The organism is Vibrio sp. 03_296 (assembly GCF_002265885.1).
In genome coordinates this window covers 1-115,343 of record NZ_NPKW01000147.1, presented here as the reverse complement: position 1 = coordinate 115,343, position 115,343 = coordinate 1, and the positions used below count along the sequence as shown (strand labels likewise).

General features: G+C 45.6%; 105 protein-coding genes and 1 riboswitch (1 of these 106 running past the window's edge). Of the genes, 55 read left to right on the top strand and 50 right to left on the bottom strand.

Annotated features, from left to right (window positions below; genetic code table 11):
* The 3 genes in view from CIK04_RS20050 to CIK04_RS20040 are tightly spaced (at most 18 nt apart) and all read left to right on the top strand, a layout consistent with a single transcriptional unit that may run on beyond the window.
* A protein-coding gene (locus CIK04_RS20050) for a membrane protein (RefSeq protein WP_011150279.1) crosses the window boundary here: on the top strand, positions 1-656 show its 3' portion. The gene continues 142 nt to the left of window position 1, outside the view; 656 of the gene's 798 nt are visible here — the last part of the coding sequence; its start codon lies off the left edge, out of view; its stop codon occupies positions 654-656.
* Positions 649-1,437 (top strand): glucosaminidase domain-containing protein, encoded by a 789-nt coding sequence (locus CIK04_RS20045; RefSeq protein WP_039542503.1) that lies wholly within the window; start codon positions 649-651, stop codon positions 1,435-1,437. Before CIK04_RS20050 ends, CIK04_RS20045 begins: the two co-directional genes overlap by 8 nt.
* Positions 1,438-1,455: 18 nt before the next feature.
* Positions 1,456-2,118, top strand: a complete 663-nt coding sequence (locus tag CIK04_RS20040) for a DUF2987 domain-containing protein (protein ID WP_097352713.1) — start codon at positions 1,456-1,458, stop codon at positions 2,116-2,118.
* A 69-nt stretch (positions 2,119-2,187) separates the two neighbouring features.
* On the opposite strand, the gene ttcA is transcribed toward CIK04_RS20040, so the two are convergent.
* The 11 genes from ttcA to ccoN form a co-directional block, all read right to left on the bottom strand.
* Positions 2,188-3,120, bottom strand: coding sequence for a tRNA 2-thiocytidine(32) synthetase TtcA (gene ttcA, locus CIK04_RS20035; protein WP_038940830.1), 933 nt, complete (start codon positions 3,118-3,120; stop codon positions 2,188-2,190).
* A 115-nt stretch (positions 3,121-3,235) separates the two neighbouring features.
* Positions 3,236-4,183, bottom strand: coding sequence for a universal stress protein UspE (gene uspE / locus CIK04_RS20030; RefSeq protein WP_011080457.1), 948 nt, complete (start codon positions 4,181-4,183; stop codon positions 3,236-3,238).
* 131 nt (positions 4,184-4,314) lie between these two features.
* Positions 4,315-5,061 carry an FNR family transcription factor gene (locus CIK04_RS20025; protein ID WP_011080458.1) on the bottom strand — a complete coding sequence of 249 codons (747 nt, stop codon included), beginning with the start codon at positions 5,059-5,061 and terminating at the stop codon, positions 4,315-4,317.
* Positions 5,062-5,147: 86 nt separating this feature from the next.
* Positions 5,148-5,825, bottom strand: coding sequence for a sulfite exporter TauE/SafE family protein (locus CIK04_RS20020; RefSeq protein ID WP_045590174.1), 678 nt, complete (start codon positions 5,823-5,825; stop codon positions 5,148-5,150).
* Positions 5,825-5,995, bottom strand: a complete 171-nt coding sequence (ccoS, locus tag CIK04_RS20015) for a cbb3-type cytochrome oxidase assembly protein CcoS (protein ID WP_011080460.1) — start codon at positions 5,993-5,995, stop codon at positions 5,825-5,827. The genes CIK04_RS20020 and ccoS overlap by 1 nt, the downstream gene beginning before the upstream one ends.
* Positions 5,996-5,998: 3 nt before the next feature.
* Positions 5,999-8,368 carry a heavy metal translocating P-type ATPase metal-binding domain-containing protein gene (locus CIK04_RS20010; RefSeq protein ID WP_097352712.1) on the bottom strand — a complete coding sequence of 790 codons (2,370 nt, stop codon included), beginning with the start codon at positions 8,366-8,368 and terminating at the stop codon, positions 5,999-6,001.
* Positions 8,369-8,372: 4 nt separating this feature from the next.
* On the bottom strand, positions 8,373-8,849 hold the full coding sequence (locus CIK04_RS20005) for a FixH family protein (RefSeq protein ID WP_038940829.1): 477 nt from the start codon (positions 8,847-8,849) through the stop codon (positions 8,373-8,375).
* Positions 8,850-8,935: 86 nt separating this feature from the next.
* Positions 8,936-9,913, bottom strand: a complete 978-nt coding sequence (gene ccoP / locus CIK04_RS20000) for a cytochrome-c oxidase, cbb3-type subunit III (RefSeq protein WP_017422059.1) — start codon at positions 9,911-9,913, stop codon at positions 8,936-8,938.
* Positions 9,913-10,086 (bottom strand): CcoQ/FixQ family Cbb3-type cytochrome c oxidase assembly chaperone, encoded by a 174-nt coding sequence (locus CIK04_RS19995; protein ID WP_011080464.1) that lies wholly within the window; start codon positions 10,084-10,086, stop codon positions 9,913-9,915. Before CIK04_RS19995 ends, ccoP begins: the two co-directional genes overlap by 1 nt.
* An 11-nt stretch (positions 10,087-10,097) precedes the next feature.
* Positions 10,098-10,718: a cytochrome-c oxidase, cbb3-type subunit II gene (ccoO, locus tag CIK04_RS19990; protein WP_011080465.1), complete on the bottom strand. Its 621-nt coding sequence runs from the start codon at positions 10,716-10,718 to the stop codon at positions 10,098-10,100.
* A 12-nt stretch (positions 10,719-10,730) separates the two neighbouring features.
* A complete protein-coding gene (ccoN, locus tag CIK04_RS19985) occupies positions 10,731-12,164 on the bottom strand; it encodes a cytochrome-c oxidase, cbb3-type subunit I (protein WP_011080466.1) in 1,434 nt (477 codons plus the stop codon).
* A 250-nt stretch (positions 12,165-12,414) separates the two neighbouring features.
* Between ccoN and CIK04_RS19980 the strand changes: the two genes are divergently transcribed.
* From CIK04_RS19980 to CIK04_RS19970, 3 genes are all read left to right on the top strand, one after another.
* Complete coding sequence (locus CIK04_RS19980; protein WP_017422061.1) at positions 12,415-12,771, top strand: hypothetical protein; 357 nt, start codon at positions 12,415-12,417, stop codon at positions 12,769-12,771.
* A 115-nt stretch (positions 12,772-12,886) separates the two neighbouring features.
* On the top strand, positions 12,887-14,086 hold the full coding sequence (locus tag CIK04_RS19975; protein ID WP_176463389.1) for an FIST signal transduction protein: 1,200 nt from the start codon (positions 12,887-12,889) through the stop codon (positions 14,084-14,086).
* 1 nt (position 14,087) lies between these two features.
* Positions 14,088-15,797, top strand: a complete 1,710-nt coding sequence (locus CIK04_RS19970) for an ATP-binding protein (protein WP_223848394.1) — start codon at positions 14,088-14,090, stop codon at positions 15,795-15,797.
* Between the two features lie 148 nt (positions 15,798-15,945).
* Here the strand turns inward: CIK04_RS19970 and CIK04_RS19965 are convergent, their stop codons facing one another.
* Positions 15,946-16,302, bottom strand: coding sequence for a DUF3693 domain-containing protein (locus CIK04_RS19965; RefSeq protein WP_097352710.1), 357 nt, complete (start codon positions 16,300-16,302; stop codon positions 15,946-15,948).
* A 203-nt stretch (positions 16,303-16,505) separates the two neighbouring features.
* Between CIK04_RS19965 and CIK04_RS19960 the strand changes: the two genes are divergently transcribed.
* The 10 genes from CIK04_RS19960 to CIK04_RS19920 all read left to right on the top strand — a co-directional run bounded on the left by CIK04_RS19960 (position 16,506) and on the right by CIK04_RS19920 (position 25,111).
* Positions 16,506-16,697 (top strand): hypothetical protein, encoded by a 192-nt coding sequence (locus CIK04_RS19960; RefSeq protein ID WP_097352709.1) that lies wholly within the window; start codon positions 16,506-16,508, stop codon positions 16,695-16,697.
* A 2-nt stretch (positions 16,698-16,699) separates the two neighbouring features.
* A complete protein-coding gene (locus CIK04_RS19955) occupies positions 16,700-18,769 on the top strand; it encodes a replication endonuclease (RefSeq protein WP_097352708.1) in 2,070 nt (689 codons plus the stop codon).
* A 78-nt stretch (positions 18,770-18,847) separates the two neighbouring features.
* A complete protein-coding gene (locus tag CIK04_RS19950; RefSeq protein ID WP_176463388.1) occupies positions 18,848-19,162 on the top strand; it encodes a chemotaxis protein in 315 nt (104 codons plus the stop codon).
* Between the two features lie 57 nt (positions 19,163-19,219).
* A complete protein-coding gene (locus tag CIK04_RS35625) occupies positions 19,220-19,318 on the top strand; it encodes a tail virion protein G7P-2 (protein WP_224655563.1) in 99 nt (32 codons plus the stop codon).
* 114 nt (positions 19,319-19,432) lie between these two features.
* A complete protein-coding gene (locus CIK04_RS19945) occupies positions 19,433-19,669 on the top strand; it encodes a major coat protein (protein ID WP_097352706.1) in 237 nt (78 codons plus the stop codon).
* 56 nt (positions 19,670-19,725) lie between these two features.
* Complete coding sequence (locus CIK04_RS19940) at positions 19,726-21,609, top strand: hypothetical protein (protein WP_128824640.1); 1,884 nt, start codon at positions 19,726-19,728, stop codon at positions 21,607-21,609.
* 2 nt (positions 21,610-21,611) lie between these two features.
* Entirely contained in the window at positions 21,612-21,980 is a 369-nt protein-coding gene (locus CIK04_RS19935; RefSeq protein WP_045598749.1) for a DUF5455 family protein, read from the top strand.
* Positions 21,981-21,984: 4 nt separating this feature from the next.
* Positions 21,985-23,100, top strand: a complete 1,116-nt coding sequence (locus tag CIK04_RS19930; RefSeq protein ID WP_097352704.1) for a zonular occludens toxin domain-containing protein — start codon at positions 21,985-21,987, stop codon at positions 23,098-23,100.
* 31 nt (positions 23,101-23,131) lie between these two features.
* Entirely contained in the window at positions 23,132-24,352 is a 1,221-nt protein-coding gene (locus CIK04_RS19925) for a secretin N-terminal domain-containing protein (protein WP_097352703.1), read from the top strand.
* Positions 24,353-24,664: 312 nt separating this feature from the next.
* Positions 24,665-25,111: a hypothetical protein gene (locus CIK04_RS19920; protein ID WP_097352702.1), complete on the top strand. Its 447-nt coding sequence runs from the start codon at positions 24,665-24,667 to the stop codon at positions 25,109-25,111.
* On the opposite strand, the gene CIK04_RS19915 is transcribed toward CIK04_RS19920, so the two are convergent.
* The 5 genes from CIK04_RS19915 to matP form a co-directional block, all read right to left on the bottom strand.
* On the bottom strand, positions 25,108-25,479 hold the full coding sequence (locus CIK04_RS19915; RefSeq protein ID WP_097352701.1) for a phage protein: 372 nt from the start codon (positions 25,477-25,479) through the stop codon (positions 25,108-25,110). The two genes, CIK04_RS19920 and CIK04_RS19915, sit on opposite strands and share 4 nt — an antisense overlap.
* Positions 25,480-25,631: 152 nt before the next feature.
* A complete protein-coding gene (locus CIK04_RS19910) occupies positions 25,632-26,849 on the bottom strand; it encodes an HDOD domain-containing protein (protein WP_097352700.1) in 1,218 nt (405 codons plus the stop codon).
* A 190-nt stretch (positions 26,850-27,039) separates the two neighbouring features.
* The gene (locus CIK04_RS19905; protein ID WP_017422065.1) at positions 27,040-27,366 is read right to left on the bottom strand and encodes a hypothetical protein; all 327 of its coding nucleotides are present in this window, start codon (positions 27,364-27,366) and stop codon (positions 27,040-27,042) included.
* A 104-nt stretch (positions 27,367-27,470) separates the two neighbouring features.
* Entirely contained in the window at positions 27,471-27,782 is a 312-nt protein-coding gene (locus tag CIK04_RS19900; RefSeq protein WP_017422066.1) for a DUF3634 family protein, read from the bottom strand.
* Positions 27,783-27,797: 15 nt separating this feature from the next.
* A complete protein-coding gene (gene matP / locus CIK04_RS19895) occupies positions 27,798-28,247 on the bottom strand; it encodes a macrodomain Ter protein MatP (protein ID WP_011150268.1) in 450 nt (149 codons plus the stop codon).
* Between the two features lie 188 nt (positions 28,248-28,435).
* Here matP and CIK04_RS19890 point away from each other — a divergent pair, with 188 nt between their 5' ends.
* Both CIK04_RS19890 and fabA read left to right on the top strand, forming a co-directional pair.
* Positions 28,436-30,079: a Lon protease family protein gene (locus tag CIK04_RS19890; protein ID WP_097352699.1), complete on the top strand. Its 1,644-nt coding sequence runs from the start codon at positions 28,436-28,438 to the stop codon at positions 30,077-30,079.
* Positions 30,080-30,150: 71 nt separating this feature from the next.
* Positions 30,151-30,669 carry a bifunctional 3-hydroxydecanoyl-ACP dehydratase/trans-2-decenoyl-ACP isomerase gene (fabA, locus tag CIK04_RS19885; RefSeq protein ID WP_011080474.1) on the top strand — a complete coding sequence of 173 codons (519 nt, stop codon included), beginning with the start codon at positions 30,151-30,153 and terminating at the stop codon, positions 30,667-30,669.
* Between the two features lie 142 nt (positions 30,670-30,811).
* Here the strand turns inward: fabA and rmf are convergent, their stop codons facing one another.
* The 14 genes from rmf to CIK04_RS19815 all read right to left on the bottom strand — a co-directional run bounded on the left by rmf (position 30,812) and on the right by CIK04_RS19815 (position 51,928).
* Positions 30,812-30,985, bottom strand: coding sequence for a ribosome modulation factor (gene rmf, locus CIK04_RS19880; protein ID WP_011080475.1), 174 nt, complete (start codon positions 30,983-30,985; stop codon positions 30,812-30,814).
* 165 nt (positions 30,986-31,150) lie between these two features.
* Positions 31,151-32,857, bottom strand: a complete 1,707-nt coding sequence (locus tag CIK04_RS19875) for a DUF3466 family protein (protein ID WP_045629459.1) — start codon at positions 32,855-32,857, stop codon at positions 31,151-31,153.
* A gap of 7 nt (positions 32,858-32,864) precedes the next feature.
* A complete protein-coding gene (locus CIK04_RS19870; RefSeq protein WP_045614661.1) occupies positions 32,865-34,784 on the bottom strand; it encodes an ABC transporter ATP-binding protein in 1,920 nt (639 codons plus the stop codon).
* Positions 34,762-35,004 (bottom strand): glutaredoxin family protein, encoded by a 243-nt coding sequence (locus tag CIK04_RS19865; RefSeq protein ID WP_039448598.1) that lies wholly within the window; start codon positions 35,002-35,004, stop codon positions 34,762-34,764. The genes CIK04_RS19870 and CIK04_RS19865 overlap by 23 nt, the downstream gene beginning before the upstream one ends.
* 11 nt (positions 35,005-35,015) lie before the next feature.
* Complete coding sequence (gene rlmKL / locus CIK04_RS19860; protein WP_039448596.1) at positions 35,016-37,139, bottom strand: bifunctional 23S rRNA (guanine(2069)-N(7))-methyltransferase RlmK/23S rRNA (guanine(2445)-N(2))-methyltransferase RlmL; 2,124 nt, start codon at positions 37,137-37,139, stop codon at positions 35,016-35,018.
* 493 nt (positions 37,140-37,632) lie between these two features.
* The gene (locus CIK04_RS19855) at positions 37,633-38,175 is read right to left on the bottom strand and encodes a cell division protein ZapC (RefSeq protein ID WP_017422072.1); all 543 of its coding nucleotides are present in this window, start codon (positions 38,173-38,175) and stop codon (positions 37,633-37,635) included.
* Between the two features lie 155 nt (positions 38,176-38,330).
* Positions 38,331-39,341, bottom strand: coding sequence for a quinone-dependent dihydroorotate dehydrogenase (pyrD, locus tag CIK04_RS19850; RefSeq protein WP_097352698.1), 1,011 nt, complete (start codon positions 39,339-39,341; stop codon positions 38,331-38,333).
* A 297-nt stretch (positions 39,342-39,638) separates the two neighbouring features.
* Complete coding sequence (locus CIK04_RS19845) at positions 39,639-44,480, bottom strand: NAD-glutamate dehydrogenase (RefSeq protein WP_097352697.1); 4,842 nt, start codon at positions 44,478-44,480, stop codon at positions 39,639-39,641.
* A 207-nt stretch (positions 44,481-44,687) separates the two neighbouring features.
* A complete protein-coding gene (locus tag CIK04_RS19840) occupies positions 44,688-44,906 on the bottom strand; it encodes a DUF2835 domain-containing protein (protein WP_011080483.1) in 219 nt (72 codons plus the stop codon).
* Positions 44,907-44,954: 48 nt separating this feature from the next.
* Entirely contained in the window at positions 44,955-47,564 is a 2,610-nt protein-coding gene (gene pepN, locus CIK04_RS19835; RefSeq protein ID WP_097352696.1) for an aminopeptidase N, read from the bottom strand.
* Positions 47,565-47,843: 279 nt separating this feature from the next.
* Complete coding sequence (locus tag CIK04_RS19830) at positions 47,844-48,512, bottom strand: hypothetical protein (RefSeq protein ID WP_011080485.1); 669 nt, start codon at positions 48,510-48,512, stop codon at positions 47,844-47,846.
* A 201-nt stretch (positions 48,513-48,713) separates the two neighbouring features.
* Complete coding sequence (gene prc, locus CIK04_RS19825; protein ID WP_039448590.1) at positions 48,714-50,714, bottom strand: carboxy terminal-processing peptidase; 2,001 nt, start codon at positions 50,712-50,714, stop codon at positions 48,714-48,716.
* A 17-nt stretch (positions 50,715-50,731) separates the two neighbouring features.
* Entirely contained in the window at positions 50,732-51,355 is a 624-nt protein-coding gene (gene proQ, locus CIK04_RS19820) for an RNA chaperone ProQ (RefSeq protein WP_038940817.1), read from the bottom strand.
* Between the two features lie 99 nt (positions 51,356-51,454).
* Positions 51,455-51,928, bottom strand: a complete 474-nt coding sequence (locus CIK04_RS19815) for a GAF domain-containing protein (protein ID WP_011080488.1) — start codon at positions 51,926-51,928, stop codon at positions 51,455-51,457.
* Positions 51,929-52,055: 127 nt separating this feature from the next.
* Here CIK04_RS19815 and CIK04_RS19810 point away from each other — a divergent pair, with 127 nt between their 5' ends.
* From CIK04_RS19810 to rsmF, 4 genes are all read left to right on the top strand, one after another.
* Complete coding sequence (locus tag CIK04_RS19810) at positions 52,056-53,855, top strand: ABC transporter ATP-binding protein (RefSeq protein WP_038963529.1); 1,800 nt, start codon at positions 52,056-52,058, stop codon at positions 53,853-53,855.
* Positions 53,856-53,894: 39 nt separating this feature from the next.
* Entirely contained in the window at positions 53,895-55,157 is a 1,263-nt protein-coding gene (locus CIK04_RS19805; protein WP_017422080.1) for a paraquat-inducible protein A, read from the top strand.
* A complete protein-coding gene (locus CIK04_RS19800) occupies positions 55,141-57,798 on the top strand; it encodes an MlaD family protein (protein ID WP_157806503.1) in 2,658 nt (885 codons plus the stop codon). The genes CIK04_RS19805 and CIK04_RS19800 overlap by 17 nt, the downstream gene beginning before the upstream one ends.
* 98 nt (positions 57,799-57,896) lie before the next feature.
* Positions 57,897-59,315, top strand: coding sequence for a 16S rRNA (cytosine(1407)-C(5))-methyltransferase RsmF (gene rsmF / locus CIK04_RS19795; RefSeq protein ID WP_086467434.1), 1,419 nt, complete (start codon positions 57,897-57,899; stop codon positions 59,313-59,315).
* Positions 59,316-59,552: 237 nt separating this feature from the next.
* Here rsmF and CIK04_RS19790 read toward each other — a convergent pair whose 3' ends face one another.
* On the bottom strand, positions 59,553-60,389 hold the full coding sequence (locus CIK04_RS19790) for a S1 RNA-binding domain-containing protein (protein ID WP_045629466.1): 837 nt from the start codon (positions 60,387-60,389) through the stop codon (positions 59,553-59,555).
* A 96-nt stretch (positions 60,390-60,485) separates the two neighbouring features.
* Here CIK04_RS19790 and CIK04_RS19785 point away from each other — a divergent pair, with 96 nt between their 5' ends.
* Entirely contained in the window at positions 60,486-61,844 is a 1,359-nt protein-coding gene (locus CIK04_RS19785) for a hypothetical protein (protein ID WP_011080494.1), read from the top strand.
* 2 nt (positions 61,845-61,846) lie between these two features.
* Here the strand turns inward: CIK04_RS19785 and CIK04_RS19780 are convergent, their stop codons facing one another.
* Positions 61,847-62,332, bottom strand: a complete 486-nt coding sequence (locus CIK04_RS19780) for a PaaI family thioesterase (protein WP_097352694.1) — start codon at positions 62,330-62,332, stop codon at positions 61,847-61,849.
* 340 nt (positions 62,333-62,672) lie between these two features.
* Here CIK04_RS19780 and CIK04_RS19775 point away from each other — a divergent pair, with 340 nt between their 5' ends.
* Positions 62,673-63,725: a 3-deoxy-7-phosphoheptulonate synthase gene (locus tag CIK04_RS19775; RefSeq protein WP_017422084.1), complete on the top strand. Its 1,053-nt coding sequence runs from the start codon at positions 62,673-62,675 to the stop codon at positions 63,723-63,725.
* Positions 63,726-63,750: 25 nt separating this feature from the next.
* Complete coding sequence (locus CIK04_RS19770; RefSeq protein ID WP_011080497.1) at positions 63,751-64,233, top strand: YajQ family cyclic di-GMP-binding protein; 483 nt, start codon at positions 63,751-63,753, stop codon at positions 64,231-64,233.
* 101 nt (positions 64,234-64,334) lie between these two features.
* Here CIK04_RS19770 and CIK04_RS19765 read toward each other — a convergent pair whose 3' ends face one another.
* Positions 64,335-66,254 (bottom strand): GGDEF domain-containing protein, encoded by a 1,920-nt coding sequence (locus CIK04_RS19765; protein WP_097352693.1) that lies wholly within the window; start codon positions 66,252-66,254, stop codon positions 64,335-64,337.
* 250 nt (positions 66,255-66,504) lie between these two features.
* Positions 66,505-67,347 (bottom strand): DNA ligase, encoded by an 843-nt coding sequence (locus CIK04_RS19760; RefSeq protein WP_045629467.1) that lies wholly within the window; start codon positions 67,345-67,347, stop codon positions 66,505-66,507.
* A 297-nt stretch (positions 67,348-67,644) separates the two neighbouring features.
* Between CIK04_RS19760 and CIK04_RS19755 the strand changes: the two genes are divergently transcribed.
* The 18 genes from CIK04_RS19755 (at position 67,645) to CIK04_RS19670 (ending at position 89,524) form a co-directional block, all read left to right on the top strand.
* Positions 67,645-67,965: an STAS domain-containing protein gene (locus tag CIK04_RS19755; RefSeq protein ID WP_011080500.1), complete on the top strand. Its 321-nt coding sequence runs from the start codon at positions 67,645-67,647 to the stop codon at positions 67,963-67,965.
* A 31-nt stretch (positions 67,966-67,996) separates the two neighbouring features.
* On the top strand, positions 67,997-68,839 hold the full coding sequence (locus CIK04_RS19750; RefSeq protein ID WP_097352692.1) for an OmpA family protein: 843 nt from the start codon (positions 67,997-67,999) through the stop codon (positions 68,837-68,839).
* On the top strand, positions 68,836-70,935 hold the full coding sequence (locus tag CIK04_RS19745; protein WP_038969095.1) for an SLBB domain-containing protein: 2,100 nt from the start codon (positions 68,836-68,838) through the stop codon (positions 70,933-70,935). The genes CIK04_RS19750 and CIK04_RS19745 overlap by 4 nt, the downstream gene beginning before the upstream one ends.
* Positions 70,935-71,627 (top strand): chromosome partitioning protein ParA, encoded by a 693-nt coding sequence (locus CIK04_RS19740; protein WP_176463387.1) that lies wholly within the window; start codon positions 70,935-70,937, stop codon positions 71,625-71,627. The genes CIK04_RS19745 and CIK04_RS19740 overlap by 1 nt, the downstream gene beginning before the upstream one ends.
* A 14-nt stretch (positions 71,628-71,641) precedes the next feature.
* Positions 71,642-72,442 carry a phosphate/phosphite/phosphonate ABC transporter substrate-binding protein gene (locus CIK04_RS19735; protein ID WP_039547260.1) on the top strand — a complete coding sequence of 267 codons (801 nt, stop codon included), beginning with the start codon at positions 71,642-71,644 and terminating at the stop codon, positions 72,440-72,442.
* A 23-nt stretch (positions 72,443-72,465) separates the two neighbouring features.
* On the top strand, positions 72,466-74,754 hold the full coding sequence (locus CIK04_RS19730; RefSeq protein WP_097352690.1) for an ATP-binding protein: 2,289 nt from the start codon (positions 72,466-72,468) through the stop codon (positions 74,752-74,754).
* Positions 74,755-74,910: 156 nt separating this feature from the next.
* Positions 74,911-76,404 (top strand): sigma-54 dependent transcriptional regulator, encoded by a 1,494-nt coding sequence (locus tag CIK04_RS19725; RefSeq protein WP_097352689.1) that lies wholly within the window; start codon positions 74,911-74,913, stop codon positions 76,402-76,404.
* Positions 76,397-77,530: a glycosyltransferase gene (locus tag CIK04_RS19720; RefSeq protein WP_080536087.1), complete on the top strand. Its 1,134-nt coding sequence runs from the start codon at positions 76,397-76,399 to the stop codon at positions 77,528-77,530. Before CIK04_RS19725 ends, CIK04_RS19720 begins: the two co-directional genes overlap by 8 nt.
* Before the next feature lie 107 nt (positions 77,531-77,637).
* Positions 77,638-78,831 carry a glycosyltransferase gene (locus tag CIK04_RS19715; protein WP_097352688.1) on the top strand — a complete coding sequence of 398 codons (1,194 nt, stop codon included), beginning with the start codon at positions 77,638-77,640 and terminating at the stop codon, positions 78,829-78,831.
* Positions 78,828-80,006, top strand: coding sequence for a glycosyltransferase family 4 protein (locus tag CIK04_RS19710; protein WP_097352687.1), 1,179 nt, complete (start codon positions 78,828-78,830; stop codon positions 80,004-80,006). Before CIK04_RS19715 ends, CIK04_RS19710 begins: the two co-directional genes overlap by 4 nt.
* The gene (locus CIK04_RS19705; RefSeq protein WP_097352686.1) at positions 80,003-81,463 is read left to right on the top strand and encodes a lipopolysaccharide biosynthesis protein; all 1,461 of its coding nucleotides are present in this window, start codon (positions 80,003-80,005) and stop codon (positions 81,461-81,463) included. The genes CIK04_RS19710 and CIK04_RS19705 overlap by 4 nt, the downstream gene beginning before the upstream one ends.
* Positions 81,460-82,821, top strand: coding sequence for an O-antigen ligase family protein (locus tag CIK04_RS19700; protein WP_097352685.1), 1,362 nt, complete (start codon positions 81,460-81,462; stop codon positions 82,819-82,821). Before CIK04_RS19705 ends, CIK04_RS19700 begins: the two co-directional genes overlap by 4 nt.
* A 115-nt stretch (positions 82,822-82,936) precedes the next feature.
* The gene (locus CIK04_RS19695) at positions 82,937-83,707 is read left to right on the top strand and encodes an acyltransferase (protein ID WP_038940801.1); all 771 of its coding nucleotides are present in this window, start codon (positions 82,937-82,939) and stop codon (positions 83,705-83,707) included.
* A gap of 10 nt (positions 83,708-83,717) precedes the next feature.
* The gene (locus CIK04_RS19690; protein ID WP_097352684.1) at positions 83,718-84,914 is read left to right on the top strand and encodes a glycosyltransferase; all 1,197 of its coding nucleotides are present in this window, start codon (positions 83,718-83,720) and stop codon (positions 84,912-84,914) included.
* Positions 84,911-86,344, top strand: coding sequence for a GNVR domain-containing protein (locus CIK04_RS19685; RefSeq protein WP_039448561.1), 1,434 nt, complete (start codon positions 84,911-84,913; stop codon positions 86,342-86,344). Before CIK04_RS19690 ends, CIK04_RS19685 begins: the two co-directional genes overlap by 4 nt.
* Positions 86,345-86,553: 209 nt before the next feature.
* On the top strand, positions 86,554-87,660 hold the full coding sequence (locus CIK04_RS19680; protein WP_097352683.1) for a glycosyltransferase: 1,107 nt from the start codon (positions 86,554-86,556) through the stop codon (positions 87,658-87,660).
* Positions 87,657-88,886 carry a glycosyltransferase family 2 protein gene (locus CIK04_RS19675; RefSeq protein ID WP_097352682.1) on the top strand — a complete coding sequence of 410 codons (1,230 nt, stop codon included), beginning with the start codon at positions 87,657-87,659 and terminating at the stop codon, positions 88,884-88,886. Before CIK04_RS19680 ends, CIK04_RS19675 begins: the two co-directional genes overlap by 4 nt.
* The gene (locus CIK04_RS19670) at positions 88,883-89,524 is read left to right on the top strand and encodes a sugar transferase (protein WP_038940796.1); all 642 of its coding nucleotides are present in this window, start codon (positions 88,883-88,885) and stop codon (positions 89,522-89,524) included. The genes CIK04_RS19675 and CIK04_RS19670 overlap by 4 nt, the downstream gene beginning before the upstream one ends.
* 1 nt (position 89,525) lies before the next feature.
* Here the strand turns inward: CIK04_RS19670 and CIK04_RS19665 are convergent, their stop codons facing one another.
* Complete coding sequence (locus CIK04_RS19665; protein WP_097352681.1) at positions 89,526-89,918, bottom strand: ATP-binding protein; 393 nt, start codon at positions 89,916-89,918, stop codon at positions 89,526-89,528.
* 106 nt (positions 89,919-90,024) lie between these two features.
* Entirely contained in the window at positions 90,025-90,228 is a 204-nt protein-coding gene (locus CIK04_RS19660) for a DUF1289 domain-containing protein (RefSeq protein WP_097352680.1), read from the bottom strand.
* A gap of 339 nt (positions 90,229-90,567) precedes the next feature.
* On the opposite strand from CIK04_RS19660, the gene CIK04_RS19655 reads away from it, so the two are divergent.
* Entirely contained in the window at positions 90,568-91,056 is a 489-nt protein-coding gene (locus tag CIK04_RS19655) for a hypothetical protein (RefSeq protein ID WP_017422105.1), read from the top strand.
* A gap of 92 nt (positions 91,057-91,148) precedes the next feature.
* Here the strand turns inward: CIK04_RS19655 and CIK04_RS19650 are convergent, their stop codons facing one another.
* The gene (locus CIK04_RS19650) at positions 91,149-91,529 is read right to left on the bottom strand and encodes a VOC family protein (RefSeq protein ID WP_097352679.1); all 381 of its coding nucleotides are present in this window, start codon (positions 91,527-91,529) and stop codon (positions 91,149-91,151) included.
* A 241-nt stretch (positions 91,530-91,770) separates the two neighbouring features.
* On the opposite strand from CIK04_RS19650, the gene CIK04_RS19645 reads away from it, so the two are divergent.
* Entirely contained in the window at positions 91,771-92,406 is a 636-nt protein-coding gene (locus CIK04_RS19645; protein ID WP_097352678.1) for an outer membrane beta-barrel protein, read from the top strand.
* A gap of 84 nt (positions 92,407-92,490) precedes the next feature.
* On the opposite strand, the gene CIK04_RS32785 is transcribed toward CIK04_RS19645, so the two are convergent.
* Positions 92,491-92,628, bottom strand: a complete 138-nt coding sequence (locus CIK04_RS32785) for a hypothetical protein (protein WP_011080522.1) — start codon at positions 92,626-92,628, stop codon at positions 92,491-92,493.
* 345 nt (positions 92,629-92,973) lie between these two features.
* Between CIK04_RS32785 and CIK04_RS19640 the strand changes: the two genes are divergently transcribed.
* Complete coding sequence (locus tag CIK04_RS19640; protein WP_038964739.1) at positions 92,974-93,180, top strand: hypothetical protein; 207 nt, start codon at positions 92,974-92,976, stop codon at positions 93,178-93,180.
* Positions 93,181-93,267: 87 nt separating this feature from the next.
* Here the strand turns inward: CIK04_RS19640 and gnd are convergent, their stop codons facing one another.
* From gnd to CIK04_RS19615, 5 genes are all read right to left on the bottom strand, one after another.
* Positions 93,268-94,716: a decarboxylating NADP(+)-dependent phosphogluconate dehydrogenase gene (gene gnd, locus CIK04_RS19635; RefSeq protein WP_011080524.1), complete on the bottom strand. Its 1,449-nt coding sequence runs from the start codon at positions 94,714-94,716 to the stop codon at positions 93,268-93,270.
* Positions 94,717-94,749: 33 nt separating this feature from the next.
* A complete protein-coding gene (gene pgl / locus CIK04_RS19630; RefSeq protein WP_011080525.1) occupies positions 94,750-95,484 on the bottom strand; it encodes a 6-phosphogluconolactonase in 735 nt (244 codons plus the stop codon).
* A complete protein-coding gene (gene zwf / locus CIK04_RS19625; protein WP_026050694.1) occupies positions 95,481-96,983 on the bottom strand; it encodes a glucose-6-phosphate dehydrogenase in 1,503 nt (500 codons plus the stop codon). Before zwf ends, pgl begins: the two co-directional genes overlap by 4 nt.
* A gap of 415 nt (positions 96,984-97,398) precedes the next feature.
* A complete protein-coding gene (locus CIK04_RS19620) occupies positions 97,399-98,085 on the bottom strand; it encodes a response regulator (protein ID WP_072609988.1) in 687 nt (228 codons plus the stop codon).
* Positions 98,082-99,701: a sensor histidine kinase gene (locus tag CIK04_RS19615; protein WP_097352677.1), complete on the bottom strand. Its 1,620-nt coding sequence runs from the start codon at positions 99,699-99,701 to the stop codon at positions 98,082-98,084. The genes CIK04_RS19620 and CIK04_RS19615 overlap by 4 nt, the downstream gene beginning before the upstream one ends.
* Positions 99,702-100,051: 350 nt before the next feature.
* Here CIK04_RS19615 and CIK04_RS19610 point away from each other — a divergent pair, with 350 nt between their 5' ends.
* The 6 genes from CIK04_RS19610 to CIK04_RS19585 all read left to right on the top strand — a co-directional run bounded on the left by CIK04_RS19610 (position 100,052) and on the right by CIK04_RS19585 (position 106,582).
* On the top strand, positions 100,052-100,279 hold the full coding sequence (locus CIK04_RS19610) for a hypothetical protein (RefSeq protein WP_017422113.1): 228 nt from the start codon (positions 100,052-100,054) through the stop codon (positions 100,277-100,279).
* A 238-nt stretch (positions 100,280-100,517) separates the two neighbouring features.
* On the top strand, positions 100,518-101,936 hold the full coding sequence (locus tag CIK04_RS19605) for a TolC family protein (protein WP_176463386.1): 1,419 nt from the start codon (positions 100,518-100,520) through the stop codon (positions 101,934-101,936).
* A complete protein-coding gene (locus CIK04_RS19600; protein ID WP_017422115.1) occupies positions 101,933-102,907 on the top strand; it encodes an HlyD family secretion protein in 975 nt (324 codons plus the stop codon). The genes CIK04_RS19605 and CIK04_RS19600 overlap by 4 nt, the downstream gene beginning before the upstream one ends.
* A gap of 10 nt (positions 102,908-102,917) precedes the next feature.
* The gene (locus CIK04_RS19595; RefSeq protein WP_039448524.1) at positions 102,918-104,084 is read left to right on the top strand and encodes an ABC transporter permease; all 1,167 of its coding nucleotides are present in this window, start codon (positions 102,918-102,920) and stop codon (positions 104,082-104,084) included.
* The gene (locus CIK04_RS19590) at positions 104,071-105,216 is read left to right on the top strand and encodes an ABC transporter permease (RefSeq protein WP_045595560.1); all 1,146 of its coding nucleotides are present in this window, start codon (positions 104,071-104,073) and stop codon (positions 105,214-105,216) included. Before CIK04_RS19595 ends, CIK04_RS19590 begins: the two co-directional genes overlap by 14 nt.
* Positions 105,217-105,394: 178 nt before the next feature.
* A complete protein-coding gene (locus CIK04_RS19585; protein WP_097352675.1) occupies positions 105,395-106,582 on the top strand; it encodes a helix-turn-helix transcriptional regulator in 1,188 nt (395 codons plus the stop codon).
* Between the two features lie 357 nt (positions 106,583-106,939).
* Here the strand turns inward: CIK04_RS19585 and CIK04_RS19580 are convergent, their stop codons facing one another.
* Positions 106,940-107,683 carry a chromosome partitioning protein ParA gene (locus CIK04_RS19580; RefSeq protein ID WP_097352674.1) on the bottom strand — a complete coding sequence of 248 codons (744 nt, stop codon included), beginning with the start codon at positions 107,681-107,683 and terminating at the stop codon, positions 106,940-106,942.
* A gap of 26 nt (positions 107,684-107,709) precedes the next feature.
* Positions 107,710-107,868: a hypothetical protein gene (locus CIK04_RS32780; protein ID WP_011150215.1), complete on the bottom strand. Its 159-nt coding sequence runs from the start codon at positions 107,866-107,868 to the stop codon at positions 107,710-107,712.
* 329 nt (positions 107,869-108,197) lie between these two features.
* A riboswitch (glycine riboswitch) is annotated at positions 108,198-108,297 on the top strand.
* A 137-nt stretch (positions 108,298-108,434) separates the two neighbouring features.
* Between CIK04_RS32780 and CIK04_RS19575 the strand changes: the two genes are divergently transcribed.
* Positions 108,435-109,811 carry a sodium:alanine symporter family protein gene (locus CIK04_RS19575; protein ID WP_017789112.1) on the top strand — a complete coding sequence of 459 codons (1,377 nt, stop codon included), beginning with the start codon at positions 108,435-108,437 and terminating at the stop codon, positions 109,809-109,811.
* A 98-nt stretch (positions 109,812-109,909) separates the two neighbouring features.
* On the opposite strand, the gene CIK04_RS19570 is transcribed toward CIK04_RS19575, so the two are convergent.
* The gene (locus CIK04_RS19570; RefSeq protein ID WP_097352673.1) at positions 109,910-110,473 is read right to left on the bottom strand and encodes a threonine transporter RhtB; all 564 of its coding nucleotides are present in this window, start codon (positions 110,471-110,473) and stop codon (positions 109,910-109,912) included.
* Positions 110,473-111,108, bottom strand: a complete 636-nt coding sequence (locus CIK04_RS19565; protein WP_097352672.1) for a LysE family translocator — start codon at positions 111,106-111,108, stop codon at positions 110,473-110,475. The genes CIK04_RS19570 and CIK04_RS19565 overlap by 1 nt, the downstream gene beginning before the upstream one ends.
* Before the next feature lie 238 nt (positions 111,109-111,346).
* Here CIK04_RS19565 and CIK04_RS19560 point away from each other — a divergent pair, with 238 nt between their 5' ends.
* The gene (locus CIK04_RS19560; protein WP_176463385.1) at positions 111,347-112,825 is read left to right on the top strand and encodes a carboxypeptidase M32; all 1,479 of its coding nucleotides are present in this window, start codon (positions 111,347-111,349) and stop codon (positions 112,823-112,825) included.
* A 42-nt stretch (positions 112,826-112,867) separates the two neighbouring features.
* Here the strand turns inward: CIK04_RS19560 and CIK04_RS19555 are convergent, their stop codons facing one another.
* On the bottom strand, positions 112,868-114,040 hold the full coding sequence (locus CIK04_RS19555; RefSeq protein WP_198044035.1) for a p-hydroxyphenylacetate 3-hydroxylase oxygenase component: 1,173 nt from the start codon (positions 114,038-114,040) through the stop codon (positions 112,868-112,870).
* A gap of 187 nt (positions 114,041-114,227) precedes the next feature.
* Between CIK04_RS19555 and hpaA the strand changes: the two genes are divergently transcribed.
* The gene (hpaA, locus tag CIK04_RS19550) at positions 114,228-115,112 is read left to right on the top strand and encodes a 4-hydroxyphenylacetate catabolism regulatory protein HpaA (RefSeq protein WP_097352670.1); all 885 of its coding nucleotides are present in this window, start codon (positions 114,228-114,230) and stop codon (positions 115,110-115,112) included.
* On the opposite strand, the gene CIK04_RS33465 is transcribed toward hpaA, so the two are convergent.
* The coding region (locus CIK04_RS33465) for a hypothetical protein (RefSeq protein ID WP_142994998.1) at positions 115,109-115,343 on the bottom strand (235 nt) is incomplete at its 5' end. The genes hpaA and CIK04_RS33465 overlap by 4 nt on opposite strands.

Genomic DNA, 115,343 nt, shown 5'->3' with positions numbered 1-115,343 from the left:
CTATCGTGCTGTTACTCGCGCTACAGTTGCTGATTTTCTATATCGCACTTCAACTGCAACTTGGTGAGCCGAGTGTCATCCTTGATGCCATCGTCAATCCCGATTTACTGACTGAACAAATTGTTTCGGCTATTTATGTCGCAAACTTCAGCTACGAAGTGATTAGCGCCCCGATTTTTGCAGGTGTCAGCTTGATGGCGATGAGCCATGCTGCAGGCTTACAGACGAAAACTCGCCACATCAGCAAAGGGCTTCAATACACGATTCCCGTTATTCTTGCCACTTTGTTCAGCTTGATGCTTCAAGGCTTACTGGGCATGATTTTTCCTTTGCTTTCACTTTATCTTTCAATGGCGTTTAGTCACTCGATTCTGCTTATCTGCGAAAAGAATGTTCCACCAATGCAATCTCTGCTGCTTTCTTTACGTGCGATCAACCGAAAAATTCTAGTGGTATCAGGTTTGTACCTGCTGGTGATGGTGATGTTTGCGGTAGCAACGGTCTTTTATGGCATCGGGTTGATTTTTGTTTTGCCATTTTTCTTCCATCTCAAAGGTATTCTCTATCGTGAGATGTTTGGTATCCGTTTGAAAATAGTGGCGACCTCCGGTTCTGACGACAATAACGATAACAATTCACAGGTATTTAATGCTTAACCCATCACAATCTACATTTTTAAAAGTGACCGCTGTTGCGGCTTTTGTTGCTTTCTCTGCTGTCGGTCCTTATGTGTTCTATCGAGACCATCAACTTAAAGAGCCAGTGCAAGCTATGGAATCTTTACCTGACTTCGCTGCGATTCAAAATGTCGCCGAGAAAAAAAGGGCCTTTTTCGACTATCTAAGACCTATGGTGGCGCTGGAAAACCAACGTGTGCTTGAAGAGCGTTCTTTTCTAGAATCGTTGGATATGGCCAACTTATCGAAAAAGCAGAGCGCTCGACTCGACAAGTTAGCCTCTCGTTACGATGTCACACTATCAATAGAAGAAGCAAGTGAGGACTCAATCAACGAATTGTTGGTAAGGGCGAACGTACTTCCTGAAGCGCTCGTCATGATTCAAGCGGCCAACGAATCGGCTTGGGGAACTTCGCGCTTTGCTCGTCAAGCAAACAATCTCTTTGGCCAGTGGTGCTACACCCCAGGATGTGGTGTGGTTCCACTTGAACGTGATCAAGGAGCTTTCCACGAAGTGGCGAAGTTTTCTTCGGTTCAAGATTCGGTTCATGGCTATTTTATGAACGTTAATCGTAATCGTGCATACAAAGAACTGCGTGAGATTCGCGCCACTCTTGACATGCAAGGTCGCGATCTACAAAGCGTCTCCGTGGCAACAGAACTGACGAATGGCCTGCTTTCATATTCAGAGAGAGGGCAGGATTATGTTGATGATCTGCAAGCGATGATCCGCCACAATGCAGAATTTTGGACAAACTAAAACAACAAGAGAAATAGAATGAGAAAGATTGGCCTCACCTTGCTCTGTACCGCCTTATCCTCTTTCGTGGTGACACCTGTATCTGCGCAAGAGTACATGTTTACCTACTCAAAGCTCTTCTCTCAATTAAAAAACAATACTAAAGAGGGGCATGAGGACGTTAAGGTCGGCATTTTTTTCGTTAATCCTCAAACCAAACAGCTTTGTGACATTGAAAAAGCGTGGATGGAAAAAGAGGAGCATTACGAAGAATTTATGATTCCCGCATCAAAGGAGTTACCGCTGCCAATAGATAACAACCTCAAGTCAGCAAATCCACTGGTTTTCGTTCAGACACCGCAAGATATGCGTTGTGACTACTCGCTCGTTGTGATGACCAAACAGCCATTACAAGGAAAAGTGACGTATGCGCAGTTAGAATCTCTCATGCCACAGATGAAAACCATGTTGGATGATTTAGGCGGCATGTTTTCTAGTTGGTTTACGCCTGATGTAGAAGGGGTAACAATGGAGTTCGCCGAACAATTGAACGACATGATTACTTTCTCCAATGGACAGAAAAAGGCGATCGTCAACGGCAAGGTGCAAGTGGCGCTCAGTGAGATAGGCGAAGCCGGCTATATGCTGTTACCACAGCCCACTATGCGCGTTTTACCTTACTTACCTGCGGCAAAGAAGTAATGAGTTAAACACTCAACTGATAAAACAAAGGCTACCCACATGGTAGCCTTTATTGTGTTTGCAAGCTGATTAAATATTGGTCACATCTAGCTTTAAGCTTGGATCAAACTCTTGCACCATATCGTCATCCTCAACGGTTGCAACAGGCATTTCTTCTTTGTCGAAACCAATATCACCACCGTTAATCACGCCTGAATCTTTGTTGATCGATTTAAAATCAAACAACTCAAAATCCGCTAAATGGCTTGGCACCACATTCTGCATTGCACGGAACATTGTCTCAATACGACCTGGGAAACGCTTATCCCAATCATTCAGCATCTGTTTGATATTTTGACGCTGCAGGTTTGGTTGCGAGCCACATAGGTTACATGGAATGATAGGGTAGCCAACCATGTCTGAATATTTGATGATGTCTTTCTCACGGCAGTATGCCAGTGGACGAATCACAACGTGTTCACCGTTATCTGAAACCAACTTAGGTGGCATCCCTTTCATTTTTCCGCCGTAGAACATGTTTAGAAATAAGGTTTCCAAAATGTCGTCGCGATGATGGCCTAGCGCAATTTTTGTTGCACCGAGCTCTTTTGCTGTGCGGTACAAAATACCGCGACGTAGGCGAGAGCAAAGAGAACAGGTCGTTTTACCTTCAGGGATCTTATCTTGAACAATCGAGTAAGTATCTTCTTCTACGATCTTATATTCCACACCTAAGCTTTCTAGGTATTCAGGCAGTACATGCGCTGGAAAGCCAGGTTGCTTTTGGTCAAGGTTAACAGCTACAAGAGAAAAGGAGATTGGGGCACTTTTTTGTAAGCTCATCAAAATGTCCAACATGGTAAAGCTGTCTTTACCACCAGACAAACACACCATAATACGGTCACCATCTTCGATCATGTTGAAGTCAGCAATCGCTTGGCCTGTATTACGACGAATACGCTTTTGTAACTTGTTGAAGTTATATTGTTGAGCTTTAGTGCGCTCTTGAATTTGCTCTGTCATCGGCTGTTAGTCTTAAAACACGTCAAAATAAATGAAGTGCGTATGATACGGATAAATTTCCAAGATGCCAGTGCCGGACAAAAAAATCCCGGGCTTAATTGCCCGGGAGTTTGAGTTATGAAGCCGTCGTTGGATCTAATGGACTCACGTAGCCTTTTGGTTTCAGCGCTAATACGTCACAGTTAATTTTATCAATCACATGCTCGGCGGTGTTGCCGATAAACACTGCTGAAAGGCCAGTACGCCCCGTGGTTCCAAGAATCACCATTGCTGCATTCAGCTTTTCGGCGGCAGAAGGAATGACATCCTCTGGTAAGCCTTGTTCTACAATAGTGTGTTCTTCATCAATACCATGCTGCTGTCTCAGCGCTTTCATGGCTGTAAGATGATGCCCACGAACGGCATCTGTATAGGTCGTCGGATCAAACTCGGGCAGCTCTATCGTGATATTGGCTGGCGTCACTGGGTACGCATTGACAAGATACGCTTCTGCATCTAACCGATTCGTGATCTCTTTTAGCCGTTCAACCATACTATTGTTCAACTCAAGGTGAGTTTCGTTTTCAGAACCGACGTGGACTGAAGCAAGGATATTGGCATGCTCTGGCCAATCCGCATTTTTGATCAGCAACACAGGGATAGGGCACTTGCGTAATAGATGCCAATCCGTAGGTGTAAAGATAACCGACTCAAGAACGTCGTGTTTACGAGTTCCTTTAATCAAAATGTCGTGGCCACTGGCAAAGACCTCTGCAATGATTGCTTCATACGGACGATTATGCCAAATCACTTTAATTTCGAATTCTACGGAGTCATCGAGATAGGGTTCTGCAATTTTCTTCAACCACTGCTCACGTTGGTAAATCACACCCCGTCTCATCGCGTCACGTTCATCAATGGATAACATTGATGTCATGTCGTACGAGAAATCATAAATCGATAGAAAGAAGGTTATGTGACTTTTTGAAACGCTCTTCCTAGCAAGTTGAACTGCTCTTGCTAACGCAGGTTGCTCATCTTTATTGATGTCTGCAACAACGAGGATTTTACTGTAAATACTCATATCTCAGCCCACTTATGTTGTAGAACCATATGAATACTTTAGCGTAGAAAAGAGAGAAATATTAGGACATTAGGAAGATAATGAAGAAAAATATGACGTAGCTCAGGGTTGAGCTACGTCGCAGTAGAGATTTACTCTTTTGATACGCCAGCAAGTTCCATTAGCGCATCATGATCAAGAATCGTAATGTACTTACCTTTTACACTAAGAATCTCTGACTTCTGGAAACGGCCTAGAAGGCGGCTGATCGTTTCGACAGTAAGACCTAGGTAATTACCAATATCACCACGAGTCATGGTCAAACGAAACTCACGCGGACTAAAGCCACGTTGCGAGAAACGGGTAGATAGATTGTACAAAAATGCGGCTAAACGCTCTTCTGCATTCTTCTTCGAAAGTAACAAAATCATTTCTTGGTCACCTTTGATTTCATTACTCATCAGGCGCATGATTTGTTGACGAAGCTTAGGCATTTTTCCTGAAAGGTCGTCAAGAATTTCGTAAGGAATCTCACAAACCATTGAAGTTTCTAGTGCCTGAGCAAAACTAGGGTGGCTATCACCTGTAATTGCATCAAAACCAACTAAATCTCCGGCTAAGTGGAAAGCCGTAATCTGCTCATCACCCTGCTCGGTAATTGTGTAGCTTTTAATCGTACCAGAACGAATTGCGTAAAGAGATTTTAGATCATCACCGGCTTTGAATAACTCTTGGCCTTTTTGGATCGGCTTTTTACGTTCGATAATTTGATCGAGTTGATCCAATTCAGCTTCGTTTAATGTAAACGGAATACACAGTTGGCTGATACTACAATCTTGACAATGAATCGCACAACCACCTGATTGGATGCGCTTTGTCGCAGGTTTTTCAGAAATCATAACAACCTTTCACTATTTGATATACGTCAATATTTTAGCACTGGTTAATACTAAAGGATAGTAAAAAAAAGTGCGTCATCTTCAGGTTAGTTGATCAAGTGTAACAATTTTACTGCGTCGTAAGCGGTGTAAAGACCATAGATAATGAGCATTAACGCAGTGATATGTCGAAATGTTAACGATGTCTGAAGCTGTGCAATAAATCGCGCACCGACGCCAACAAGTAACATAGCGGGCAGAGTTCCAAACCCAAAAGCCAGCATGATAAGCGCACCATTGTAATAACTACCAGATACCGCTGCCCACGTCAGTGCAGAATAGACTAAACCACATGGTAACCATCCCCAAACAAAGCCATAAGGGAATGCTTGTAAGGGATGCTGAATAGGAAGGAGGCGAGCGGTTATTGGTTTGATCCATCGCCAGATAGATTGCCCAGCCTTTTCGACGAACAAGAGTGCATTCCATATCTTGGAGATATACAGAGCAACAAGAATCATGAAAAATGCAGCCATCAGCCTTAGCCAAGCCAACGACTGATTTAAGCCACTGAGCTCAGCTAATGATGAGACAGCTCCACCAATCAATGCACCAAACAATGCATAGCTAGTGAGGCGTCCAAGATTATAAAGAAGGGTGTTGCGAATAGGAGAAGCTTGTTGCTGTCCTAGATTAAGTAAAGAAGCGATACCGCCGCACATTCCAATGCAATGACCGGCCCCGGCAAGGCCGATCATAAAGGCTCCAATAATATCTGGTGCCATCAAGATTTCTCTTTTTCCGTCGGCTTGACATGCTCTTCGTCGAACAAAATGTTACTGCCTTGCCTTTCGAGATCTTCAAACTGCTCGCTTTTTACCGCCCAAAGAAATATCGCTACAGCAACACAAACCAACACGATTGCAATTGGGATAAGAAGATACAAACTTTCCATTGTTTACTTTCCACGCTCTTTGAGCAGTCTTAAGGAATTGGAGACCACTATTATAGAGCTAGCAGACATTCCTACAACCGCAATATAAGGTGCAACCAAACCAGCGACTGCCAAAGGTAGAATCAATAGGTTATAACCCAATGACCAAGCGAGATTTTCCTTTATGATTCGTCGAGTTCTTAACGCCAACTCACGAGCCTCTAGGAGCTTATCTAAACGATCCCCAAGCAGCGTCATATCAGCAGATGCCTTAGCGACATCTGTACCACTGCCCATTGCTACAGATAAATGCGCGCCAGCTAGTGTTGGAGCATCATTGATGCCATCCCCAACCATCATTGTTATATCGTTCTCTTCCAATCCTTTGAGATACGCCAGTTTATCCTCCGGTTTCGCTGACGCGATAACGTGCTCAATTCCAACGGCCTTTGCGACGCCCTCAGCATTGGCGGCCGAATCACCCGTTAACAAAGTGGTTTTGATACCTGCTTGGGCAAACTTTTCAATGAGCTCATGGCTCTCTTTCCGAATTGGATCATGGTAATAGAATGTTGCCACATGCTTACCATCAATGGACATATAGACCGCATTTTTTTCTAATGCGACTCTACCTAGAACGAACGCCGCGCTGCCAATGTTTATCGCCTTATTTTCCCAAGTTCCAGAAATGCCTGAGCCAATGATGTTGACCACATCGCTAACCTGGAAATCTGTATCAAAATAAGGTTTGAAAGCCCGGGCAATAGGGTGATTGGCATGGCTTTCTAAGCTAGCTGCTAACGCAAGACACGTTCCTTTATTGAACTCATCGAAGGTTTTTGTATCTTCGACTTCAATGTCGCCTTTGGTCAGCGTGCCTGTTTTATCGATCACTAAGTGGTTAACTTTACACAAGGTTTCAAATACATGTCCTTTTCGCAACAGGATACCAAAATTGCCCATTCGAGATGTGGCACACGTTAGTGCCGTTGGTGTTGCAAGAGAAAGCGCGCATGGGCAAGTCGCCACAAGAACAGAGAGCATAATCCAGAATGCGTCTTCAGGTTTTGTTTGGTGCCAATAGAACCAAGTGGCTGCGGAAATAAGCAAAATAGCACCGACAAAATAACGCGCCACTACGTCTGCCACTTCGGCAATTTTGGGCTTAGAGTGCTGCGCTTCATCTTGAAGCCGAACGATATTGGAAATTACCGAATCCGCTTTCGAACTCGTAACCTGCAAAACAAACGACTCATCGCCATTGAGGGTCCCAGCAAAAACAGCGTCACCAGCGCGCTTGACGACATGCACCGATTCTCCGGTTAGCATTGATTCGTCAATATGGATTCGTCCTTCAACAACAAAACCATCGGCGGGTATATGCTCACCTGGTAAAACTCGGACTTGATCACCAATTTTTAAGCTCTTAACCGGAACTTGCTTACCATCCAACGTTGTGGCGATGGCAGGGATCAGTTTAAGCAAATTGCCACTTGCCGCCGCCGCTTTTCGACGAGCTCGCATTTCTAAAAAGCGCCCAACTAACAAGAAAAAAGTGAACATTGAGATGGACTCAAAAAACACTTCCCCTTGTTCTGTGACGGTTGCCACTAAGCTCGCACAATATGCAAAAATCAAGGCAATGGAGACAGGCACATCCATCCCCAAGGTTCTTCCTTTAATACTGCGCCAAGCATTTAGATAAAATGGTAGGGCAGAGTAAAGCAACACTGGTGTTGCAAAAATCAAACTCACCCAACGAAAGTAATTCTTAAACTCTGGTTCAAGATCGCCAAAGACTTCCAAATACAATGCAACGGCCAGCATCATCACTTGCATTGTCGCCAGTCCCGCTATGCCGAGTCGATAAAGATACTGCTTCATCGTCGCATGATATGAGGCCTCTTGTTTGTCCGCTTCAAAAGGGGCGGCTTTGTAACCTAGAGAATGAATGCCAGAAAGAAGCTCGCTCAGTTTTGTTTTGGACTTATCCCAAGAGAGAAGAGCTCGATTCGTGGTGGTATTTACCTTTATTGACACCACACCCGTTTGACCATTCACTTGTCTCTCAATTAGCCACGCGCATGCTGCACAAGAAACGCCTTCTAAAGAAAGCATCACTTCACAATAATTGTCGTTGCTGCGCACAAACTCGGCTTGAACTTCCTCGTTGTCGTAATGAATGAGGGCCTTGAGTTGCTCAGGCACCAACTCCACTTTTTCTGCTGGTGCGGTTCGATATTGGTAATAAGAAACGAGGCCGTTATCCACGATTGTTTGCGCCACGGTCTCACAACCTGGGCAACACATTTCGCGACTTTCACCTAAGATTTCAACTTTAAAATCCGTGTTGACCGGTACATCTTCACCACAGTGATAACAGGATTGTGTCATAGTCTTAGTTCATCAAAACAGTTGCCGAAGAAGGGAAAGTAACGCGGCCTTGAACTAACCACTTTTGGTCATGTGGTTGAAGCTCAATAAACCAAGGCCCTTCCATTTTATGATCCAGCGATAAGCGATAGACACCTTTGGCATCCGCCGTAAGCAATTGCGTGAAATCTCGGTCGGGTAGAGTGCGATGTGTAAATGTCGCGGTTAACGCAGGAAAATGAGGAAGATCACCTTTACTGAACTCGATAATAATGACATTGTCATCTGAAGAAACGGTGGCATTCAAACCCAGTTCTTTCGCGATATTCAGTTTACTAATGTCGATATTGATCCCTTTCCCTTTTTTATAGTAATCCTCAGCGACAAGAGAGACTGAGTTTTGTGAAAAAATCACCACTGTCACGATCGTCCACACTACCACTGTCAGTGGCAAAATGATCAGAAACCACGGCCAAAACTGTTTATACCAAGGCTTTACCATAAAAAAGTTCTCAACAACTAAATGAAAGATAAGGGCTTTAATTTAAAGGAAAGACAGCCCCTTAAAAAGGGGCTGTTATTGAAATGTTACTTATTATTTTCGCCGTTGCTTAGGCTCCAAACATAAGCTGAAACAAGCTGAACTTTGTCCTCGCCTAGAATGTCTTTCCAGGCTGGCATGACACCAGAACGTCCGTTCATAACGGTTTCAGTAATGTCTGCACGAGAATCACCAAACAACCAATCTTTGTCTGTTAGATCAGGAGCACCCACTGCTGGGTTACCTTTACCATCAGTACCATGACACGCTGCACAGACGACGAAACGAGCTTTACCCGCTTCGGCTTCTCGTGCATTCACTTTACGACCAGACAAACTCAAAACGTAGCTCACAACTTCTTCTACGCCTTGCTCACCAAGTGCATCTTTCCATGCTGGCATTTGGCCAATACGACCATGCATGATTGTCGTTACGATAGCTTGAGGTTCACCACCGTACAACCAAGCAGTGTCTGTAAGGTTAGGAAAACCTTTCTGACCGCGTGCATCGGAACCATGACACTGAGAACAGTTTTGTAAGAATAGGCGTTGACCTACCTTTAACGCCTCATCATCACCTGCAATAGCCGGAATCGGGCGTAAGCCGTTGTCATCAAACGCTAAGCGACGGAATGCTTCACCAAAGTATGCATCAGCATCATCCAACTCTTTTGCGTATTGGTTCAGTTGTTTATTTGATTGAGCGTTGGCGATGGCTTGCTTAGACTCTTCAACCGTTCGAACTGTCTGAGCAGAACTTTGCCAACCCAAAACACCTTTAAAGTTACCCAAACCTGGGAACAGGGTTAGGTAAACCGCTGCAAAAATAAATGTACCTACGAACAAGTAAGTCCACCATTTTGGCAGTGGGTTATTTAGCTCGCGAATACCGTCGTACTCGTGGCCCATATCTGCACCTTCTTCTACGCCCATTTTATCTTTAGCGCACCAGTAAAGAAGTACAGCACAGCCAACAAGCGTACCGACAGTAATCACGATAATCCAGAGACTCCAGAATGTAGTCATTACTTCGTCACTCCTTGTTTAGTTGGGCTAGATTTCTCTTCATCAGCAAAAACAAGGTTGGCGGCCTCATCAAAACTCGCTTTACGCTTTTTGCTGTATGCCCAAGCAACAATGCCAATAAAACTAACGAAAAGTACAACGGTATAAATACTGTGAATTGTACCGAAATCCATAATATGCCCCCTTATTTCATTGCATGACCAAGAGACTGAAGGTAAGCGATGATGGCATCCATCTCCGTTTTTCCTTCAACATCTTTGGATGCGTTTGCAATCTGCTCATCAGTGTATGGAACACCAAACTGATTACGGAACACTTCCAATTTCTTCTGGGTCAATTTGCCATCTAGTACGTTCTCAGCTAGCCATGGGAAACCAGGCATGTTTGATTCAGGTACTAGCTCACGAGGGTCTAACAAGTGAACACGATGCCACTCATCTGAGTAACGACCACCAACACGTGCCAAATCAGGACCAGTACGCTTAGAACCCCAAAGGAAAGGGTGTTCCCAAACGCTTTCACCAGCGACTGAGTAATGACCGTATCGTTCTGTTTCTGAACGGAAAGGACGAATCATTTGACTATGACAAACGTTACAGCCTTCACGGATATAAATATCGCGACCTTCCATCTCTAGAGCAGAATAAGCACGTAGATTTTCTACCGGCTCAGTTGTTTGTTTTTGGAAAATCAATGGTGTGATCTCAACAAGAGCACCCCAACTGATTGCAAAAACGATAAAGATAGCCAACAAACCGACATTACGTTCAATGATCTCGTGGCGATTATTAGAATTAGAACTCATTCTTCAATCTCCTTATGCCGGCTGTGCAACTGCTTTTAAGCTTTGCTTAGGTGCAGTCACTGTTTTGTACGTGTTGTATGCCATTAGGAACATACCCGATAGGAAGATAAAACCACCTAAGAAACGTACGAAGTAGAATGGGTAAGAAGCCTCAACAGATTCCACGAAGCTGTAAGTCAACGTACCGTCAGAGTTGACTGCACGCCACATCAGACCCTGCATAACACCAGAGATCCACATTGCAACGATGTACAGTACTGTACCGATAGTCGCCAACCAGAAGTGAACGTTGATTAGGCTTACTGAGTACATGCGCTCTTGGTTGAATAGGCGAGGGATCAAGTGGTAAACCGAACCGATTGACACCATCGCAACCCAACCTAACGCACCAGAGTGAACGTGACCAACCGTCCAGTCGGTGTAGTGTGACAATGCGTTCACTGTCTTAATTGACATCATAGGACCTTCGAAAGTCGACATGCCATAGAAAGAAAGTGAAACGATCAAGAAACGCAAAATAGGGTCGTAACGTAGCTTATGCCACGCACCAGACAGGGTCATAATACCGTTGATCATACCACCCCAAGATGGAGCGAATAGAACCAAGGACATAACCATACCTAGAGACTGAGTCCAGTCAGGTAGTGCTGTGTAATGTAAGTGGTGAGGACCTGCCCAGATATACAAAGAAACAAGAGCCCAGAAGTGGACAATTGACAAACGGTATGAGTAAACAGGACGTTCAGCTTGCTTTGGTACAAAGTAGTACATCATACCAAGAAAACCCGCTGTAAGAAGGAAACCTACCGCATTGTGACCGTACCACCACTGAACCATCGCATCTACTGCACCTGAGTAAATCGAGTAAGATTTACCAAGTGAAACAGGGATTGCCATGCTGTTCACAATGTGAAGCACTGCTACAGTAATGATAAAAGCGCCAAAGAACCAGTTCGCTACGTAAATGTGAGAAGTATTACGTTTCACTAAGGTTCCAAAGAAAACAACCGCGTATGAAACCCATACGACCGCGATTGCAATATCAATTGGCCATTCGAGTTCTGCATATTCTTTGCCTGAGGTTAAACCCAGTGGCAAAGTGATTGCAGCGGCAAGAATAATAGCCTGCCAACCCCAGAAGGTGAAGGCGACGAGAGGACCACCAAATAGACGAGTTTGACAGGTGCGCTGTACAACATAGTATGACGTTGCGAACAAGGCACTTGTACCAAACGCGAAAATGACCGCGTTAGTATGCAGGGGACGTAAACGACTGTACGTCAACCACGGCGTATCAAAGTTGAGCTGTGGCCATACTAATTGAGCGGCAATCAAAACACCAACAGCCATGCCAACAATACCCCATAAAATGGTCACAAGGGTAAATTGACGAACGACTGTATAGTTGTAGTTTTGTTCAAGCTGCTTTTCTTGGCTCATTTGCATGCTTCCAATTTCTAATTAACTACACTTTACTTCCAACACGACTTGCGTCGTAACACCACCCAAATCAACTCAAGAAATACTGCGTTATCATCACTTTATTCCTCTTGCCGACTTTAAGAAAAAGTGGCATTTTCAGTGGCACACTATACTTGAATTAACAATTCAATGACAGAGTAGTAACCTTACTGACGCTCTGGAAATCATCTTTTATTTAAAAACTTTGAAGTTTGTAACAAGGAAAACTGAAAAAATGCCGGCACAAAAGTTAACAAAGGCAAGGCTTGCACAAATATTAATCATGCTCACGATATTAGTGGTGGCGTTTATATGGAGGTCGTTGAGTTATCAACCGCTGGAAGAGATTGATTGTTCACAAAAAGAACGATGTGAGTTAACACTTGATAACAGTAAAATGATTATTTATCGCGCTAGCCAGCAAATTAAGATCCAAACAGATAAAAACGACAATTTAAAAATTGATTTAGATCAAAATAAAACATCAAATATACCGTTCAGCGATAATATCATTTTATTAGATGCAAGCACTGCTACATCAATAAAAATACGTAATAAAGACAATACGACCATTGCGGTTATTGTTCTATAAATCAGACTTGGCACGCGTTGTTATAGACAGGTTCCGTACTTCTCATGCAAATTAATAGAAGTGGAGTAGTAGATTGGTATAAAGTAAGGGGAGTTTTAGAAATCGTTACTACGTGATGCTTTGCCAATCTGTTATTAGTCATTTGACCAACGAAGAACACGCTGTCGCTGCAATCAAAGAGCAGATCGCTCATGATCATTTAGCGATGCTCATTTGCTACTATACCGAAGAGTATTCTAGCCAGAAACTTCAACATTCTTTCCGACAACATTTTCCATCGATTCCTGTACATGGCGCAAGTTCATGTCGTGCGATCATGACCGATAAGGGATTTCACCAAGGGCCTGTCGTTGGTGTTTTTGCTATCTATGACAGTGGTAGCAACGCTTATGGCACTGGAATATCAGACCTCAACGAAACCAGTGACAGCGTCCAAGAAATTGTATTTAGAACGTTGGATATGGCACTTCACAATGCAGACCGAGCAGGGGAAGTACCCAGTCTGATCTTACTTCATGCGACTCCAGGGAATGAGGAGTCAATCATCGAAGCTATTGACCAAAAGTTTGGCACTTTAGTACCTATTATCGGCGGAAGCGCAGCTGACAATCAGGTCAAAGGAAACTGGTCTATTTTCACAACGCAGGGAACAAGCATAAAAGGCATTAGCCTCACGGTATTTTTCTCTTCACAATCTATCTTCACTGCGTTTAGTGCAGGCCACACGCCAACAGAATTATCGGGGCTCGTTACGAAAGTCAGCGATAGAGTACTACTGGAAATTGATGGTAAACCCGCAAGTTCCGTGTACAAAGATTGGACCAAAATTCATCTTGATGAGTACAACCAAGAGCAATTGATCTTTGATATTGCGACGGCTTATCCGTTAGGGCGAGTTGCAGGGCAGCTCTATGATTATCCTTACTTTAAGCTGTCACACCCAGTCAGAGAAACGACTGAAAATGGTATTGAACTCTTTTCTACCGTCGATCTGGGAGAGCGCATCTACCTCATGCAGGGATGTAAAGATCAGCTTATCAGCCGAGCAGCACGAGTTATCAATGCGGCATTTTGGCAAAAACTAGAAGACTCTCGAAAAATAGGTGTTATTAACATTTTTTGTGCAGGCCCTATGATTCACTTAAAACACGATATCGACAGTGTTTTGAAACAACTTCTAGATGAATTAGATGATAAACCTTTTATTTGTCCGTTTACTTTCGGCGAGCAGGGGCGCTTCGTTGGCGGTGAAAATGGACATGGTAACTTAATGATTTCTTCAGCTATTTTCCATTCACCGGATGAAAGTAAATAACATGACAACGTTTGAAAAAGAAGCCCTTCACGACGCATTAGTTGAGCTTAAAAAGAGTAGGGAACTCGAAAAGCGACTAGCTGAAGAAAACAAGGCCATCCTCAGCGCAATCTCTGCGATGAGTGAAGCAAAAAATCGTCACGAAATCTTCTTAGGCCTCAATAACGTATTGAAGAAATACATCAACTTTGATGATTTTGTGGTCCTTACTCGGCACTGTGATAAAGAGAATTTCGCGACGTTGCTCACAACAAACCAAGTGTTCAATAATACAACTTGGTGTGATGGAAAAAAATTTAGCCGAGTGATCAATGGCGAATGCATCATTCTATTCGAACCCACCGAATTGTCAGAGTTTAAAGAGCTCAACAGCTTCATCAAAAGCCACATTAACTCTGTATTATTAACGGGCATTGATGCTCAGGTAACTCAATCCGTTATTCTCCTGATCGGTAATACAAAAGGGCAGTTCAGTATTGAAGCAAAAGAAACTCTCAAGCGCTTTTTGCCTTTGATAGAACGAGCTGTTATTGATATCGAAAACAAAGAGAAGTTACAACGTATCGTCGAGCTAAGGACACGAGAATTGGCATTGGCCAGAGAAGAGTCTGAGCGTGCCAACCGAGCAAAATCTGAGTTTCTAGCCATGATGAGTCATGAGTTAAGAACACCATTAAACTCCGTTTTGGGCATGTTGGATGTTCTCAAACAGTCCGACATGTCAGCAGGTCACATCAACTTGCTCTCCCATATGGAAAGTTCAGCAGGGCTGTTGCTGGCAATCATCAGCGACATACTTGATCTATCCAAAATTGAATCTGGCGAATTTTCCCTTTCACCTCAATGGATTAATATAAATGACACTGTCACTTTTGTAGTGTCACAGCAGCAATTAGTTGCTGCGTCAAAAGGGCTCAATATTGAGCTCAGCATCGAACTTGACGACAAGCGTCACTATTGGCTTGATCCCAGCCGATTATCTCAAGTGTTGTTTAATCTCATTGGTAACGCGGTGAAGTTCACTCAGCAAGGTCAGATTGATATTCGTGTGAGCCTAGAAAATGATGAGTTATCCATCTCTGTCATAGACACAGGGATTGGCATTGAGAGAGACAAAATTAGCTCTTTGTTCACCGCGTTTAAACAAGCAGATAGCTCAATTACCAGAAAATTTGGAGGCACGGGCCTAGGGCTTGCCATTACAAAACACTTGGTTGAGCTCATGTCAGGAACAGTTCGTGTTTCTAGCCAGTTTGGTAAGGGCTCGACATTTGTTGTGCAAATTCCAGTTAAAAGTCGCAAGCTAATTCGTTTGAGCCAAGATGGCACGACTAGCAAACGCGACAGAGCATTGAATGTGTTAGTCGTAGAAGATACACATTCCAATCAAATGGTTATCCAACTGCTTTTAAACAAACTTGGCCACAACGTATTTATTGCCAATAACGGAAGTGAAGCGATTGAGTTCATCGAGTCCAACACGGAGTCTCTGGATGTGGTGTTTATGGATGTGTCAATGCCAGTCATGGATGGACTCACAGCAACAAAAATTCTACGAGCAAAGGGATTTGAAGTGCCAATTATCGCTTTAACAGCCCATGCATTAGCCAGCGATAAACAAAATTGCTTAGACGTCGGTATGGACAGCTTTGTTGCTAAGCCCGTACGAAAACAAGAACTCGCCAACGCGATTGAAGCCTTAATCGTATAACCAATATAGAACCTTAAATCTTTGATTAATAAGGTTCTATATTAGGTATTTTATGGTAAATACAAATTATGTTTAATCATGAATCAGAGCATTAATACCAGTAAAGGGGAGCCGAGACAGAAACATTTCACGTAGCGCTATATATCATTTAACATAACGTACATAATACGAAGTTGGCCATTTCTAAATTTGTCAGAGCAAAAGCCCCGTAAGCCATTGAAATACCTGTTAAACCTAGCCCGTTATACTTTTTTGCGATGTTCTTCCATGCTTGCTGTGCTTCGTAACTCTTGGCTTTGTCTGCTGCTAAGTAAACTAATACCGTTTCTGTGTCGGCTCCCACTTCCTTAGCAAGAAATAGCGCTTCGTTTTCAGTTAGATAACGCTCACCATTTCTTATTCCTGATAACTTTTGCACGCTTATTCCTAAATCGTGCGCGATTTGTTTGTCTTGAATGTAATTCTTAGCGTTTTTATACGCATCTAACAGTTGGTTTATATACATTTATAAAATCCTCACCGTTTCTAGTTAACCTGATTCTAGCTTAATTATCCGCAAATACGTGTATTTACATTACGCAAATATGTGTATTAACTATACACAAATATGTGAATTCGACCGCCTCGGCTCGGGGCGTTTGCCCTTAACGCTTGCGTTTCGGCCTTGGCGGTCTCTCTCTGGGTTGTTAACTAGTTAAGGTGGTTAATATGAAAGTCCAAATTCAACTTACTTCTGGCGTTCATCCTCGCTTTCTTATGACCAATGAGCGCGGCTTTGTTGAAACAACTTCAAAGCAATCTGAGGCCGTTCGCCTTCCTCAAGCTCAAGCGGTTCAGGTTCTTGAATCCATCAAACCCAAATGGCCTTTAGCTCAACTTTCCTATGAGGTGGAGGCTTAATCATGTATCAGCGCGTTATCGATATGGCGACAGGCAAGGAGGAAATGATTGATTTCATTCCCGTCAATACCTATGCCACTGCTTCGCATATCCATGACCCGCTTTTCGCGCACATGCGTGATTATGTAGACCACACTCGCGCCGCTTATCCTGAGCAAGATTGGACGCCACCGCCTACTTATTTTGAGCAAATTCAGTCAGATTTTAATCTGGCTCCCGAGTCGCTTATCAAATCAAAAGATATTTCTTATCGTGCTGAAAAGTCCGGTACGCCTTGCGATTTGTTTCTGTCAATCAAGCGTCACGGCGGTTTTACTCGTCACATGATGCGCGCTTACGCTGATTTCGAATCAATGAATCAAAAGCAAACTGAAATCGATTCATTACATGAGTTAGAACTCGCGCATTCACGTTTGACAAAACACGGCTATAGTTACGCCATGTCAGACGACCAAATCACCGAGTTTGGCAAAGAAAAGTCATACCAATTTGCTAAGCGCGTGTTTGCCCTTCGTGGTGCTGGTGAGGCTGAGCAATTTAGAGAAGCGTGTGATTGCTTGCATTCTCTTGGTCTTGGCTTCAACCCTTCCGTCATTGAAAAAGCTGAGGAAAACGGGGAGCTTTACGCCCTAACTAATCGCGCCATTGATGAAAAATGGCTGATTCGCCAATTGCGTAGAAAGTGTGCTTATGAGCTTGAACGTGTCGCCCGTGATTTGTCGCTCGTTCAACGTCATAAGCAAATTTATTGCTCTGACTATTCCGTATTGCGTCACCGTGACCGAATCAAGTCAAATCAAACGGCTCTAGAAAAAACGGTTGCCTATGATGAGCAAAACCCCAATTGCTGGTTCACCATGTCAGAGCTTTCTGGCAAATCTGTTTCTAACCCTGCCATTCGTCGCGCTGAGATGTTTACGCGCTTAAAGGGCTTTGAGCAAATTGCACAAGAAAGCAAGCATTCAGCAATGTTCTATACCCTAACCTCTCCTTCTCGTTTTCACTGCTCCAGTAATGGCGCGGTCAATCCTAAATGGCTTGAGGCTGGTCGTCCTACTGTTCAGCGCACGCATGATTACTTAATGAAAGTGTGGCAAGACATGCGCAAATGGATGGACAAGAACGAAATCAAAGTCTACGGGATGCGCATTGTTGAGCCTCATCAAGACGGAACGCCTCATCATCACTTTCTTTTGTTCATGGAAAAACGCCATGCAAAGCTTGTTACGAAAGAGTTTAAGCGCCTTGCGTTGGTTGATTCGCCAAATGAAAAAGGCGCGAAGAAAAGACGCTTCACCTCTGAGACTATCGATTTTAATCGCGGCTCTGCTGTTGGTTATGTTGCGAAATATTTGAGTAAAAACGTTGACGGTCAGCACATTGAAACAGACCGCAATTCCAATCTATCTGGCATTGAGGCTGCTGAGCGCGTTGTTACATGGGCTCGTGTTAACCAGATTCGACAATTTCAATTTATCGGTGGCCCCTCGGTCACTGTGTGGCGTGAGTTAAGACGCTTGCGCGAAGAGTTCAAAGAGGACGACGCCATGTTTACAGACCTTTCTCAAGAGGAGCATTTCCTACTTGAAAAAGTGCGCCGCTCTGCTGATGAGGGCGACTGGAAAGCCTTTTGTTACGCAATGGGCGGCGTTCTTGTTAAGCGCAAAGACCAGACCGTGAAATCATCGTATTCCGCTGTAAATACCGTGGAAAAGCTCATTGATTCACACGGCGAGTTTGTTGCTACTCGTTACGGCGATGCCGCGCAAGCTCGTCTCAACGGTCTGATTTTCCGTGATGTATTCATCGCCACACGCTTCAAAACGTGGAAAACCGCCAACAAAGAACAGTTTATCAAAGCTCAACAGCAAATTATGGATGGTGTTGTTGATTGGTTTGATGTTCTCGAACGTGAACGCGAATACGAGCGTATGCAGGAGGAGAACTACCAACAATATGAACGCCTATGCGCTGAGCGCGAAGAATTGCAAATGCTCATGTTATACGCAGAGCCTTTAGAAATCGATGGCGTGTGTTGGGTGGGCGCAGCCCCGCCCGACACATGGCATTGATTTCCTTGGACTCGTGTCAATAACTGTCATTTTCAATTTTAACCACAACCAACTAGCAAAAAATAAGGGCAAACCACTATGAGAATGGAAGGATTAATTCTAGACGTTTCCGACATCACGCAAGAAACAAAGCGCGATTTCAATACAGGCGAGGAAAAGCTACACGGCAAGCTAAACCTCATCACCACTAACCCAACGTCCACTATTGAGGTGCGTATTGCACCTGAACTTTGGCAAGGTGGCGAATCTGGCAAGCTTCTCAAGGCTTGCGTAGGTACTCGCATGATGTTTGATGTTGAGTTCAAGAAAATGAGCTTCGCAAACAACGAGGGTAAGCACGTGGAAATTCAAGGCTTCCACCTGTTCCAATTGCCTGAACTTAAAAAACAGTAACCCTATTCAGTTCATTGGCTGAGTCAGTGAACGAATTATCAAGAGGAGCTTATCACCATGACTGATTTGCAATTTGAACAACTTTACACGCTGCACTTAGTTATCGGACTTTGCATTTGTGTAGGTCTTGGCTTAATCGCAGGGGGTCAACGATGATAAGCCCACTTGATATTGAATACCTCGCGTCAGTGGCACTAGGTTGTCTAGGTCTTGGCTGGGTATTCGGCTTTAAAATCCTATCTTTTAAAAAATTTACTGAGGTATCTATCAATGGATAAAATCAAAAACATCTTTACTCAAAAACGCCTAGCGGCTGGTGCGGCTCTTGTTTCTGTTGCTGGCTCTGCTAACGCAGCCCTTCCAGCGCATGTTACTGATGCGTTTACGTCTATCGGCACACTTGTAACCGACCTTGAAGCTCAAGCTTGGATTATCGTTCCCCTCGTATTCGTGGCGCTTGCTGGCATTGGTTTGTTCAAGAAATTTGCAAACAAAGCCGTCAGCTAATCATAACAACCAAGTGCAGGGGCTTACCTCCCTGCACTTTTTTTGGAGCCTTCCTCATGAGTATTAAACAAAGCATCGCTTTTTTCCTGTTGTTTTTTGGTGTTTCGTTTAGCGCTTTTTCATCCATGTATACTGTTACCGGAAAACTCGGCATGTCGTTTTATTGCGACGCCGTTTGGTCCTTTGAGGTGGGTGATACTTTTTCGAGCAATTTTAATCTTAAGTCTTGTGTTGGTCAGTATGCGGAGGGTCGTAAGATACTTGATGTATATATTAAGAGCGCGACGATTATGATTAAGTATCAATCTGGCTCTTCATGGTCTGTTGGGTCAGCTTATTTTGTTAATCCCGTATCCTCTTGCCCCAGTGGTCAGGAATTAAACCCAGAAACAAATAAGTGTGAGGAGCCCAAGCCGGATTGCTCCGAGGTTGCTCAGGGTGTTGTTATACCTGACCAGAAATGGCCCTTTAAGGTTTACGGGGATAGCCCACGCGTATGTTCTAAGCAATGTATTTATCGCTCCTCAACTGTTGTCTTGTGTTTTCCCGAAACTGGTGTGTGTCATGGCGATATGGTCGGCACATCCGAGTCATGCACTAACGATGGTATAGAGCCGGGCAATAATCCCCCTGACGGCTGTGTACCCGACCCTGCCGCGCCTCACACTAACCCTTACCTTTGCCCAAAAGACGAAAACGGCGATGGTCTTCCCGACCCTGGTGCCGATTTAGACCCTGAAGCCGATTGCGGTTTTAATGCTCAAGGCAAATTCTCCTGCACTGGCGGCTCTTATGATAACGGTGGTGATAATGGCGGTGATAACGGCGGTGATAACGGTGGCGACAATGGTAACTCTGAAATTCCAGACCCTAGCCCCTTTGACCCCGAGACCTCCAATCCGATTAACCCAAATCCGGTTGACCCTGAGCCCGATGTGGAAAACCCAAATACAGGCGACCCGAGCAAAGATATTGTTGAGTCAATCCGCAACCTTAATTCGGATTTGAACAAAACCATTCGCAACTTAAATGTTGATAACAACAAAAATTTTGCTGAGCTCAATACTGAGCTTGCAAAGACTACAGCCAATACCAAGGCCATTAACGACAACATCAAATTGCAGCTACAGCAAGATGTTAATTTGCATCGCAAGTTACTTAAAAAGCTTGATGCGAATTCACAATCTCAAAACGCTAAATTGACTGAAGAAATGACCGATTTAAAAACCTCAGTCAATAAGGAATTTACCGACCTTAAAAATGCTTTAGTTGGTACGGATTCCGGTTCGTTGGCTTCCACACTTGAGACTGGCTTTGATAGCGTTAGCGGTGCAATCTCTAGTGCAACCTCACATCAAACGGGTGCGCTAACTGGCGCGCTTGAGGCTCAAACGGGCGCGTTAACAGGTTCAATTGAGGGCTCAATCAAAGGTTCAACCGATGGAATTACCACCGCCCTTGATGCGCAAACGGGTGAATTAAAAGGCGCAATTGATGGCCTCCAAGGTGCTTTAAATGACTTGGCTGACAAAATCCCTGAACCTTGTGAGCCTACTGTCGAGAATAACTACTGTGAAAACCCTCACGGCTTAACCTCTGGCACAACTGAGGAAATTTTTACACAAGCTAATGATGCGTTTGACGCTTCGCTAAGCAGTGCGCAAAGCACCATTGAATCTACCCTTCTCGATTACTCCACTCGTGAAATGGTCGATAAAAATATTTTCATGCCTTACATCAATAAAGTGGTGGGGTTCATTCCGTCGTCGTCGCAATGCCAGCCTGTTGTCGCGTTTGGTTACACGTTGGATTGTCGCCCCTTCGAAATCTTTAAGCAGTTGTTTGGCTTCGTTCTCTTCATGTTAACGGGCATGTTTATCATAGATACGATTCTCTATGATTTTGCCCCCAATGCAGTAGGCGCAACTAGGAGGCGTTAATCATGGCTTTACCTGCGTTAATCCCCATTATTGGCACTATCGCGTCTAGTACAGCGACAACGGCAATTGCTACGGTTGTTGGTACTGCGGTTTCTGTGGTTGGTGGTTTCTTCACTCGCTTTTTTTCGGTTGGGTTTACCACTCGACTCGTAGCGGTTGGTTTGCTGGCGACTATTACGGGCGCGGCGATTTTGGGTGTCGTTTCAATTGGTGATTTGGTTCGCTTTGTCGCGCCGCCTCAATTTAATCATGCCATGTCTTTGATTATCCCTGACAACACGACTTTTAGTATTGGCACTATCATCAGTTGCAAGATTGCGCGCTGGCTCTATACGTGGCAATTCTTTGTCGTTGATAAGCTGTCGGGGTGATGATATGACCGTTTATTTTGTTACTGGCAAGCTTGGCAACGGCAAATCATTAATGAGCGTTGCTCGAATTCGTGAGGCGTTTGAGCGCGGTGTTCCTGTTGCGACTAACCTCGATATCAACTTAAAGAATATGCTTGGCCGAAAGGCTAAAAATGTTCGCCTCTTGCGCGTACCGGACAAACCAAGCCACGCCGATTTGGTCGCCATTGGTCGCGGAAATTTGACTTATGACGAAAAGAAAAACGGTCTCCTAGTTCTCGATGAGTGCGGCACGTGGTTTAACTCGCGCACTTGGAATGATAAGGGGCGCTCTGCCGTTATCGATTGGTGTTTGCACGCTAGAAAACTCGGGTGGGACATCATTTTTATCGTGCAAAATATCTCGATAGTCGATAAACAGGCGCGCTTATCCTTGGGTGAGCATCTTGTCATCTGTCGCCGCTTAGACCGTATGCGTATTTGGATAATTTCCCCACTTATAAGCTTATTAACACTTGGGCTTGTTGATTTGCGTTTACCTAGAATTCATGTTGGCGTGGTTAAGTATGGCGATTCAGAGCAAGCCTTAACGGTTGATAAATGGTGGTCATATGGCAAGGGGCTTTACAGTGCTTACGACACGAAACAAGCGTTCATCGATAAAAAGATTGTGACGGTCGATTCGCCCTATACCGCTAACGCAGTTCACGATACAGCTGGCGTTTATACCCTTTTGCCTCCTTTTTACACACATTACCGTTACCGTGTCACCATGACAGCGAGAAACATCATGCGAATTACCAAGATATACGGCAAGCGTTTTTCACGCCTTACTGCCTTTATGGGCGGCTTGATTGTTGCGGGTGCGATTTCTATTTCTGCCTTGCCTGACTCTGAACCTCAAACGCAAGTTGTTGAGGCTCCGCCAGTTCAGACAAAACCACTCTCTGAGCTTCTTGAGGGTTACACAATCGAGTCAGCAATGACGCCTCCCAACACCGCCCCGTCATTTGTGCTTGAAAAGGACAACGTCAGACTTTCAAGCTCACAACTTTATGCAATGGGCTTTGCTGCTACCGCTCGTAGCATTTGCAGCATAACCGTGACAGGTGATAACCAATCTTTCGAACTGCTTTGCTAGTTCCTCTTTTTAAAAGCGTTAAGGTGAAACAATGAATACTCTCAAATCAAAAGCGCTCGCTTTGGCACTGTCTTTGTTTTCTGTGCTCTTTTCGTTTTCTTCATATGCCTATGAGCCTGCGGTGTTTGAATCCAAGGACACACCTATTGCTGATTTTGTTTCTTGGTTTTCTCGTGAAACTGGTCAAACCGTTGTTCTTGGCTCTGGGGTTTCTGGCTCGGTCTCTTTTACCGCTCCTACTCTACTGCCTGACGAATACGCCTCTTTCTTTGTTTCTGTTCTTAACGCTCACGGTTACACTCTGCAAGGTGATAAGGGTCTCTATACTGTTGCTATTGACTCTGAAAAAGTAATTCCCATAGAACCTGCTTACCCTCGCCTATATCGTTTAAAACACGTTCGCAACTCTCGAATCGTTGACCTTATGGCCTCAATGCTTAAAGCCACGCAATCACAATCACTCGAATCAAAACCTATTCAGAATTACAACGTTGAAGTCCTTCCCACAACTAACGCAATCATTGTGACTGGCACACTTGATCAACTAGAAAAAATTGAGCTTCTCCTTGATGGAATTGACCGCCCTCAAAAACAGGTTTTTATTGAAGCCATTATTACTGAGACTGAGCTAGGAGATAGCCAGGACGTTGGTGTAAATATGGAAGCGGTTTTTAAAAATGCTGGTTTTGTTACTCAACCGACCATTGTTAACAAGTTAAAAGACAATCTCTTAATGTTCGATAATGGTGATTTTTCAGCAATGGTAAAGGCCGTGGCAACAATAAAGAATACCGAACTCCTATCTCGCCCTAACATGCTCATAATGGATAGAGAGCGCGGTTACATTACAGTAGGTGAAAACGTTCCTTTCCTTACCTCAAAACAGCAAACCGACGGCGGCAATACCATCCAGCAAATAGAGCGTAAAGACGTTGGCGTGTCGCTTGAGGTCGTCCCTCATGTTATGGACAATTTTGTTGTGCTCGAAATCAATCAGGAATCTAGCTCCGTAACCGATTCCGCTATCGCGGCTGACATCATCACCAAAAAGCGCACCCTAAAAACCGTGGTCAAGGTACGTGATAGTCAAACAATTGTTCTTGGCGGTCTCATTTCAACTGAGCAACGTGATTCGGTTTCAGGTGTTCCCGTTCTTATGGACATTCCATTACTGGGCGCGCTATTCCGTTCGGAAGGTACAGAAAACGTAAAGAAAGAGCTCAAGGTTGTGATTAAAACAACGATTCTCTGATTGATGCCGCTCGTTTTGTGTTTGGATGCGAGGCACGAGCTATTCAAATTCAAAAAGCGGAATTTCTGCGGCTTCAATTAAATCAAAGGTCACTTTTATCTATTGCCGACCATATCGAACTGCAAACGTAGTGCGCCAGTGTTTGAGCTAAGCGAGTCTTTGCAAACAAATCAAGAATTATGATTAATGTAACAGAATTCAAAATCTTGATTGGTGTAACAGAATTCAAAATCTTGATTGGTGTAACAGAATTCAAAATCTTGATTGGTGTAACATTAATCAAGCTCTTGAAATGTGTTACAGGAATCAAGTATGGCAGTTAAATGCAAAGTATCTATGGGTGAATCGGTTCAAAGTCTTTTAGCGCAATATCAGTCTCAATATACCGATGCTGTTCGGAGTGGTCTCTACACTGATTTTGATTTGGCGGAACACGCAAAGGAGTGGCTTGATTCTGAGCCTGACTTAGCCATGTTAGACGGCCCAAATACCCCTTTATCAGTTTACACTCGTTATCACTCTCAGATTAAACAACCTCATGGTGGAAAACGTAAAGGCGCTGGGCGGAAGAAACAAACACCCTCTTCTGTTGTTCGCGTTCCTGAGCCTCTTCAAGCTCTCGTTGGTGATTTGGTTAAACTCTATAAATCAAATCCTCATCTTTTTGATGATCCCACTCACTCCAGAGGAATATATAATTTTACTGGTAAACATGTTGTTACTATTAATCTTTCTTGGAAGTATGAAAAAGGGGCTTAACGCCCCTTAATTTTACTTATAACTCTTGCATACTTTAGCAGCTTTGATTTTGCCCGATTGTCGTCCGGTGCTGCTATCTCCAATAGCGCTATTCCTGCTAAAACCTCTTGCGCCGTCACTCTTTGCCCTGTTGGTAATTCAAGTCTATTGTGGTGCATTTTGAACCCTTCCCACTCATCACAAGATGATAAGCTTCGCCCTTTGGTGGTTCTCATAAGCCTTTTACACTCGTTTGGTATGGGTAATCCCCTATCCCATTCTTTGACTGTTCTCACACTTTTAAAACAAAGTTTTGCAGTTTCTTCTACTGTTAGACCGCATTCAAATTCACGAAAAACAAAGTTTTTTGTCATTTCGTAATACTTCATCAATGAAACTCCGAAATATCGAAGTCTCTTGAGTAATTGCTCTATAAGCAACACTTAACATAAGGCCGCATAATGCGCACTTAGCTAAGGCTTCCGTAGGGCTGCCAATCCACATAGCCAAGCAGTCACAAATTATTGAAATTAAATACAAATCACATCGACAGCGTTAAGCGTCCTGGCATTCTCGCTTGAATATCTTTGAGCGATGTTCCTGGCATTTGTACTTGAGCAAACCAATACGGTTTGTGTTTTTCTACGAATGCATTGCTATGCTGTAATCCATCATAGATTGAGAATGCCCGACCTTGTGCTAATGCAGCTCCTGCAATACTTCTTTCTTCAACAGGCACATTATCTATATCCTCAATCACGGCATTTTTGATAAACATTGCATTTGCTGGCCAATCCATGTACTCCAAAACTCGTTTAGCAAGTTGTCCCTCAAGTTCGAAAATGATTTTGGGCAAAAAAGACATATTGGCGACGACCTCAGCACAAGCGTAATATTCTTCACGCATATCTTGCTCTCGGTATTTGAGCATCATCTCAACTAAAGCGTCTTCAAATGTATGCGTAAAATGGTTTGATGCGAGAAACTGGCCAACTGTTCTCAACACACCAATCAAGATGCCTGCATCGGGCTCTTTGAAATTTGCATCTTGTAAGCGCATTCTAGTGACATTCGCCGTGACTATCATATGTTGCCACATTTTAGGGGCAATCAACTTGGTATTCGCATCGGACCATTTGAGCATCGGTCTAGCCATCAGAACAGGGAAAAGTAAACGGCAATTTTCTATGCCTATCTGCCCTATTGCTATCTTTGCATCGGTCACACTTTTCGATGACTTCCCTATACGTTCGCAGAATTTAGGGTTTGTAACGAGATCTAAAATACTTGAACTAAGCTGATGACTCAGGGTTGTCAAGGTACTCAGCTTGGAGAAACTCAAGGATGGTGAGTACGCGAACGAAGCAAGATGATCAAAGTTAGGTACGCCATTAAACAATTTGTCGATGGGCGTATTGAGTAGTTTCTCAATCATCATGTGCTCAGCATGGCGGGTAACATCCACAACGACACGTTTATGGGTGTTTTGTCTTGCTTTTACCTGTTCACGCCGCTCAACCACTTTAGCCTGCTCACACTCTAATAAAATGCGTTGATTGCGAGTGATGCGCTCATCTTCTGAGAAAATAACGTCTTCGCAATAGCGACCTTGTAAACTAAGTAGGTTATCAACGTTAGACTGATCGAGAATGTATTTCATACTCACTAACCACTTGGCATGTCTAACATTAACCTCATTTGCCACTTGTTCCGCTGTTTCAATCGCTTCTTGTGTATACCGTCTGTTGGCGAGTAGCAAATCTGTATCCCTTTAAAGATTTATCACTAGTTTTAGTTTATTCCATAGAGAACAAAAATGAAAAATCAAAGTGACATTGCTTCCATTATTTGATCTTGAAATTGCCTACTCTGTCACTATAAGTCACTGACAACATTAATTCTTGAGTAGTAAACGTACACAACACATCGTTCTTTCTATCAACTATTGATTAGCTCGAGATGTGAATGAAGATCATACGTTCCGGCACCTTATAGCGAAACTTACTGCCGACTTTGATTGTTTGCTTCGCAAAGCGACATATTTTGGCATCACCCGTCCCATTGACCTTCTCAACCACCGCATGCTTATCCGTGTGATTAAAATAGACGACAACGTCGCAATAGCCCGAATAGTGGACAAACTCTTTGTCGATTTTCTTTTGAACTGACTTTTTTAGCTTTAATGCTATTGGGTTACGAGTGGAATCATCGGCATGAATCGCACTTGGATAGAAGAGTAAAAGAGATGAAAGAAGAAAGGTGACACTGTATCGCATAATTTTTCCAAATGAAAATACAATACAGTGCGCAGACTGGATGATATACGTCGATTCTATTCAATTGCATGGTGGATTAGTGATTGTTGCAATTGATATGTTTATTAGGCGTGTTTCTTACCTTTGCTAGACTTAAATCCTTGATGTGGAAATACGTTACGAATTCTTTGTTGGACTTTCTTTGGCACTTGTTTATTGAACACCAACTTTGCACCAGTACGTAAGCTGTAAACTTTCATTTCACCATCAAAAGGCGTCTTCTCGCCAATCTCCACTAAATTATGGCGAAAAGACGGTGGCAAGTTCCCTTTGACTGAATGAATATGCCCTTCTTTAAAGGAAACTTTCAATACGGGGCGATCAATGGCCACTAGCCAAAAGATAACGATTGCGGCCACAATAATGACATACAACATGTGTGTTCTCCTGCACTAATCGGATAATAACTTGCTTAAGTCTTCTTTCAGAGTGGATACGGCTGCACTCGCCTTTTCGCTACGAGAAGCTTCACTCAGTAAATATTCAATAGCGTCGGACAATGTACAACCCAGCTCATTCGCACGTGTCGATAGCTTTTCCCATACACGATAATCTAAATCGATGGATTTTTTCTTTGTATGGATCTGCTCAGCGTTGAAATGGCGCTTGCGTTTGGCACGAATGGCTTGTTTGAGTTTCTTGTCAAGCTCCTCCGCCATGTGCAAATCAATCCACTCGAGGACTTTGGTCGGTTCATGTTCTAACTTTCTTAGTTCAGAAACCGCATGGTCAGCTTCACTCGAATCAATATATTTAGTGATGGTTTCTCCATCTTTCCACTTATTGATCAAATACTGCCATTTCCACCCACATTCCAAGTTTTCGAGTTGTTGATATTTCATTTTTCCATGTCCTAGCGCTACTTAGGGTGACAGCGTAACCCATGTGGGTTTAATTCTCAACAATACGTGGTCGAAGGATAGAGAGAGATCAACTTTTTCCTCCCTCACCATCTATTTAGCCGGATTTAACTGCAGATTTTGTTGGTTCTGATATACTCCGCTGCAATTAAAGTTTATGAAGAAAGTCAATGAACCAAATTAACTGGCAAGCCGTTACGCCACAATTCGATCAATTTGAATCGTCTTTTGCTAATCTTCACTCTATTGAGTTAACCCATTATTTTGAGCTACAAGAGCGTGCATTAGCAACATTCCGCCACTTTACCCTTCTTTCTGGAATGGCTCGTTTCTTGGTGATTAATTGTTGTGATAACCCTATCTATCGTGGTTTGGTTGAAGAAGGATTGAACTCTATTGATCCTGAACTAGTGGTACTAAAAACAGAGACACTCTCTCCTTCTCATCTCTTTGACTGCTATAAACTTAATGTTAATGGTGACGTCGAAATCATTGCAGGATTGTTCTCTAAAGCTCGTGGTGGCATTGTCACTGTCTCTGCGAATTTGCTGCTTGCAAATCCAGGCTCTTGGCCAGCGATTAAGGCGGCAGTACTTGGCGAATCCCTACCCATTTCTCCATTAAAACCCGAGTGGCAATCATCACACCTAGAACCGACTTGCTACGACATAAAATTGGTTATTACTGGTGATCGTGGGCAGTTGGCGGATCTTGAGTATCTTGATCCTGATCTCTTCTCACCAATGACTTTGTTCAGCGAACTCGAAGAAGATTTTCACCTAGGTGAAGAGAATCTGGATGCCTATGTCGGCTACATTAAATGGATATGTGACCGCTACCGTCTACCCAGTTTTGATAAAGATGCACTACACCGTTTGTTGATTGCCGGCGTTCGTGAAACAGAAGACCAACATTATCTGCCCCTCTCCCCAATTTGGCTTCACCAATGGCTCTCTCTGGCAGCTATTGAATCGCAAGGCTACCAGATCAACGGTGAGCACATGGATACAGCCATTGAGGAAAAATGTTTCCGTGAGTCTTATCTCCCCCAGCGCGCTATCGACGATATCCTTGATGGCCAAGTGATCATTGAAACAACGGGCGAGCAAATCGGCCAGATTAACGGCCTCACCGTTATTGATGTCGCAGGTCACCCAGTTTCTTATGGTGAGCCAGCTCGAATTTCTTGTGTTATCCATTTTGGTGATGGTGATATTTCTGACGTTGAACGTAAAGCCGAGCTCGGTGGAAATCTTCACGCCAAGGGTATGATGATCATGCAAGCACTTGTCAGCAGTGCGCTGCAACTCGATGCACCACTGCCTTACTCTGCTTCTATTGTATTCGAGCAATCTTACAGTGAAGTCGATGGAGATAGTGCGTCACTTGCTGAATTTTGCTGCCTTGTCAGCGCCCTATCTGAGTACCCCATCAATCAGCAAATCGCGGTGACGGGTGCAGTGGACCAATTTGGCCGTGTACAGGCAGTAGGAGGCCTAAATGAAAAAATTGAAGGCTTCTATCAGGTTTGTAAACACCAAGGCTTCACCGGCGAGCAAGGGGTTATTCTACCGGAAACGAACTTAAAACATCTGGCACTTCATAAAGACGTGGTCGAAAGCATTAAACTCGGTGAGTTTCATATTTGGGCGGTATCCGATGTTGAAGATGTGATCCCAATCATTATGAATAAGCCATTTTGTGGTGAAGACGAAGATAGCGTGCTCAACAAAATTGCTGAAAGAATCGATAACTTTACGAAGCATGATCATCCGCAAGGCTTTGTTCAATGGATTAAAAACTGGTTTGTCTAGTACTGATCGGAGTTGTTTAGCGTACACCTGTTCACTAACATGCCTGTGTCTAAAATTGGAGTTTACAAACAATGCAGAATAAACGTGAATCATATACCCGCGAAGATCTTTTAGCCTCTAGTCAAGGTGAACTGTTTGGCCCTGGTTACCCTCAGTTACCAGCACCAAACATGTTGATGATGGACCGAGTAACCAAAATGTCAGAAACTGAAGGCGACTTTGGTAAAGGCCTCATCTTGGCTGAGCTAGATATCAAACCGGATCTATGGTTCTTTGACTGCCATTTCCCTGGCGACCCAGTGATGCCTGGTTGTCTTGGCTTGGATGCGATGTGGCAGTTAGTTGGTTTCTTCCTTGGTTGGGTTGGCGGCAAGGGCAAAGGCCGCGCTTTGGGTGTTGGTGAGGTTAAATTTACTGGTCAAATCCTCCCTACAGCGAAAAAGGTGACCTACGAGATCCACATGAAACGAGTTGTCAATCGTAAGCTTGTTATGGGTCTAGCGGACGGCCGAGTTCTTGTCGATGGTAAAGAGATTTACGTCGCTAAGGATCTAAAAGTGGGTCTTTTCCAAGATACCTCTGCATTCTAAACAACACCGCTTTCCAGTTATTTTGATGAAACGGCTCTTTGGGCCGTTTTTTCTTGCGCCTTTCATTTTTATTCCGCCCAATAATAGAAAAGACCCACATCGTGGGCCCTTCTTTAAAATCCTTCTGTGTTGTATGTGGACATCATTTATAGAGACCAGAGAGTTTGTCACTTCTGGCATCACGCCAACCACCTAACCAATACGAACGAGCGTCCATCTGTTGATAAGGACATTCTTCCTGAGATCTACCGTTTAAGCCTGCCTTGTAGCCTTGGGATTGTGCTCGTTCTAGGCGATCACGCTTTTGTCTCTTCATAATTTCTACCTCATACAGGTCCATTAGAACTAACGTACTACTGTGAAACTTTGATGGAGCTTTTGTGACTCCACAATTAAGAATCGATCAAATGAAGGGATTTCTCAAGCGATAAAAAAGGCACAACTTCAAAATTGTGAAGCTGTGCCTAGTTTAAAAAATAGCCTATTTTCTGCGGAAACCAAATAAAACCAGTAATGTCAAAGACAACCAACCAAGTCCTGCTCCGCTACGCTCTGCTGCGGCTTTTTCAACTGGACGCGTATTAATGTTACTTGCATCCGCATCTGCGATAGGAATTAGCTTAACAGCAACCACAGTTTCCTCTTTGGAACCTTCACCACAATATGAGTTGTGTGCGGTTGTATCGTAGCCACCTTCACACTTGATTGCTGTCGCGGAAATCACACCAGCATCATTGATATCCGTTGCGTCGATAATACGATATTGGTTGTTTTCAACAGGCGCGTTAGAACCATTGGTAAGGTCATCCAAATACCACGCTTTGTTATCGAATATCGATATTCTACTTTCAACAGAACCATTTGCCTCATAAGGCAGAATAAATGCACGTTTACGACGCGGCTTGCCGTCGATCTCTCGAGTATCTTCAGCGTCCAACTGACCGACAATTTCATTGTATTTGTTGATGCCACCCATTTTACCGCCTGCACCAGAGAAGAAGATCCCCCCTAACTCAGGTAGAAATGTCGCCGAAACACTTTCGGCTCTAACATCTTTGACCAAGAATAGTCGATTGGCTGCTGAACCTTCGGAAGGTTTACCGCCAGCGCGCTTTGCTTCGCCTATTGCGACAAAGTTACTGTTTACGTTAGTAACAACAGAATTGCTATGGATAATGTCGCCACTGATCTTCATCTGCGCGCCACTAACTTGTTTGCTTTGCCAAGTAGAGTCTTTTAATGCACCGCCAGCGTCAAACGTACCAACAAACACGCTGGCATCAATATAGTTGTCATCTGCGTAAGTGTTGTAACCAACACCGTAGACTTTGTTGTTTGTCGAATCGACAACCACATCACGCATACTTCCCTGCGCTAAACGTTCACCATCTCTATCTGCGCCTTGAGGCCAATCCAACTGTTTCACTACGCCAGCAGCGTCCCAAATGGCCGCTTTGCTCGTATAGTGTGTGCCGTTTTCATTACCGGTTTTAGAGGAAACGCTGCCTACAGTGTAAGTACCATCGGTTTTCCAAGCTCGTGATTGATAGAAATCAGTTTCCGTGTCTGTGTCGCTGACCTTTTCATACACAGGCATCACTGGCGCCACGACTTTATTGCGGGTCTGTAACGTCCCTTCATCATTGACAATGCTTTGATTTCCAACGGGTGAACCGCTTTCCGTTAAACTGTTAATGACATTGTTGAATTTATTGGTGTAAGCGCTTTGATTACCTTCCACAAAAGCCAGTGCGTTTGAAGTATAGTCTTTGCTTAGCTCTTTATACCAAGGAGCCCAGTGAATCGATGCCCACGTTTCACACGTCGAATAACGCAGTTCGTTGTAGCAATAACGCTCAAAGTCATCAAACTCTTGGATGTACCCAAATGTCGCATCCATCGCAAACGGAAGCTCTTCTCGATAGCTCACACCATCGACACTGACACGAGTCTCAAGCGCGAGTTTGAACTGATCATCTGTACAATTAGCACCATTTGCGAAACAACCGGTTTCGAAAGCGACATCACCTTGTTGAATTGCAACACCATAAGCATCGTTATAGGTTGATGAACTTCCATTGAGTGCAGGATCAACTTCAACGACCTTATACAATGCGGCGTTGGCATTCATGGCGCTACCAACGAGTAGCGCGACTGTGGTTAATTTGAATCTAGTACTGCAATTCATCTATTTATTAACTGTCCTGTTGCATAGCTTCGAGCTCTTCCCATCTCTCGAAAGCAATTTCTAATTCCTGCTCCAGTGCGGCAAGTTGCTCTAGCACTGGTTGCGTTGTCTCTACGGGTTGAGCAAAAAACTCTGCGGAGTTTACTTGCTCTTGAAGCGCTTCAATATCCGCTTCCAACTGTTCTAACTTGGCAGGTAGTGCTTCAAGTTCTCGTTGGAGCTTATATGATAACTTCTTAGAGGTATTCTTAGCTGGCGCAGTTTTGGGAGTTTCCTCAACGACTTTTGCTTTAGGCGCTGATTTTTCCATCACTTCACGTGCTTCGATCGCTTGTTTGCGCTGCTGTTGAGCATCATGATAGCCACCGACAAACTCTTCGATTTTTCCTTCACCTTCAAAGATCCAGCTTGTCATGACGGTATTATCCACAAACTGTCGGTCGTGGCTAACCAGCAGTAGAGTACCTTGATAATTGGCAAGCAATTCTTCTAAAAGTTCCAATGTTTCGATATCTAAATCGTTAGTTGGTTCGTCGAGAATCAATAAATTGTTCGGTTTTAGGAAGATGCGAGCAAGAAGCAGACGGTTTTTTTCACCACCTGAAAGTGCTTTGACAGGTGTACGAGCACGCTTCGGTGAGAACAGGAAATCCTGAAGATAGCTCAAAGCATGGCGTTCTCGCCCACCCACGGTGACTTCTTGTTTACCATCCGCTAGGTTATCAATGACCGTCTTTTCAGGATCCAAAATTTCTCGATATTGGTCAAAATACGCAACCTCCAGCTTAGTACCACAATGCAGCCGGCCAGATTCCGGTTTTAGCTGATCCAGCAGTAACTTAAGGACCGTGCTCTTGCCACAGCCATTAGGGCCAATAAGCGCAATTCGATCACCACGCATGATATTAAAACTGAAATCATCAACAATTTTCTTTCCATCGAATGAAAACTGCAGTTTTTCTGCTTCGAAGACAATCTTGCCAGAGCGTGCGGCGTCATCAATTTGGATTTTGGCTTTACCTTGTACGTCAACTCGACTCTGGCGTTCCTCTCGCAGCTTTTTAAGTGCCCGAACACGACCTTCATTACGTGTTCGGCGTGCTTTGATGCCTTGACGAATCCACACTTCTTCCTGAGCAAGCTTCTTATCAAACTCTGCGTTTTGCATCTCCTCAACACGAAGCATTTCTTCTTTTTCAATAAGGTAGTTGTCGTAATCGCCAGGAAAAGAGGCAAGTTTACCGCGGTCAAGGTCAACGATACGCGTTGCCATTGCTTTGATGAAGGCTCGGTCGTGGGAAATAAAAATGATGGAGCCACGGAAATCTTTGAGGAACGTTTCTAGCCATTCAATGGTCGTAACATCGAGGTGGTTAGTTGGCTCATCTAGTAGCAAAACGTCTGGATCACATACTAGCGCTTTCGCCAGAGCAGCTTTGCGTTGCCAACCGCCCGACAGATCGGTGAGCTTCGTTTCAGCATCCAGCTTTAATGCCGCCAACACATGCTTAACTCGGTCTTCAAATCGCCACGCGTTGGCGTGATCAAGCTGTTCTTGCACTCTCGCTAAGCGGTTAATGTTCTTTTCCGTTGGCTCTTGAGCGACAAGATCGAGAAGATCATGATAGATCTTTAATTGTTCGCCAATTTCAGCTAGCCCACTTGCCACATAATCGTAAACCGTTCCTGGTTCGTTTCGTGGGGGGTCTTGTTCTAAGCGCGATACAACGACATCTTGAGTGATCTGTAGCTTACCATCATCGAGAATCACCTCGCCCGCTAGAACTTTCATTAAGGTCGATTTACCCGCCCCATTGCGTCCTACCAAACAAACTCGCTCATGCTCTTGAAGTACAAAATCAGCTTTATCAAGTAGAGGATTATCGCCAAAGGCGAGTTGACCATTATGAATGGTAAGTAATGCCATTATCGTCCAACCATTGTTTTAATTTTTCTAGATCAAAGGGCCAGCCAAGCTCTGACCCTTGAGAATTTAAGACAGGAATCGTGACCCCGTAACGAGAAAATAGCGCATCATCAAACGCGATATCAATCACTTGAACTTGTTCAGCAATGCCTGCTTGTTCCACCAACTCGTAGGCCATCTCACACAGATGGCATCCTTCGGTACCGTATAAGGTGATCACGTTCCTTGTTCCTATTTTTTGTGGGTGACGACCCAACAGTTATGAATATGTTTGTTTCTTGAGAAATCGAGTGGCAGCGTCTGAGAAGAAATATTCTTCGCGTCTAAACCCAACTCTTCCATCGCTTCCATATCCATTTTGAAATGACGCTTGTTATTAGAGAAAACAATCGTGCCGTTTTCTCTTAGCAAACGTTTTAAGTTTTTCATCAGTTTGATGTGGTCGCGCTGAACGTCAAACGAATCTTCCATGCGCTTTGAGTTTGAAAACGTAGGCGGATCGATAAAGATTAAATCGTACTGCCCCTGCGCTTTCTCTAACCACTGTAAACAATCTGCCTGCTCAAACTTATGTTGACGTCCGACACAACCATTTGCAGACATGTTGTCTTTTGCCCACTCAAGGTAGGTGTTCGACATGTCGACCGTTGTTGTCGAGCTGGCACCGCCAAGAGCGGCGTGTACCGTGGCACTCCCTGTATAAGCAAACAGGTTAAGGAAATCGGCTCCTTTTGCCATTTCACCCAAACGACGGCGCGTGATCTTATGATCTAGGAACAACCCCGTATCCAGATAATCGTACAAATTGACGATCAGCTTTGCACCATACTCGTTAACTTCCATTCGCTCAGAAACTTGACCCAATTTTTGATATTGGTTACGGCCTTTTTGTTTCTCACGAACCTTCAGCACAACTTTGTTGGCTTCTACGCCAGTTACCTGAATCGAAGCACGAATGATGTCCGTCAGACGACGCTTTGCCTTCTCTTCCGGAATATCTTTTGGTGCGGCGTATTCTTGAATCACCAAGTGATCTTGATAGACGTCTATCGCCACGTTGTATTCTGGTAGGTCGGCATCATAGATACGGTAACAATCGAGCTGTTCTCTTTGAGCCCATTTGCCAATCTTACCGATGTTTTTCTTTAGGCGGTTAGCAAAGTCTGGTGCGATAGAAAGCGGGCCATCTGCACCTTCAATCTGCTCTGCACTTCTCTGAGCGATCGTGTAATTCTTTTGGTGACAAGGTAACGCACCGTTATTCAGTTTAAACTGTTTTTCTGCACGCATGCGAAGACAGCTCAGCAGCTCATCGGAACTGGAAAAAATAGATGCTGTACAACCACCAAACTGTGCTTTTAACTGACCACCAAATGCTGTGTATAGTGCAATCAATCCTGGTTCTGTACCAAGTCGCTCACCATAAGGCGGGTTACAAACAATCACACCATTCTCAAACTCTTGAGGACGTGACACTGTAGCGGCGTCACCCAACTTAAATTCGATAAGATCCGCAACCCCTGCTCTACGAGCGTTATCTTGGGCAATTTTCAGCACTTTTTCATCATTATCAAAGCCATAGAATCTTGCGCCAACTTTTTTGACACCTCTTCGAGCAATGACATTTGCTTCTGATTTTATTTCTGCCCACACTTCTGGCTCGAAATCTTCAAGTGATTCAAAGACCCACTTTTCGCGTTTTACTCCAGGCGCCATGTTTGCTGCCATCATGGCCGCCTCTATCAACAACGTACCTGAACCACACATTGGATCCAAAAGCGGTTGTTCCTCTGTCCAGCCTGAGCGAAGGATGATAGCAGCAGCCAAGGTTTCACGGAGTGGCGCTTTACCAGACGCAGGACGATAGCCACGTTGGTGCAAGCCATTCCCGACCATATCAACACCAAGAATCGCTTTGTCTTTGTGGAGACGAACATGAATACGCACATCCGGACGCTCTTTGCTGATATTTGGACGTGGTAGGTTTTTCTTTTCGAAACAATCTACGATGCCATCTTTCACTTTCATCGCACCGTACTGGCTGTTACGAATCTCACGGTTCGTGCCGTTGAAATCAACCACAAACTTCTTAGTGCTGTGGAATTGATTTACCCAATTGATAGAGGACGTTGCTAAATACAAGTCCATATCACTTTGACAGGTAAACTCGGACAACACGCGAACAAAACGCGATGCCAATCTACTCCATAGACAGCAGCGATAAACCTGTTCATTAGAGGCTTTAAATCTTACCCCAGCCTGTACTGGCTTAGCGTCTGCAATTCCAAGTTTTGTTAGTTCTTCAGCAAGAAGGTTCTCAAGACCATTTGAGGTAACCGCAAGATATTGGTTCATAGTGTTCTTTAGCTATTAAAAATGGCGTTGATTATACCTGACAAATCCACTCCATGCCTCGCATTTCAAGGACTTTTCTCATCTCCTTATAAGCCAGCGTATCAACTGGTCGTTTTATCGTCGTGAATTAATAACACCAATTCAGAAGTGATGAACGAAACGTATGCAATCCTAAACGAAAATTCGGTTCAAATCACGATAGTGAATGCTTATTCACATAAAAACTGGACTATACCAGAGCGAATTTATGTTGGTAATTTAATTACAAAACCACTTAAAAGAGGGAATTTTTTACTCTATCGATGATATTTCGCCGGCAAAAGTGGACGTTTTACGAACTAAAAATGTGTAAAAAATGTCGACCAGATTGCACTACAAGCTCTCATAGTCGCAATATTTAGACGAACGAACACAATGAACAGAGGTAGGAGAAGGCAAAAAAAATCGGCCAGAAGGCCGATGAAAAATGTATAGGAACGAAAATTAGGAAAGGTTATCCGACTAATGCCATAGGCATTAGCGTATTCATTCTTGCAGCAGTAGACATGCGATCGTGCATGACTTTGATGGCTTCACCATAACTTAAGCTCTTTGAGCTGCTTAGCATAAAGCCTTCAAGCTCTACACAGCTGACTAAGCTTGCATTGTCCCCTGCTTCCAAAACGATAAACAGCCCTTGATTCAAGCCATTTTGCAGTTGTACAAGCTCCCCTTCACTGGGTTGGTAATCCGAACCTGTAGAATGGAAAAACCAACTCTTGGGTTGGACTGGCTTATGAAAGCGCTTAGCAGCAACGCAGTAGAGCGTTAGCTCATCTCTGCGATATTCACTCAAATCAAGCGATGACAGGCATTCTTTAAAAGTTTGAAAGGCACTTGCGTCATCGACTGTGAAGTCGTTGTAGGAGAAAGCGCAGTCCACCAGCAATTTATCACTGAGATTGGTTTGAAATAGATATCTATCGCCTAAGTCAAGCATTAGACGGCCTGACGGCTTATCAAAATACCAGCTCCATTTATCACTTGGTTTAAGCATCATTCTATTCTCACACTGACTGATTCACAGAGGTAAACGCTTAATTACCCTCCAACTGCTTTGATTCTACAAACGAATGAATAAAAAAAAAGAGGAAACCAAGTCCTCTTTTTTCTGTTAGAAAAGCTGTTATGTCAGTATGTTAGCGAATCATTCTATAGATTTTTAACAATATCGCGTACTAAGCCTGGCCCGTGATAGATGAAGCCAGAGTAAACTTGTACAAGATCCGCCCCTGCCAACATTTTTTCTTTTGCAGCAACATAAGAATCAACACCACCAACGCCAATAATTGGGATGTTACCTTGTAACTCCTTGCGAAGTAATCGCACAACCTCAGTAGAACGGGACTGAAGTGGACGACCACTAAGGCCCCCAGCCTCTTGCGCATGTTTCATGCCTTCAACCATCGTGCGATCAAGTGTGGTATTGGTTGCGATCACACCATCGATCTTGTTGTTGATCAATGATTGGCAAATCTGGCTAATTTCATCGTCGGTAAGATCCGGTGCGATCTTTAATGCCAGAGGTACATATTTTCCATGCTGCTCTTCAAGCTCGGCTTGCTTACGTTTTAACTCAACCAGTAGCTCATCGAGCGCTTCACCATATTGAAGTGTTCTTAGCCCAGGCGTGTTTGGAGAAGAAATATTCACGGCAATATAACCCGCGTACTCATATACCTTTTCCATACAGATGAGATAATCTTCCGCGCCCTTCTCGATTGGTGTGTCTTTATTTTTACCAATGTTGATGCCTAATACACAGCTGTATTTGGCCTTCTTGACGTTTTCAATGAGATTATCAACACCTAGGTTATTGAAACCCATACGGTTAATGATTCCTTCCGCACCTACTAAGCGGAACAAACGTGGTTTATCATTTCCTGATTGTGCTCTAGGTGTAACGGTACCAACTTCAACAAAGCCGAATCCCATTGCGTCAAATGCTTCGATACACTCACCATTTTTATCCAGACCAGCCGCAAGGCCAACTGGGTTTCGGAAAGTGAGTCCCATGCATTCTACTGGTCGATTTGGGAGTTGTTGACGATAGAAAAGATCAATTGGTGTGCCGGTAAAGCGTTTGAAGTTTTGGATAGCGAGATCGTGTGCCTTTTCTGCATCCAATTGAAAAAAGCCAGCTCTGGCAAGACGGTAAAGCATTGTGCCTCCGAAAGAAAAAAGCCCCGTGTAAACGGGTTGGTATTATTTACTTAAAAGAACAACATTTCAAACAAAAACGTCAAAGATATTGTATTCCAAATGCATCATTCGAATTAAATTGATTTAAAACAGATGGTTAATGTTTTTATTTATTGAAAGTTAGTGAAAGGCATGAGGAATGGTAACGATTGCCAAGCATCAAAAAGTGACAACGCAACTTATTGTTGGTTGTTTTTTGCTCTTCAATATAAAAAAAGCCCCATCTAAGGGGCTTTTTCATGTCAGAGACTCAAAACATTAACTATTTGAGCTGCAATTTAAGTTGAGAAGAACCAGTTCTCTCAATGCGACCGAGAACTTGGCAAACTCATGCACACTACCCACTTTGAACTCGTTGAGAATGCTTTCCCAACGATGTAGTGAGGTTTCATTGCGCTCCATCCACGTTTCCAGCGCTTCCATGACATCTCCCTTGTTCTCTGACTGCATGCAGTTGAGCACTTGAGCAGTCAGCAAACGTTGTTGCCAATCGAGATCTTCGCGGAAAGCAGCACGAGCCAAGGCTTGCCAGTTGTTATCGACTGCCTGACCATTAATTTGCTTCAAGAACCAATGTAGTGATAAACGATCGCCTAAGTTGAAGTACAACTTCGCTGCTTCCTCAACCGTTTTATTGGTTTCACGAGCAACCGAAGAAATGTCTAACGCTGATTGGAGACTGGTTAGACGAGAAACGCGGCTAGCTAGCTTCGCTTCTACCCCACGACAGATCCAACTTTCTGCCAGCTCATCATGCTCTTCCACTTCAGAGACAACCAGCATGTTGTCAAGAGAATGCGTGATCACATCAACGTCAGCTTGGTACTTCGCAATCAGCTCACTCACCGTATTCTTACCACTGCGATTTCGCAGTAGCCAGCGTGCAACACGACGAAGCATTCGACGCACGTGGAACATGATTTCGTATTGAGCATCTGCGCTCGCGACATTGTCCAGCTCACGTGTTTGAGCCAAAATTTCACCCAAGCCGTAAATCTCGCGTGAAGCACTGTACGCATTGGCGATATCCACAACCGATGCGCCAGTCTCTTCTTGGAGACGAGTGACAAAGTTACATCCCATCTCATTAACCATTTGGTTTGCAAGTGATGTAGCAATGATCTCCGCACGCAGTGGATGTGAAGACATCTGATTCGCGAATTTGTTTCTCAATTCACTTGGGAAGTATTGGATCAATTGCTGCCCATGGAACTCATCATTGGCAATCTCGTCATTGGCGAGTTGCTCTTTCAGTACCATCTTGCCATAAGCCACCAATACTGCCAGTTCAGGACGAGTTAGGCCTTGGCCCAGCTTCTCACGCTCTAGTAACGTTTCATCATCAGGGATGTTTTCTAGAACGCGATCCAGATAGCCTGCTTTTTCCATAGTGTGAATAAAGCGAATTTGCTCTTTAACAACGCTAACACCTTGCTGTTCGGTCACAGAGATGGATTCAGATTGGCGGTAAGCATCATCTAGAACGATATCTCCGACTTCATCTTGCATCGATTCCAAGATCTTATTGCGCTGTTTCACGGTCATGTCGCCATTGGAGACCAAACCATTCAAGAAGATCTTAATGTTGACTTCGTTATCTGAGCAATCCACACCGCCCACGTTATCAACAAAGTCGGTATTAACACGTCCGCCTTTCAGAGCGTACTCGATACGACCTTTTTGCGTCATACCTAAGTTACCGCCCTCACCAACTACTTTGGCATTGAGATCACGGCCGTCGATACGTAACACATCGTTCGCACGATCACCCACATCGGTATGTGTTTCACTCGAGGCTTTCACATACGTACCGATACCACCATTCCAAAGCAGATCCACGTCCATTTTCAGGACCATTTTAATCAATTCGTTTGGCGCCAAAGAGGTTTTCTTGGTACCCAACATTTTTTGGATCTCTGGTGTCAAGGTAATCGACTTCGCCTTACGTGAGAAGACACCGCCGCCTTTTGAAATCAGCTTAGGATTATAATCTTCCCAACTCGAGCGAGGGAGTTGGAACAAACGATCACGTTCTTCCCAACTAGAAGCTGAATCCGGGTTTGGATCGATAAAGATATGAAGATGGTTAAATGCCGCTTGTAGACGAATGTGCTTTGACAGCAGCATACCGTTACCAAATACGTCACCCGCCATATCGCCAATACCAATCGCCGTGAAGTCTGTTGTTTGACAGTCAATACCCATTTCACGGAAATGACGCTTCACAGACTCCCAACCACCTTTTGCAGTGATACCCATTGCTTTGTGGTCATAGCCGTTAGAGCCACCAGACGCAAATGCATCACCTAACCAAAAGTTATATTCAGCAGACACAGAGTTCGCTAAATCGGAGAAGGTTGCGGTGCCTTTATCTGCTGCAACGACCAAATAAGGATCATCCTCATCATGTCTTACAACGCTCTTCGGTGGAATCACTTCCCCTTCAATGATGTTGTCAGAGACATCTAATAGCGCACGAATGAAACGTTTGTAACAACGCTGGCCTTCCGCAAAAATCTCATCACGGTTGGTCAAGGTATGTTGACGTTTACAAACAAAGCCACCTTTTGCTCCAACAGGCACGATAACGGTATTTTTAACCTGTTGCGCTTTCACCAAGCCAAGCACTTCTGTACGGAAGTCTTCTTGGCGATCTGACCAACGTAAACCACCACGAGCCACTTTTCCGCCACGCAAGTGAACGCCTTCAATGTCAGGGGCATAGACGAAGATCTCAAAGGCTGGTACAGGCTGTGGAATTTCAGGGATTTCCCGCGGTTTTAGTTTTAATGACAACCAAGGCTTAGGTTGTTTTTGATCATCAAGTTGGAAATAGTTGGTGCGTAGCGTCGCCATGATCATTTCCATGTAACGACGAATAATACGATCGTCATCCAAGCTATCCACCGACTCTAGCTGCTCGGTGATCTTGTTGATCAGCTCATGTTGGCCTTTTTCGCTGCCTTTATGTTTAGGATCAAAACGTTTGATAAAGAGATCAACCAACCCTTTGGCCAGCTCTGGATAGTGACTCAGGGTGTCTTCGATGTATTGTTGACTGAATGGGAAACCCACTTGGCGCATATAACGAGCATAGGCACGTAAAATTGAAATTTCTCGGCCAGTCAGCGAAGCACCCAATAGCAGACGGTTGAAACCGTCACTTTCTAGTTCCCCTTCCCAAATCGCGGCAAACGCTTGTTGGAAACGATCTCTCGCTTCACTTAAGTCCACTACTTTGTCGCTCTTGTGCAACATCGAGAAATCGAGGATCCAGAATGTTTGACCATTGGTCTTGTGGATCTCGTATGGTGACTCCCCAATCACGCGCAGGCCCAAGTTTTCGAGCATCGGCATGACGTCAGAAAGGTGAATGGGTTCGTCACGATGGAACAGTTTCAAGCGTACGGCTTTAGAGTCTGCGGACAACTCTTGAGGGCGATAAAAAAGCATACCCAGTTTGTTGTCATCACTAAGTGCCTCCAAACGATCAATATCATCAACCGCACTGCCCGGCATCATTGCTTCTTTGTAAGAACGTGGAAATGCCTTCATGTATTCTTTTGAAAGTGGCAATCCTTTACTTTCACCAAAGTTGGCAATGATAGAATCTTTAAGGCGATCATCCCAAGTTGAAGAGACTTCCATTAGATTTTGCTCGATGTTTTTCACGTCTACGTCGATGTTATTGTTGTCTACACGCACAATATAATGGGTACGTGCTAACGGCCCTTCGGAGAAGTACGTTGTAAACTCAACTTCTTGCTCACTGCCAAAGTACTGTTTCAAAATGCGTTGAGTTTGGCGACGCAACTCTGTGTTGTAACGATCTCTTGTCACATACACCATCGCACTAAAGAATCGGCCAAACGGGTCTTTGCGAACAAACAGACGCAGAAGATCGCGATCATGCATTTGCACTACGCCCATGCCGACTTCGAGTAACTCTTCTTCTTTTGCTTGAATCAGTTCATCGCGTGGGTAATTTTCAAGGATATTGTGTAGCGCTTTAAATGCATATGAGCCATCGCGGTATCCGCTGGCATCGAGAATACGATCCACTTTTTCGCGGATAAGTGGAATGGAAGAAACGGTTTGGTTATACACTGACGAGGTATACAGGCCCGTGAAACGATGCTCACCAACCACTTTTCCTTTCGCGTCAAACTTCTTAATGCCAACGTAGTCGTTGTAAGCAGGACGATGAATACGAGACGCTTTATTACCTTTAGTAATGATCAAAGCACTTGGCTTTTTCGCTTCGAGGCGAGCTGAGTCTGAAAGTTGTGATAACTTCACACTGCGAACTCGAGATTCTTCCGAAAAAAGACCCAAGCCTTTTTCTTTTGTTGGTACGAGCTCAGTTTCGCCATCCACACTCACCAAGTCGTACTCTTTGTATCCCATGAACGTAAAGTTGTGGTCCCCTAACCAACGTAGAAATGCAATGCTTTCATCGAAACGTTCACCATCCATGGAAACCGCTGATTTTTGCGCTTCCAGTTGTGCTGTCACTTGCTCTAGTCGCTCTACCATGAGCAACCAATCGTTCACCACCAAGCGAGTATCGTTGAGCACATCAAGCAGCTCTTGCTTCAACTTGTGCATTTCATCTTTTTTGCTTAGTCGGTCAACTTCGATGTGGAACAATGACTGTAAGATCCCACCCTGTCCATTGACATCAATCACTTCACCTTTTTCATTGCGAGTGATTTGTGTCGGGTTGTTGAGCATTAGGTGACAGTTAAGCTCCAGTCGGCTTAACGCCATTTTGATGGAATCAACCAAGAACGGGCTATCAGGTACCACCACTTCTACGATGGTATGGGTTGATTGCCAACCGTGGCGGCTGACTGTCGGGTTAAATACTCGAACCGAGACGTCGTCTGGTTTCTTCTCTTGAATATGATGCCAAAGACTAATAATCGCACCGTAAAGGTCAGACTCGTTGCGTTGGATTAGGTCGTCCATAGACATGTTACTAAACAGGTGTTGAGCTAATTTAGTAACGAAAGGCTGGTGGGATAGCTCGAGTTTTTCCTGAATCAGTTGGTAAACTTTTTCAAGCAGAACCGGCACTACATTTTCACGCGCGGTCATATTCACACTCCACATTAGAATAGTTTTTTTGTAGGGGACACTTAGCAATAAATCTAGCTAGGAGACTCAATAACTAAGCATAGGTAATGCATGCGCTTATTGTAAAAGCAATATTGAAATTTAGTTAATAAAATTAACGAAGAATAGAGGTGAAATGTTTGATAATGTGATTAAGATTCGTGTTTAACTCACTGTTAAACTAGGTTCTTATAGTGATTCTAACTTAATAAATCGATGATTCTGGTCAGTTGTTAGTCTAAAGCGCCCTTTTAAGCCTAACTGGCTGAGAAACGGCCGAAATTTAACCGCTGGTAATTGAATCCTCAGTCCTTGCTCTGTCACCACTTGAACAGCACTCGCCGCACCAGAATAGTGAGCTAAAAATGCCTGATAGCTAATATTGAGTGTGAAGTAATAGTAATTCATAGTTTGAACAAGATAGCTGGCATTGTGCCAGCTATCTCACGATCACTGTTATTCGTTTTCTAGTGCTTTTGACACTTTTTCAAATAGATCTTTTGCCAAATCCTCTAAACCTTGAAGGGCTTTGAGCTCTTGGCGAATTAACGCCTGACGATCACTATCGTACTTACCTAACTTGAGTAAAGGATCCACTAAGCGCGATGCCACTTGAGGATTGGTACTGTTCAACTCACGTAGGATTTCGCCAGCAAAACGATAACCCGCGCCAGATTTATCATGGAAGTTCACTGGGTTCATACCAAGGAAAGAACCAATCAAGCTACGTGTACGATTGGGGTTTTTAAGACTAAATGCTTCATGCTTCATCGTCTCTTTAACAACGTCTAGTGCATTGGCAGCAGGGTTGCTGCCTTGTAGGATAAACCACTTATCCATAACGAGACCATCATGCTTCCACTTATCACTGTAATCTTGCATCAGTGCTTCACGGCAAGGCAATTGCGCTTGGTTGGCGGATGCCATCGCTGCAACTGTATCGGTCATGTTGTTCGACTCTTGGTATTGCTTCAATACCAAATCATTACCCTCTTGAGTATATGCCAGATACGCTAGACAGATATTGCGTAACGCACGCTGACCAATCGCTGCGTGTTCAATCGTATACTCAGCTTGCTTGAGGCTATGATAAAGTGCGCTCAACTCATCACTTAGCTGCGTTGCAAGAATGATTTTCAACTGTTTAAGAACCTGAGCGATCGCATCAACGTCGACTTGCTTATACCAACCAGACACTTCATTGTGGTTTGGCAATGACATGACTTCAGCAATGAACGCAGAATCTAATTCTGCATTAAGAAGCACACCACGGAAGGCATCAACAACCGCCTCAGGCAGTTCTACTTCTTCACCCGCCTGAACTCGCTCAACATTTTGACGAATGTATTTTGCCAGTAACATCTGGCTGGCATCCCAACGAGAAAACTCGTTACGAGCATTCACCATAAGGAACATCAGCTCACAATCTGAATAATCGTACTCAAGCTTAACCGGTGCAGAGAACTCACGTAACAAAGAAGGCACTGGCTGCTCTGCCACATTCTCAAACACAAAGGTTTGTTTGTCCGCTTTCACATCCAGCACGTTTCCAACAGGCTTGCTGGCAATGATCATTGGGATCACATCACCATTCGCTGCGTAAAGCTCGATATCGAATGGAATATGCAATGGTTGCTTTTCCGCTTGCTCGTGTGTTGGCTCGGTCGACTGCTCAACGGTTAATGCGTAAGTTTGTTTCTCGGCATCATATAGGCTACTCACACGAAGTGTTGGTGTACCCGACTGGCTGTACCACAAACGGAACTGTGTTAAATCAACACCCGTTGCATCTTCCATGGCAGAGACAAAATCTTCACAAGTCGCAGCAGTACCGTCGTGACGCTCAAAGTAGAGCTTCATCCCTTTTTGGAAACCTTCTTCACCCAGTAAAGTATGATACATGCGAATAACTTCACTGCCTTTTTCATACACAGTTAGCGTGTAGAAGTTATTCATTTCAATCACTTTATCAGGGCGAATGGGATGAGACATTGGGCTAGCATCCTCCGCAAACTGCGGCCCGCGAATGGTACGCACGTTTTGAATGCGATTGACTGCTCTAGAGCCAAGATCAGAAGAGAATTCTTGATCGCGGAAAACGGTTAAACCTTCTTTCAAGCTCAGTTGGAACCAATCGCGACAAGTCACGCGGTTTCCTGTCCAGTTGTGGAAATACTCATGACCAATCACGCGCTCAATGCCGAGGTAGTCTGCATCAGTAGCGGTTTGAGAGTTGGCTAAAACAAACTTTGAGTTAAAGATATTGAGACCTTTGTTTTCCATCGCACCCATGTTGAAGAAATCAACAGCGACGATCATGTAGATATCTAGGTCATACTCGAGGTCGAAACGTTCTTCATCCCATTTCATCGAATTGATCAGCGAAGTCATCGCATGTGGCGCACGATCTAAGTTTCCTTTGTCGACAAAGATTTCAAGATCTACGCTACGACCAGACTTGGTGACAAACTTATCACGAAGCACATCAAAGTCGCCTGCAACAAGAGCAAACAAGTATGCAGGTTTTGGATGCGGATCTTGCCATTGAACCCAATGACGGCCACCTTCCAGTTCTCCATCTGCAATGCGGTTACCATTACTCAGCAAATAAGGATATTGTGCTTTGTCGGCAATCACTTTTGTCTGGTAACGCGCTAACACATCAGGGCGGTCTAGGTAATATGTGATACGTCTAAAACCTTCAGCTTCGCATTGTGTACAAAAAGCACCACCCGATTTATACAGACCTTCCAACGCGGTGTTGGCTTCTGGATCGATTTCGGTCACGATGACAAGTTCAAACTCTGCTGGGAGATTCGAGATAACCAAGGAACTCTCTTTAACCTCAAACGCCGACCATGCTTCACCATTCACAGCAACAGAAATCAGTTTTAGAGCTTCACCATCTAACTCTAGGAGATCACTCTCACCCTGTTGCTTAACTTGAGAAACCGCCGTGACGACGGTGTTGTGATCGTAAAGATCAAAGGTTAAATCGATGTCGGTTATCGTATGTGAAGGCGCTTTGTAATCTTTACGATATTTAGCCTGTGGGGTTTGAGACATATCTATAAATCCTTGTACAGTGAATCAGAATGTGCCCGTCGTTATTTCATAATTGCTTTAAAGGTTTACGCTAACCGCAACTACCACTTGTGCATCTGTGTGTCTGTTTTTTCGGGCACAGATAAATTACCTCTGTTAGATGCGGTTTGGAAACGAATAAAACAAGGCTTGACGTAAAAAAAGAGAAGACTCGTTGAAAATCTTCTCTTTTCCGATGAAAAATCCATCAATATGTCTCTTTTGCTGCCATTTAGACAGCCTCTATTAGGCCCACTTGGGTTAACGTACTCGGTTAAGTACTGCGAGCATTTCTCCACTCTCTTCCTGTAACGTTAACTGATCTGTGTCTAAGACATAAGTTGTATCATGCTCACCATTTTCGTATAACAACACCAAATGATTTCCTTCGGTGTAGTAAACCCCTTTCTTGACCGACTCATCACCATCCTCAGATGTCACCCTAAACATAAATACAAAATCAGGCTGTAAAATTAAGTCCATTTTGTTTATCTGATTCGCGATCATCCCTTCTCCAGATAATTGCGCACTCGACCAAATACCTGCCAGTGCATTGGGTAACCCTTTAGTGAACGTCACGCCGTTGAGATTGAGCATATTGTGATTACTTTCATACTGATAGACTTGAGGCTCATCCGTATTGAGTCCTAATATGATGGTGTCTTCATTTGCGGTGTAGATCCCTTCCCAATGGTCAATGCTGTAGTCGCGTTTTTGGATATCGATTTGGAACTCATACTTAGAGTTTAACGTGAGCTTAATCGCCCTAAAGTCTTCACGACTTTCTTCAACATTCGGATTCACCAAATACCAATCGCCAAGTAATAAAGGGGTGTCAAAATAGGTTAAATCAGCAGATTTAGTGGACGTATCTTGAGCGTAAACCGAAGATAGCGTTAGCGCAGCGAGCAAAGTTAAGAGCCATTTCATTGTTCATCTCCACACTTGGGCTGTATGCCGTTTTCTTAAAGCTTAGGCATGGAGTCATCATATGGCGAATTTTTTTGACTTAAATCACATTATTGTTCAGAGAAAAATAACTTCATCTATACGTCATCTTTCCTTCACTTTGCTATGGGTTATAAATGAAAAAGCGAGCGTTAACGCTCGCTTTTTATCATCACACCGGCGTTAGGACGGTTTTTTCAGCATGTCTACCATGATGGCAACAGATTCATCAAGGTATGCATCTGGCGTTTCATAGTCTTTGGGTACATCGTCTAAAGTCTTAAACGCTTCTTTACCCGCTAATGCTTGGCGTTGATTGATGCGATCTAGGCGCTGCTTATCAGCCTGTTCAGATTCTTGCTTACGCACTTTTTCATTCAAAGAAAGCGTATTGTCGTCTTTCTCTGCTTTGTACTTCGCAATGTCTTCCGCAATAAACTTAAACTCTAGCTCGTTAGCGATCCGCTCATCGTGTTTTACACGCAACTGTTCAATTAAAGAATCATTACGTTGTAACACTTGATAATCCGCTTTCTCAATACTGTCCCAAGGTAGAGCATTATCTTCAACACTCTCACCTGTTTCCTCAGGATCAATCGCCGTAGGGAAAGGAATGTCTGGCACGACACCTTTGTTTTGCGTGCTGCCTCCATCAATTCGGTAGAATTTTTGGATGGTGTACTGAACATAACCGATTTCTTTGTCAAATAAATCATAGATATGATTCAGCGAGCGGTGCTGTTGTACGGTTCCTTTACCAAAAGAGTTTTCACCAAGAATAATGGCGCGGCCATAGTCTTGTAGTGCAGCGGCGAAAATTTCAGAAGCTGATGCACTATAGCGATTCACCAACACCGTCATCGGGCCTGAATAACTGATTTGTCCATCCGTATCAGCGTTGACTTTCACTCGCCCATAACTGTCACGAACTTGAACCACAGGGCCCTTTTCAATAAACAAACCCGTGAGCGCAGTGGCTTCAGTTAATGCCCCACCACCATTGTTTCTCAAATCAACGATGATGCCGTCAACACCCTTACCTTTGAGATCAGTCAGCAGCTTATCGGTGTCGGCAGAAAGACCCACATAAAAACTCGGTACTTCTAGAACACCGATTTTCTTGCCATCTTTTTCCATCACCTCGGCCTTCACCGCTCGGTCTTCCAAGCGAATTTTGTCACGCACAATAGTGACAACGTAACTCTTGGAATCTTTTCCTTCTGGCAGAACTTGTAGGTGAACTTTGGTTCCTTTAGGACCTTTAATCAACTGGACAACATCATCAAGACGCCAGCCGATCACATCGACGATGTCTTTCTTATCTTGGCCAACACCGATGATTCGGTCCCCCTCGCCTAACTGTTTACTTTTAGACGCAGGGCCACCAGCAACCAAAGAACGGATAACAGTGTAATCATCCGTCATCTGTAAAACAGCACCAATGCCTTCCAGTGACAAGTTCATCTCGGACTGGAATTGTTCAGCGTTTCTTGGTGAAAGATAACTGGTATGAGGATCCACTTCGCGCGCAAACGCGTTCATGTAAAGTTGAAAAACGTCTTCGTTGCGCGTTTGAGTAATTCTCTTCATCGCGTTGTTATAACGTTTTTCTAGAATTTCTTTAATTTCTGGCCAATCTTTGCCAGTCAACTTGAGGTTCAGCGCATCGTATTTTACTCGCTGACGCCACAGTTCATTGAGCTCGTTTTGATCCTTGGGCCAAGCCGCATCACTACGATCGAGTTCAATCTCATCATTCGTATCAAAGGTGATTTCTTGATCGAGCAGTTTGAGAGCATAGGAGAATCGCTCAAAACGCTTTTTCATTGAGAGATTGTAAACATCGAACGCGATTTGATTGTTGCCTTCTTTGAGTTGGTCATCCAACTCTGTTGACCACTTTTCAAATGAATCAATGTCTGCTTGGGTGAAGATGTTCTTATTGTAATCAAGCATTTCTATATAGCGATTAAACATCGCTCGAGAGAAATCATCGTTGAAATTAAAATGCTTGTAATGAGAACGAGTAAAACGAGAAGTGACCCTTTTGCTTGCAGTTTCGTGTTGAACTTCAGGTGCAAGTATAGGGAGATCTTTTTCTGATAGTTTGGCTTCAAGAGCCTGAGCTGACGCTGCTAGCCAAAGGCTAGCAGCAATCAGAGTCACTTTTGAACGGCATTTCATGCGTAGGAGTGTCTCCTTTATGCGCGAAGGTGCTCCGCTTTCACAACCATTTGAAGGCCGTTAGACAGTTGAACTCGCACATCTTCCTTATTAATTTCTACGATAGTCGCAGCCATGTTTCCTTTACCCATGTTTACGTTAACCGCTTTACCAGTGATCAATTCATCTGCGTTTAGCGCACGTGTTTCCACAGGTTGTTTCGCAGGCTTTTGCGCCTGAGGTTTGTTAGCACGACGTTGCTGAGGTGCTTTTTTAGCTTTTGGCTTTGACTTCTCTTCGTCACGAGCTTTTTGAGCTTGTTCTTTACGGCGAGCTTGTACCTTAGCTTTGCTTTCCGCTAGCGTTGCTTTCGCATGTTCAACGTGTTCTTCTTCTAGTACACCACACTCGTTACCATCTAGGTCAACGCGAGTTGCGCCTAGTTTAACGCCGTGTAGGTAACGCCAAGAAGAAGTGTATTGTCTTAACGCTGCTCGAAGCTGAGTCTTGCTTACTTTTTCGTCTTCACTTAGACGTTCAGCAAGATCTTGAAAAATACCAATTTTAAGAGGTTTCGCTTCACCTTCTAAAGTAAAGCACTTAGGGAAACATTCAGCAATATATGCAATAACTTCTTTGCTGTTTTTTAACTTTTCAGTCATGAGTTGTCCTGGTTTGAGCGGCCTGCCCGCGAGCATTAAGATAAAAATATTCTCGTATTATAGAGAGATGCGGGCGAAAAACCACTCTCGTTACCCAATTTATGCGTTGTTCGCGTGTGAATTAAGCAGCTTTTCTACTTCTGCCATGAAAAATGTTAACCCTTGTTCATCAATTTCACTAAATCTACCCACACTTGGGCTATCAATATCCAAAACGCCTGCCAATTGCCCATTGATTGAGAAAGGGATCACAATTTCTGAATTGCTCGCCGCATCGCAGGCAATGTGTCCTTCAAACTCGTGCACATCATGCACTCGTTGAACAGTATAAGTTTGCGCTGCCGTTCCGCATACGCCCTTACCCATAGGAATTCGCACGCACGCTACTTTTCCCTGAAATGGCCCTAAAACCAACTCGTCTTCTTTATATAAGTAAAATCCAACCCAGTTGAGATCGGACATTCCCATGTTCAGCAACGCACTAATGTTGGAAAGATTGGCGATTAAGTCACGCTCTGATTCAATAAGTGCGACTGCTTGTTTGGTGAGTGTTTGGTAATGTTCTATGGTCATATAAAGCTTCCAATTGTTTATTGCACACCTGAAGCGTGCATTAATAATTTCCTGAATTTACTTTGGAATAGAATCAACAGCCGCTAGAATGCTGACTCTAATATAAATAGGACTTATTCTCATTATAATGTTATCGACATCCGACACTATTAGCCGCTCCTGGCTTTTAACACAAGCAAAAAAACACAAATCTAAGCTTGTGTTTGCGAACCTCATTGCCATTGTTGCTACTTTGGTTAGCGTCCCAATTCCCCTACTTATGCCACTCATGGTTGATGAAGTGTTACTTGATCAACCGGGTAAAGGATTGGCAGCCATGAATACCCTATTGCCTCAAGCATGGCAAACACCAACAGGGTATATCTTTTTGACTTTGTTACTGGTGATCCTGATGCGTATCACCAGCCAAGCACTAAACATTTTACAGAGCCGCCAGTTCACCTTGGTCTCAAAAACCATTACTTATCAAATGCGCGCTAAGATGATCGACAAACTCGGTCGCATCAGTATTCGTCAATATGAGACTCGAGGTAGCGGAGGCATCAACGCTCATCTCATCACAGACATCGAAACCATTGACCAATTCATCGGCAGCACTTTAGCGAAGTTCGTGATTAGTTTGCTTACCGTCATCGGCACTGCGGGTGTTCTTCTGTGGCTGGAATGGCGACTTGGCCTGTTTATCCTCTTAGTGAACCCTATCGTTATTTACTTCTCAAGAAAACTAGGCAGCAAAGTCAAACATCTCAAAAAGCGCGAAAACCAAGCATTTGAGCAGTTTCAAAATCGCTTGGTTGAAACCCTTGATGGTATCTATCAATTGAGAGCAGCCAATAAGGAAAGAGAGTTTCTCTCAGAGCTCAAACAGCAAGCCGATCAAGTCCGACTCAACGCAGACAAATATGCTTGGCAATCCGAAGCGGCAGGTAGAGTCTCCTTTTTGCTCTTTTTACTTGGTTTTGAGTTGTTTCGCGCCGTTGCGATGCTCATGGTGCTCTTTAGTGATCTCACTATTGGCCAAATTTTTGCGGTTTTTGGTTATCTTTGGTTCATGCTGACTCCGGTTCAAGAACTGCTAGGTATCCAGTTTTCTTGGTATAGCGCGAAAGCGGCGCTTGCTCGCATCAACGCGCTTTTGGAACTGGAGGAAGAGTATAGACCTGAGTCGAAAGTCAATCCTTTCACTGATGGCAAAGAAATTGATGTTTCGGTCGAAAATGTCAGCTTCTCTTACAACAGTGAAACCACTGTATTAAATCAGTTGAATTTACGAATCCCAGCGGGAAAGAAAGTCGCTCTCGTTGGCGCAAGTGGTGGTGGAAAGTCCACATTAATTCAGCTGCTTATTGGTGTCTACCGACAAGACAGTGGAGTCATTCGCTACAATAATGAGTCCAGCGATGATATTGGTTTTGAGTTAATTCGTGAAAAAATTGCTGTTGTATTACAACAACCTATACTATTTAATGACAGCCTAAGGCATAATCTGACCCTTGGTGGCGACTATGACGAAAGCGCACTATGGCAAGCGTTAGAAATTGCTCAACTGCAAGATGTTATTTCGCAGTTAACTGCTGGGTTAGATACGCAAGTGGGCCGAAATGGAATACGTTTATCCGGAGGTCAAAGACAGCGTTTAGCCATTGCTCGCATGGTATTGAGTGATCCTCAATTTGTGATTTTGGATGAAGCGACCTCTGCGTTAGATACCGCAACCGAAGCGGCGCTCCATAGAGCGCTTAATGAATATTTGAAAGGAAAGACAACGCTTATCGTGGCACACCGATTGTCCGCGGTAAAACAAGCGGATTTGATCTATGTATTGGAAGATGGGCAAGTTACACAAAGCGGGACACATAGTGAACTGGTTGAACAAGATGGCTTGTATCAAACACTTTATGGCAGTGTCCAATCGCATGCCAGCTAGTGGCAGCACGTCTTCTGTCGCCCATGTTGAGAGGTCGCAATGACCTCTCCTACTACTCATCAGCATCAAACCCAAATTGAAAAAGTCCGTTTGTGCCAAGGGTGCGAACTTCCCGTCGATGTGTTGCATGTTACCAAAGGTCGCAGCGCATATTGTCCAAGGTGTGGAACGCAGCTCTATCGTGGTGGCAACCCTAGCCTTTCTGGAAACCTCGCCATCGCGATCACCTGTTTGATGCTGTTTATCCCATCTCACTTTTTTAACTTTATCAGCATCCGACTTTTTGGTGTCATGATCCCTGCAACGCTCCCTTCCGGCATGTTGACCTTAATGGATGAAGGCTTTGTTGCTCTTTCACTGCTGATCATGTTTTGTAGCTCATTAGCCCCCTTATTAGTGTGTAGTGCCGTGGTGACCGCTCATATGGCGCTGCATTATCGCTGGTTTCGAGTGCTCAAGTATTCACTGGAAATCGTGCAAAACCTTAAACACTGGATGATGCTGGATGTCTTCCTCGTCAGCATCGCCATCTCATGTTTTAAACTGCAAGACTATTCCGATATTTTCGTTGGGCCAGGCTTAGTTGGCTTGCTCCTATTGCAACTTTTTAGTGTCTTGCTCATAACTCGCGTCAGTGTCAGGCGATATTGGGAAACATGGCATGCAGAAAGCCACTACTCGCTCGAAGAAAAGCATGTCCACTGCCATAGCTGTCATATGTCTCAACCCGAAGCAGAGAAATGCATTCGCTGCCATAGCCCTTTACACCATCGCAAACCGCACTCATTGCAAAAAACATGGGCCTATTTGATTGCAGCCACTGTCGCGATTTTCCCGGCCAACTTGATCCCCATTTCGATTCTGATCACTAATGGACAACGGCTAGAAGATACGATTTTTTCGGGTGTTGCATCCTTAATTAAAAACGGCATGCATGGCATCGCCGTGATCATTTTTGTCGCCAGTATTGTGGTGCCCGTCGCTAAGATACTCGGTTTGACTTACATACTTTTGTGCATCCATTTCAAACGTACGATTTACCATCGCCAGAGAATGACCATTTACTTCTTTGTTAAATGGATTGGTAAATGGTCTGTGATGGATCTTTTTGTCATCTCGATCATGATGACCTTAGTCGATCGAGGTCAAATTCTCGATTTTACTCCCGGATATGGAGCGGTCGCATTTGGTATGGTTGTTGTGTTAACCATGTTGGCCGCAGAAAGTATTGATCCCCGATTAATCTGGGACAACTACTCAGATGCAAATAAAGATGAGTCATTGCATGAGCAAACAAAATAGTTCGCAAAAATCTTACACTCCTGATGTGCGAAAGAACAAAGGGATTTCTCCTCTTTGGATTTTGCCTATCTTAACCATGCTGCTTGCGGGATGGTTGGTCGCGAAGGCGATCCACGATGCAGGACAACGAGTTCAAATTTACTTTTCTGACGCACAAGGGTTGGTTGCAGGTCGCACAACGATTCGCTATCAAGGCTTAGAAGTCGGCATGGTTCGAGATATTAACCTCTCCAAAGACCTTTCTAATATCTACGTCGATGCCGATATTTATCCCGAAGCGACTCAACTACTCAACAAAAACACCCGTTTTTGGTTGGTAAAACCGACGGCCAGTCTCTCCGGTATCTCTGGTCTTGATGCGTTGGTTTCTGGTAACTACATCGCTATTCAACCCGGCAATGACGACGATGAAGCCGAAACCGTGTTTTATGCGCTTGATAGCGCGCCAACCGATATTCTTGCAGAGAAGGGCCTGACGATCACCTTACGTGCCCGCGATCTGGGAGGCGTTTCCATTGGTTCTAAAATTGTTTACAAGAAAATCCCCATCGGAGAAGTGTACAGTTACCGCTTAGCGGAAAACGGTAAGTCGGTGACCATTCTTGCTCGAATTGACGATGAATATCGCCACATCATTAACCAGCAGAGCCGATTTTGGAATGTCAGTGGCATTGGGGCCAGCATTGGCTTTGAAGGTGTGGACGTTCGTTTGGAAAGCATGAGCGCGTTATTTGGCGGCGCCATCGCGGTCGATTCGCCAGATGATGGTGAACCTGTGGAGAAAAATGCTCAGTTTCGTTTATATCGCGACCTCAAAACAGCAGGCCGCGGGATTTCAGTACAAATCACCCTCCCCGATGGTCATAACATTAGCTCAAACGGGGCACCGATTATGTACCGAGGCATTGAAGTCGGTGAAATTACCAATCTTTCACTTTCAGAAGGGCGCGAAGTGATCATTGCCAATGCCGCTATTCAACCTGCCTTTAGCGACATGCTGACAACAGGCAGTGATTTTGTGTTAGAAGAAGCCAAAGTGTCGCTTTCTGGTGTCGAAAACATCAGTAATTTGGTTCGCGGTAACTTCCTTACCATCATTCCCGGTGACGGTGAAAAATCTCGCCGCTTTACTGCGATTAAAAAAGAGGAATATTCACAACAACAAGCTAAGTCCTTGTCTGTGCGTCTCTTGTCCGACAGCTCGTACGGTCTCGATGCAGGTGCGAACATCCTTTACAAAGGGATTGTTGTTGGTTCGGTGATCAAAGTCGGCTTACTGGACGAAAACACAGCCCGTCAACCTGCCAACGAAGTGTATCTTGATGTCCTCATCGACAAACAATACGCCCATTTAATTCGCGCCAACAACCGCTTTTTCGTCACAGGCAGTGCAACCGCTGAGCTGACTGAATCTGGCCTAAGTGTCACTGTTCCGCCAGCCAAACAGCTACTCACAGGCTCGATTAGCTTCGTCAGTGAAGGAAAAAACAGCGCTAATCCAACCTATCAGCTGTTCCAAAGTCGCTCACTTGCCGAGCTGGCAAAGTTCAATCAAACGGGCTCGCAAACATTGACCCTGTTTGCTGCAGAATTACCGCCGATTTCAAAAGGAAGTCCTCTTCTCTACCGCAACCTACCCGTTGGTAGCGTCTCAGATTTCTCCTTGGCCAACGGTGGGGTTGAAGTCACTATCAGCATCGAGAATCGTTATAAGCACCTCATCAATGATCAAACGGTGTTTTGGAACCGCTCGGGTGTCGAAGTGGACGCCAGCTTGGCTGGTGTGGCGATCAAAGCCGCTCCGCTTAAAACCCTACTACAAGGTGGGATTGCTTTTGACACGGTCGCTGGCATTGAGAACAAAACTGGACAGCATTGGAAACTCTATCCCGACCAAAACCAAGCGCGTAAATTTGGTCGAATCATTACGCTTAAAAGCGATGGAGGCCAATCCCTCAGCAAAGGAATGGCAATCCAATATCAAGGGGTCAAAGTGGGAGAAATTACACTGGTGGCACCTGATTTCAACAAAGGCATCGTAGAGGCATCGGCAAGAATTCTGCCTGAGTACGTCGCCAATGTGGCTTTACAAGATTCGCATTTTTGGTTAGCCGAACCCAAGATTGGTCTAAATGGGGTAAAAAACATCGATGCCCTACTCAGCAAATACATCCAAGTAGAGCCCGGCAAAGGAAAAGCAGCATTCAGTTTTGAATTGGCCAATAAGCCACCTCATCCAACGGGGACGATGTTTACAATACAAAGTGAGCATCGTGGCTCGGTCAGTGTTGGAACGCCGATTCTTTATCGCGATATGGAAGTAGGCAGCGTGAGCGATGTCCAGCTTGGTAAGTTTGCTGATCGTGTAGTCTTTAGTATCGAGATTCAAAACGAATACGCATATTTGGTCAGACAAAACAGCCTGTTTTGGAATGTGTCTGGCGTAGACGTTTCAATAGGCCTATCCGGTGCCAACATTAAAGCTGGCTCATTTGATAGTTTGGTCCGAGGCGGTATTGCCTTCGCAACCCCACCGCAAAAACAATTGGAACCTATCGCGCAACAAGGCCAAGCGTTTTTCCTCTACGACAAAGCCGAGGAGGAGTGGAAAAAGTGGCGAACAGCCATTCCTAAACCTTAGTGTGACTCTAAATGCAGCTTTCGGGCTGCATTTTTATTTTTGTCTGCTCGCCAATTCGTTTATCATTCCCCTCCCATATTGGCACCTGGAACCCTACTGTGCATTCAAACGTCTATCTGCCAGAAACCTTTCTGGACAAAATCAAAACCATCCTACCTCGCGCCCTGAACATGGACGATTTCATCGCCTATTGTCAGCAGCCATTGCGTAAAAGTATCCGCGTCAACACGCTCAAGATCTCCGTTGATGCATTTCTTACCATCGCGCAAGAGAAAGGTTGGACACTTCAACCTGTTCCTTGGTGTGAAACCGGTTTTTGGATTGAGGCAGATGAAAGCAAAGTGCCGCTTGGCAACACAGCTGAACACATGTGCGGTTTGTTCTATATTCAAGAAGCCAGCTCAATGATGCCAGTTAGCGCACTATTTCTAGGTGAAAACCAATTTGAATCGGTGCTGGATACCGCTGCAGCACCTGGTTCTAAAACCACACAAATCGCAGCATTAATGAACAACCAAGGCATTTTGGTCGCGAACGAGTATGCGGCAAGCCGGGTGAAAGTGCTTCACGCCAACATTGAACGATGCGGCGTTCGGAATGCAGCATTGAGCAACTTTGATGGCCGCGTGTTTGGTGGTTGGCTACCAGAATCGTTTGATGCCGTATTGCTTGACGCCCCTTGTTCAGGTGAAGGCACTGTGCGTAAAGACGAAGATGCCATGAAAAACTGGTCCCAAGAATCGGTACTGGAAATCGCCGCGACACAAAAAGATCTTATTGAAAGTGCGTTTCAAGCGCTCAAACCGGGCGGAGTCATGGTTTACTCGACCTGCACCTTGAGCGAAGAAGAAAACCAGCAAGTTTGTCACCATCTAAAACACACGTTTGGCGATGCCGTGGCGTTTGAAAGTTTGAGTTCACTCTTTGATGGCGCAGAAAAAGCGTTAACAGAAGAAGGGTTTTTGCATATTTTCCCACAAGTGTACGACAGTGAAGGTTTCTTCGTCGCGCGTATTCGCAAACTGGCGTCGGTCAACACTCCAGACGTCAACAAGAAAATGGGTAAGTTTCCATTTCAAAAAGCGAGTAAAAAAGAGAGCGCTTTGATTGAGAAATCCCTCTCTGATTCACTCGATATCAGTTTACCAGCGGACAGCACCATTTGGTTACGAGACAACGATGTTTGGCTCTTCCCTAATGCTTTAGAACCCATGCTGGGTGAACTGCGTTTCTCTCGAATGGGGATCAAGCTGGCTGAAAAGCACAAGAATGGCTATCGTTGGCAGCATCAGATTGCAACAACACTAGCCAGTGGCGATGAGAAAACCGTTGTGGACATTGACACCGATGCCGCACGCGAATGGTTTATGGGCCGCGATATCTACCCAGAAAACAGTGGCAAAGGCGAAGTTTTCGTTCGCTACCAAGGCGCAATTATTGGTTTGGGTAAGTGGGTAAGTAACAAAATTAAGAATGGATTACCGCGAGAATTAGTCAGAGATAAGAATTTGTTCTAAATCTAAGACTGCTTCCAGAATCAGCGCTGCGTGGGTCTTAGAACCAAGCAGCGCAGTAAGCCTGTACTACACTTAGGATCAGTTGGATGTGAAACCCAAGTAAGAATCTCCCCTTCTGTAACATTCTTACCACTCACATAGCAACACTGTTTAGCGCAGGCTCTTAAGAGCCATTTCCCCTAGGCCCACCGACGGAACCGATGGGCCTCTTTTTTTGCGGGCAAGAATGACCAGTGACTACTTCACCGCGCGAATACCATCTTTCTCAATGATGATCTTGCCTGCTTTAAACAAGCCGCCGATGGTTTTCTTGTATGTCCCTTTGCTTGTGCGAAAAGCCGTAAAGATTGCCTCTGGAGTCGACTTATCGTTAAGTGGCAAAAAGCCCCCTTTCTTTTCAAGTAACTCGAGGACTTTTTCAGAAAGGTCGTCCATTTTGGCAACGCCCACTTTTTGCAATGCAAGGTCAATTTTGCCATCTTCACGAACGTTTTTGATGTATCCCTTCAGTTTCTTGCCGATAAACAGCTTGCCAAAAACATCCGATGGAAAAATCATGCCCCAGTGTGAACCGTTCACAATCGCTTTGAAGCCCAGTTGACTGCGCTCGGCAATGATCAGATCCACTTGCTCGTTGCGGGTGTAATTCGCTGGTGTTTTATCAAGCAGCTTATTGAATTTGGTGGTGCCGACAATGCGACCAGAGGCTTTATCGGTGTACACATACACGAGAATCGATTGACCAGCAGTAAAACGACTGCGTTGCTCACTGTATGGCACTAGCAGATCTTTTTCTTTGATGCCCCAGTTAACAAAAGCACCCGTGCTGTTGACCCCCTCAACCTTCATCAAGCCCCATTCGCCCACTTGTGCGATTGGCGTTTCAGTTGTAGCAGCCAACTGATTGTCGGAGTCAAAGTAAATAAAAACATCGATTTGAGCGCCGACCTCACAGCCTTCTGGCACATGCTTATTTGCCAGTAAAATGCTGCCATAGTCTTTTCCATCTAGGAATACACCAAAATCTGTGCGTTTAGTTACTTCTAAGTTGTTAATTTGACCAACTTTAATCATTGAATATATCTCACTGCAAATTTGCAGAGATTATACGTGATCTCTGCTATTCTTGCGCAAGTCTCAATACAATTATTTATCAAATAGGGTATTTCGTTGATTTCAGTCGATAAACAAGACTCCATCACCCTCAAGATCAGCCATATTATGGGGGCAAGTAAAAAACTCGATCTCGACTTCTACCTATTCGTTCCTGGAGAGCTTGGGCTAACGCCTGAAGTGCTCTCTGAATCTGAGTTTTACTATACCTCTGTTGTGCAAAAGCGTTCTTATTACAGTGACAAAACGCTACTTCCGCTGGTGCACAGCCGATTGGCGCAGCGGGGGCGTTTATCAAATACTCAGTATCGTGTTAGCTTGAGTTTGTTTGCCTATCAATACGTCATCGCACTCGATAAAGCCGTGGCTAAGCTGAATGAGCAATCTAGTGACGGCGTCACCGAAGATCAAGTCGATGAGGTGATAGAGATTTCTCTCGATATCCTCAAAAGACTGCGCCGCTCTATCCCCTATGAAGAGATTCTTAAGCGTTATTACGTCAACATCGATAACTATCTTTCTTGGTACACAGAACAAAAATTTCTTGCCTTGGTTGCCCACTTACCGCGTGAAGGCGATTACAGCACCATCAAGGATCGCTTAATCACTCTCTGCGAAAAAGAGCAAGCACATCGAAAGCTCAATAAGTACAACTCGTCCAACGCAGCAGACGATGCAACGCGCATGACCAACAAAATGCGTTTACTGCGCCGCTTGATTGAGCACCCGATTGTGTTGAATGAGAAAACCACCTCACTAGGCAAGAACATCAAACGCATGATCAAAGGCTTGGCAACCGGTCTTGTCATGGTGTTTGTAACAACCACGGTCATTTCTGCGCGAGATTATCTTGGTGAAATTTCTGCGTCATTCATCGTCGCTATGTCGATCATTTATGCTTTACGTGAAATCTTTAAAGATGACTTGCGCGACATGATGTGGCGTTGGATCCGCAAAGGTAAGCCGAAGTGGCGTCGTAAATACACCGACCCCACGACGGGGAAAGAGGTCGGCCACAAGTTGGAATGGTTAGATTACACCGTCATCAATAAACTGCCGGATCGCATTCAGGCCATTCGGAAACGACGCGTGGTTCAGCGTGAAGAGCAAATTCTTCACTACCATGCCAAAACGGAAATGTCGACATCTCGCTTTTTGAGTGGCTATGAACAAACACGAGAAACATTCAACATCAGTTTAAGACCATTTACACGCTTGATGGACAAAGGCAGTAACCGTATCTATCGGTTACAAGATGGGCAAGTCAGTCGCGAATCAGTGGAAAAACGCCATCTCTTTAATCTGATCGTGAAAGAAAACACCCACCAAGGTGAACCCGTTTACTACCGCTGGAAAATTGTCATGAATCGCTCGAAAATTGTTGCCATCGAGAAAATCGAACAGCCTGAAACATAGCGTTATGCTCTAGGCACCACTTTTTTAATCGATAGGGTTAAATCAAATTCAGCCATCGGCTCGTCTCCGTGCAAAGTGGGACACAGCGCGGTAATTCGAACATCTTGATTCACCCGCTGACCCGTTTGCATGGTTTGCGCGAGCATTTGGTCGATCAAAGGACCATCATGGCAAACAAAATGCACATCCGCCTCTGGCCTTTTAAGAAATTCCGCCTTAACGCCCTTAAACGCCAAAGAAATTTTCTCTCCTTGATTTTTGGCTTTGCTCATCGCCAAAAAACCTCCTGCCACATCCGCACCTACCGCTAATGCACCGAAGTACATGCTATTGAGGTGGTTCTTTGTTCGTTTTCTTAGAGGGATTTTCACTTCCACCATTTTTTCATCAATGGCAATGATTTTAGGGCGACACAACCAGATCAGGGGAACTTTTGAAAACCCAAACATATTGAGATAAAGATTGGCTTTTTGTAGTGACGTAAGCATAGTGGCGTTTCCTTATAACTAGTCAGACCAGTTTCCTGCGCACCGCGCCAGTTGTCAAAGAATTGTTAACAAAAATCATCAAGTCGCTGAGTCCATCACGAATTTATCCCCACGATTCATCATCAATTCAGTGGAAAATGTTCATTAACTCCCTTTTCATTAAGGCTTTTATTTATTAACAGTTACTCATACTGTTTCACTTACGCTTATATTCATTTTAATTCACGCCAGCTTTACAGTTTGACACTTAAATAGATGGCTAAGAATCCCGTTAAATGGTTTATTCCTGTGGCTAATTCCGTTATCTTTACCGCTTCGTAATAAAATACAAAGCTATCACATGCCACTAAAAACAGATGAATTGAGAACCCAACCTTTGGGTCCAATGCCAACTCCCGCTGAGTTGAGCCAAGCCCATCCGATTACCGACGATGTGGCCGAGCGAATTGCGAAATCTCGCAGACAAATTGAAGATATTTTAACGGGTAAGGACAACCGCCTTTTGGTGATTGTCGGTCCTTGCTCTGTGCACGATCCTGAAGCCGCGATTGATTACGCGACGCGTTTAAGCTCGATCCAAGAGCAGTATCGCGATGAGCTGTTCATCGTTATGCGTACCTACTTTGAAAAACCACGCACTGTGGTGGGCTGGAAAGGCCTCATTACCGACCCAAATCTGGATGGCTCGTATGCGCTAGAAGCTGGCTTACATAAAGCACGTAAGCTATTGCTCGACATCAACAAACTTGGCCTTGCCACCGCAACCGAGTTTCTTGACATGATCACCGGTCAATACATTGCTGATTTGATCACTTGGGGCGCAATTGGTGCACGAACCACTGAATCGCAAATTCACCGTGAAATGGCGTCAGCACTCTCCTGCCCGGTTGGCTTTAAAAACGGCACCAACGGCAACGTGAAAATTGCAATTGATGCAATTCGCGCATCAAAAGCTTCACATTACTTCTACTCTCCAGATAAAAATGGCCGCATGACCGTTTACCGAACCAGTGGTAACCCATACGGACACATTATTCTGCGTGGTGGTGATACAGGCCCTAACTTTGATGCAAAATCGGTTGAGTCTGCATGTCAATCATTGGCTGAATTCGATTTGCCACAACGTTTGATCGTTGATTTCAGTCACGCGAACTGTGAAAAGCAACATCGTAAACAGCTCGATGTCGCGCAAGACATTTGTAACCAACTAAAAGCGGGCAGCACTTATATCGCAGGCATCATGGCAGAAAGCTTTATTACCGAAGGCAATCAGCCGATGACTGATCTTGATAACTTGACCTACGGCCAATCGATCACTGACCCTTGCCTAAGCTGGGAACACACAGCGCAAATGCTGGACATGCTTGCGACTGCTGTAAAAGAAAGCCGTTAAGATAATAACTATAGGAACTTAAACCATGCCGTCATTTGACATTGTTTCTGAAATCGATACCGTTGAACTACGCAACGCTGTAGACAACTCAAACCGTGAGCTTTCGACTCGTTTTGATTTTCGTAACGTGCAAGCTAGCTTTGAGCTAGTAGAGCAAACGGTAAAAGTCTCTGCTGAAGGTGACTTCCAGTTAAAGCAAATGCGCGATATTTTACGTGGTCACCTTGCTAAGCGTGGTGTTGACGCAAACTCTATGGATGCGAAAACGGCTGAGCAGACGGGTAAAAACTGGCATCAAGACATTGTTTTCCTTCAAGGCATTGAAACGCCAATGGCGAAAAAAATCGTTAAGCTGATTAAAGATGCCAAACTGAAAGTACAAGCTTCTATCCAAGGCGACAAAGTTCGCGTAACGGGTAAAAAACGCGACGATTTGCAAGAAACTATTGCCGCAATTCGTGCCGCAGAACTTGGCCAACCGTTCCAGTTCAATAACTTCCGTGATTAATCGCGATATGGCGATATATCCAACGAAAAAAGCCTCTGATGAGGCTTTTTGTTTATCTGCGATAGAATAAACACTGCGCAGAAAGGAAAAAGAAAAGGGGCTCAGATGACTTTTACGCCATTTCTGCCACCACGTTTGATGTCATATAACGCTTCATCGGCTTGCGATAAATAGGGTTCCCAATTTTTCTGCAATTCATGAGCCGAAGAGACACAAACCGCACCAATCGAAACCGTAACGGCGACAACCTCATCCGATGCGGCAATTTCAGTTCGCGAAATCGCTTCTTGCAGCCTGGTTAATGTCTGATGGGCCTGTTGGCAAGTTAGATTCAATACTAGAACAAACTCTTCTCCCCCCCATCGCAGCAGCAAGTCGTCACCACGCGTACAGCAGCTAAGCATGTCGGCTACCTTAGACAACACATCATCACCCACTTGATGTCCATATGTATCATTGATCTGTTTGAAATGATCGATATCGACTACAGCCAAGCATTTCGGCGTGTTCATGGTGTCTGACTTGTTGCTGATGCTTTGCCACCATTTATCCAGATAGCTGCGATTGTTCACCCGCGTAAGAGGATCAATCATAGATTGCGTCTCTAGCCGCACGTTTTGTTGCGTCAATGTTTGTTGTAAACGTTGGCTTGCTTTGAGTTTACGCCAAAGCAGATAGGCGAGACACGAGAATAGAGTCACGGTCAGCATATAGGCCCGTTCACGTAATTTTTGCGTTTCCAGTTGGGTCAGTTGCAATGCATTTTTCGCCTCCAGCAACATCAACTCTTGCGACGCGAGTTTTTCATCGAGCCGACCTCTGACAATCGCCACGTCCGTATTAAACGATTCTGTGAGGTATTTTTGCTCTAACTGCGACGCGGTTTGATAAGTTTGCAGCGCAGACTTGAGTTCACCCGATTGCTGTTGAATTCGAGACAATGTTTTTAGCGCCTCAATGATCGCAATGGTCTCTTTATCTTCTTCAAACTGCTTCAATGCCAACTGGATATAGCTGGTAGCATCTTTGAGTTCATTTTCGACGAGGAACACTTCCGCAAGAATGTCTTGGCAATGAGCAATTTGACGCTCAGTGCCGTTTTTCTGTGCAAATTTGAGACATTCTAAACCGGTTTCCATGGCGAGTTGCGTGTGCTCTTGCCTCAGCAATACTTCCGTCATGTTGACTAGGGTTTTAATTTTTAGATAGCTGGCCCCTGCCAAGCCGGCCTTTTCATATGCCAATCGGATGTTAGTGAGTTCAGAATCTTTACGCCCCATGGCCCCATCAATCACACTGGCATTCGTGAGTAAGATGGCTTCAAACAAAGTGTTTTTGAAATGATTAGAGTCATAGAGTCGATTAGACTGACGATTGAATTGCTCCGCACGTTGCCAATCTTTGCTATCCATGTACACAGTGGAGATATTATTGAGCACCATAGAAGCCTGAAGCGGCTCTTCATTCTGTTCAAAAATCTCTAACGCACGATGATACTGATTCAGCGCCACCGTAAAATCGGTAAACTCATAGGCTACGTTGCCGAGCCATTTTAGCGCGCGCCCTTCTAAAGACTGGTAGCCAAGCGCATCGGCCATCTCTTGCGCTTCAAGAAAATACGCCTCTGCTTGGCGAAAATGATTTTGGGCCATCAGCCCACGACCTTGCGTTAACTTCGCTTCAGCCTTAATCCATTGCTGATTCGTTTGCTCTGCCAACTCAAGCACTTCGGGTAAGTTGGAGCTTTCTTTTCCTTCATACTTAAAGAGGTTGTTTTTAGCAAACAAATACAAGGCTTTGGCGTTATCGCTGCCATTTTCTGGATAAACGAACGCTTTATTTGCCGTGATTTGTGGGTAGCGTAGCGAATCCACGTAATACTGAAGGTAAATATGCTCTTGCTCGGAGATGATCTCATCTAGGTAGAGATCGCAAGGTAAGGCATGAGGCTCGGCAAAAACCGCAGTTGGAATGAGAGCAGAAAAAAGTGATATGAATAACGGTTTAACTTTTGATGACATTCGGCATTACTGACTCAGATTCGCTCTTCCTTGAAGACAGGGCTACCGCAATGCCACGCCATCAAAGCAACGCAGACGACAGAGCAAAAACGATAAGTTAGAGCCATGAAAACTATCATTTCATAGCGCATATGGATGATAAACATACAAAAAACATGGAGACTGCGTTATATAATTTCCAACTCTATAACGCAAGACATTCGTCACACAATCAACGCATTTCAGTTAGAAGTTCTGTTATTTAGACCATTTATTCTGGAAGACGCTCTCGCAGATATCGGGCAAATTTGGGTTTGCCGCTGTTAGTGAAACCATTGTGTCGATAAGTAACGGTCGCACCAATGGCGGGGGGATTTTTGCGTTGTTCGTCAGTGAAACCACTACCAATATAGAACTCAGTCCCATCATCAAGCCGCACTAACAAAGCACCTAGCATCCCCATTAAACGGCCACTCCCTGGTTTATAGCCAATGACCATCGCTTCTGCATCACTGTACTTCTTCAGTTTTAGTAGATCACTGCCCCGTCCCGCTTGGTAGCGACTGGTAATATTCCTAAGCATCACCCCTTCTCCACTGACGCCAGTAATGGCATCCAGTTTTTCAAAAAGCTGTGCTTCGCTGACGATCGGTTTGTGCTCAACAAATTTGATGTGCTTTGCGTCGATGTTTTTTACTAAATCGATCAGGGTATAGTAGCGCTTTTGGTAATCACCCGCTGACTCAGGTAGGTCAAAAACCATAAAGTCAATCTGCTTCCAAGCATGCTCATCAGGCGTGGTGTCCAACACCGTCTGCTGCACAATGTGAAAGTTGCCTCGTCCGGCCCACAACTCACCATCGAGCGCCATCGGTGGCAATGCTTCAACAAACCACTTCGGAGCATAAATTCGATTGCCATTGCGAGTGAGTAATTGAGTGCCGGTCCAATACGCCCGAATACCATCCAGTTTTTCGCTGTACCAGTAGTCATTGATCTTCACGCCATGCCCATAAGTTTGTGCAAGCATCACCTCTGGTATTGGCAATGGCTCTTCCTCAGCCATCGCAGGGATGGCGACGAGAATCGCCATCGATAACATAGTCAAACGCATCCTGCTTCCCTTAATCCTTTCCTTTCTAGCGTTTTTATCGCATTTCTCCACCATGTTCACGTCTAGTTTCGAGGTTCATAAATGATGTGCGACAGCACTCAGTAAAAATCGAAAAAGGGTTCTATTAATTACAATTTTTCCATGCTCTCAGACGTGTTTTCCTGATTCTCAAATTGAGAAAAAATCATTTCGATTTGAGAAGCTTAAGATGCGCCAATCTATCTGTTTGATTTTTATGGTTTAATTTTTGGCATACAACCTGCTATTTGTTGAAGACACCCAACAGGAGAACGTCACATGGAACTCAGCACACTCGACCTCAATCAACAAACACTCACTCTGTCTATCGTTGGTAATTTTGATGCCCACGGCAGCCGCCAAGCCCAAATTCACATTGATGAGTTGATCAACAACGATCGCCATACCGATATCGAAGTCGATATGAGTGGTGTTGAGTTTCTCGATTCATCTGGTATTGGGGCGATCGTTTATCTCTATAAAAGATTAGTTGAACGTGAACGCACCATGCGCATTGAAAACGTACGCGGCCAGCCACTCGAAATCATCAGTTTACTGCGTATTGACCACGCGATTCCCGTTAACTCTAAGCAGTTTTAGCCATAACAATAAAAATTCGTCGGAGGTTGGCATGCAAAAACACTTACTGTTTACAACGCTCTATTTCACCCTGCTCATCTCAGGTTGTGCAAGCTACCCTGAGCATGGCAGCGGTGGATTGGCAGAGAGTTATCAAAATATCAGTTATGAAAACGCCGACTTTTCTCCGGTCATGCCTGATGAACCTCTCGGTCCTGAACATGGCATGCGCTTCGATTGGCAACTGGCAAAATTACACTTAGATTCGTTGATCCGAGAAGGCGCTAAATGGTGCTTTCCTGCCTCTGTGGTACAAGCCTTAGAGTTGCAAAACCGCATTGCTCGTGAACTGCAAGGCGGATTACTGCTCGATGCAGCGAACGATTTGGTGATTCAACGTAAACGTCTGCACCAACTAGAGCAGCAGCTCGACTACGTACTTTCTCACACTCGTTGCATTCCCCCACGCGATGAAGACGCCTTCCATTTTCAGTTGGATATGGTCAACGAGCTGTATGACATTCTCAATATTGACAATCAATTCGCGGTGAATTCAGCGGAAATTAATCCGAAATACATGGGCCACCTTGCAAAAGCAGCCAATATATTGCGCGAGCACACCACATTAACCCTTACCGTTACGGGCCACGCGGATGCCACCGGTAACGAGGCATACAACGAAAAACTGGCAATGGACAGAGCCGAGCAAGTCAAACGTTATTTAGCCATTTTCGGTTTAGACCCCAACCGTATCACCACCTATTCACTGGGAGAGAAACTGCCCTTGTTTGATGGTGAAAGTGCCGCCGTGCGCCTGACCAATCGACGCGTGAGCATCGAAATTCAATCACCAGCAAACACCGAGCCATCTCCCTATGCAGGAGGCGTACAATGAACATCGCAAAAAGCTATCTCGCTCTCATCCTTTTGCTGTTAATGATTGCGCCAATCCTAAGTCACGCTGCCGATGAGCGCGTACAGGTGGGTGATCTGATCCAAATTAACCTACCTGGTGAAGAGAGCCTCAATCGCGGATTCCAAGTCGATAAACGCGGACGAATCACTCTACCAGAAATTGGCCCAATTTATGTTGCTGGTTATCAGTCGACACAATTGGAAAACGCGGTAAAACAGTCCTTATCCACCGTTTTTCGTGATGTGAGTAACCTCAGCGTGTTTATCAAACAGCAACAGATGCTGATTTCCGTTCAAGGCTATGTAACGCAGCCGGGTGAATACACATTACCGCAAGGCGCAAGCGTTGAGATGGCTTTCCATGCCGCGGGGGGATTACGCTCTGGTGCTCAACTCGACAAAATGCAGCTAAAACGCGGCAGCGACCGTCGTGAGTTTAACTACAAACAATTTCTCGACACTGGCAACGATGAGTTGTTACCACAGCTGAGTTCGCTTGACGTGCTTTTCGTTCCCGCCTCGCCTTTGGTGGGCAACATTGAGCAGACGTTTGATCCTGCGAAACTGGCTGACAGTGGCGACAGCGCAGATTCTGCCAAAGGCATCAAAGTGTTCGGTGAGGTGAATTCGCCAGGCTCGTTCAGTTACAAGCCAGACACCAATTTGGTTGATATTTTGATGCGCTCAGGTGGGGTCACACGCTACGCTGGCGTAGAACAGATCCGAGTGATTTCCAACAATGAGCCCAAAGTATTCAATCTAAAAAAATACCTCGATAGCGGCGATTCTTCCCTTTTACCCGATATCGCCCCCGGCTCTACCGTGTTCGTTCCTCGTCAGGAAGAGGAGATCAAGTCCGGATCCAACACCGTGTATATCATGGGAGAAGTGGCTCAACCCGGTGCGTATGAAGGTAAACCTGGGGCCACCTTTATGGACATTCTTGCCAACGCTGGCGGCCCAACCCGATTTGCTGAGTCTCGTCAAATTCGTGTGCTTAAAGCGGATGGGCGCGTGATCCGATTTGATTTGACCGCACACACGGAAGGATTGGGCAAAACCAAAGTGCCACAAATACAGCCCGGTGACGCCATTTTTGTCCCGGAAAAAACCGACATGAACGAGAAGTCCTGGCTTAAAGTGGCCCCCGATCGCGCCGTTGCTGTCATGGGTGAAGTGGTTCGTCCGGGTCGCATTGAGTGGTCCGACGAAATGGATTTGATGGATCTACTGGCGCATGTCGGTGGCCCAACATTACGTGCTGACACAACAAAGATAGAAGTTGTTAACGGTGGCAAAATGCAAGTGTTTGACCTCGATGCTTTTATTCGCCAAGGTGCGCCAACGAAAGCCCTACCTCGCATTGATGCAGGCGCAATCATTCGTGTGCACGATTTACCGCAAGACCCTTCGGACAACAAATCACAGTGGGTGAGACAAAGCTCAGACGCCTCGATTTATGTCTTTGGTCAAGTCAATGCGCCAGGGCGCTATCGCTTTACCAATGAAATGCACTTTCTTGACATTTTGTCTGCCGCTGACGGACCAACCAAAGATGCTGATATTCACAATATCCGCGTCACGCACCGAGATAAAAGCTACTCGCTGGTCAGCAAACTCAATCTCTCACTCTATTTTGAAACCGGAGATGAATCTCTTCTTCCTCACGTCAAGCCCGGTGACACCATCTACATTCCCGAGAAGGAGAAAAACTGGCTCGATACCAGCAAAGAATCGACCGTTAGAGTGCTAGGAGCGGTGAACAAACCGGGACGCTACGCCTTTAACGACAACATGACGATCCTCGATTTGCTGGCGGAGGCTGGTGGGCCAAGCTCAAGCGCCTATTTGGAGAAAATCAGCGTGGTGAATATGTCTTGCTGCCAAGGGCAGGCGCGTACCTTCGATCTCGTGAGTTTCAGCAAAACCGCAAATATTTACCATCTTCCCGTGATCCGCGCTGGCGACACGATTTATATTCCGAGCCGCGATGAAAGCTTGATTGAAAAAGCACGAGCAGGTTTACGTGATGTACTGCAAATCACCACCACCTTGGTATTAATAGGAGCGTTGTGATGATGATTCCCGCGACTCACGCCGAAATTGAACAGCTCTATCTCAAAGCAGAGCTTGAACAGATTCACTCCATTTGTATCACGGGCTGCAGCTCTGGTGACGGCGTCACCTCCATTGCTACTGCGCTGGCTGAACGATTCATTCTTGCGGGTCATCACACCTTGTATGTCGACCTCAATCTGTTTAAGCCCGCTTTTCACGATGTGCATAGCTTCGAGCACGAAGCGCAGCCAGGAATGCTCATCGAACACAATGAAACCCATCAAGTATTGGTCGGCGTACCGGCGCCCACCCAGACGGCCGTTCAGCTTTCCTACAAAGATCCGGCCAACTTGTGCTCAGCCGTCAATAAATGGCAAAGCCACTATGAGCGAATCATTATTGATACCTCGCCGCTGCTTAATCTCAATAAAGGAAATGTGCCAGCACAAAGCGTCGCCAGTGCGTGTGATGCCACCATTCTTGTCGCTTGCTATGGCAGTACAACAGAAAGCCAAATTTTGCAGGCACAAAGTCTGCTCGATGCCCGATCGATTCATCTACTTGGCACCATTTTGAACATGAAAGATTCGCCAAGTTTTTCGGAAGAATTAGTCAGACAATTGAATAAATTCAAATTTCTTCCACTACGCTTAAGAAAGCGCGTAGAAAACTGGTTGTATAAAAACGAATTTTTGAATCTGCCCTATTGATTGGAGACTTGACGATGAAGCAATGGATACTGACAGCACTGCTCCTCTTTACTCCCATCAGTTGGTGTAAACCACTGGTTTTTGGTGTGGTACCTCAACAATCCGCCAGCCGTCTGGCCGACAATTGGACGCCAGTGATCAAAGCACTCAGCGAGGAAACCGGACTCGAGATTGTCTTTGCCACCGCCCCCGACATTCCGGCGTTTGAAGCTCGCCTTAGTGAGGGCGATTACGACATCGCTTACATGAACCCTTATCACTACGTGGTGTTCCACCAGCAAGTTGGCTATCAAGCCATCGCCAAAGCCAAAGATACGTTGATTTATGGCTTAATTGTGGTGAATGCCAATGATTCCATTAACTCCATTTCTCAGTTGAGTGGACAAACATTAGCGTTCCCGTCACCAGCCGCTTTTGCTGCGACGATTCTGACGCAAGGGTATTTAAACCAACAAGGTATTGAATATCAGCCCAAATACGTTTCATCCCACGATTCTGTTTATCTCAATGTGGCTCGTGGCTTATTGCCTGCTGGCGGTGGTATTGCCAGAACACTGAACGCGGCTCCTGCCGATGTTCGCCAGCAATTAAAGATACTTTGGACCAGCGATGGCTACACGCCACACCCCATCGCCGTAAAACCGAACCTTGATGCAAACACCGTATTGGCGCTGCAAAACGCTCTGCTCAATCTCCATCAGCGTAACAAGACAGAGTCATTATTGAATCCACTCAAGATTTCTGCGTTTGTCGCGGCGCAAGATTCTGATTGGAACGATATTCGCCAACTCGACATTAAGTTACTGACGGACTAAAGGTATGTTGCCAGGAGGCCACTATGTCTTTTCGAATTAAAACCATCATCGGCATTGCCTGCATTGAAATCGTCATGTTGATGCTACTGGTTCTCAGCGCCATGAACTTCATGCGCCAATCTAACCAAGAGCAATTTATTCAAAAAGCCAATGCCACCTCACAGATGTTTGCTCGCGCATCTAAAGATGCCCTACTTTCGCTTGATCTCGCCACTTTGGATGATTTGACTCAAGAAATCCTCTCTCTTCCAGACATCCTCTATGTGGATATCCGCAACAATGATCAGCAACTGGCGTTTGCCGGTGCTTTGCCAAAAGAGAGTGCCGATTGGCAGGTCGATGACCGAGTCAGCTTAGGCGATTTGGCGTTTGATGTGAGTGAGAAGATCACCGTCGATGGCGTAACCTATGGTGAAATTCGTATGGGTTTTAACACCGCAGCGATTCAAACCGCGCTTGATGAAGCGAGCAAAGCCATCGTCCTTATCGCCGTACTAGAGATCATTCTTGTTGCTCTGTTTTCCTATTTTTTAGGGAGTTATCTTAGCCAAAATCTTTATCAACTCACTCGCGCAGCGGAGCGCGTTGCCAGTGATGGTCCCGGCTTTCAACTTCAACTCAAGGCGAAAGATGAAATCGGTAAAGTGGCCGCCGCGTTTGACTCCATGTCGCACAATCTCGCTACCAGCTACCAAGAGCTAGAGCAAGCCCGAACCCAAGCAGAGCTCGCCAACGAATCGAAAAGCCGCTTTCTGGCCTCCATGTCTCATGAAATTCGCACGCCAATGAATGGCGTTCTTGGGCTACTCGGCATTCTGGGTGAAACCAAACTGGACAACCATCAGCAAAACCTAGTCCATACGGCGAAAGAATCTGGCGAGCTGCTGCTTTCCATCATCAACGACATTCTCGATTTCTCTCGCATGGAAGCCAATACGCTGATTCTTTACCCTCGCCCATTTGAGCTAAAAAGTTGCGTTGAGGAAATCGTCAACAGCTTTGAGCCGCTCGCTAAAACCAAAGGGCTGTACTTGTCTCTTACCTTCAACGATGAGTGTGACTACGTGGTCATGGGCGACTCAAACCGCTATCGCCAAGTGCTGCTCAACTTGCTCGGCAACGCCGTCAAATTTACCCAAAAAGGAAGCGTATCCCTTCATGTGACGACACAAAACGAAGGCGATAAGCTCTATATCCGCTGCGAGATCAACGACACCGGTATCGGTATCGCGCCCGATGCCATGGCCATTTTGTTCGAAGAGTTCACCATGGTCGATCAGGGCTATTCACGCACTCGCGAAGGCTCGGGGCTTGGCCTTGCGATTTGCAAACGTCTTGCTCAATTGATGGAAGGTGAAATCAACGTTGAAAGCGAAGTGGGAAAAGGCTCTTGCTTTGTGTTTAGTGTGGAAATGCCACTGGCAGAACATGACACTGTCACGCAACAGGCTCAGCCTGACAATGATAGCGTCTGCACATTGCTTCAAGGCAAACGTATCTTGGTTGCGGAAGACAACACCGCGAATCAGATGGTGATCAAAGCCATGTTTGAACGCCTTGGCGTGGCGATCGACTTAGCCAACGATGGTTACGAAGCGGTGAGCATGGCATCAAAACACCACTACGACATTATTTTTATGGATATTTCAATGCCCGGCAAAGACGGCATGCAAGCGTGCAAAGAGATTCGTCAATTGCCCAATGCCAAACAAGCAGCAACGCCCATTATTGCGCTTACCGCACACGCGCTATATGGCGATAAAGAAAAGTTTCTTCGCTCAGGCATGAATGGCTACCTCTCTAAACCGCTACGTAGCCGCCATTTAATGGAGGAGTTGAACAAAGTTCTAAGCGCCTCCAATCACTACGATACTGCTAATAAGCCCCCTGAAACGGAGAAAAACAATCATATGCAGATCACTTTAACGTCAGAGAAAAACACAACCTCCCCATTGGTGGATGAGTTGATCATTCAACAAATGATTCGTGACACCAGTGCCGAGGTGATGCCGATGCTCATTGAGCATTACATTGAAGAATCGGAGCGGCGCTTGGTGAAGATTGATCAGGCGATCGCTCACAACGATTTTCAGCAACTGGAGTTTGAGTTACACACGCTAGGCAGTTCATCACTGGCGCTGGGCAATCGACGCTTATCCAACCAGGCCAGAAAGCTTGAGCGGCTGTGCTTGGCAAAAGAGTATGACACCGTGATGAATGAGGCATCTGGTATTACGCAATTAGCGCACGATTCGCTGTCTGCCCTAAACGATCGCAAACAACTTGGGTTTGTAGAGCCCAACTCAATTTAACGCGTTGAATACTGCTGTTCTAAAACGAGATCGCACAACAAAGATTAGAAAAAATGTCAATCAAAAATAGTCGCTTAACCCAACAAAGCGACGCCCATGTGCTAAAACTATTATTAGTATACGAGCAACAGACGGTGACATGGGTAAGGAGAAGAGATGCGAGCAAAAGTACTGTTAGTCGAGGATTCCACTTCACTTGCCATTTTATATAAGCAATACGTCAAAGATGAACCCTATGACATTTTTCACGTGGAAACCGGACGTGACGCGATTCAGTTTATTGAGCGCAATACACCGCAGCTGGTGATTTTAGATCTCAAGTTGCCCGATATGTCCGGGGAAGATGTGCTTGACTGGATCAACCAAAACGATGTTCCGACCGCTGTTATCATTGCCACCGCTCATGGTTCCGTCGACATCGCCGTCAGCTTAATGAACAAAGGGGCGGAAGATTTTCTCGAAAAGCCAATCAAAGCCGACCGTTTAAAAACATCCATTGCCGTTCATCTAAAACGCGCCAAATTAGAGCATTTGGTTGAGAACATACAGTCTCGCTTCGACAGACCACGTTATCACGGCTTTATCGGCGCGTGCCTGCCAATGCAGGCAGTATATAAAACCATTGATTCCGTGGCGCCAACCACCGCCAGTGTTTTTATCAACGGAGAAAGTGGCACAGGGAAAGAAGTGTGTGCTGAAGCGATACACAAACAGAGTCTGCGCAAAGACCAGCCCTTTATCGCAATCAACTGTGGGGCGATTCCTCGTGACTTAATGGAAAGCGAAATCTTTGGTCACTTAAAAGGGGCGTTTACCGGAGCGACAACCGATCGCAAAGGTGCAGCCATGCTGGCCAACGGCGGCACGCTATTTCTCGATGAATTGTGCGAGATGGAACTGGAGATGCAGAAAAAACTGCTGCGTTTTCTTCAGACCGGCACCTTCACCCCACTCGGCGGCAGTAAAGAAATCAAAGTGGATGTACGCATCATCTGCGCCACCAATCGCGATCCCCTCAAAGAGGTCGAAGAAGGCCGTTTTAGGGAAGATCTCTACTATCGTGTCCATGTGGTTCCAATTGAAATGCCACCACTGAGAGAACGAGGTAACGACATCGTTGAGCTGGCCAATCACTTCCTCAAAACTTACGCCAAAGAGGACGGCAAAAAATTCAACTCAATCAGCAAAGAAGCGCAATCAATACTTAAAAAATACAACTGGCCGGGCAATGTCCGTCAGTTGCAGAACATCATTCGCAACATTGTCGTTCTCAACGATGACAACCAACTGGATATGGAACATTTGCCGGCTCAACTGACCACCAAACCGCAAACTGTCAAAGAACCCGCTAAACTCTCAGCACCACCTCAACCCGTTCAAGCGGTCATCCAGGAGATGCGCAACGGACATGAGGCGTTAAACCATCATTCGCTTGAGACGCAAACATCCAAGGCCAATCCACTCGCTCACAATGCGTTCCACCATTCTGACGGCAGTATCCGTCCAATGTGGCAAATTGAACGCGAAGCGATTCAAAACGCCATCGCCTTTTGCGACGGCAACGTGATCAGTGCGGCGGTGATGTTGGAGCTAAGCCCTTCGACGGTGTATCGCAAAAAACAAGCATGGGAGGCAGAAGAAAATGCCTGACGATAACAAAGCCACACTCGGCAAAAAACGCCCAGCTAAGAGTCATCGTGTCGGGAAAGAGATATGGCTGCTGCTCGACTCTCTCATTTACGGTGGGATTGAAAGCCATGTGATTGAGCTTGCTTCGGCTCTCAAGGCTCAGCATTATTCGGTACGTGTGTTGTTAACCAACAAGTATGTCCGTCGCCCTCCGATTATGCAGCAGCTCAGACAGCGAGGGATCCGCGTTAACTACATCTCTCAGTTATCCGGCAATCACCCCATGCCCATCATGCAGTTAGCGGTTGCGCTAAAGCGCTATCGGCCCATTGCCGTACATACCCATGGCTACAAAGCCAATATCTACGCGCGCTTAGCACGAATGATGAGCTTTCCGCATTTGCGTTTAGTCAGCACCTATCATGCAGGAGAAAGCAAAACGGGTAAGCTGTGGTTGTACGATTGGGTCGATCGCCTGACCAGCTTCATTAGCGATCATCGCTTTGCGGTCAGCGATGCCATTCTTCACTCTTTGCCTTTTGCTGGAGAGCGAATCAACAATTTTGTCCCGGTATCAGAGCTGGCAGAATCGCATCAGCGTTGCGCGCAACACATCGGCTTTGTTGGCCGTTTGAGTTATGAAAAAGCCGCCGATCGATATGTCGAGTTGGCGGAGCACTTCCCTTCACTGACCTTCCATCTGTACGGAGACGGACCAGAACGCGAGCCATTGGAGACCTTGGCGAACGACAACGTCGAGTTTTCTGGATTTGTCAGCGACATGACGAAGGTTTGGCCTAAGATTTCCGTGTTGATCATCCCCTCTCGTTTTGAAGGCTTACCCATGGCCGCGTTAGAAGCCATGGCAAACGGCGTCGCTGTCATTGCGATGAACGTCGGCCAATTGGGCCAACTTATCGAACATGGCCAAAACGGATTTATTGCGCAAACAGAAGCAGATTTAGTGGCGCATTTGCGGCGTTGGTTGGAGATGCCATCCGTGGAACAGCAACGCCTACTGCTTCAGGCTCGCGAGACAATAATGCAACACTATTCGCCTCAAGCCGTCTTACCGCAAATTCTCTCGGCCTATCATATCGACAACGCTTCTCCCAATTTGAGAATCAAATTGACACCTCACCATTAGCCAACAAAAAATACTCCATTTTTCAGTGAGATAAATCGAGTATTTCTTTGGCACTGCCATTGCACTCCCTACCTAACATGAGAATAAATCGTGGGTAGGGAATCACAATGACAACACGAACACCCATTTTATTTGTCCACTATGGGGACAACTGGATTAGAGGCAGCGAGACAACGCTCATCCATCTACTGGCAACGTTAGACACCCAACAGTTTGAGCCCATTGTATGGTCAAACTGTCAGCCTCTGCTCGATCATCTCACTCAATGTGGTATCACCACCTATCAAGACCCATTTTCGGTATTGGGTGTCATAGGGTCAAACAAGTTTAACCCGCTTAACACGATGAAATTGGTCTCCCGGGCGATCACCTTGATACAACGCCACCATATTGCGCTTATCCACGTCAACAGTGGCGCGCCTTGCCAATGGATGAGTATTGCTGCGCGACTTTGTCACTGCCCACTGCTGCTTCAACTCCATGGCGATTACCCACTCCGCGAGCGCTTTTTAATGGGCTTTCATCTCGCCGATAACATTGTTTGCGTGAGTGACGCCATTAGCCAAGCAATGCAAAGTGAAGGGCTCACCCTGCCTCAGTTGAGTGTGGTGCACAACGGCGTGTGCTTGCCTTCCTCATCACTTGAAACTTCCCTCAAAACTCAACTTTCGATTCCACGCCAAGCCTTTACCTTCATCACGATTGGCTCTTTGATCGCGAGAAAAGGCGTTGATCGTTTGCTCAAGGCGCTTTATCTGCTGAAAAAAAATGGCGAGAAAGCCCATTTAGTGATCATTGGTGACGGCCCTGAACGTATACCCCTTGAACACTTGAGCGAAACATTGGGATTAAGCGAGCAAGTGCACTGGTTAGGCGAAAAAGCCAACGCCGCCATATGGCTGAAATCCGATGCAGATGCCTTTGTTAGCGGCGCTTACCAAGAGGCGTTTGGATTGGTGATAGCAGAAGCCATGATGGCGGAGTTGCCTGTGATTGCCCCACGCACTGGAGGCATTCCCGAATTCGTTTCCCATAACCAAAATGGGCTGCTGTATCACAACAGCGGCGTATTTTCACTGGTGCAAGCCATGAAAACACTGATGTTGAATCCAACGCTGAGTCACAAGCTCAAACAAACCGCTTACGTGGATGCGCATGAAAACCTGACGATTCAGTGCAACACCCAAACGTTGCAAGCGCATTATCTCGCCTTGATGAAGCGCGACCAACCCGCCCCTCAGTGGCGTGTGATGCTGCGTCCTCTTCTTTACTTCTTTCGTCGTAAGGAGCTGCTGTCATGAAACAGAACGTGTTAATTTTTGATCCCATAAGCTATCTAGGCGGGTCTAAAATCGCCACACAAGAGATGCTGCACGTCGCCAAACAGCGCTCAATCCATTTCTATATCGTCACCGCGAATCGCGATAACTGGCAAAGCGCATTGGCTCATGGCAATTGTTCGGTCTATTCATACCCGACGATAGCCATGTTGCTCGCGGAACAAGGGTTAAAGTACTGGCTACTGCAAGCCTATCATTGGCTGGTTTTGCTGGTGATCACTTTGCGTTTGCCTAAGATCCATCGGCTAATGGGCATTTCTGGCCCAGGGCTTGATATGCCACTTTACCTTTTCAAACTCATGTTCAAAACACCGATTACTCAAGTGATTCATGGCAAAGTGGCGCGGTCTCGCTCAATTGGCTATTGCCTCTCGGTAGCGGAGAAGGTGTTTTATCTACCTTGCGCAAAAAAGAGCCTCTTCGGGGCACTGTGTCGCTATTACGAAAAAACAGCGCCCTCAATGGCCAACACAGACCGCGCCAGAATGGTGTTTGAGCGCAACAACTTTGTGCCTTTTACCAATGGATTAAATGCTGAGCAGTGGCCGACAGAGTGCGATGCCCTATCCGATCAACTCTTTTGGGCGGCGTCATTACTCAAATGGAAAGGGCTTGATTTGCTGGTTGAGGCATTAAAAATTCATCCTCAAGACATCGACTGCCACGTTTGCTATATCCAACCTCTGCAGACTCAATTGGCGGTAAGTGAGCCGGATCTCACCCTCACGCGCTGCCATTGGTATCAACAGCCAAACCATCTTGATCACATCCGCTCGCAGTGTTCGATCTTTATTTCCACCAGCCAAAATGAGCCTTTTGGCTTATCCATTCTCGAAGCTCTGGCTGCGGGTCTGTGTGTGGTCATCCCCGACGATGGTGCTTTCTGGGCTGAAAAACTGACAGATGGTGAACACTGCATTAAATACCAACCCAATAGTGCAAAAGATTTACGGCAGAAAATTGAGCTACTGCTCGCCTCACCCTGTAACCGTCAACGTTTATCACGCAATGGCAGAACCTTAGCCAAGCTTTATCGTTCCGATATTTGTTACCAGCCAATCATCGATTCATTAGGGGGAAAACCCACTCGCAATGTCATCCCACTTAGCCGTACTCGAGAAAAAGGTGCGCTATGAGATTACGACAACTGCGCCACTCCCGTTCACTGCAAAACATTTCACTGTTTGGCGTGGCGCTGATTTTACAAAAGGGCGCGGCACTGTTGATGCTGCCCATTATGGCGTACTATCTTTCCACCACTCAGTTGGGCACGTTGGAGTTATTGGCCTCAATTGGCACCTTTTCCGCGCTGTTGGTTTCGCTCTCCTTGCATGAAGTGCTATACCGTTTCGCAGCCCCCTGTGAACTGATGAGCGAGAAAAAGCAGGTGGTGAATCAGGTGTACTCCCTCGCTGCGATCATCGCGCTGACGTTCTTCTTACTCGCTTTTGCCATCGTCCAAAACATCGTGTGGCATGGAGAACTCAATACCACTACACTGTCACTTCTGTTCGCCTGCATCAGCCTTGAATGTTTGATTGCCATCGGCACCGCTTGGTTAAGAATTCAAGATGACAAAGCCAAAGCGCTGGTCACGATAACGGTGAGTGCACTCGTTCTCCAGCTCTCTTGTGTATTACTGGTGCTGCACTATTGGCCGAGTGTCACTGGGCTGTTACTTTGCAGCTTACTCAGCGCACTTTATCAATGCGTGGCGCTACACTGGCTAAATCGCTATCGGATCGCTTCCATCTCATCGGCACAACTTAAGCGTTGGTTACGCTACGCTGCACCGCTGATGTTCTCTGCGTTGCTGGCTTTTACGTTAAATGGGGCAGAACGATGGTTTATCGGTGGTTTTTCTTCCCTTGCTCAATTGGGCATTTACGCCATTGCCGCGAAATTTGCGCTCGCCTTGTGTATATTGGTGCAGCCTTTTGGCATGTGGTGGATGCCAAAACGTTTCGAATGCCTTGCCCACTCAGGCGAGGTGAAAGCCGTCAAGATCAGTCAATGTGGGTTGGTTTATATCTCACTGCTTGCGGTCGCGGTGTTTGCAATTGCAAAAGTGTTTGTTCTCTACGCCTTACCCACCACCTTTGCCTCTGCGATCACCTTTTTAGCATTGCTCATTCCAGCGGCGATGTTCAAAGAAAGTTATGAGATAGTGAATCTCGGCCTACTCTATCGTCATCAAACTCGGCAGTTGCTGATATTGAATCTGGTCTGTGCGCTGTTGGCCGTGAGTTTGTTTTGGGGGCTGTCATCCTTTGGCGTGGTCGGTGTCTGTTTTGCCCTTGCGATCACGCAAGGCGTGCGAGCCATTGGCGTGATGGTACTAAGCCAACAAGCCTTTACTCTGCCATGGCAGTTTTCCCGTCTGGCGATGATTTTTCTCTGCGCGTTAATTGGTGTTTGTGCACTCTATTTCGCGAGCCATTGGCTAACGGGTGCACTCTCAATCTTGCTCTGCTTTGGCGTGATCATCGCATTGGCATGGCCGATTCTGCACTTTCAATTCACCCCACGCGATCCCTCGCAGCAAGGCTTGCAGACGACACCTTCATTGAACGCTCATGAGGAGGCGTTATGACCGTCACCCCTCGCTACCCCCATCTGGCCTTTGTTCTGACACTTTGTGTGGTGGTGGCTCTGGTATGGGCATGGCAACCCAACCCACTTGTGGTGGTGGCGCTTTGCTTACTCCCTATCGCGACGCTTTATGTGCTCAATCAAACCTTTTGGTTGGTGCTGTTGTTTGTGGTGTTCTCTTTTTTTCGTATCCATGAAGCCATACCGCAGCTCTATTCTCTGAAAATTCCCTTACTGCTCTCATTTGGTGCTCTGGCAGCATTGGGTTGGCATCTCATCATCACACGACAGTTGAAGCCCTACTGGCACCCTGTAATGAACTGGTTAGTCGCCTTCTGGCTTGTGGTTGTCATTGGTCTTTTCTTTGCGGGCAATCGGGGAGTGGCATTTGGCGCTTTTTCCAGTGTCTACTGGAAAATCATGGTGATGACCTTAGCCATCATGTGGCTCGTCACCAGCGCTAAACATCTCAACATGATTTCGATTACCATCACTCTCTCTGGCCTACTGATTGGTTGCGTTGCACTGAGTAACGCCATGCAAGGGATTGGCCTAGTGGAAGGCTCACGTGTCACCATCGGTCGCGATCTAGGTTCTATGCTTGGTGATCCAAACGATCTGGCGTTAGTTCTAATGTTTCCGTTTGCGTTCAGCGTTAGCTTAAGTTTTCATCGCCGAACCCACGTGGTGGTGCGCCTTCTTGCGGGCGTGACGTGTGCGATCCTCTTCTTGGCCTTGCTGGAAACACAAAGCCGCGGCGGGTTGCTCGGTGCCATGGCGGTTTTGGGTTACTTTGCCAACAAAACCATTCGCAATAAAACCGTGTTGATCCTCCTCGGGTGCGTGGCCAGTTTGCTTCTTTATGCGGTAGCGGGGATCTCCGAGCGCGCTTCTGGCGGCGCAGCCGAAGAAGGCATTGATGCTTCAGCCATGGGGCGACTCTACGCTTGGGAGGCTGCTTTTAAAATGGCATTAGCCCATCCTTTACTTGGCGTCGGGTTACAAAACTTTTACTACAACTATTTCTTCTACAGCCCGCACTGGGATGGGCTCAATCACGCCGTGCACAGCACTTGGTTTGGCGTACTTGCCGAAACAGGGTTTGTTGGCCTAACTCTGTTTATTGGCCTCATTGTTTGCTTAATCAAAACCTCGTTGCATTCTATTCGGCAAATTCACCGCCAAACACCGAGCGCCATTGATATTGCCGCCAACGCGGTCTTTGCCGGGCTTTTGGGAACGATCGTCTCCGGTACTTTTCTCACCCAAGGGTTTACTTGGCCAATTTATATTCTTGCCGCCCTCACGATTGCCATCAGTCACATCATTAAAATTGATTCTCAAAATGAGAATGCGTAAACACCAGCGCAACAACAAACGATAAGTAATTGTATTTTATACAATTTCTAAGTGGCATGGTTGTTGATACAAGAGGTTAGAGAAAGATAACATTCGATGCTCGGTAGGAGGCGTTATGTTGGTGAATAAATCACAACTCAGAGTCAAACCAGATATTGAGAAAAACACGAAAACCTTTCGAGGAAGCGACTTAAAATCTTGGCTCAAGCATCATCCCCATCCTCTTATGCGATCGCTTTTTCGCACGCTCAAACAGATCCGTTGTGCCAATTTACCCACCCCGCATTTTTACAATGCCTTGCTCTACCGCTTGATGGTGTTACTTCGCCAGTCAAGTGACTATGTCTATCGCACCTTCATCACCACACCTGCATTCAAAGGCAGGGTCAAGGCATGTGGCAAACAGCTCTATTTGTATGGCGGATTACCGCTCATCACTAACAATGTTCGTATCTCCATGGGTGATGACTGTAACCTTTCCGGTCAAGCGACCATCACGGGCTGCAGTTCCGTCAAAGAGCCTCGATTGAACATCGGTAATCGTGTCTCGATTGGCTGGCAAACGACCATCGCGGTGGGCGATCTCATCACGATTGAAGACGACGTCGCGATCGCCGGACGCTGCATGTTTTTTGGTTATTCCGGCCACCCCTTAGATCCCAAACGTCGTGCCGCGGGTGAAGGCGATGACCCCAGCCAGATTCGCCCGATTACCCTACAACGTGGCTGCTGGATTGGCAGCAACGTGATGATCATGGCGGGTGTCACAGTCGGAGCTGGCAGTGTGATCGCCGCAGGTAGCGTGGTGACACATTCCATTCCTGAAGGTGTGATCGCAGGCGGCAATCCAGCCCATGTGATCCGAGCATTGAACACACCTCGTTGAGGAGAGCATCATGAATGACATGATTGTTTTTGCAGAAGATTTTGGAGGGCTGCCTTCTTCAACGCAGCACATCGTGCGACAGCTCGCTAAGCGCCATCGCGTTTTGTGGGTCAATTCAATTGGCCTTCGTCAACCCAAGTGGAGTTTAAAAGACGCCAGACGCCTTATGGACAAACTGTTTGCCATCGCGTTACAAAAACGTCAGCCCTTTGTCGAAAACGGTGGAAATGGCGAAAACGGTGGAAATGGCGAAAACGGTGGAAATGGCGAAACGTTTGATGAGTCCAAGGCAGTGTCGAGCAACATCGAGATCGTCTCTTTCTTCACCATTCCTGCCCCCTCCAGTCGCTGGGCTCGCTGGTTAGCGAAAAAGATGCTGACGCTACAGTTGCAACGAAAACTCAAACAATTACGAATGCACGATCCAGTCTTTTGGACTTCACTGCCAACGGCCGCCGATTTACTCGACAGTTTTCCGCTGTTTCGTTCGGTCTATTATTGTGGTGATGATTTTGCATCGCTAGCTGGCGTGGATCATCATACGGTGAACCAACACGAAACGAAACTCGCACAACGTTGCGACTGCATATTGGTGGCCAGCCAGCGTTTGTTGGAAAAATTCCCGGCGCAGAAAACCTTCTTGCTGCCTCATGGCGTCGACCTTGAACTCTTTACTCGCCCAGCCCATCGCGCTGATGATTTGCCCACCGGCTTTACCCATCTATGCGGTTTTTATGGTTCACTCTCTCAATGGCTTGACTACTCCTTAATTGAACGCGTTGCCTCTCAGCTTCCACACTGGGGCTTTGTGTTCATTGGCCCCTGTGAATTTGATAGTAATCCGTTACCCAAGTTGCCAAATGTAATTTATCTCGGGAAGAAAGCGCACCATGCACTGCCTCGGTATTCACAACATTGGGATGTCAGTTGGTTACCCTTTGTCATCAATCAGCAAATCAAATACTGCAATCCATTGAAGTTATTGGAATATTTGGCTTCAGGCACACCTGTACTGAGTAAAAACTTTCCCGCGGTAGAGAAGTTTTATAGCCATCTTTGGTTGGCTGAAAACGCACAAGAAATGGTGACGCAACTGCTCACATTACAAAGCCAACCCAAAGCACGCCATCCACTCGATAAACAACTAAGCCAGCAAAGTTGGGAAGCGCGCGCTCGTTACGTTGAACATTTGGTGGAACAGCTATGATGGGATTAAAACTGCGCCTCTATTCCATTTTGGTGGCCGCATGGCGACGTCGATACGTCATTGTGACGCCCATTGTGATTTTGCCGATTGTCGGTGCGCTGATTGGCATGACCGCGACGCCAATTTATCGCTCACACACCAGCATGCTGATCCAAGAAACCGCCAAAATGAATCCGTTTCTTGAAGATATTGCCGTCTCTACCATGCTCAAAGATCGCTTAAGTGCTCTCAGCACCTTGCTGAAAAGCCGCCATGTACTCTATTCCGTGGCCAAGCAAGAGGGGCTGATTGATGACAACATGACCACCGCCGAGCAGGATCGTCTCATTCATCAACTCGCTGGAAAGCTCAACGTTCAGCAGTTAGGCAAAGATTTTATCCAAATTGAACTGGTCGCCAACTCGCCCAAAGGCATGGCTTCACTGCTCTCGGCAGTCAGCGATCAATTTATCGACCAACTGTTGGCTCCAGAGCGTTCGTCCATCCGCGATTCCAGCGAATTTCTCACCGTGCATATTGAAAAACGCCAACAAGAGCTGTTCGCGGCTGAGCAAGCGTTGGCGGACTTTCAAAACCAATATTCTGCCGACACACCTGCAATGCAAGCGCAGAACTTAACGCGACTGGCTTCTCTTAAACAGAGCCTTGCTGAGAAAGAAGCCGAACTTGCCGGTGTGGAGAAAACTTTAGGTTCGCTTGACCAACAACTGTCGAAAACCAACCCTGTGATTGGCAAAATTGAAGAACAAATTATCACTATCCGCAGTGAGCTTGCCTTGCTAAGCGCTAAGTACACCGAGCAGCACAGCTCTGTTCAAGCCAAAATGCGTGAGCTTTCGCGTTTGGAACAAGAGCGACATCAACTGCTGAGTAACCGCAGTGTCACGCTCAATAGCGCTCAACTATGGGATATCGCCAGTAGCACCATCAGCGATCCCAGTGACAGCCAGCCACTTTTAGTCACTCAGTTGCAGCAGTTGCAGGCGATACGAGGCCGTTACGAGGCACTGAACGAAGAAACCCTCAGCCTCGCAAACATGATTGGCGAGCTGGAACAAAAAGCCAACCACTTCGGCAATACCGCGAAAGACATCACACGGCTCGAGCGCGACGTCACCGTGAAGCGCCAATTGTATGAAGAACTGGTTCAGCGTTATGAGATGGCGCAACTGACAGGCTCATTAGGCATTTTTGAGCAAAATAAACGTGTGAAAGTCATCGATGTCCCCTACACGCCATCTTCCACCGCCAACTTGCCTGTGATTCTCTTCGTGCTGGCAGGGCTATTTGGCGGCATCGCACTCGGCGCAGGCATGGCGATCTTCTTTGAGATCTTTGACTCAACCATACGCAGTCAACAACAGTTACGCAGTCTCATCAATGTGCCCGTTTTAACGGTGATTCCTCGTATTCGTGCCCCGCGTAACTGATCCCACTGAATATCACACCTCGCCCACCACAGCATCCGCTTCGGCGGGCATTTTTTATCGCTCGTCAAAGCGATTCTCAATATGAGAACGACACAAAGAAAAATTATAACCTCATGTTTTAATTCAACTAAATGATTGGCACATAACCTGCAAAATCCCTGAAGCACTCCGCAATGCTTTACGTCAATCAGTTGAAATGGGGATAGGCCATGAACAAAGACAAGCCGAGAAAAACCATTTTTCATGTTGTTCAACATCTCGCTCCCGGCGGCTTAGAAACGCTCGTTCTGGACATGATGAACGTCTGCTCGACGGATCACGATGTCTACATCATTAGCCTAGAGGGCACTAAACAAGATGCGGTATTGCACTGGCCTAAACTGCGCAAATACGCTCGCCAATGCGTCTTTCTCGACAAAGGGGCGGGTATCCGCGTTCAGACCATTCGCTATCTCGTTAAGCTGTTTCGCCAGTTTTCACCCGATGTGGTTCATACCCATCATATTGGTCCGTTACTGTACGGAGGGCTTGCGGCTCGTTTAAGCGGTGTTGCTTGCCGCATTCATACTGAACATGACGGTTGGCACCTTACCCAGACTAAAAACGCGTTATTGCAAACATTGGCGTTAAAACTGGTGCAACCCATCTTGGTGGCCGATGCAACCGAAGTAAAACAGAGCATTGAACAACATCTGCATCGTGAAAACATCATTACCATTAAAAACGGCATTGATTGTGATTACTTTGCCCCTGCGGATAAAACTGAGGCTCGTAAGCAATTAGATCTGCCGTTGGACAAGCGCATTGTCGGCTGCGCAGGAAGGTTGGAACCGGTGAAAGGTCATCAGTGGCTGATACAAGCACTGCCCATGCTGCCTCACGATGTGCACTTGGCGATTGCTGGTCATGGTTCTTTACGCCAAGAGTTAGAACGTTTGGTGTTTACCATGCAACTGCAAGATCGCGTGACGTTTCTTGGCCTTTGCTGCACGATGCCGACTTTTTATCAATCGCTTGATCTTTTCTGCTTACCGTCACTCAACGAAGGCTTTCCTCTTTCGACACTCGAAGCCCAAGCGTGCAATGTTCCGGTGGTTGCCACCAGCGTTGGCGGCACCCACGAAACCTTATGTCCCCATTTGAGTCGACTCTGCCCCCCTGCTAACGCCGCCGCGTTAGCGCAAGAAATCAATGCGTTATTGGTCATGGACCGATCCGCTGCTGCCCATACTTTGCGCGATTTTGTCGTGCGTCATCATAATATTCGTCACATGGTGGCGCAGTACAACCAATTGGCATTAGGAGCATCTCTATGATGGCAACATTGAGTTTCTATGAGTGGATGATGGCGGGCATTTTTGCAACATCAGCCAGCTTGATTGTTTACCACCACGTCGGCTATCCCGTTTTACTTAAATGGATGGCCGGAAGAAAAAAACAGACATCGAACCTGAGTTCAAACACTCTCCAACGCCATTACCTCGTGCAGCAAAAAGACAAGATGTTGCCCAGCATTACGATTGTTATTCCTGCCTACAACGAAGCGCATTGGATCGCCGACAAAATACGTAACCTTGCGAGCCTAGATTATCCTGCCAACAAGCTACGCGTGATCATCGCATGTGATGGATGCACCGACAACACCGTTGATATTGCTCAAGACACCATCCAAGAAGCAATTTGTTCCGAGATACTGTTCGAAATTCACGACTATCCAGTGAACCGAGGCAAGGTGGCGGTGATTAATGACGAAGTTGCCCAAATCTCCAGTGATATAACGGCGCTCAGCGACGTCTCAGCATTGATTTCCGTCGATGCATTGCTGCTGGCCGCCGCGCATTTTGAACAGCCAGAAACTGGCGTGGTCAACGCCAGCTACCGCATTTGGTGCCATGAAAATTCGGCAGAGAATGCCTACTGGCAGTATCAAACTCGCATCAAGGCGACCGAGTCATCAATCGGCTCAAGTATTGGTTCACACGGCGCCTTCTATCTTTTCCGCACTAAGTTATTTACGCCCCTGAGCAGCAATACCATTAATGATGATTTCATTTTGCCAATGAGCATCGTCAAACAAGGCCATAAAGCAGATTATGAGACGGAAATGGTGGCGCTTGAACTTGAACGCAGCGAGCTTCAACAAGATTATGCGCGCCGTTTACGCATTTCTGCGGGCAACATGCAACAATTGATCGCATTGGCGGCGTTACTCAACCCAAAGTTTGGGGGAACCGCTTTTACCTTCTTTTCTGGCAAAGGGCTCAGACTGCTCACTCCTTACTTAATGCTGCTGTGTTTGATCACGTCATTGTGGCTGATGCAGCATGTCATTTTTGCCGTGTTATTGGGTTTACAGTTAGCCCTCTATCTCTGCGCGATACTTGGCCACTACTGGCCGATAGCGGCCAAATTCAAACCAATCAGACTAATCCACTACCTCGTCACAGGCCACCTTGCCAATTTACTCGGCGGCTTGCGCTATCTGCTGGGTAAAGAAAATGGACACTGGACTCGAGTTCATCACGATGGAGAACGCTCATGAAACGTAACGGCTTATTTGAATCGCACATCTTTCGAGCAAAACGTCTGTTCGATCTAGTGTTTGCCTTATTAGCATTGCTCGTGACCTTGCCTCTCTTTCCTCTGATTGCATTGGCAATCAAAGTCACCTCGAAAGGCAACATCATCTATAAACAGTTGCGTGTCGGACGCTCGACACCCGAGAAAATGGAACTGTTCGAGATCATGAAGTTTCGCACCATGTACTGCGATGCAGAATCACGCTCTGGCGCAGTGTGGGCAACGGAAAACGACCCAAGAATCACGCCTGTGGGGCGATTCTTACGCAAAACGCGCCTAGATGAGTTGCCACAGCTGTTTAATGTTTTAAAAGGTGAGATGTCGTTAATTGGCCCAAGACCTGAGAGACCCGATTTTTATCAGCGCCTTGAACAAGAGATACCCTATTTTGCCGATCGCACCTATGGGGTCTTACCTGGAATAACTGGGCTTGCCCAAATCAATCAAGGCTACGACACCAGCATCGAAGATGTTCGCCGAAAAGTGGGGTTTGATCATAGCTATGCGTTGAGCCTCAGTTCCTTCTCCAATTGGCTGCAAACAGACATAGCCATTATCGTCAAAACCATCATTGTGATGGTGGATGGACGAGGTCGTTGAGTTAGTTTTGCCAGCGCTGACGCATCTTTTCTATCGTCTGTACTGGCACATCATGAATCGAGCCATATTCACCTGTGCAGACAAGAATCTCCACGTTGAGGCCATGACGCTCTGCAAAACGCAAGTAGGGCTTCATTTCCCAATGCTGAACAAAGGTATTGCTCACAATCACCGCTCTGCCCTGTTTGAGGTGTTGGCACACTTTGTTTAAACACCAGCGATGGGCGTGCTCTAAACGCGTTGGGTCAAATTGATAGCGGCCTTGCTGATCGACAAAATACATGTCTGCCTCGAGATGAACGGCGTGCGTTTGCTTCGCGAGTTGCTGCGCCAGCGTACTTTTGCCAGAACCCGGTAATCCGCGAATGAGTGTCAATTTGGCTTGTTGAGGCATAGCGAGTAGAGATACAGAGAGTAGAAATAAAGCATAAGGCGGACATATTATCAGTTTTTGTCACGATATTCTCGTTAACAAACGGGGGAGCGTGTTTACGTGAAGTTCATTTGGGGTGCTGGAGATAAACGCGCACCTTCAGTGCGGCTAAACGCGCTTGGCTGCGCGCCAATATTTCCTGCTGCTGTGCTGCGTTCGATTGTGTCCAACCTAAGATCTCGTTTAGGTGTCGACCACAACCTAAACAGACATCCTCCTCATTCAAACAGCAGTGCCGAATGCATGGATTATCGAATCGTCGCTGTTCCATATGCGCTCAACCTCAATTGCAAACCTCACTAAAGTATCGTTCAACTTTAGCGCCACGTCTTTTTCATCCGCCGCTTAGCGCTAAGCCATTGCTCAAATAGTGTCTCAATGCTCAATAAAAGTGTGATCAATGGCTGCACTTTAAAAGATAGCGTCTCCTCATGCCTTGTATTTCAGTATGTGGCCCCAATAACATGTGCAAGCGAGATAAAACAAATGCATTGTCTACTTAAGTAAAAGTAGCTTATCCAACGATTTTTGATTCACCGCAATGCGGTGCTTCGCTAGCCAGATTTAGTATTACGCTTCATTTTAGAAGCCATTTTCAAAGGTAAATTTTATGTCTGATGCACCTACTACCGTTGAATACGCAGTAGAAACTGTTCAACCTGTTGTTGAATCTACAGGTTCAGTTTGGGGTTATGTGATTGGCGGTATCGCGGTTGTCGCGCTGATCGGCTATTTCGGCTTCAAAAAGCTCAACAAGCCAGCTTTCATCATTAAGCAAATGCGTCGACGCAACCAAAAAGAGATGAAAAAACAAGGTATCGAAAGCGCAGAAGCCATGGTCGACCTTGATCTTCTTTTAGATGCCGTTGAGGAATACGCAACAGAGAAACAGATGAGTGGCACTCAAATGGTGCAACTGCTTGCGCCTATGAATGACAAGTCAAAGATCAAATCCGCGACGGATTTGTACAACTCAATGGCGTACATTGCCAAAAGTATTGATAACGTCTCACTTGCGAAAACGCTACAAGGTAAAGGCAAACAAGCGCGCTCAAGCTCTGCGCTTATGGCAGGCCTACTGAAACGTGCAGGCGTTTAAGCGACACCTTATTCGTCAATAAACGGCTCACACATCAAAAAGGCATCTTGTTAGATGCCTTTTCTATGTAAAGAGAACGCCAAACAATTTCGCTACTGCATAGAATGCAAGCCGATCATATTGCCTTCCGAATCCTGCACTAGGGAGATAAAGCCGTACTCTCCGATGGCCATTTTCGCTTGAACGACAACGCCACCATGTTGCGTTGCTCTCTCCTGTTCAACAACGCAGTTTTCACAAGAAAAGTATACCAGTGTACCGCCTGCTCCGGCGCTAACACCGTCCATCTTCACTAATGCTCCACTTGCGCCATAGCTTTCCATATCCGATGGGAAGAACCACATTTCAATATCTGTTCCTGTCGGATCCAGCATTTGTTCAAAAGTGACTTGAAAAACCGATTGATAAAAATGTTTGGCTCTCTCTACATCATCAACATAGATCTCAAACCAACCGATGGGATTCTTATCCATTTTGCCTCCTACACGCTGTTATGTTCGCAATAACACTAGTCGATGAGGGCCCAATTGCCAGTTTTCGACGTCTTAATAATGAGCATCCTACCTATTACATTCATACATTCACTTAAACTAATATAATCATCAACAAAGCTCTGCTTAGAACAATTACGGTCACTATGAATATTGTAATTGAACATTGTTTTATTAATTGTTAAGGTCGCCTTCTCGATTCATCATATTCATAGAAAGTACAATGAAAATAAAAACATTGACCACAGTAGCGCTGCTACTGACCCTTAACGCAGCTGCACACGCAAACTCTTTTGGAAAATACTCTTACATCGGTGTCGGTCTGCAATACAGCGAGCAGAAAAATGACAGTCTAGGATCATTTCTAGGCTCTGAGTTCGATGGTAAAGGCTCAAGGGATCTTTTTGGGGTTAACTTCACTGGTAGCTATTCACCCGTTACCATGGATGCTTATGTCAAATACGAGTTTGAAGGTACCACATCAGGAAATACCGACATCTCCAGCTCGTTTGCTGGTTTAGGCGGTTACAACAATTTCAATACCACTTCGCTTTTCTACACTGTTGGTGTCAGTAAATACGACGTAGAGCGTGAATACAGCTCCCGTGAAGGTTCTGCGAGGTTCCGAGAGTTTGGCCCGGCAGCCGATCTCGGCGTGAGTTTCCAGCTTGCGCCCTTTTTAGCCCTCACGCCAAGATATCGAATTTCTTATCTTGACCAAGATGTGATGAATGACTTCAAACTCACTGGACAGTTTATGTTTGGATCGACTTTCTCGTTAGAGGTATCAGCAGGCTACAACACCTACCGAGATTCTGAACAGTTTAATGGACAAACTGCGGTAAAATTTGCTTTTTAGCCGCAAGAGCCAATGCACTCTTCTCACGCGAAAGACAAAAAAAGAGCACCTCAATGGGTGCTCTCTCATTATGAAACCTAGCCGTTATAGCCCGCCTTCCTGCTGAGCTTGCTTTACTAATGCCTGACGTTGAGTTTCCTTATCTGTTACCACTTTATTTTCCTTTTCCTGAGTTTGTTCAACAGCTTGTGGAACAAATACAAAGTACTTATTAATAGTCATCTTAAGAACCTCGGTTGTAATTTAAATCACCTTCCCGGTAAGCATTTAACAACATCGACTCACAAACGAATCGACTCCATGTTGGCGGTTTCAAAAAATAGAGGATGTTTAAATATTAAACATCCTCCATATGCACGCTAATTATAGGATGAGTTCGGGGGCGTAGATAGACAAAGTGAGACTTTTGACAACATTTTTACGAAATACCGCCTTTCATGTTGAATAAAAACACTACCTTCATCAAAGATGTACACTTTTTGAGATTTATTTAGCCGACATTTTATGTATCCACCCCCACCAACTGACATTGTAGGCATAGACAAACAGAAACCATTGGAGGTTCTTATGCAACAGAAACTCGGTCATGTCATGTCATTCAGCAGAATGTTCTCTTTCGTCGCTTTTCTTAGCGCAACGTTTGCGTGGATATTGAGTATGTATGCTCTGTTTACGGTGTCTATCGTTGCTTTAGTTGTGAGCTTGTTGCTCTACCTTCGCGACAAGTTCATCGAAAAATACCATTCCACCACACCCAAAGAAAAGAACGCGTAAGCTTATTCATTACCTTTAAACGTCATTCAATAAAAAAGGATGTCACTTGGACATCCTTTTGCGTTTTATTGGTTAACTAACGATCTATTAAACGTCGTAAGTCGTCGACGCTGTGTTACCGCCGGTACCTGTCCAGTTGGTGTGGAAGAATTCACCACGCTCACGGTCGATACGCTCATAAGTGTGAGCACCGAAGTAGTCACGTTGTGCTTGCAGTAAGTTTGCAGGTAGACGCGCTGTTGTGTAACCGTCAAGGAACGTCAGTGCAGACGTTGTACATGGCATTGGGATGCCCGCTTCTAGCGACTTCGCCGCTACTTTACGCCATGCCACTAGGCTGTTTTGTAGGATGCCTTTGAAGTAGTCATCAGAACCTAGGAACGCAAGATCTGGGTTCGCTTCGTACGCATCACGGATGTTACCTAGGAATGCAGAACGAATGATACAACCACCGCGCCACATCAGTGCCACGTTGCCGTAGTTGAGATCCCAACCATTTTCGTTAGACGCTTCACGCATCAGCATAAAGCCTTGAGCGTAAGAGATGATCTTAGATGCTAGAAGCGCTTGGCGAAGTGCGTCAACCCACTCTTTCTTATCGCCTTCCACTGGAGTAATGGTCTTGCCAAAGAGCTTCTCCGCTTCAACACGTTGATCTTTCAGTGCCGATAGGCAGCGAGAGAATACAGACTCAGAGATAAGCGTGAGAGGAATACCAAGATCCAGCGCGTTGATGCCCGTCCATTTACCAGTACCTTTTTGGCCAGCTGTGTCGAGGATCTTTTCTACTAGTGGCTCGCCATCTTCGTCTTTGTAGCCAAGGATGTCAGCGGTGATTTCGACTAGGTAGCTGTCTAGCTCAGTCTTGTTCCAATCGGCGAAAACGGCTTGCATCTCGTCTGCAGACATACCAAGACCATCTTTCATGAACTGGTACGCTTCGGTGATCAACTGCATGTCGCCGTATTCGATGCCGTTGTGAACCATTTTAACGAAGTGGCCCGCACCATCGTTACCAACCCAGTCACAGCAAGGCTCACCAGCGTCAGTTTTTGCTGAGATACCTTGGAAGATAGGCTTAACCGCTTCCCATGCTTCAGGAGCACCGCCAGGCATAATTGAAGGGCCGAAACGTGCGCCTTCTTCACCACCAGAAACACCAGTACCGATGAAGTGGATGCCTTTTTCACGCAGTGCCGCTACACGACGGTTGGTATCTGGGTAGTTCGTGTTACCACCGTCAATAATGATGTCGCCTTTATCAAGAAGCGGGACAAGTGCATCAATAAACTGGTCTACTACCGCGCCAGCACGAACCATCAGCATCACTTTGCGTGGTGTTTCGAGTTTCTCAACCAGTTCCTCAAGCGAGTATGCGCCAATGATGTTGGTGCCTTTCGCTGGGCCTTCTAGAAACTCATCTACTTTCGCCGCAGTACGGTTGTGAGCCACCACTTTAAAGCCGTGGTCGTTCATGTTCAGGATAAGGTTTTGACCCATTACTGCTAGGCCAATAACACCGATATCACCTTTCATTGTTTCTCTCCAATATATTTCTTTCTGCGACGGTTAAGCGATTTTCGCTGCTGCGTCTAAATCTAAATACCATTCCGTCAGCCCTGCTTTCGCATGAATTTTCGCTGCCGGGTAAGGAAGTTCTTCCGCTGGATTGCTGTTGATCTCTTCAACAATGTCCGCTTTACCGGCGCCCAATACTAGGTAGCTAATGCGTTTTGCCGCTTCCAGTACTCGTGCCGTTTTCGAAACGCGAATTTGTCCAGATTCCGGATGAGAAGCCAATACTGACAGGTTCTCATCGTCATAATTCGTTTGACCTGGGAAAAGCGACGCCGTGTGGCCATCTGCGCCTACACCAAGCAAGATCCAATCGAACACAGGTGTGCCATTATCGGTTGGAATAACGTCTGCCATTTCTTTTGCAAAACGTGCCGCTTCCACTTCTGGCTGCTCTTCACCACGGATACGGTGGATGTTTTCCGCAGGAATGCTCACTTGGCTCAATTCTCTTAGTTTTGAGAACAAAAGGGCATTCGCTTCACCGTAGTTGCTCTCTGCATCGTCTGGTGCCACGCAGCGCTCATCACCCCACCAAAAATGAAGATTTTGCCACTGAATGGAGGTTGCGTACGTTTCTGATGCCAAAAGCTTAAACAGCATTTTAGGCGTGCTGCCACCAGAAAGTGAGATATGAACAGGTCGTCCCATTTCGCTAAACGCTTTCATGTCGTTTGCTAGGCTTTCTACTACCTGCTCTGCTGTTTGGTAGATCTTGTGATTGATCATAGTTCGCAGTAGTCCGTATCTGTTAGGTTTTTGCATGGGAAACGCCACGCGCGATCGTCACGCTGCAGCAAATCGTCCGACTCTTTTGGCCCCCAAGTACCACAGGCATAACCAAAGAGTGCTTGTGGATCTTGTTTGAAGTCGAGGATAGGTTGAACGTATTTCCAACACGCTTCTACCGCATCGCTGCGAGCAAACAGCGTTGCATCGCCGTTTAACGCATCAAGAAGCAGACGCTCATAGGCGGTCAGCATTTGCGTCTCTTGCAACGAAGCATAATGGAAGTTCATCTTCACTTCTTTGGCTTTAAAGCCTGCACCGGGTTCTTTCAAACCGAAGCTCATTTGAATGCCTTCATCAGGCTGAATACGAATGATCAGTTTGTTTTCTGGGGCGTTTTGGCCAAATACCGGATGCGGTGTTTGTTTGAAGTGGATAACCACTTCTGTCACGCGAGTTGGAAGACGCTTACCCGTGCGCACGTAGAATGGTACGCCATTCCAACGCCAGTTATTGATGTACGCTTTCAGACCAATGTAAGTCTCAGTACGAGAATCGTCCGCTACGCCGTTTTCTTCACGGTAGCCAAGCAGATGTTGTCCGCGCACGTCTGATGCTGTGTATTGACCCAAAACCAGGTTGTTACGCAGATCATCTTCCTCAAGCGGTTTTAAACACTGCAGAACTTTCACTACTTCATCACGCATGGAATCGGCGTTAATTTGTGCTGGCGGCTCCATGCCCACCATCGCCAACACTTGCAGTAGGTGGTTTTGGAACATATCGCGCACAGCACCGGAGCCGTCGTAATAACCACCGCGCTCTTCCACACCAAGGAATTCGGCACCTGTGATTTCCACATAATCAATGAAGTTGCGGTTCCACAGAGGTTCAAACATGGCGTTAGAGAAACGGAAAACAAGTAAGTTTTGAACGGTCTCTTTTCCAAGGTAGTGGTCGATGCGATAGATCTGATGCTCTTGGAAGCAATCGTGTATTTCTTTGTCGAGCTGACGTGCCGAAGCCAAATCATAACCAAACGGTTTTTCAATGATCAGGCGCTTCCAACCATCCTCTTCACTATTGAGACCGTGATGAGCAAGGCTTGCAGGAATAACACTGTAAAGGCTTGGCGGTGTGGCCAGATAAAACAGTGTATTTCGTTGTTCGAACTGGTATTGAGCGGCCAATTCGTCTAAACGTACAACCAACTTCGCGTAGTCTTTTGTGTCTGACGTGTTGATGGCTTGATAGTGAAGATGGTCGATAAATGAATCCAGAATGGCTGGTTCCGTTTTCTCCATTTCCTGAAGAGAGCGCTTTAACTTTTCGCGATAAGATTCATCGCTGTATTCAGTGCGGCTGACACCTAAAATAGCAAAGTTTTCTGGTAGCTGCTTACTTGCGTAGAGGTGGTATAAAGCAGGGATCAACTTGCGATATGTTAAATCACCTGAAGCACCAAAAATTACGATGCTGCTGTTTTCTGGTATTACCATCATCTTTCCCTTAAAAACGAGGTACTTGTTGTGTGCCTGGATACGGCTTAAAGGATGAGCCCACCCTATCAGTGACACCTAAAAATTGATAATCGGCCCTGCCTATTCCACTAATAGACAAAACCTTACAAAACAGTGAGTGTGGGTTGGTAATAAGAATGATTTGCCCGACACGGGGGCGTATTGTCTACGACAATTTGACATACATCAATAGTTAGAATCGCAATCGTTTAAATTATGACTCAAAAATGACATATCTATTTGTTATTTAAAGATTATTTAATTTAAAACTGATTAGACCAGTTTAATTAAGATATGGACAAATAATCAGCAAACATTCGCTCAAATGTAATCCATTGCACGATAAGTAAGAAAAACACCGCTCACATATTAAATTTGCCGTATAACCTGCAAATTAACGATGAACTTTGCGATACGTTCGTTCAGGGCGACCGACCGTACCGTAATTCAAATCGGCAGCAAGCTCACCCGAGCTGATCAAATATTCAAGATAGCGCCTTGCCGTGGTGCGACTGGCCCCGATTTGCTCCCCCGCTTCATCGGCAGTATAAGAAAGCTCGCCTTGAAATAAGGTTCGAATTTTATCAAGGGTAACCCCATCGATACCTTTGGGTAGCCGGTTGGATACGCTTTCCTGCGTACTGCTTGCTTGCAGCATTTTATCTACCAAGCCTTGATTGAGATCGGACACCGTTCCCAGTTGCACTCGTTGCGCACGATATTTGTTCAAGGCACTTTCCAGCCGTGGAAACATCACGGGTTTCAACAAATAGTCCACCACACCGCCACGCATTGCGGTTTGTAGCGTTTCCACATCTCTTGCTGCGGTAATCAAAATGACGTCACAATGACGATTGCTGCCGCGAATTTGATTGAGGATCTCCAACCCACTGCCATCAGGAAGGTAAACATCGAGCAAAACCAAATCGGGCTCGAACACGGACAACTGCATTTCGGCTTCGGCTTGTGTGGTCGCAATGCCAATCACCTCGAAGCCGTCCATTTGCTGCAAATACTTATGATGAAGCTGAGCAATCGCCATATCATCTTCAATTATCATCACTCGGGTATCGGCATTCATCTTTGTTCTTCCTTGGGTAAATAGACCGTCATTCTTGTGCCAAATTTGTCATTCTCCGCCATCTCTATCGAGCCACCATAACGTGCGGCTAATTGATTGACTAAGTAGAGCCCAACCCCACGCATGCTGGTCGCTTTGCTTGAGATCCCTTTCTCAAGCAGCTGCTCAGTGGAAAACTGCGTTGGTAAACCACAACCTTGGTCCTGTACTTCGAGAATCACTTCCGTCCCATAGTCACTGATCGAGACTTCAATGGTTCTACGTGAACGGGCAAAATTGCCTTCTTGTGCAATTGCGCTCATTGTCGCGTCAAAGGCGTTATCAATCAGGTTACCGAGTATTGTCGTGATGTCTTCTGGATTGAGCCAAGCACTTAGCGGCTCTAAACGAGCCCCTTCTTCAACCACTAACTCCAAGCCCAGCTCACGCGCACGTTCTGTTTTTCCTAGCAACATGCCCGCCACCAATGGATCTTTGATCGTATCGCGTAGAAACTCGATCAGCCCCTGATAGTGTGCCGTCTCCTGACCGATAAGCTGTTGAACCGCGTCGAGCTCGCCCATCTGAACTAGGCCACTGATGGTATTAAGTTTGTTGCGATGCTCATGCGTTTGTGAGCGCAATAAATCGGCATACTCTTTGGTTTGAGAAAGCTGTTCAGTGAGCTCAGAAATTTCATCACGCAAACGAAAGCTGGACACTGCGCCGACAATTTTGCCATCCACGTAAACCGGGCTTCGGTTGGCAATCAACCTCTTTTGGTTGAGGTAAAGTTCAATATCGTGATCTTCTTGTCCCGTCTCGAGTACCCGGTACAGATCACTGGCAGGTAACGCATCTGAGAGCGGTTTGTTCAGCACTTGAGCCGGTTCTAACCCGAGAATGTGCGCCGCACTGCGGTTGATGGAACGCAAAACGCCGTTGGCGTCAATACTTAACACCCCTTCTTTAATGGTGCTCATGGTCACATCAAGCTCACCATATAAACGACCAATTTCTTCTGGTTCAAACCCCAAAATCGCCCGTTGAAATTTACGAGAAGCGTAATTGGAAACCAAGGCATTCGCAGCAACCACCAGTAACGTCATAGCAATTAAAAACCACGCAAATGGCTCTATTCTGTCTTGCAATCGATCAAGCAGATAACCCACAGAGACCACGCCGATGACCTCACCCGCCGAGTTAAACACAGCCGCTTTGCCACGCACCGAATAGCCCAGTGAACCTCTTGCTGTCGAGATATACGCTTCGCCTTCTTCCAATGCTCGGGCGTTATCACCACCACGCATCGGTAAACCAAGACGTTCATCAAGGGGGTGGATTAAACGAATGCCTTCTCGGTCACCAACAACGATGAACGCAGCACCCAATGCTTCCGTTAGTTCACGAAACTTTGCTTGATAGGTGACATTGTCACGGCTTTCAACCAGCTCAACCACTGTGGTCGAGTTAGCAAGAAATTGAGCAACACCCAGTGCCTTCTGCCCCATTTCTTGCTCTTGTGTGTATTTGAGGTAGGCAAAACCCGCTGCTACGAGGATAAGCAACTCAATCAAACCAGAGAGCGTCATAATGACCAGCATTCTTTTACGAAAACTGATGCTTTGCCACGTCATGCTTACCTCTTTGCACTACTTAAAAACAGAGAAAAGTGAGTTAACTTAACACCGTTTTAACATGCATGCTCTTACCTCCATTCGGAAGTGTGAATCGCAAGAAATAAATCCTCGTGAAATGACTATTTATTATCCTGCAAGTAATACCTCTCAAATGTGAGAAGTGGATTTTAAATAAACAACAAGTTACATAACCATCGAACCAGTTATTGATCTAGATCACTACGAATTTAGCTAAATTTGAGGTCTTTTTAGGGCGTTGGGCGTATACTTTTTGGGCAATGAAGCAACATCAAACTTGATTACAATAATAACGACAAGGTGGTGTCAATTGATAAGGAACGATCAATATGGAACGCGATACCTTTGGAATTTGTCTGAATAAGGCAATGCTGTCGAAGAATATGCATTCAACCTTTACACACGTCAGGGCTTATGAAAAAGACGGCCGGAGTCCGAGTGACCTGAAAGTCCTTTTATCATTCCCGCAAATGAGCGGACGGGATCTTTTGCAGACCATGCAAGGTTCTCGACAACTTGAATGGAGAGCAGAATTCTTCTGCCCTTCCATGAAGTAAGATAGCTCGCCTCTACGCAAAATAGCACAGCTTTCGGGTTGTGCTTTTTATTATCTGTACCTTGCCCATAATAAGTTCCAATTTGCATAGGTGAGGCTTCATGTTTTAATAGACACATTTCCTTACCAAGATAGCAACTGCTCATTTCGCAATCTTGGCGAAAAGATAAACCCACAACTTAACAGTGGATCACAATTACTATATATTAGAGTCATTACTCTATTTTGCGATATCCATCATGAAACGACACAGTAAGCTATTGATGATTGGGCTGCTCTCGAGCTCCATATCGCTCGCCTGTCAGGCGGCACCCATTACCTTCCAGCAAGCATGGCAACTTTTGCAAGAAAACAACCACTCTCTTGCAGCACAACGCGCCAATGTTGAAAGCCAGCAACATATGCAAAGCGCCACCAGCAGTTTAAATCTGCCCTCTATTAGCATTGGGGCTAACTACACTCGTTTGGATGCCGATGTTACGGTCACTGGTGAGCAGTTAATGTCGAACACGAAAATGCCCCCTATAAACCCTGCGCTGGCTCCAATTGCTCAAAATCTTCTACCTCTTATAGGTGGTATCGAAACAACCATCACCGAGCGAGATGTCTTTACGTCTTCCATCCGTGCCATTTGGCCAATTTTCACTGGCGGTCGTATTTCAGCAGCACAAGCGGCTGCGGAAGGGAAAACCGATGAAGCCAGAAGCCAACTGTCGATGGAGACACAAGCGAGATACGAGGACTTAAGTAAATACTATTTCTCGGTCGTGTTAGCCAAGGAAGTCTTACAAACACGCCAAGCGGTGGAACAAGGCTTAACACAGCATCGAGATTTCGCTATTAAGCTCGAAAAACAGGGCCAAATCGCCCATGTGGAACGCTTACAAGCAGAAGCCTCACTGGATAAAGCTAAGGTCGAAACACGAAAAGCCAAAAGTAACCTCGATATCGCGCAATCAGCCTTGAGCAAAATCTTGGCACAAAATGACATGGTCGAACCCGCTGAAGGGCTCTTCATCAACCAACATCTTCCTCCACTCTCCGCCTTTACTGAGCAGACACTCGCTACCTACCCAGGATTGGATTTACTCAGTGCAAAAGAGAAACAAGCCAGCGCGCTGATCAAAGCTGAGAAAGGGAAATACTACCCTGAGGTCTATCTTTACGGAGATTACAGCCTTTACGAAGATGATTCGTTAGCCAGTGAGATGAAGCCTGATTGGCTGGTTGGTGTGGGCGTGAATATTCCGCTATTGGAAAACACTGGCCGCAGTGACAAAGTGAAGGCTGCCAACAGTATGGTCTCTCAAGTTCAATCTCTCAAAGCACAAGCGAAAGAAGATCTTTCCGTACTGGTACAAAAAACCTATTTGGAAGCGCAACAAGCCATCGACGAAGTCATCGGCCTTGAATCAAGTATTCGCCTAGCCAAAGAGAACCTAGATTTAAGAGAAAAAGCGTTCAACCAAGGCCTATCCACCTCTTTGGAAGTGGTTGATGCGCAGCTCTATCGCGCGAGCGTCGAAACCCAGCAATCTGCCGCACGATTTCGCTACCTACTCTCTTTGACCAAGTTATTGGCGCTCAGTAGCGAAATGAATAGCTTCAATCAATATCAATCATCTGCTTACCAACCGACTCAAGAGGCGTCACTATGAAATCATTTAAACCTGTTTTGCTGTCACTGTGTGCCGTCGGTGTCGTGAGCTGGGTCGGTTACAGCTTTTATCAAGCCTATCAACCAGAGCCAGTCCGCTTGCAAGGCATGATTGAAGCGCAGCAGTACAGTATTTCGTCTAAAGTACCAGGCCGTATCGATCAAGTCTTAGTGCGTAAAGGGGAAAATATCACCAAGGGGCAACTGGTTTTTACCCTGCATAGCCCAGAAATCGAAGCCAAGCTCGAACAAGCGAAAGCCGGTGAAAAAGCGGCAGGCGCCCTCGCTCAAGAAGCCGAAAAAGGAGCTCGTAGCCAACAGATTCAAGCAGCGAAAGACCAATGGCTAAAAGCCAAAGCCGCTGCAGATTTGATGGAGAAGACCTACCAACGCGTCAACAATCTGTATAACGATGGTGTTGTCGCAGAGCAAAAACGCGATGAAGCCATGACACAATGGCAAGCCGCTAAGTACACCGAAAGTGCAGCATTTCAAATGTATGAAATGGCAAAAGAAGGTGTCCGCGACGAAACCAAACTAGCAGCCGCTGAAAAAGCGCGCATGGCAGCCGGTGCTGTCGCAGAAGTAGAAGCGTACGCCAACGACACTCGTATCGAGAGCTGGTTTGACGGTGAAGTATCACAAGTGCTATTGCAAAGTGGTGAGCTTGCTCCTCAGGGCTTTCCTGTCGTCACGGTGATCGATACACAAGACGCTTGGGCGGTCCTGAATGTTCGAGAAGACCTATTAAAACACTTCCAAAAAGATCAAACGTTTTCAGCCTACCTACCTGCGCTGGACAAAAAGATCGAGTTTAAGGTGAGTCACATCGCTGTGATGGGTGATTTCGCGACATGGCGTGCAACCGATGCCTCCAAAGGGTTTGACCTGCGCACATTTGAAGTCGAAGCGCGTCCAGTAACGCCGGCACACGATCTGCGCATGGGCATGAGTTTAGTGGTTGAGCTGTAAAGGTTAGCCAATGAAACCACAATTCTCACAATTGCATGTGTTGAGACACGACAAATGGTTGTTGTCGTGTCTCACTTGGATCCCTATCCTGTTGGCACTGCTGATTTGGGGCGTGTTCTCAGCGGGCATCGCTCGAGATTTGCCTATCGGCGTGGTGGATAACGCACACAGCACACTCTCGAGAAAGCTAACTCACATGCTGGACGCGTCATCTACGATGAGTGTCGACTATCAGTTTAGCGATGTACTACAAGCCAAAAATGCCATGATCGAAGGAAAGGTTTATGCCTATGTCATCATTCCTGACCATTTCGATCGCGATATCTACCTACAACGCGCACCACAAGTCTCGGTGTTTTATAACAGTCAATACATATTAATTGGCCGGTTAATCAATTCAGCAGTCGTGCAAGCTCAAGGTTTCTTTAATGCAGGTCTTGAGACTGTGAAATCCTTGAGTCATGGCAATAGCACAGTACAGAGCGCTTTAGGTAATGCTGTCACTATTTCCACGCAAATCTCCCCTTTATTTAACCAAAACACCAACTATGCGCAGTTTTTGGTTTCTGCTGTCGTGCCCGCGATTTGGCAAATCATGATCGTTGTCTGTTCCATTCTTATTCTCGCCGCCAATTTGCGTGTCTATGCGAGAAAACCGGAACATCTTGATCGATGGCTTGGCAATCAACCATTCAAAGTCATCAGCAAAACACTCGCGGCTTATCTGCCCATCTTCCTCTTGCATGGTTTTGCTTTCCTATTTTGGTTCTATTTCATGCTTGATTGGCCATTCCAAGGCCATTTACTTCCAATCATGATCGCGCAGTTAGCCACCACCATCGCTTGTATGATCATGGGTGCATTCTTTTTCTTCATGACATTGGATGCAGCGCGAGCCATGAGTTTCGCCGGCGCATTTACCGCCCCGAGCTTCGCATTTATGGGCATTACTTTCCCAGTCTCAGACATGGGTTCATTGGCGCAATTCTGGCGTAGCTTACTGCCTATCAGTCACTACATCGAAGTCCAAGTCGCACAAGCCAGTTACGGGACGAGCGCGTTAACTTCACTCTCTCATTTGCTACCTATGGCCGGTTACGTACTGCCCGCCTTTTTGGCTGTGGTGCTGGCAAAACGCCATCTAAAGAAAACGGAGGCGACAAATGTCCCTGTTTGAGTTGTTCAAAGCGGAGATAAAAGCCCTTTTCACCAACCCGGTAGTGACACTCACTGTCTTTGGTGGTGTGGTTTTCTATTCGTTCCTATACCCTCTTCCGTACGCGAATCAAACCCCTAGGGAACAGACCATATCCGTCGTGAATCTCGACATGAGCGCCACGAGTCTCAAGCTGGAACGGATGGTCGATGCCACACCACAAGTGCATGTTGTCCGTCGCGACTATACGATTGAAGCGGCAAAACAAGCGTTCCTAGAGGGAAAAATCAGCGGCATATTGGTAATTCCAGAGCATTTTTATCGCGATTTGTTACTTGGGAAAAGCCCGACACTCTCCTACGCGGGCGACGCCTCTTACTTTTTGGTCTATGGCACGGTGGTTGAAGGTCTGGCTCAAACCGGAGGTACTTTAGCTGCGCAAGTGAAAGTATCCAAACTGGTCATGGATGGCGTACCCCTTTCGCTGGCAGCCAACCAATACAGTGCGGTAAAGCTAAATCTAAAACCGACCTTTAACCCAACCATGGGATACGTTGAGTATGTTGTGCCCGCTGTGTTTGTGCTGATCCTTCAGCAGACCTTAATCATGGCGGCGGGTTTGATGGTTGGCACACAAAAACATGGTCACGGATACTGGACTAGCCAACCTCGTTGGAAGCTGCTCTCTGTTAGAACTCTGGTATTGGTTGGTGTGTACTACCTTTTAAGTGCGTACTATTTTGGTGCCAGCTTTACCATGCATCAGGTCAACACTTTAGGCCACGCTACCCAGTTGTTGACGCTCTTGTTACCCTTCCTCATCGCATCGTGTTTGACTGGTTATTGGTTGGGTGAGCTACTGCCGCGACGAGAGCTTGTCACCCTAGTGGTGCTGATTAGCTCCATGCCACTGATCTTCTTAGCGGGTTTCATTTGGCCTGTAGAGATGATACCAACACCGCTGCTATGGCTGGCACAACTGAGCCCAAGCACCAATGCAATCAAAGGATTCTTAGCCCTCAATCAAATGGGCGCGAGTTGGCAACAAATCGCCAATTACTGGAGCGCCTTGTGGTTAGTGGCCGCATTTTGGTTGGTACTTTGTCTCTTCCAAACCGTTCAACAACGACGCGCAGATAGAAGACTGGCTTAACGGTCTAATACCCTATTATTGATATGCAAAAAGGCTCATTAATTTGAGCCTTTATCAATTATGAGACAGGTAAAGATCGAGTGACTTAACACTTCTCACAGTAAAAACTTCGATCCATTGAGAATATCTATAAGTTATAAACAACTCATAATGATAAGTAGAAGAGCGACCATTTTTTATGGAAAAGGATATCCATTCATCGATTAGTCGTTTTAGCCAACTTATTGATTCTCTCTACCAAGCTCCTGTTCATCCTCGTGGATTCGAACCGTTTCTAGAGCAAATGGTGGGCGAGTTTCGTTTGGCCGACGCAGTCTTTCATATTCAGTCAAACTACCGTGGAGAGCTGGTTTCAGGCTGGATGGCCGGCCCACAAATTGATGCTGTCATTGAGTACATAGAGCAAGATCTCGCGCGCGGCAATATCATTAACGACTTCATCGCCACAAACCCCATCGGGCGATTTTATTCTCTAAATAAACACATCGGTAGACAACACGACTTAACCCCGCAAGAACAGAAAGTCGAAGACTGGTTTGACCGCCACGGTTTTTGCGATGTTGCTACCGCTTTGATTGGCCATGCAGATGGCAACATTGCCTTCCTCAGTGTGCATCGAAATCAAAGTGAGTTGCCACTGGATGAAACCGAACTTTATCTATTGGAAAAGCTGGTCCCTCACATTCAACGTGCATTTTCGCTTTATCAGCAGTTCAAAACCTCACAGCAATACACTAATAATCTTACCCAAATCATCAGCCAGTTGCCTCATGCTGCGCTGCTTTATGACAGCAAAGGCGCTTACGTTGCCGCCAATCACAAAGCGAAAGATCTCATCGCGTTGCAGGAAAACGTTAAGCTGCTACCCAGTGAACTTAGCTTCTGTGACGCCACATTACGCCATGAGTTTCTGCTCAATGTTCAAGAAACCCTGCATCTTGTCAGAGTCAGAAATCACGATGCGTGTAAGGTGATGCATCTGTCTTCACAACGTGGTGGGCTAACGCTACTGTTTGTCGCAATCGGTTTGGAAGCGCAAACTATTCCACAAGGCTATCCTCTCTCCGCGGAATCCAATCAGCTTATGGAAGAAGGCATTGGCTGCATCATTTATCTCTACGATAGAGAAAAAAGTGCAACACTCAACCCGACTCTCCTCAAGCCAATCTTCAATTTTACCGATGCAGAAACCGAAGTTTGCCAATTGTTGGCGTTAGGCTACAGCCGAGATGAAATTGCTCAACTCAGTCACCGCTCTCCTCACACCATCAAAGATCACATCAAATCTATCTACAGTAAAACCGGTACGGGCAAACAATCTGATCTGATTGCCACCATTCTCACCAGCCCTGCACATACCCCCTAAATGGGGGATGTTTCATATTGACAAAATGAATTAATGTAGTTGCAGATATTCACTGTTTTTTAGCGTAGATGGCTGGAAATTGAGCAAGGATGGCTCATTTGAAGAACTCACATTTCGCTCTGGATATTGGGTTCTACTCTAAGTGGCTCCGGCACAGAGCCACTGAATTTTTTTCTTGCCATGAAAGAGATGTGAATGACGAATTTCCGCACCTTCGTATTGCTGCCGTACTCCATCATCAATGTGACATGGAAGACAAGTAGCCAAGCATAAAATAACACCGTCATTGGCTAGCGGAATAAACAAGGCCCAGCGTTACGCTGGGCCTTGTTGTCTCTGTTGGTATCAAAAAGAAAATTACTGTAATCCTAAATCTTGCGTAATAGTTCGAATTTGTTTCAAATCCATTTTGTACACTTCGATAAGCTGATCGATCTGGCTTAAACGTGACGACGCTTCATCTTGTTTGTCACACGCATCTGACTTAGCATCCCAGGATTTCCCAGCCAAATAGACTTCACATTCACTCTTAAGCTTGTCAAAAGCGGGCAACAAAGCCTCGCGCTCTTTTTCCAACTTCTCAAGATCTTGGCTAATCTCCATCTCACGACGAAACAGCTCTCGAGATCGCTCAAACATGTTCGCCTGCATATCCGCTTGGCGGTTGAGTTTTTCATTCTCAACTTGGGTAGAATCAATGCGAGACTGTTGCGTTTTCAATTGCCCTTCCAGAGCGATGTTAAGCTTTTCCATCTCTGTCAGCTGATTTTGCAACTTTTCGATTTCTGCCTGATGCTCTTTCTGACGAATTGCAAGTTCACTTTCCAACTTCGCATCCAGTTCTTTATCTAGCTCGGCTTCACGCGTTTGCAAATTTGCCACCAGCTTACTTCGATCATCAACGGTCGACTTATATTGCTGTTCTAACGTCTGGTAATTTGCTTCCCATTTCTTGGCAGTAAAATGTGAGCCGAGCAATCCACCAAAGGCCATGCCTAAAATGGCCGCAACCGCTATATAGACAACCGTTTTGTTATCACGCTCTTCAATCACGACCACATCATCTTGATCGTCATGATGATTATTTGACGATGTCACCACATTTCACTCCAATATGAATTACTAAGCTACTTAATCAGCTCGCTCGCAACCAGAACAATCGTATAGACGGCAAATATCCCTAGCAACGTCACAACAATCCCTTTCTGAATTTTTTCGTTGGTGCGATATCTCAGCAAAAAGTAAGCCAATACAATGAGAACCACAATTGCTATCAGTCTTATCATTCTTCATCCTTACCGAACAAAACCAATCTATTAGCCTTTGCATTGTACTCTATTTCTCGCAGTGAACACGTCAACTTCCGGTAGTTTTTTCTCGATTCGCGCAATAATTACTCAAACGATATTTTTGTTGATGACATCACAAAAGTTATTGGTTAGGATTCGCCTACAGATTGCCTGAATAGTTCAGGTAATTGTTCCGATGAAGGCTACAGGAGAGTGGTAATTAACCATATTTTAACATTTGGTTAGTCATACCCGCCGAAGAAGTAAATCTTTCAGGTGCAATATTCTTATTGGTTATATCAAAAGAATATGCGAGGACTGTAGTTGGAGGAACCTCTGGAGAGAACCGTTAAATCGGTCGCCGAAGGAGCAAGTCCTGCCCATGTGCAGGGTGAAACTCTCAGGCAAAAGGACAGAGGAGTGGAAAGTTATACCCCAACATGCACCTTGTCTTTTGTGGCTTGAGCTTTCAGCCGCAATGTTTTGCTTTGTTGGCCCATTTTAGATCCTCGATCTTTACCTTTCCCTCTTCTCCTTATTAGTTGTTTTATTAAGGGGAAATCATGAACGACCTTCAATCTTTACTACAAACTATCGATAGCTTTGTCTGGGGACCACCTTTGCTGATTCTTCTGGTCGGCACCGGAGTCTATTTCACATTTAGCCTAGGCTTAATTCAGTTTAAGCACCTACCGACTGCTCTTGCGATGGTGTTTAGTAAAGACAAATCCACACAACAGCAAGGTGATGTATCTAGCTTTGCCGCGTTGTGTACCGCCCTTTCTGCCACCATTGGTACAGGTAATATTGTTGGTGTGGCCACCGCAATTAAATTGGGTGGACCTGGCGCTCTTTTTTGGATGTGGCTCGCCGCTTTGTTTGGTATGGCGACCAAATACGCCGAGTGTTTGCTGGCGGTTAAATATCGCAAAGTAGACGATAAAGGCCAAATGGTGGGTGGCCCGATGTACTACCTTCAATACGGTGTTGGCTCGAAAGCATTGGCGATCATGTTTGCGATTTTTGCGCTAGGTGTTGCTTGTTTTGGTATCGGTACTTTCCCACAAGTTAACGCGATTTTAGATGCGAGTGAGATTTCACTGGGCGTATCACGAGAGATTTCTGCATCGGTACTGACTCTGCTTGTCGCGTTTGTCACATTAGGCGGCATTAAATCTATCGCAAGCGTCGCGGGTAAAGTGGTTCCGGCCATGGCACTCTTTTATGTGTTGGCGTGTTTGAGTGTCATCATCATGAACGCCGACCAATTGCTCAACGCGATTGAGTTAGTCTTGGTTTCGGCATTTACCTCCACAGCGGCCACTGGAGGCTTCTTGGGCGCTAGTATCATGTTGGCCATTCAATCGGGCATTGCTCGTGGTGTATTCTCGAACGAATCCGGTTTAGGAAGTGCGCCGATGGCAGCCGCAGCAGCCAAAACTGACTCTTGTGTGAAGCAAGGCTTAATCTCAATGACAGGCACCTTCTTCGACACTATCGTCATTTGTACAATGACCGGTCTTGCTCTTATTTTGACGGGGGCTTGGCAAAGTGATTTTGCTGGTGCCGCGATGACAACACATGCCTTTGCCGTGGGTTTACAAGCAGATACCTTAGGACCAATGTTGGTGTCAATTGGCCTGATGTTCTTTGCATTTACCACCATTTTGGGCTGGAACTATTACGGTGAGCGTTGCGTCGTGTTCCTACTTGGAACCAAAGCTATCCTACCTTACAAGATCATCTTTCTTGCATTGGTGGCTTCAGGCGCGTTTATGCAATTGGATATGATTTGGATCTTGGCCGACATCGTCAATGGTCTTATGGCCATTCCTAACCTCATTGGTTTGATCGCGTTGCGCCATGTGGTGATTGAAGAGACGAAGCTGTTTTTCAATCCCTCTTCTCAGTCAGACGACTTTGACGCCGTTAAAGCCTAATCGTTAAGTTCTAACACAAAAACGCCCGCTGTCACTTCGTGATTGCGGGCGTTTTTATTGTTCTTGTGGAAGAGACTCTCAAACACAACCTTGTCTGTTTAATCTCTTAGCCACTGCTCCACCTCAACGCCCTGCTTTTTAAAAAACGTCGGATGTTGCTGTTTAAATTGATCCGCTTTGATTTCATTAATAGGCCACTGTGCAAAGCTTTCGATAATGAAGCCATCTTCAAAGCCAAACTCCAAGGACTTCAATTTGTTCGCAACATGACGAAAGAGATAACCATCACCACTAGGCTCACACTTCAACGGGACGTGCATCATAGGCGCACCATTTACCGAAACCGAGACCCACTCACTAGAGCTCGCATTACACTTCGCGGCTTTAAATACATCAATTTCGAACTTGTTGTCCAACGTGGTTGAAACAAAAACCGCAATGTCATCTTCCAAATAGACTCGCCTCAATAGCAATTGTTTGGTGTCTTGAGTCCGAGTCTGTTGAATCCCATTGGAGAATGGCAGGAAATATGCCCAATGCCACTGCCAATCCATACCTTTCGACGCAAAATTTAACTGAGGCACCGTTTTCAAAGCGACAAAGGCAGCAAAGCCGCTTAGAAAGATGACCGACACCAAAGCAACACTGGTGAGTAAACGCATCAGACTGGCTTTTCAACCAAAAGTTTAATACCAAGAGCCACCAAAACGGCCCCTGTTGCGCCTTCCATCCATTTCATGAACTGCGCATTTTTCAAAAGATTTTTCGCTGAGTTCAACGCACCAGCCAACCCACATTGCCACACCATCGCTATGACGAAATGAATTCCCGCCATCGTCATTGATTGTAAAAGAGGCGAACCCTCTGGATTCACAAACTGTGGCAAAAAGGCCAAATAGAAGACCGCGGTTTTAGGATTGAGCACATTCGACAAAAAACCTTCTCTCAAAGAGCGTTTTGCATCGTAACTTTGCTGTGCCATCTGCGCAACGCTTAGCTCTGACCCACTCGTCATCAAAGACTTCAAGCTACTAAAGCCCAGCCAAATAAGGTAAGCCGCCCCGGTCATTTTCACCAGTTGAAACAGCTCCGCTGACTGCGCCAAAATGGCTGAAATCCCAATGGCAGAAAACAGTGCGTGCACAAACAAACCGCAGCAAATGCCTAAACTCGTCATGCAGCCATCTTGCAAACCAGCACGAGTCGTATTACGAATTACCAATGCCGTATCTAGCCCCGGAGTTAACGTTAAGATGGTAATGGCGATTAAAAAGGCTTCAAAATTTAAAATGTCCATATATTGTCTGAATTATGTTGGAAGTGTGAAGATCAATACTCTTTATTGATTCGTTACGCAAGCAAATCAAGGAACACGACGTGACCAGAGTGTTGTATAAAACAGATGAATTATGGAAAATGCACTTTTCGCTTTAAGTTATGAGATTTAAAGCGTTACAGGAACCCTAATCACTCAGCGAAAACGCGCACAACGTGATTAGGGAGATATGGAAAGAATAACGATAAAGAGACGTCACATGAGCGCATTTCAACAACTCCTAGACCACTCCCAGAAGGTCTCTCACTTTGAACATTTAAGTGCCATTGTAGGATGGGACCAAGCCGCAGTCATGCCATCTGGAGGCGCTGAAGCGCGCTCAAACGCAATGGCAGAGCTGTCAGTACACATCCACTCTCTAATGACCCAACCACAGCTTGGTGATCTGTTTGCCAAGGCAGAAGAAGAAAATCTCTCTGTCGAACAAAGCGCGATATTACGTGAAATGAAACGAGACTGGCAACAAGCAAACCTGCTGCCAGAATCCTTAGTGCAAGCGCAATCTCTGGCGGGTTCTAAGTGTGAGCACGCTTGGCGCACTCAGCGTGGCAACAACGATTGGCAAGGTTTTGAAAAAAACTGGGCAGAAGTGGTGACATTGTCGCGTGAAGAAGCGCAAATTCGTGCCGAAGCAAAAGGCGTATCGGCTTATGATGCCATGCTGGATATCTACGAACCTGGCACTACCACAGCGTCACTTGACCAATTATTCAGCGATGTAAAAACGTGGTTGCCATCGATGATTGATCAAGCGATCGAAAAGCAAGCATCCGGTCAGATCCAATTGCCTAATGGCCACTACCCAGCCGAAAAACAGAAAGCACTTGGCCTTGATGTGATGAAATTGCTTCAGTTTGATTTCGAACACGGGCGTCTCGATGAGAGCGTTCATCCTTTCTGTGGCGGCGTGCCTAGTGACGTGCGTATCACCACTCGATACGACGAAAAAGAGTTTGTGCAATCACTAATGGGTATTGTGCATGAAACGGGTCACGCTCGGTATGAGCAAGGTTTGCCCAAAGCGTTTGCAGGAACATCCGCAGGCCAAGCGCGCTCAATGGGAATTCATGAGTCACAATCACTGTTTTTCGAAATGCAATTGGGCCGCAGCCCTGCATTTGTTGATCATTTAGCACAACTCGCCACCAACTACTTCCAAGGTAACGAGTTCAACGCCGACAACCTTGCTAAAATCTATACTCGCGTAGAAAAAGGCTATATTCGTGTCGATGCCGACGAGCTGACGTACCCTGCGCACGTAATTTTGCGTTATGAAATCGAACGAGATTTGATGAATAGCGTGATTAAGCACACCGACGTGCCAGAGCTTTGGAACGAGAAAATGAAGTCCTATCTTGGCCTATCAACCGAGGGTAACTATAAAAATGGTTGTATGCAGGATATCCATTGGACCGATGGATCTTTCGGCTACTTCCCAAGTTATACCTTGGGTGCAATGTACGCCGCACAGTTCATGGCAGCGATGAAGCAAAGTGTTGATGTAGACAGCGTTGTTCGTTCTGGCGATTTGACCCCCATCTTCACGTGGCTATCAGACCATATTTGGAGCAAAGGCAGTTTGTTGACCACGGACGAACTTGTTAAGCAGGCAACCGGAGAAATACTCAATGCGAAGTTTTTCAAGCAACATTTGTTTGGACGTTACATAAACGGCTAACAACTCTCCAGCGCAGCCCTTTAGCTGCGCTGGAAAACTCGCTTAAACCATTGTTGGATCCGGCTCTAACCCCATCAATTGTCTCCCGAGAATCTGTGCACAAACATCGTAATCCGTGTAAGCGTGGGCGCCCGTCATGTGCGAATCGCGGAACAAACGTTGGCCTTCGTTATCGCTAAACCAAGCCATACCACCCATCGCTTCAAATAAGCGGTCGACAGCAGCGATACACATTTTCACTGCGTAAGCTTGGTTCGTACGCCAGTAAGTGAGCGTTTCGGCGTCTGGGTATTCTTTACGTTCACCGTGTTCTTTGTGATCGTTCCATGTTTTCTCAAGCAAAGCACGTGCTGCCGCAACTTGGTGAGTCGATTCAGCTAGACGCATCAACGCCGGTGTTGCAACACCAACATTGGCACCCGTGTAAGCACGAACGCGGTTTTTCTGCTTCTCGGCAAAGACCACCAACATACGCTCAGCGATGCCTAAGCTGATCGCTGCGAAGCCACAAGCAAAGTAAGGACGGTAAGGTGTGTAGAAAATGTCGCTGTCAGGATACAAATCGAAGCCTGCTGAGTGGCCTTCCATCATGCCTTTTGCCGTTTCGATGCGGTGCTCAGGGATAAATACGTTGTCCAATACCAGTGTTTTCGTACCGCTTGATTTCATGCCCGCAGCATACCAGTCATCAACGATCTTGTATTCGTGGCGTGGGACAACACCGAAACAGTAGATTTTGTTGCCTGCCTCATCAAAGCGGTTAAAGCCTAAAATCGCCCAGTCTGCATGGTCACAACCACTACTCCAACGCATGTCACCGTTGATGATTACACCGCCTTCGGTTTCTTCGATTTTGCCAAATGGCGCAATGCTTGAACTCGCTGTTGCTTCTGGGTTGCTGCCCCAGAATTCTTCTTGAGCTTGCTTAGAGAACATCGCCATCTGGTGGCTGTGAGTCGCTAGCAAACTCGCGCCCCATGCTGTACCGCCACACGCACCAGCCAGTGCTGCCACGCAATCAGTAAATTCAGGTAGAGAGATTTCCAAACCACCGTAAGCTTTTGGTTGGAACGCACGGAAAAAGCCGATTTCGCGTAGTAGACGGATGTTTTCTTCCGGTGGAGTGCGGTCTTGTTCAGCCTGTTGTGCGTTCTTTGCAATGGTTGGCAAGATAGCGTTTAACTTTTCAAGTAGAGGATTGTGCTGTTTCATCATCGATTCCTTTTGACGTAAACCCTGTTGTTGTTCTCATTGGGATGTAGGTTCATTATTGCCACACTCGATGTGATGTTAAATGGATGTTACCTATGTTTACTTGTACTTTTCGCAGATATAGATAACATATTAACTATTATTTGATATGCTTGAGTTCAAGGCAGAATAATAAGTAAGGACAGCACACATGGAACAAGTGGCAATACCTAACTTGGATATCGGAAAAGTCTACGATTCACGCTATGACGATAGTGACTTTCATATTGAGCGACTCGACAGTCTGGCGCTGTTTTTTGGTCGTAACATGCCCACCCATTATCACGATCGCTACTACCAACTTCATATTATTCTTGAAGGAACAACGCACGTATTGCTCGACCAGGCGCACTACTCGGAAACAGGTACGACGCTGTTTTTTACCCCACCGACGGTACCGCACTCTTTTGTCACCGACGACTACGCCAACGGTTATGTGATAACAGCTAGTCAACCGCTGGTTTGGCGTCTGCTCGACATTGAAATTGGCCGAAACGACGTTGCTTCAACCGCGTTGCAGCCGTTTTGTACCCGTTTGGAGAATCCGTCTAAACTAGTGTCGTTATTAGAGATGTTGTTGAGCGAGCAAGACAACACCGAGTTTATGAGTGATGTCGCCAATCAAGCACTATTGCAACTGGTGCTGATCGATGTGATGCGCCATGCCAACACTCAGCCAGTATCTACTATGTTTCGTAGTGCTGACGTCGCTATCTTTAACCGCTTTAACCAAATGATAGAAATCAATTACAAACAACACCTGACACTGCCAGAGTATGCAGAACAGTTGGGATTAACGACCGCGAGGCTTAACGACATCTGCCGTAAGATCAGTGGCTTATCGTCTAAGCGTTTGGTTGCTGAACGTGTGATGCAGGAAGCCAGACGCTTGCTGCTGCTTACACCGATGCCCGTCTCCCAAGTGGCTTACGAACTCGGCTATCAAGACCCTGCATACTTTGCGCGTTTTTTCAAAAAACAGGTAGGAGAAACCGCGTCTGACTTTCGAATCAACAAAAAAAGAGATAGCGACTAAGTCGTTATCTCAGATTGATGACGAACCCCGCTTTTTAAGTGGGGTTCTTTTTTGGAAGCGACCGTAGGTCGCGATCGTGATTTTTTTTTGTATATCGTGCGCAGAAGTTTCCATTCATTACACGGGTATACAGAAGCAAGTATCTGCCTTATTTCTGCCATATTTAAGCCCATTTTTCGTAGATAGTTCACCACCAACGCTATCTTCTTGATGTTTTGGGCTGCCGCTGCC

Coding starts and splice junctions, on each gene's coding strand:
- CIK04_RS20045 (WP_039542503.1), top strand. CDS start 649: ATGCTTAACCCATCACAATCTACATTTTTAAAAGTGACCGCTGTTGCG.
- CIK04_RS20040 (WP_097352713.1), top strand. CDS start 1,456: ATGAGAAAGATTGGCCTCACCTTGCTCTGTACCGCCTTATCCTCTTTC.
- ttcA (WP_038940830.1), bottom strand. CDS start 3,120: ATGACAGAGCAAATTCAAGAGCGCACTAAAGCTCAACAATATAACTTC.
- uspE (WP_011080457.1), bottom strand. CDS start 4,183: ATGAGTATTTACAGTAAAATCCTCGTTGTTGCAGACATCAATAAAGAT.
- CIK04_RS20025 (WP_011080458.1), bottom strand. CDS start 5,061: ATGATTTCTGAAAAACCTGCGACAAAGCGCATCCAATCAGGTGGTTGT.
- CIK04_RS20020 (WP_045590174.1), bottom strand. CDS start 5,825: ATGGCACCAGATATTATTGGAGCCTTTATGATCGGCCTTGCCGGGGCC.
- ccoS (WP_011080460.1), bottom strand. CDS start 5,995: ATGGAAAGTTTGTATCTTCTTATCCCAATTGCAATCGTGTTGGTTTGT.
- CIK04_RS20010 (WP_097352712.1), bottom strand. CDS start 8,368: ATGACACAATCCTGTTATCACTGTGGTGAAGATGTACCGGTCAACACG.
- CIK04_RS20005 (WP_038940829.1), bottom strand. CDS start 8,849: ATGGTAAAGCCTTGGTATAAACAGTTTTGGCCGTGGTTTCTGATCATT.
- ccoP (WP_017422059.1), bottom strand. CDS start 9,913: ATGACTACATTCTGGAGTCTCTGGATTATCGTGATTACTGTCGGTACG.
- CIK04_RS19995 (WP_011080464.1), bottom strand. CDS start 10,086: ATGGATTTCGGTACAATTCACAGTATTTATACCGTTGTACTTTTCGTT.
- ccoO (WP_011080465.1), bottom strand. CDS start 10,718: ATGAGTTCTAATTCTAATAATCGCCACGAGATCATTGAACGTAATGTC.
- ccoN (WP_011080466.1), bottom strand. CDS start 12,164: ATGCAAATGAGCCAAGAAAAGCAGCTTGAACAAAACTACAACTATACA.
- CIK04_RS19980 (WP_017422061.1), top strand. CDS start 12,415: ATGCCGGCACAAAAGTTAACAAAGGCAAGGCTTGCACAAATATTAATC.
- CIK04_RS19975 (WP_176463389.1), top strand. CDS start 12,887: ATGCTTTGCCAATCTGTTATTAGTCATTTGACCAACGAAGAACACGCT.
- CIK04_RS19970 (WP_223848394.1), top strand. CDS start 14,088: ATGACAACGTTTGAAAAAGAAGCCCTTCACGACGCATTAGTTGAGCTT.
- CIK04_RS19965 (WP_097352710.1), bottom strand. CDS start 16,302: ATGTATATAAACCAACTGTTAGATGCGTATAAAAACGCTAAGAATTAC.
- CIK04_RS19960 (WP_097352709.1), top strand. CDS start 16,506: ATGAAAGTCCAAATTCAACTTACTTCTGGCGTTCATCCTCGCTTTCTT.
- CIK04_RS19955 (WP_097352708.1), top strand. CDS start 16,700: ATGTATCAGCGCGTTATCGATATGGCGACAGGCAAGGAGGAAATGATT.
- CIK04_RS19950 (WP_176463388.1), top strand. CDS start 18,848: ATGAGAATGGAAGGATTAATTCTAGACGTTTCCGACATCACGCAAGAA.
- CIK04_RS35625 (WP_224655563.1), top strand. CDS start 19,220: ATGACTGATTTGCAATTTGAACAACTTTACACGCTGCACTTAGTTATC.
- CIK04_RS19945 (WP_097352706.1), top strand. CDS start 19,433: ATGGATAAAATCAAAAACATCTTTACTCAAAAACGCCTAGCGGCTGGT.
- CIK04_RS19940 (WP_128824640.1), top strand. CDS start 19,726: ATGAGTATTAAACAAAGCATCGCTTTTTTCCTGTTGTTTTTTGGTGTT.
- CIK04_RS19935 (WP_045598749.1), top strand. CDS start 21,612: ATGGCTTTACCTGCGTTAATCCCCATTATTGGCACTATCGCGTCTAGT.
- CIK04_RS19930 (WP_097352704.1), top strand. CDS start 21,985: ATGACCGTTTATTTTGTTACTGGCAAGCTTGGCAACGGCAAATCATTA.
- CIK04_RS19925 (WP_097352703.1), top strand. CDS start 23,132: ATGAATACTCTCAAATCAAAAGCGCTCGCTTTGGCACTGTCTTTGTTT.
- CIK04_RS19920 (WP_097352702.1), top strand. CDS start 24,665: ATGGCAGTTAAATGCAAAGTATCTATGGGTGAATCGGTTCAAAGTCTT.
- CIK04_RS19915 (WP_097352701.1), bottom strand. CDS start 25,479: ATGAAGTATTACGAAATGACAAAAAACTTTGTTTTTCGTGAATTTGAA.
- CIK04_RS19905 (WP_017422065.1), bottom strand. CDS start 27,366: ATGCGATACAGTGTCACCTTTCTTCTTTCATCTCTTTTACTCTTCTAT.
- CIK04_RS19900 (WP_017422066.1), bottom strand. CDS start 27,782: ATGTTGTATGTCATTATTGTGGCCGCAATCGTTATCTTTTGGCTAGTG.
- matP (WP_011150268.1), bottom strand. CDS start 28,247: ATGAAATATCAACAACTCGAAAACTTGGAATGTGGGTGGAAATGGCAG.
- CIK04_RS19890 (WP_097352699.1), top strand. CDS start 28,436: ATGAACCAAATTAACTGGCAAGCCGTTACGCCACAATTCGATCAATTT.
- fabA (WP_011080474.1), top strand. CDS start 30,151: ATGCAGAATAAACGTGAATCATATACCCGCGAAGATCTTTTAGCCTCT.
- rmf (WP_011080475.1), bottom strand. CDS start 30,985: ATGAAGAGACAAAAGCGTGATCGCCTAGAACGAGCACAATCCCAAGGC.
- CIK04_RS19875 (WP_045629459.1), bottom strand. CDS start 32,857: ATGAATTGCAGTACTAGATTCAAATTAACCACAGTCGCGCTACTCGTT.
- CIK04_RS19870 (WP_045614661.1), bottom strand. CDS start 34,784: ATGGCATTACTTACCATTCATAATGGTCAACTCGCCTTTGGCGATAAT.
- rlmKL (WP_039448596.1), bottom strand. CDS start 37,139: ATGAACCAATATCTTGCGGTTACCTCAAATGGTCTTGAGAACCTTCTT.
- CIK04_RS19855 (WP_017422072.1), bottom strand. CDS start 38,175: ATGCTTAAACCAAGTGATAAATGGAGCTGGTATTTTGATAAGCCGTCA.
- pyrD (WP_097352698.1), bottom strand. CDS start 39,341: ATGCTTTACCGTCTTGCCAGAGCTGGCTTTTTTCAATTGGATGCAGAA.
- CIK04_RS19845 (WP_097352697.1), bottom strand. CDS start 44,480: ATGACCGCGCGTGAAAATGTAGTGCCGGTTCTGCTTGAAAAAGTTTAC.
- CIK04_RS19840 (WP_011080483.1), bottom strand. CDS start 44,906: ATGAATTACTATTACTTCACACTCAATATTAGCTATCAGGCATTTTTA.
- pepN (WP_097352696.1), bottom strand. CDS start 47,564: ATGTCTCAAACCCCACAGGCTAAATATCGTAAAGATTACAAAGCGCCT.
- CIK04_RS19830 (WP_011080485.1), bottom strand. CDS start 48,512: ATGAAATGGCTCTTAACTTTGCTCGCTGCGCTAACGCTATCTTCGGTT.
- prc (WP_039448590.1), bottom strand. CDS start 50,714: ATGAAATGCCGTTCAAAAGTGACTCTGATTGCTGCTAGCCTTTGGCTA.
- proQ (WP_038940817.1), bottom strand. CDS start 51,355: ATGACTGAAAAGTTAAAAAACAGCAAAGAAGTTATTGCATATATTGCT.
- CIK04_RS19815 (WP_011080488.1), bottom strand. CDS start 51,928: ATGACCATAGAACATTACCAAACACTCACCAAACAAGCAGTCGCACTT.
- CIK04_RS19810 (WP_038963529.1), top strand. CDS start 52,056: ATGTTATCGACATCCGACACTATTAGCCGCTCCTGGCTTTTAACACAA.
- CIK04_RS19805 (WP_017422080.1), top strand. CDS start 53,895: ATGACCTCTCCTACTACTCATCAGCATCAAACCCAAATTGAAAAAGTC.
- CIK04_RS19800 (WP_157806503.1), top strand. CDS start 55,141: ATGAGCAAACAAAATAGTTCGCAAAAATCTTACACTCCTGATGTGCGA.
- CIK04_RS19790 (WP_045629466.1), bottom strand. CDS start 60,389: ATGATTAAAGTTGGTCAAATTAACAACTTAGAAGTAACTAAACGCACA.
- CIK04_RS19780 (WP_097352694.1), bottom strand. CDS start 62,332: ATGCTTACGTCACTACAAAAAGCCAATCTTTATCTCAATATGTTTGGG.
- CIK04_RS19775 (WP_017422084.1), top strand. CDS start 62,673: ATGCCACTAAAAACAGATGAATTGAGAACCCAACCTTTGGGTCCAATG.
- CIK04_RS19770 (WP_011080497.1), top strand. CDS start 63,751: ATGCCGTCATTTGACATTGTTTCTGAAATCGATACCGTTGAACTACGC.
- CIK04_RS19765 (WP_097352693.1), bottom strand. CDS start 66,254: ATGTCATCAAAAGTTAAACCGTTATTCATATCACTTTTTTCTGCTCTC.
- CIK04_RS19760 (WP_045629467.1), bottom strand. CDS start 67,347: ATGCGTTTGACTATGTTATCGATGGCGATTCTCGTCGCCATCCCTGCG.
- CIK04_RS19755 (WP_011080500.1), top strand. CDS start 67,645: ATGGAACTCAGCACACTCGACCTCAATCAACAAACACTCACTCTGTCT.
- CIK04_RS19750 (WP_097352692.1), top strand. CDS start 67,997: ATGCAAAAACACTTACTGTTTACAACGCTCTATTTCACCCTGCTCATC.
- CIK04_RS19745 (WP_038969095.1), top strand. CDS start 68,836: ATGAACATCGCAAAAAGCTATCTCGCTCTCATCCTTTTGCTGTTAATG.
- CIK04_RS19740 (WP_176463387.1), top strand. CDS start 70,935: ATGATGATTCCCGCGACTCACGCCGAAATTGAACAGCTCTATCTCAAA.
- CIK04_RS19735 (WP_039547260.1), top strand. CDS start 71,642: ATGAAGCAATGGATACTGACAGCACTGCTCCTCTTTACTCCCATCAGT.
- CIK04_RS19730 (WP_097352690.1), top strand. CDS start 72,466: ATGTCTTTTCGAATTAAAACCATCATCGGCATTGCCTGCATTGAAATC.
- CIK04_RS19725 (WP_097352689.1), top strand. CDS start 74,911: ATGCGAGCAAAAGTACTGTTAGTCGAGGATTCCACTTCACTTGCCATT.
- CIK04_RS19720 (WP_080536087.1), top strand. CDS start 76,397: ATGCCTGACGATAACAAAGCCACACTCGGCAAAAAACGCCCAGCTAAG.
- CIK04_RS19715 (WP_097352688.1), top strand. CDS start 77,638: ATGACAACACGAACACCCATTTTATTTGTCCACTATGGGGACAACTGG.
- CIK04_RS19710 (WP_097352687.1), top strand. CDS start 78,828: ATGAAACAGAACGTGTTAATTTTTGATCCCATAAGCTATCTAGGCGGG.
- CIK04_RS19705 (WP_097352686.1), top strand. CDS start 80,003: ATGAGATTACGACAACTGCGCCACTCCCGTTCACTGCAAAACATTTCA.
- CIK04_RS19700 (WP_097352685.1), top strand. CDS start 81,460: ATGACCGTCACCCCTCGCTACCCCCATCTGGCCTTTGTTCTGACACTT.
- CIK04_RS19695 (WP_038940801.1), top strand. CDS start 82,937: ATGTTGGTGAATAAATCACAACTCAGAGTCAAACCAGATATTGAGAAA.
- CIK04_RS19690 (WP_097352684.1), top strand. CDS start 83,718: ATGAATGACATGATTGTTTTTGCAGAAGATTTTGGAGGGCTGCCTTCT.
- CIK04_RS19685 (WP_039448561.1), top strand. CDS start 84,911: ATGATGGGATTAAAACTGCGCCTCTATTCCATTTTGGTGGCCGCATGG.
- CIK04_RS19680 (WP_097352683.1), top strand. CDS start 86,554: ATGAACAAAGACAAGCCGAGAAAAACCATTTTTCATGTTGTTCAACAT.
- CIK04_RS19675 (WP_097352682.1), top strand. CDS start 87,657: ATGATGGCAACATTGAGTTTCTATGAGTGGATGATGGCGGGCATTTTT.
- CIK04_RS19670 (WP_038940796.1), top strand. CDS start 88,883: ATGAAACGTAACGGCTTATTTGAATCGCACATCTTTCGAGCAAAACGT.
- CIK04_RS19665 (WP_097352681.1), bottom strand. CDS start 89,918: ATGCCTCAACAAGCCAAATTGACACTCATTCGCGGATTACCGGGTTCT.
- CIK04_RS19660 (WP_097352680.1), bottom strand. CDS start 90,228: ATGGAACAGCGACGATTCGATAATCCATGCATTCGGCACTGCTGTTTG.
- CIK04_RS19655 (WP_017422105.1), top strand. CDS start 90,568: ATGTCTGATGCACCTACTACCGTTGAATACGCAGTAGAAACTGTTCAA.
- CIK04_RS19650 (WP_097352679.1), bottom strand. CDS start 91,529: ATGGATAAGAATCCCATCGGTTGGTTTGAGATCTATGTTGATGATGTA.
- CIK04_RS19645 (WP_097352678.1), top strand. CDS start 91,771: ATGAAAATAAAAACATTGACCACAGTAGCGCTGCTACTGACCCTTAAC.
- CIK04_RS32785 (WP_011080522.1), bottom strand. CDS start 92,628: ATGACTATTAATAAGTACTTTGTATTTGTTCCACAAGCTGTTGAACAA.
- CIK04_RS19640 (WP_038964739.1), top strand. CDS start 92,974: ATGCAACAGAAACTCGGTCATGTCATGTCATTCAGCAGAATGTTCTCT.
- gnd (WP_011080524.1), bottom strand. CDS start 94,716: ATGAAAGGTGATATCGGTGTTATTGGCCTAGCAGTAATGGGTCAAAAC.
- pgl (WP_011080525.1), bottom strand. CDS start 95,484: ATGATCAATCACAAGATCTACCAAACAGCAGAGCAGGTAGTAGAAAGC.
- zwf (WP_026050694.1), bottom strand. CDS start 96,983: ATGGTAATACCAGAAAACAGCAGCATCGTAATTTTTGGTGCTTCAGGT.
- CIK04_RS19620 (WP_072609988.1), bottom strand. CDS start 98,085: ATGAATGCCGATACCCGAGTGATGATAATTGAAGATGATATGGCGATT.
- CIK04_RS19615 (WP_097352677.1), bottom strand. CDS start 99,701: ATGACGTGGCAAAGCATCAGTTTTCGTAAAAGAATGCTGGTCATTATG.
- CIK04_RS19610 (WP_017422113.1), top strand. CDS start 100,052: ATGGAACGCGATACCTTTGGAATTTGTCTGAATAAGGCAATGCTGTCG.
- CIK04_RS19605 (WP_176463386.1), top strand. CDS start 100,518: ATGAAACGACACAGTAAGCTATTGATGATTGGGCTGCTCTCGAGCTCC.
- CIK04_RS19600 (WP_017422115.1), top strand. CDS start 101,933: ATGAAATCATTTAAACCTGTTTTGCTGTCACTGTGTGCCGTCGGTGTC.
- CIK04_RS19595 (WP_039448524.1), top strand. CDS start 102,918: ATGAAACCACAATTCTCACAATTGCATGTGTTGAGACACGACAAATGG.
- CIK04_RS19590 (WP_045595560.1), top strand. CDS start 104,071: ATGTCCCTGTTTGAGTTGTTCAAAGCGGAGATAAAAGCCCTTTTCACC.
- CIK04_RS19585 (WP_097352675.1), top strand. CDS start 105,395: ATGGAAAAGGATATCCATTCATCGATTAGTCGTTTTAGCCAACTTATT.
- CIK04_RS32780 (WP_011150215.1), bottom strand. CDS start 107,868: ATGATAAGACTGATAGCAATTGTGGTTCTCATTGTATTGGCTTACTTT.
- CIK04_RS19575 (WP_017789112.1), top strand. CDS start 108,435: ATGAACGACCTTCAATCTTTACTACAAACTATCGATAGCTTTGTCTGG.
- CIK04_RS19570 (WP_097352673.1), bottom strand. CDS start 110,473: ATGCGTTTACTCACCAGTGTTGCTTTGGTGTCGGTCATCTTTCTAAGC.
- CIK04_RS19565 (WP_097352672.1), bottom strand. CDS start 111,108: ATGGACATTTTAAATTTTGAAGCCTTTTTAATCGCCATTACCATCTTA.
- CIK04_RS19560 (WP_176463385.1), top strand. CDS start 111,347: ATGAGCGCATTTCAACAACTCCTAGACCACTCCCAGAAGGTCTCTCAC.
- CIK04_RS19555 (WP_198044035.1), bottom strand. CDS start 114,040: ATGATGAAACAGCACAATCCTCTACTTGAAAAGTTAAACGCTATCTTG.
- hpaA (WP_097352670.1), top strand. CDS start 114,228: ATGGAACAAGTGGCAATACCTAACTTGGATATCGGAAAAGTCTACGAT.